General features: G+C 51.8%; 95 protein-coding genes and 1 riboswitch (2 of these 96 only partly in view). Of the genes, 51 read left to right on the top strand and 44 right to left on the bottom strand.

Going from position 1 to position 115,343, the window contains the following annotated elements; all coding sequences use genetic code 11:
- From VHA_RS10875 to VHA_RS10840, 9 genes are all read left to right on the top strand, one after another.
- Positions 1-516 carry the 3' portion of a PQQ-dependent methanol/ethanol family dehydrogenase gene (locus tag VHA_RS10875; protein ID WP_005504182.1) on the top strand. The gene continues 1,242 nt to the left of window position 1, outside the view, so only the last 516 of its 1,758 coding nucleotides appear in the window; the start codon falls outside the window, past its left edge; the stop codon is at positions 514-516.
- A gap of 247 nt (positions 517-763) precedes the next feature.
- A complete protein-coding gene (gene exaC, locus VHA_RS10870; protein WP_005504181.1) occupies positions 764-2,272 on the top strand; it encodes an acetaldehyde dehydrogenase ExaC in 1,509 nt (502 codons plus the stop codon).
- A gap of 120 nt (positions 2,273-2,392) precedes the next feature.
- Positions 2,393-4,534, top strand: coding sequence for a NosR/NirI family protein (locus VHA_RS10865; RefSeq protein ID WP_005504179.1), 2,142 nt, complete (start codon positions 2,393-2,395; stop codon positions 4,532-4,534).
- A 119-nt stretch (positions 4,535-4,653) separates the two neighbouring features.
- Positions 4,654-4,725 carry a pyrroloquinoline quinone precursor peptide PqqA gene (gene pqqA / locus VHA_RS19250; RefSeq protein WP_081796241.1) on the top strand — a complete coding sequence of 24 codons (72 nt, stop codon included), beginning with the start codon at positions 4,654-4,656 and terminating at the stop codon, positions 4,723-4,725.
- A gap of 104 nt (positions 4,726-4,829) precedes the next feature.
- The gene (gene pqqB / locus VHA_RS10860) at positions 4,830-5,747 is read left to right on the top strand and encodes a pyrroloquinoline quinone biosynthesis protein PqqB (RefSeq protein ID WP_040528650.1); all 918 of its coding nucleotides are present in this window, start codon (positions 4,830-4,832) and stop codon (positions 5,745-5,747) included.
- 14 nt (positions 5,748-5,761) lie between these two features.
- Positions 5,762-6,520, top strand: coding sequence for a pyrroloquinoline-quinone synthase PqqC (gene pqqC / locus VHA_RS10855; protein WP_005504174.1), 759 nt, complete (start codon positions 5,762-5,764; stop codon positions 6,518-6,520).
- Positions 6,521-6,544: 24 nt separating this feature from the next.
- Positions 6,545-6,811 (top strand): pyrroloquinoline quinone biosynthesis peptide chaperone PqqD, encoded by a 267-nt coding sequence (gene pqqD / locus VHA_RS10850; RefSeq protein ID WP_005504173.1) that lies wholly within the window; start codon positions 6,545-6,547, stop codon positions 6,809-6,811.
- On the top strand, positions 6,783-7,913 hold the full coding sequence (gene pqqE / locus VHA_RS10845) for a pyrroloquinoline quinone biosynthesis protein PqqE (protein WP_005504172.1): 1,131 nt from the start codon (positions 6,783-6,785) through the stop codon (positions 7,911-7,913). Before pqqD ends, pqqE begins: the two co-directional genes overlap by 29 nt.
- Positions 7,914-7,954: 41 nt before the next feature.
- Positions 7,955-9,979, top strand: a complete 2,025-nt coding sequence (locus tag VHA_RS10840; protein WP_005504171.1) for an insulinase family protein — start codon at positions 7,955-7,957, stop codon at positions 9,977-9,979.
- 11 nt (positions 9,980-9,990) lie between these two features.
- Here VHA_RS10840 and VHA_RS10835 read toward each other — a convergent pair whose 3' ends face one another.
- A complete protein-coding gene (locus VHA_RS10835) occupies positions 9,991-10,659 on the bottom strand; it encodes a LuxR C-terminal-related transcriptional regulator (RefSeq protein WP_005504170.1) in 669 nt (222 codons plus the stop codon).
- A gap of 307 nt (positions 10,660-10,966) precedes the next feature.
- On the opposite strand from VHA_RS10835, the gene nosP reads away from it, so the two are divergent.
- From nosP to VHA_RS10805, 6 genes are all read left to right on the top strand, one after another.
- Positions 10,967-12,169: a nitric oxide-sensing protein NosP gene (gene nosP, locus VHA_RS10830; protein WP_005504169.1), complete on the top strand. Its 1,203-nt coding sequence runs from the start codon at positions 10,967-10,969 to the stop codon at positions 12,167-12,169.
- A gap of 3 nt (positions 12,170-12,172) precedes the next feature.
- Positions 12,173-14,797, top strand: coding sequence for a NahK/ErcS family hybrid sensor histidine kinase/response regulator (locus VHA_RS10825; protein ID WP_005504168.1), 2,625 nt, complete (start codon positions 12,173-12,175; stop codon positions 14,795-14,797).
- Positions 14,798-14,899: 102 nt separating this feature from the next.
- The gene (locus VHA_RS10820; RefSeq protein WP_040528649.1) at positions 14,900-15,130 is read left to right on the top strand and encodes a hypothetical protein; all 231 of its coding nucleotides are present in this window, start codon (positions 14,900-14,902) and stop codon (positions 15,128-15,130) included.
- A 183-nt stretch (positions 15,131-15,313) separates the two neighbouring features.
- Positions 15,314-17,158 (top strand): assimilatory sulfite reductase (NADPH) flavoprotein subunit, encoded by a 1,845-nt coding sequence (locus VHA_RS10815; protein WP_005504166.1) that lies wholly within the window; start codon positions 15,314-15,316, stop codon positions 17,156-17,158.
- Positions 17,158-18,876, top strand: a complete 1,719-nt coding sequence (gene cysI, locus VHA_RS10810; RefSeq protein WP_005504165.1) for an assimilatory sulfite reductase (NADPH) hemoprotein subunit — start codon at positions 17,158-17,160, stop codon at positions 18,874-18,876. The genes VHA_RS10815 and cysI overlap by 1 nt, the downstream gene beginning before the upstream one ends.
- Positions 18,869-19,627: a phosphoadenylyl-sulfate reductase gene (locus VHA_RS10805; RefSeq protein WP_005504164.1), complete on the top strand. Its 759-nt coding sequence runs from the start codon at positions 18,869-18,871 to the stop codon at positions 19,625-19,627. The genes cysI and VHA_RS10805 overlap by 8 nt, the downstream gene beginning before the upstream one ends.
- Positions 19,628-19,742: 115 nt before the next feature.
- Here the strand turns inward: VHA_RS10805 and VHA_RS10800 are convergent, their stop codons facing one another.
- From VHA_RS10800 to VHA_RS10765, 8 genes are all read right to left on the bottom strand, one after another.
- On the bottom strand, positions 19,743-20,282 hold the full coding sequence (locus VHA_RS10800) for a DUF2380 domain-containing protein (RefSeq protein ID WP_005504162.1): 540 nt from the start codon (positions 20,280-20,282) through the stop codon (positions 19,743-19,745).
- Entirely contained in the window at positions 20,275-21,123 is an 849-nt protein-coding gene (locus VHA_RS10795) for a quinoprotein dehydrogenase-associated putative ABC transporter substrate-binding protein (protein WP_374189256.1), read from the bottom strand. The genes VHA_RS10800 and VHA_RS10795 overlap by 8 nt, the downstream gene beginning before the upstream one ends.
- A 32-nt stretch (positions 21,124-21,155) precedes the next feature.
- Positions 21,156-21,539: a hypothetical protein gene (locus tag VHA_RS10790; RefSeq protein ID WP_005504158.1), complete on the bottom strand. Its 384-nt coding sequence runs from the start codon at positions 21,537-21,539 to the stop codon at positions 21,156-21,158.
- A 12-nt stretch (positions 21,540-21,551) separates the two neighbouring features.
- Positions 21,552-22,001 carry a plastocyanin/azurin family copper-binding protein gene (locus VHA_RS10785; protein WP_005504156.1) on the bottom strand — a complete coding sequence of 150 codons (450 nt, stop codon included), beginning with the start codon at positions 21,999-22,001 and terminating at the stop codon, positions 21,552-21,554.
- Between the two features lie 118 nt (positions 22,002-22,119).
- Positions 22,120-23,928, bottom strand: coding sequence for a methanol/ethanol family PQQ-dependent dehydrogenase (locus tag VHA_RS10780; RefSeq protein ID WP_005504154.1), 1,809 nt, complete (start codon positions 23,926-23,928; stop codon positions 22,120-22,122).
- Between the two features lie 526 nt (positions 23,929-24,454).
- The gene (locus tag VHA_RS10775) at positions 24,455-25,240 is read right to left on the bottom strand and encodes a quinoprotein dehydrogenase-associated SoxYZ-like carrier (RefSeq protein WP_005504152.1); all 786 of its coding nucleotides are present in this window, start codon (positions 25,238-25,240) and stop codon (positions 24,455-24,457) included.
- Between the two features lie 15 nt (positions 25,241-25,255).
- Complete coding sequence (locus tag VHA_RS10770; protein WP_081456020.1) at positions 25,256-26,152, bottom strand: quinoprotein relay system zinc metallohydrolase 2; 897 nt, start codon at positions 26,150-26,152, stop codon at positions 25,256-25,258.
- Positions 26,149-26,640: a rhodanese-like domain-containing protein gene (locus VHA_RS10765; protein ID WP_040528766.1), complete on the bottom strand. Its 492-nt coding sequence runs from the start codon at positions 26,638-26,640 to the stop codon at positions 26,149-26,151. The genes VHA_RS10770 and VHA_RS10765 overlap by 4 nt, the downstream gene beginning before the upstream one ends.
- 205 nt (positions 26,641-26,845) lie before the next feature.
- On the opposite strand from VHA_RS10765, the gene VHA_RS10760 reads away from it, so the two are divergent.
- On the top strand, positions 26,846-27,784 hold the full coding sequence (locus tag VHA_RS10760) for a LysR family transcriptional regulator (protein WP_005504145.1): 939 nt from the start codon (positions 26,846-26,848) through the stop codon (positions 27,782-27,784).
- A gap of 70 nt (positions 27,785-27,854) precedes the next feature.
- On the opposite strand, the gene bamJ is transcribed toward VHA_RS10760, so the two are convergent.
- Positions 27,855-28,475, bottom strand: a complete 621-nt coding sequence (gene bamJ / locus VHA_RS10755; protein ID WP_005504143.1) for a BamJ family beta-barrel-assembly machinery protein — start codon at positions 28,473-28,475, stop codon at positions 27,855-27,857.
- 216 nt (positions 28,476-28,691) lie between these two features.
- Here bamJ and VHA_RS10750 point away from each other — a divergent pair, with 216 nt between their 5' ends.
- Complete coding sequence (locus VHA_RS10750; RefSeq protein ID WP_005504141.1) at positions 28,692-29,300, top strand: LysM-like peptidoglycan-binding domain-containing protein; 609 nt, start codon at positions 28,692-28,694, stop codon at positions 29,298-29,300.
- Between the two features lie 51 nt (positions 29,301-29,351).
- On the opposite strand, the gene VHA_RS10745 is transcribed toward VHA_RS10750, so the two are convergent.
- Positions 29,352-29,801, bottom strand: a complete 450-nt coding sequence (locus VHA_RS10745; RefSeq protein ID WP_005504139.1) for a GNAT family N-acetyltransferase — start codon at positions 29,799-29,801, stop codon at positions 29,352-29,354.
- Between the two features lie 137 nt (positions 29,802-29,938).
- On the bottom strand, positions 29,939-31,918 hold the full coding sequence (locus VHA_RS10740) for a bifunctional 2',3'-cyclic-nucleotide 2'-phosphodiesterase/3'-nucleotidase (protein WP_005504137.1): 1,980 nt from the start codon (positions 31,916-31,918) through the stop codon (positions 29,939-29,941).
- Positions 31,919-32,217: 299 nt separating this feature from the next.
- On the opposite strand from VHA_RS10740, the gene cysG reads away from it, so the two are divergent.
- Genes cysG through cysC form a run of 5 tightly spaced genes read left to right on the top strand, consistent with a single transcriptional unit; the run spans position 32,218 to position 38,414 of the window.
- Positions 32,218-33,639, top strand: a complete 1,422-nt coding sequence (gene cysG / locus VHA_RS10735; RefSeq protein WP_005504135.1) for a siroheme synthase CysG — start codon at positions 32,218-32,220, stop codon at positions 33,637-33,639.
- Between the two features lie 14 nt (positions 33,640-33,653).
- Complete coding sequence (gene cysD / locus VHA_RS10730; protein WP_005504133.1) at positions 33,654-34,562, top strand: sulfate adenylyltransferase subunit CysD; 909 nt, start codon at positions 33,654-33,656, stop codon at positions 34,560-34,562.
- Positions 34,563-34,572: 10 nt separating this feature from the next.
- Positions 34,573-36,006 carry a sulfate adenylyltransferase subunit CysN gene (gene cysN / locus VHA_RS10725; RefSeq protein ID WP_005504127.1) on the top strand — a complete coding sequence of 478 codons (1,434 nt, stop codon included), beginning with the start codon at positions 34,573-34,575 and terminating at the stop codon, positions 36,004-36,006.
- 5 nt (positions 36,007-36,011) lie between these two features.
- Positions 36,012-37,739 (top strand): SLC13 family permease, encoded by a 1,728-nt coding sequence (locus tag VHA_RS10720; RefSeq protein ID WP_005504126.1) that lies wholly within the window; start codon positions 36,012-36,014, stop codon positions 37,737-37,739.
- A 54-nt stretch (positions 37,740-37,793) separates the two neighbouring features.
- The gene (cysC, locus tag VHA_RS10715) at positions 37,794-38,414 is read left to right on the top strand and encodes an adenylyl-sulfate kinase (protein WP_005504121.1); all 621 of its coding nucleotides are present in this window, start codon (positions 37,794-37,796) and stop codon (positions 38,412-38,414) included.
- Positions 38,415-38,492: 78 nt separating this feature from the next.
- On the opposite strand, the gene VHA_RS10710 is transcribed toward cysC, so the two are convergent.
- Together VHA_RS10710 and VHA_RS10705 are read right to left on the bottom strand one after the other, a co-directional pair.
- Positions 38,493-39,410 (bottom strand): TIGR03899 family protein, encoded by a 918-nt coding sequence (locus tag VHA_RS10710; protein WP_005504119.1) that lies wholly within the window; start codon positions 39,408-39,410, stop codon positions 38,493-38,495.
- Positions 39,411-39,704: 294 nt separating this feature from the next.
- On the bottom strand, positions 39,705-40,259 hold the full coding sequence (locus tag VHA_RS10705; protein WP_005504115.1) for a YtfJ family protein: 555 nt from the start codon (positions 40,257-40,259) through the stop codon (positions 39,705-39,707).
- 387 nt (positions 40,260-40,646) lie between these two features.
- On the opposite strand from VHA_RS10705, the gene VHA_RS10700 reads away from it, so the two are divergent.
- Positions 40,647-40,853, top strand: coding sequence for a DUF1107 domain-containing protein (locus VHA_RS10700; RefSeq protein WP_005504113.1), 207 nt, complete (start codon positions 40,647-40,649; stop codon positions 40,851-40,853).
- 75 nt (positions 40,854-40,928) lie between these two features.
- On the opposite strand, the gene msrA is transcribed toward VHA_RS10700, so the two are convergent.
- Positions 40,929-41,573 (bottom strand): peptide-methionine (S)-S-oxide reductase MsrA, encoded by a 645-nt coding sequence (gene msrA, locus VHA_RS10695; RefSeq protein ID WP_005504111.1) that lies wholly within the window; start codon positions 41,571-41,573, stop codon positions 40,929-40,931.
- Between the two features lie 299 nt (positions 41,574-41,872).
- Between msrA and tamA the strand changes: the two genes are divergently transcribed.
- On the top strand, positions 41,873-43,597 hold the full coding sequence (gene tamA, locus VHA_RS10690; RefSeq protein ID WP_005504109.1) for an autotransporter assembly complex protein TamA: 1,725 nt from the start codon (positions 41,873-41,875) through the stop codon (positions 43,595-43,597).
- Entirely contained in the window at positions 43,594-47,316 is a 3,723-nt protein-coding gene (tamB, locus tag VHA_RS10685) for an autotransporter assembly complex protein TamB (protein ID WP_005504107.1), read from the top strand. Before tamA ends, tamB begins: the two co-directional genes overlap by 4 nt.
- Positions 47,317-47,374: 58 nt before the next feature.
- Here tamB and fbp read toward each other — a convergent pair whose 3' ends face one another.
- Positions 47,375-48,391, bottom strand: a complete 1,017-nt coding sequence (gene fbp / locus VHA_RS10680) for a class 1 fructose-bisphosphatase (RefSeq protein WP_040528647.1) — start codon at positions 48,389-48,391, stop codon at positions 47,375-47,377.
- 335 nt (positions 48,392-48,726) lie between these two features.
- Between fbp and mpl the strand changes: the two genes are divergently transcribed.
- Positions 48,727-50,082, top strand: a complete 1,356-nt coding sequence (gene mpl / locus VHA_RS10675) for a UDP-N-acetylmuramate:L-alanyl-gamma-D-glutamyl-meso-diaminopimelate ligase (protein ID WP_005504104.1) — start codon at positions 48,727-48,729, stop codon at positions 50,080-50,082.
- Between the two features lie 19 nt (positions 50,083-50,101).
- Positions 50,102-50,722, top strand: coding sequence for a flavin prenyltransferase UbiX (locus VHA_RS10670; RefSeq protein WP_040528646.1), 621 nt, complete (start codon positions 50,102-50,104; stop codon positions 50,720-50,722).
- Between the two features lie 62 nt (positions 50,723-50,784).
- On the opposite strand, the gene VHA_RS10665 is transcribed toward VHA_RS10670, so the two are convergent.
- The 3 genes from VHA_RS10665 to argR all read right to left on the bottom strand — a co-directional run bounded on the left by VHA_RS10665 (position 50,785) and on the right by argR (position 54,715).
- Positions 50,785-51,222 (bottom strand): universal stress protein, encoded by a 438-nt coding sequence (locus VHA_RS10665; protein WP_005504099.1) that lies wholly within the window; start codon positions 51,220-51,222, stop codon positions 50,785-50,787.
- 53 nt (positions 51,223-51,275) lie between these two features.
- Positions 51,276-53,846: a TRAP transporter permease gene (locus VHA_RS10660; protein WP_005504097.1), complete on the bottom strand. Its 2,571-nt coding sequence runs from the start codon at positions 53,844-53,846 to the stop codon at positions 51,276-51,278.
- A gap of 398 nt (positions 53,847-54,244) precedes the next feature.
- Positions 54,245-54,715: a transcriptional regulator ArgR gene (argR, locus tag VHA_RS10655; protein WP_005504095.1), complete on the bottom strand. Its 471-nt coding sequence runs from the start codon at positions 54,713-54,715 to the stop codon at positions 54,245-54,247.
- 333 nt (positions 54,716-55,048) lie between these two features.
- On the opposite strand from argR, the gene mdh reads away from it, so the two are divergent.
- Positions 55,049-55,984 (top strand): malate dehydrogenase, encoded by a 936-nt coding sequence (mdh, locus tag VHA_RS10650; RefSeq protein WP_005504093.1) that lies wholly within the window; start codon positions 55,049-55,051, stop codon positions 55,982-55,984.
- Between the two features lie 65 nt (positions 55,985-56,049).
- On the opposite strand, the gene ispB is transcribed toward mdh, so the two are convergent.
- Positions 56,050-57,021 (bottom strand): octaprenyl diphosphate synthase, encoded by a 972-nt coding sequence (gene ispB / locus VHA_RS10645; protein ID WP_005504091.1) that lies wholly within the window; start codon positions 57,019-57,021, stop codon positions 56,050-56,052.
- Between the two features lie 268 nt (positions 57,022-57,289).
- On the opposite strand from ispB, the gene rplU reads away from it, so the two are divergent.
- The 6 genes from rplU (at position 57,290) to folA (ending at position 61,321) form a co-directional block, all read left to right on the top strand.
- Positions 57,290-57,601 (top strand): 50S ribosomal protein L21, encoded by a 312-nt coding sequence (gene rplU, locus VHA_RS10640; RefSeq protein WP_005504089.1) that lies wholly within the window; start codon positions 57,290-57,292, stop codon positions 57,599-57,601.
- Positions 57,602-57,618: 17 nt separating this feature from the next.
- Positions 57,619-57,876: a 50S ribosomal protein L27 gene (gene rpmA, locus VHA_RS10635; protein WP_002536479.1), complete on the top strand. Its 258-nt coding sequence runs from the start codon at positions 57,619-57,621 to the stop codon at positions 57,874-57,876.
- A 387-nt stretch (positions 57,877-58,263) separates the two neighbouring features.
- A complete protein-coding gene (cgtA, locus tag VHA_RS10630; RefSeq protein WP_005504087.1) occupies positions 58,264-59,439 on the top strand; it encodes an Obg family GTPase CgtA in 1,176 nt (391 codons plus the stop codon).
- Positions 59,440-59,571: 132 nt separating this feature from the next.
- Positions 59,572-60,339 (top strand): threonine/serine exporter family protein, encoded by a 768-nt coding sequence (locus VHA_RS10625; RefSeq protein WP_040528645.1) that lies wholly within the window; start codon positions 59,572-59,574, stop codon positions 60,337-60,339.
- Positions 60,324-60,800 carry a threonine/serine exporter family protein gene (locus VHA_RS10620; protein ID WP_172465022.1) on the top strand — a complete coding sequence of 159 codons (477 nt, stop codon included), beginning with the start codon at positions 60,324-60,326 and terminating at the stop codon, positions 60,798-60,800. The genes VHA_RS10625 and VHA_RS10620 overlap by 16 nt, the downstream gene beginning before the upstream one ends.
- Positions 60,801-60,838: 38 nt before the next feature.
- The gene (folA, locus tag VHA_RS10615) at positions 60,839-61,321 is read left to right on the top strand and encodes a type 3 dihydrofolate reductase (protein ID WP_005504083.1); all 483 of its coding nucleotides are present in this window, start codon (positions 60,839-60,841) and stop codon (positions 61,319-61,321) included.
- A gap of 13 nt (positions 61,322-61,334) precedes the next feature.
- Here the strand turns inward: folA and apaH are convergent, their stop codons facing one another.
- From apaH to lptD, 6 genes are read right to left on the bottom strand one after another with little or no spacing between them, the layout of a single operon-like run.
- The gene (gene apaH / locus VHA_RS10610; RefSeq protein ID WP_005504081.1) at positions 61,335-62,171 is read right to left on the bottom strand and encodes a bis(5'-nucleosyl)-tetraphosphatase (symmetrical) ApaH; all 837 of its coding nucleotides are present in this window, start codon (positions 62,169-62,171) and stop codon (positions 61,335-61,337) included.
- Between the two features lie 8 nt (positions 62,172-62,179).
- Positions 62,180-62,554 (bottom strand): Co2+/Mg2+ efflux facilitator ApaG/CorD, encoded by a 375-nt coding sequence (gene apaG, locus VHA_RS10605; RefSeq protein WP_005504079.1) that lies wholly within the window; start codon positions 62,552-62,554, stop codon positions 62,180-62,182.
- 23 nt (positions 62,555-62,577) lie between these two features.
- Entirely contained in the window at positions 62,578-63,384 is an 807-nt protein-coding gene (gene rsmA / locus VHA_RS10600; RefSeq protein ID WP_005504077.1) for a 16S rRNA (adenine(1518)-N(6)/adenine(1519)-N(6))-dimethyltransferase RsmA, read from the bottom strand.
- A complete protein-coding gene (pdxA, locus tag VHA_RS10595; protein WP_005504075.1) occupies positions 63,381-64,376 on the bottom strand; it encodes a 4-hydroxythreonine-4-phosphate dehydrogenase PdxA in 996 nt (331 codons plus the stop codon). The genes rsmA and pdxA overlap by 4 nt, the downstream gene beginning before the upstream one ends.
- A complete protein-coding gene (surA, locus tag VHA_RS10590; protein ID WP_081456018.1) occupies positions 64,363-65,673 on the bottom strand; it encodes a peptidylprolyl isomerase SurA in 1,311 nt (436 codons plus the stop codon). Before surA ends, pdxA begins: the two co-directional genes overlap by 14 nt.
- A 26-nt stretch (positions 65,674-65,699) precedes the next feature.
- Positions 65,700-68,051 carry an LPS assembly protein LptD gene (gene lptD / locus VHA_RS10585; RefSeq protein ID WP_005504072.1) on the bottom strand — a complete coding sequence of 784 codons (2,352 nt, stop codon included), beginning with the start codon at positions 68,049-68,051 and terminating at the stop codon, positions 65,700-65,702.
- A gap of 161 nt (positions 68,052-68,212) precedes the next feature.
- Here lptD and djlA point away from each other — a divergent pair, with 161 nt between their 5' ends.
- A complete protein-coding gene (djlA, locus tag VHA_RS10580; RefSeq protein WP_005504070.1) occupies positions 68,213-69,040 on the top strand; it encodes a co-chaperone DjlA in 828 nt (275 codons plus the stop codon).
- Positions 69,041-69,051: 11 nt separating this feature from the next.
- Here djlA and VHA_RS10575 read toward each other — a convergent pair whose 3' ends face one another.
- From VHA_RS10575 to rapA, 3 genes are all read right to left on the bottom strand, one after another.
- Positions 69,052-70,005, bottom strand: coding sequence for a D-2-hydroxyacid dehydrogenase (locus VHA_RS10575; RefSeq protein WP_005504069.1), 954 nt, complete (start codon positions 70,003-70,005; stop codon positions 69,052-69,054).
- Between the two features lie 42 nt (positions 70,006-70,047).
- Positions 70,048-70,770, bottom strand: a complete 723-nt coding sequence (rluA, locus tag VHA_RS10570) for a bifunctional tRNA pseudouridine(32) synthase/23S rRNA pseudouridine(746) synthase RluA (RefSeq protein ID WP_005504067.1) — start codon at positions 70,768-70,770, stop codon at positions 70,048-70,050.
- A 116-nt stretch (positions 70,771-70,886) separates the two neighbouring features.
- Positions 70,887-73,805 (bottom strand): RNA polymerase-associated protein RapA, encoded by a 2,919-nt coding sequence (gene rapA / locus VHA_RS10565; RefSeq protein WP_005504065.1) that lies wholly within the window; start codon positions 73,803-73,805, stop codon positions 70,887-70,889.
- Between the two features lie 355 nt (positions 73,806-74,160).
- Here rapA and VHA_RS10560 point away from each other — a divergent pair, with 355 nt between their 5' ends.
- Entirely contained in the window at positions 74,161-75,534 is a 1,374-nt protein-coding gene (locus VHA_RS10560; RefSeq protein ID WP_005504064.1) for a PhoH family protein, read from the top strand.
- Between the two features lie 54 nt (positions 75,535-75,588).
- On the opposite strand, the gene VHA_RS10555 is transcribed toward VHA_RS10560, so the two are convergent.
- From VHA_RS10555 to leuA, 10 genes are all read right to left on the bottom strand, one after another.
- On the bottom strand, positions 75,589-77,028 hold the full coding sequence (locus VHA_RS10555) for a transporter substrate-binding domain-containing diguanylate cyclase (RefSeq protein WP_005504063.1): 1,440 nt from the start codon (positions 77,026-77,028) through the stop codon (positions 75,589-75,591).
- A gap of 176 nt (positions 77,029-77,204) precedes the next feature.
- Positions 77,205-78,206 (bottom strand): GGDEF domain-containing protein, encoded by a 1,002-nt coding sequence (locus VHA_RS10550; protein ID WP_005504062.1) that lies wholly within the window; start codon positions 78,204-78,206, stop codon positions 77,205-77,207.
- Between the two features lie 93 nt (positions 78,207-78,299).
- Positions 78,300-78,989: a thiamine ABC transporter ATP-binding protein gene (thiQ, locus tag VHA_RS10545; protein WP_005504061.1), complete on the bottom strand. Its 690-nt coding sequence runs from the start codon at positions 78,987-78,989 to the stop codon at positions 78,300-78,302.
- A complete protein-coding gene (gene thiP / locus VHA_RS10540) occupies positions 78,973-80,574 on the bottom strand; it encodes a thiamine/thiamine pyrophosphate ABC transporter permease (RefSeq protein ID WP_040528643.1) in 1,602 nt (533 codons plus the stop codon). Before thiP ends, thiQ begins: the two co-directional genes overlap by 17 nt.
- 24 nt (positions 80,575-80,598) lie before the next feature.
- Entirely contained in the window at positions 80,599-81,594 is a 996-nt protein-coding gene (gene thiB / locus VHA_RS10535; protein ID WP_005504054.1) for a thiamine ABC transporter substrate binding subunit, read from the bottom strand.
- Positions 81,595-81,641: 47 nt separating this feature from the next.
- Positions 81,642-81,744, bottom strand: a riboswitch (TPP riboswitch).
- A 38-nt stretch (positions 81,745-81,782) separates the two neighbouring features.
- Positions 81,783-82,583, bottom strand: coding sequence for a DUF547 domain-containing protein (locus VHA_RS10530; RefSeq protein WP_005504053.1), 801 nt, complete (start codon positions 82,581-82,583; stop codon positions 81,783-81,785).
- A 113-nt stretch (positions 82,584-82,696) separates the two neighbouring features.
- Positions 82,697-83,299: a 3-isopropylmalate dehydratase small subunit gene (gene leuD, locus VHA_RS10525; RefSeq protein ID WP_005504052.1), complete on the bottom strand. Its 603-nt coding sequence runs from the start codon at positions 83,297-83,299 to the stop codon at positions 82,697-82,699.
- A 10-nt stretch (positions 83,300-83,309) separates the two neighbouring features.
- Entirely contained in the window at positions 83,310-84,710 is a 1,401-nt protein-coding gene (gene leuC / locus VHA_RS10520; RefSeq protein WP_005504051.1) for a 3-isopropylmalate dehydratase large subunit, read from the bottom strand.
- A gap of 42 nt (positions 84,711-84,752) precedes the next feature.
- Positions 84,753-85,841, bottom strand: a complete 1,089-nt coding sequence (leuB, locus tag VHA_RS10515; protein ID WP_005504049.1) for a 3-isopropylmalate dehydrogenase — start codon at positions 85,839-85,841, stop codon at positions 84,753-84,755.
- Positions 85,842-85,843: 2 nt separating this feature from the next.
- Complete coding sequence (gene leuA, locus VHA_RS10510) at positions 85,844-87,400, bottom strand: 2-isopropylmalate synthase (RefSeq protein ID WP_005504048.1); 1,557 nt, start codon at positions 87,398-87,400, stop codon at positions 85,844-85,846.
- Positions 87,401-87,993: 593 nt separating this feature from the next.
- On the opposite strand from leuA, the gene VHA_RS10505 reads away from it, so the two are divergent.
- The 7 genes from VHA_RS10505 (at position 87,994) to VHA_RS19030 (ending at position 98,908) form a co-directional block, all read left to right on the top strand.
- Positions 87,994-89,319, top strand: coding sequence for an efflux RND transporter periplasmic adaptor subunit (locus VHA_RS10505; RefSeq protein WP_005504047.1), 1,326 nt, complete (start codon positions 87,994-87,996; stop codon positions 89,317-89,319).
- The gene (locus VHA_RS10500; protein ID WP_005504045.1) at positions 89,316-92,435 is read left to right on the top strand and encodes an efflux RND transporter permease subunit; all 3,120 of its coding nucleotides are present in this window, start codon (positions 89,316-89,318) and stop codon (positions 92,433-92,435) included. Before VHA_RS10505 ends, VHA_RS10500 begins: the two co-directional genes overlap by 4 nt.
- A gap of 368 nt (positions 92,436-92,803) precedes the next feature.
- The gene (gene leuO / locus VHA_RS10495; RefSeq protein WP_005504043.1) at positions 92,804-93,751 is read left to right on the top strand and encodes a transcriptional regulator LeuO; all 948 of its coding nucleotides are present in this window, start codon (positions 92,804-92,806) and stop codon (positions 93,749-93,751) included.
- Positions 93,752-94,058: 307 nt separating this feature from the next.
- Positions 94,059-95,852 (top strand): AMP-dependent synthetase/ligase, encoded by a 1,794-nt coding sequence (locus VHA_RS10490; RefSeq protein ID WP_005504042.1) that lies wholly within the window; start codon positions 94,059-94,061, stop codon positions 95,850-95,852.
- Positions 95,853-96,395: 543 nt separating this feature from the next.
- Positions 96,396-98,114 carry an acetolactate synthase 3 large subunit gene (locus VHA_RS10480; protein WP_040528637.1) on the top strand — a complete coding sequence of 573 codons (1,719 nt, stop codon included), beginning with the start codon at positions 96,396-96,398 and terminating at the stop codon, positions 98,112-98,114.
- Positions 98,114-98,611 (top strand): acetolactate synthase small subunit, encoded by a 498-nt coding sequence (ilvN, locus tag VHA_RS10475; protein ID WP_005504039.1) that lies wholly within the window; start codon positions 98,114-98,116, stop codon positions 98,609-98,611. The genes VHA_RS10480 and ilvN overlap by 1 nt, the downstream gene beginning before the upstream one ends.
- A 144-nt stretch (positions 98,612-98,755) precedes the next feature.
- The gene (locus VHA_RS19030) at positions 98,756-98,908 is read left to right on the top strand and encodes a hypothetical protein (RefSeq protein ID WP_005504038.1); all 153 of its coding nucleotides are present in this window, start codon (positions 98,756-98,758) and stop codon (positions 98,906-98,908) included.
- A gap of 65 nt (positions 98,909-98,973) precedes the next feature.
- On the opposite strand, the gene pykF is transcribed toward VHA_RS19030, so the two are convergent.
- Positions 98,974-100,386, bottom strand: a complete 1,413-nt coding sequence (gene pykF, locus VHA_RS10470; protein ID WP_005504037.1) for a pyruvate kinase PykF — start codon at positions 100,384-100,386, stop codon at positions 98,974-98,976.
- A 686-nt stretch (positions 100,387-101,072) separates the two neighbouring features.
- On the opposite strand from pykF, the gene VHA_RS10465 reads away from it, so the two are divergent.
- Positions 101,073-102,464, top strand: coding sequence for a transporter substrate-binding domain-containing diguanylate cyclase (locus tag VHA_RS10465; protein WP_005504036.1), 1,392 nt, complete (start codon positions 101,073-101,075; stop codon positions 102,462-102,464).
- On the opposite strand, the gene VHA_RS10460 is transcribed toward VHA_RS10465, so the two are convergent.
- Positions 102,461-103,369 (bottom strand): GGDEF domain-containing protein, encoded by a 909-nt coding sequence (locus VHA_RS10460; protein ID WP_050778549.1) that lies wholly within the window; start codon positions 103,367-103,369, stop codon positions 102,461-102,463. The two genes, VHA_RS10465 and VHA_RS10460, sit on opposite strands and share 4 nt — an antisense overlap.
- Positions 103,370-103,677: 308 nt before the next feature.
- Here VHA_RS10460 and VHA_RS10455 point away from each other — a divergent pair, with 308 nt between their 5' ends.
- The 5 genes from VHA_RS10455 to VHA_RS10435 all read left to right on the top strand — a co-directional run bounded on the left by VHA_RS10455 (position 103,678) and on the right by VHA_RS10435 (position 107,329).
- Entirely contained in the window at positions 103,678-104,160 is a 483-nt protein-coding gene (locus VHA_RS10455) for an SEL1-like repeat protein (RefSeq protein WP_040528635.1), read from the top strand.
- A gap of 157 nt (positions 104,161-104,317) precedes the next feature.
- Entirely contained in the window at positions 104,318-104,641 is a 324-nt protein-coding gene (locus VHA_RS10450; protein ID WP_040528633.1) for a ribbon-helix-helix domain-containing protein, read from the top strand.
- 121 nt (positions 104,642-104,762) lie between these two features.
- Complete coding sequence (locus VHA_RS10445; protein WP_005504031.1) at positions 104,763-105,158, top strand: VOC family protein; 396 nt, start codon at positions 104,763-104,765, stop codon at positions 105,156-105,158.
- A gap of 51 nt (positions 105,159-105,209) precedes the next feature.
- Positions 105,210-105,752 (top strand): hypothetical protein, encoded by a 543-nt coding sequence (locus tag VHA_RS10440; RefSeq protein ID WP_005504030.1) that lies wholly within the window; start codon positions 105,210-105,212, stop codon positions 105,750-105,752.
- Between the two features lie 2 nt (positions 105,753-105,754).
- Positions 105,755-107,329, top strand: a complete 1,575-nt coding sequence (locus tag VHA_RS10435) for a GMC family oxidoreductase (protein ID WP_005504029.1) — start codon at positions 105,755-105,757, stop codon at positions 107,327-107,329.
- A 70-nt stretch (positions 107,330-107,399) separates the two neighbouring features.
- Here VHA_RS10435 and VHA_RS10430 read toward each other — a convergent pair whose 3' ends face one another.
- From VHA_RS10430 to VHA_RS10420, 3 genes are all read right to left on the bottom strand, one after another.
- Complete coding sequence (locus tag VHA_RS10430; RefSeq protein WP_005504028.1) at positions 107,400-109,025, bottom strand: methyl-accepting chemotaxis protein; 1,626 nt, start codon at positions 109,023-109,025, stop codon at positions 107,400-107,402.
- Positions 109,026-109,234: 209 nt separating this feature from the next.
- Positions 109,235-109,582 carry a hypothetical protein gene (locus VHA_RS10425; RefSeq protein ID WP_040528758.1) on the bottom strand — a complete coding sequence of 116 codons (348 nt, stop codon included), beginning with the start codon at positions 109,580-109,582 and terminating at the stop codon, positions 109,235-109,237.
- 246 nt (positions 109,583-109,828) lie between these two features.
- Positions 109,829-113,575: a M66 family metalloprotease gene (locus VHA_RS10420; RefSeq protein WP_040528631.1), complete on the bottom strand. Its 3,747-nt coding sequence runs from the start codon at positions 113,573-113,575 to the stop codon at positions 109,829-109,831.
- A 535-nt stretch (positions 113,576-114,110) separates the two neighbouring features.
- Here VHA_RS10420 and VHA_RS10415 point away from each other — a divergent pair.
- Together VHA_RS10415 and VHA_RS10410 are read left to right on the top strand one after the other, a co-directional pair.
- On the top strand, positions 114,111-114,392 hold the full coding sequence (locus VHA_RS10415) for a hypothetical protein (protein WP_040528629.1): 282 nt from the start codon (positions 114,111-114,113) through the stop codon (positions 114,390-114,392).
- 134 nt (positions 114,393-114,526) lie between these two features.
- Positions 114,527-115,343, top strand: partial view of an IS4 family transposase gene (locus tag VHA_RS10410; RefSeq protein ID WP_040528107.1) — the 5' portion only. It continues 521 nt past the right edge of the window; 817 of the gene's 1,338 nt are visible here — the first part of the coding sequence; it begins with the start codon at positions 114,527-114,529; the stop codon falls past the right edge of the window.

Here is a 115,343-nt window from a genome sequence, read left to right as displayed (position 1 = left end):
AAAAACTGGATGCCAATGGCATACAGCCCAGATACCGGCCTGTTCTATGTGCCGGCGAATGAATGGAAAATGGATATCTGGAATGAGCCTGTGGCCTACAAAAAAGGCGCGGCTTACCTCGGTGCTGGCTTTACCATCCGAACCATCAATGACGATTACATCGGTACCCTGCGTGCTTACGATCCGAAAACCGGTAAACGTGTCTGGGAATACAAAAATTACGCGCCATTGTGGGGCGGTGTCATGACCACGGCTGGTGGGCTGGTTTTCACCGGTAATCCGGAAGGTTACCTGATGGCCTTTGATGACAAAACCGGCGAGCTGCTTTACAGATTCAATACCGGTTCTGGCATCGTGGGCAGCCCGGTAACCTGGGAAATGGATGGCGAACAGTATGTTTCCGTGCTTTCCGGCTGGGGGGGCGCAGTGCCGCTTTGGGGCGGCGATGTAGCAAAACGGGTGAAGGACTTCAATCAGGGGGGAACGGTCTGGACCTTCAAGCTACCGAAAGGTTGAGACGACAGTTTTTTCTGGTAGTAAATGTAGCAAGGCTGGGCTATCCCCAGCCTTGTTTGCGTTTGGATGTCTCGCAACAGGGCTCTCCTCCCCATTGTCTCCCTCCAAAGTATGAGATATTGCCAACCAAGGGGCGATGGAGAGATTTACTGGTCATTCCATACTGGTACTACAACAACGCCTGACGCCGTTTCGCCGGCCTGTCAGGGATGACACAGGGAATCTCACCAACATACAGGGGTGGACAATGATTTACGCAAAACCAAATACCGATGGCGCCGTTGTTAATTTTAAATCGCGTTATGCAAACTACATCGGCGGTGATTGGGTCCCGCCAATCAAGGGACAGTACTTCACGGATACCTCGCCTTGCACCGGTGATCCAATCGCGGAAATTCCACGTTCGACTGCAGAAGATATCGAGCTTGCGCTGGACGCTGCCCACGCAGCCAAAGCCAGCTGGGGGGCAACCTCTGCAACTGAACGTGCCAACATCCTGCTCAAAATCGCCGATCGTATTGAAGCCAATCTCGAATATCTGGCGGTTGCAGAAACCTGGGAAAACGGTAAGGCAGTGCGCGAAACGCTTGCGGCTGACATCCCGCTCAGTGTGGATCATTTCCGCTATTTTGCTGGCGCGATCCGTGCGCAAGAGGGCTCTGCGGCAGAAATTGATGCCAAAACCGTGGCCTATCACATCCATGAACCTCTGGGCGTTGTCGGTCAAATTATTCCGTGGAATTTCCCTCTGTTGATGGCAGCATGGAAACTGGCACCGGCACTGGCGGCAGGCAACTGTATTGTCCTGAAACCGGCGGAGCAGACGCCAACCACCATCCTGTTGCTGATGGAAATCATCGGTGACCTGCTGCCACCGGGTGTGCTGAATGTCGTCAACGGCATGGGGCCGGAAGCAGGACAGGCGCTGGCAACCTCAGAACGCATTGCAAAAATAGCGTTTACAGGCTCTACCGCGATTGGTAACCATGTCCTTCGCTGTGCGGCTGACAACCTGATCCCATCGACCGTTGAGCTGGGCGGTAAATCGCCAAACATCTATTTCGAAGACGTGATGCAGCAGGAAGACGAGTTCATCAGCAAAGCCGTTGAAGGCTGCGTGCTGGCATTCTTCAACCAGGGTGAGGTGTGTACCTGTCCGTCACGCCTGCTGGTTCAGGAAAGCATCTATGATGACTTCATCGCCAGGGTGATTGAGCGTGCGAAATCCATCAAGCACGGCAACCCGCTGGATACTGAAACCCAGGTCGGCGCGCAGGCCTCCAACGAGCAGTTTGACAAGATCAAAGGCTACTTCGATATCGGCCGTGCAGAAGGTGCAGAAGTGCTGCTAGGCGGTGAAGCCGCAGACTTTGGTGGCGGTTACTACATCCAGCCAACCATCCTGAAAGGTGACAACCACATGCGTGTGTTCCAGGAGGAGATCTTTGGACCGGTGGTGAGCGTGGTGACCTTTAAAGATGAAGCGGAAGCGCTGGCGATTGCCAACGACACCGAATACGGTCTGGGGGCGGGCCTTTGGACCCGTGATATCAACCGTGCGTACCGTGTTGGCCGTGCGATTGAAGCGGGTCGTGTCTGGACCAACTGTTACCACCTCTACCCGGCACATGCCGCATTCGGGGGGTACAAGAAATCCGGTATCGGCCGTGAAAACCATAAGATGATGCTCAACCACTACCAGCAGACCAAAAACCTGTTGGTGAGCTACGACATCAATCCGTTAGGTTTCTTCTAACCAGACGCGACGTCCGCTTGTCTGATGGCAGCTGCCCTCCGGTGCTGCCAGAGGCAGGAACATTGCGGGGCAGCAGCCCCGCTTTTTTCACCTGCATAACATAAAAAATGAAGGTGTATCATGCGTTGGCGTAGTGCCCTGACACTGTGGTTGCTTCTCATGTTATTGCCCTTTCTTGTTGCCGCATCTCCCTGGCTGGAAGTGAGTGAGGAAGCCGCTGCACTCTTTCCCAGTGCGACCCGGATGAAAGCGTCGCAAGACGCCTTGCCTGTCACTGACATCTACCAACTCGACCAGCCGATCGGTTATCTGTTTGAAACTGACAACCTCACTAATTTCCCCGGTTTTTCCGGCGACACCATTAACCTGCGGGTTGGTCTCGACACCGAAGGACGGATTGTGGGTCTGGTGCTGCTGGGACACCATGAACCGATTTTCCTGCATGGCCTTGGTGAGAAGCCTCTGGTTGATTTTATCCGTCAGTATCAGGGGTTGTCGCTGAAACAGCAGGTACTGGTGGGAAGCAGTCAACAGCGGATCGCCAGCGACGACATCGTCTATTTTGATGGTGTCACCAAGGCCACGGTGTCGGTGATGGTGGTGCATGACACCATTATTGCGGCTGCGCGTAAGGTGGCGCAGTCACGGCTTTCCGGGTTTGGCTCAGCCACGCAAGCCATCCTGAATACCGAAGATTTCAGTCCGAGAACGCTCGATGCACTTCGCAGCGAAGGGTTGCTGTTTCACTGGCAACTCAGCGATGAAGAAGCAGAAAGCGCACTGAACACCACGCCTGAGCGGATTACCCACGCCCGTGAAGCGTCAGCCAGCGATGATGTGCCATTCCTGGATCTAACCCTCGCGGTACTGAACCCACCACTGGTGGGAAAAAACCTGCTCGGCGAAGGGGAATATACCCGCATCATGAATACACTGGAGCCGGGCGAAATTGCGGTGCTGGTAGGTTCACGGGGTGGCTATCACCATGTGGCGGAAGACTTTGTGGCCGGCACGATTCCCCAGCGGCTGACACTCAAACAGGAAGCCAGCCCGCTGGCACTCCGTGACGCTGATCTTTACCATGCCCAGCCGCCGGTGCTGGCTGTTGATCTGGCACCTTTTGACCGTACCCATGTTTTCACTTTTTCTGATCAGAGTGGCTTTGACCCGTCACTGCCAATCACGGTCGGGATGAATGTTCAGGTGAAAAAGAATTTTCTGGAATCAGAAACCATCGCTGTTTCTACCCGTTACACACTGCCCGAAGCTGTGTTAACCGCGGTTGAGCCGTTATCGAAGCCTTTACCTCTCTGGCAGCGGATTTGGCTGGACAGAAGCTTGGAAATCAGCGTGTTAGCCCTTTATCTCGTTCTGCTGACCGGCGTGTTTGTGTTCCAGCACCGGCTGGCGGTGTTTGGCCAGTTCCTGACGCCGGTAAGGTTGTTGTCTCTTTGTTTTATCATTCTTTTTATCGGCTTTTACGCCCAGGGGCAGCTCTCTGTCGTCAATATCTACACCTTGTTGCTGTCTCTGTGGCAAGGATTTGATATTCAGGTTTTTTTGCTCGATCCCGTCCTGTTCATCCTCTGGAGCTACGTGTTTGTCAGCCTCTTTTTGTGGGGTAGGGGGCTTTTCTGCGGCTGGCTGTGCCCATTTGGTGCGATGCAGGAGTTGGTGGCTGCTGCCGCCGGGAAGCTTCGTATCCGGCAATGGAAGGTCAGTGACCTGCTGCACAGGCGCCTGATTTATATGAAATATGCCGTGCTTCTTGTGTTGGTGATAACGGCGTTTTACAGCCTGTCCCTTGCCGAAACCCTGGCGGAAATCGAACCGTTCAAAACTGCGGTGACCCTGGTATTTGTGCGAAGTGCACCGTTCGTCATTTACGCCGTTTTACTGCTCTTTATCAGTGCCAAAATCCACAAAGCCTATTGCCGGTATTTGTGCCCGTTGGGCGCCGGACTGGCGGTGCTTGGCAGGTTTCGGCTTTTTAGTTGGCTGACGCGTAGGAAGGAGTGTGGCAGTCCCTGCCAACTTTGTGAAAAACACTGTGGGATCAATGCTATCCACAAAGATGGCACCATTGATTACAACGAGTGCGTGCAGTGCTTTGCCTGCCTGGCCATCATCCATGACAACACCCGCTGTGTGGCGGAAAAATACGGGAAACGGCGGCGTAAAAACGGTGCTGTTGGTAAGGCGATTCCGGTAACCATCGCTGAGTCTTCTGTGGAGACAACGCTGCGCCGATCAGGGAGATAAAATCCGTGTCTTAGATGAGAGAAATCATCACAAAGTAGGATTGGTCATTTTTGTTCATGTGCATAGGCTAAATCAGGAGGCAAGTTGTGTCTCGATATATTGGTACAAGGAGCGACAATATGTGGAAGAAGCCTAGCTACACAGAACTCAGACTCGGTTTTGAGGTCACGCTTTACATCAGTAACCGCTAAGTAGCTGATAAACGGGATGCACCTTTCTATAGGGTTAACAGACCCTGGGAGCATCCCGTTTCTATTTTTCCTTTCCACACGGTGACAGGCAGCGAGGTGAATGGATGCAGATCTTGGTGTTAGGCTCAGCCGCGGGTGGCGGGTTCCCACAGTGGAATTGTCACTGCCGGATGTGCCGGTCGGTAAGAAAGGGCGCCAGCCGTGCGGTGCCACGTACGCAATCTTCCATCGCGGTAAGCGATGACGGTGACAACTGGGTCGTGATTAACGCCTCCCCGGATATTCGCCAGCAAATCAATGCATCCCCCCGGCTTACCAGGGTGGAGGGTGCGCGCGGTTCGGCTATCGGCGCGGTGGTGGTGACTGATGCACAGATTGACCACACGACCGGGCTTTTGATCTTGCGTGAAGGGCTGCCGCTTGCGCTTTATTGCACACCGGAAGTGGCGGAAGAGCTCACAACCAGTTATCCCATCCTGTCGATGATGAAACACTGGGACGGCGGCTATGAGACCCACACCGTTGATATCCATTCCCCCGAAGGCTGGCGCATTCCAGCCGTGCCACACCTTGCTTTTCATCCTGTCTCCCTTTCTTCTAATGCGCCGCCGTTTTCGCCTTACCGCAACCGTGCGCGCCCGGGTGATAACATTGGCCTCAAGATTGTTGATACCCGCAGCGGGGCGACCCTGTTTTATGCGCCAGGACTCGGCGCACCCGAAGCGTCTGTGCTTGCGGCGATGGACGAGGCGGATTGTGTGATGATGGATGGCACACTCTGGACCGATGATGAAATGATCCGCGAAGGCGTCGGCACCTCGCTGGGTTCAGAAATGGGCCACCTGTCAGTGTCGGGGGATGACGGTATGCTGGCGCTGATGGAAGGTTTCACCAAGCCGCGCAAGGTGCTCATCCATATCAATAACACCAACCCCATTTTGGATCCAGACTCACCACAGCATCAGGCGGTACTTGATGCCGGGGTAGAGATTGCCTTCGACGGCATGACGATTGAAATTTGACGCAGGGAGGCGCCATGGCAACGGCAATGACGCGAGAGGAATTCCAGCAGGCGCTGCTGGCAAAAGGACAGTACTACCACATTCACCATCCCTTTCATCAAGCCATGTATGCTGGGAAATGCAGTAAAGCGCAAATTCGTGCCTGGGTGGCAAACCGTTTCTATTACCAGACATCAATTCCGGTCAAGGATGCCGCCATCATGGCGAACTGCCGTGACCCGGAAATCCGCCGGGAGTGGGTACAGCGCATTCTTGACCATGACGGCCACAAGAGCCTTGATTGCAAATGGGGCGGGATTGAAGCCTGGTTGCGGCTGGCCGAGGCGGTGGGGCTTAACCGTCAGGATGTGATTGACGAAAAATGGGTGTTGCCGGGGGTACGTTTCGCGGTGGATGCCTACGTCAATTTCGCCCGCCGTGCCACCTGGCAGCAAGCAGCGTGCTCGTCGCTGACGGAACTGTTCGCACCGGAAATCCACCAGTCACGTCTCGATTCCTGGCCCAGCCATTACGCCTGGATTGACCCGGAAGGGCTGACCTATTTCCGCCAGCGTCTCAGTCAGGCGCGCCGTGATGTTGAGCATGGCCTGTCAATCACGCTTGACCATTTCCGGACGGCTGAACAGCAGGCACAGGCGCTCAACATCCTGCAATTTAAGCTCGATATCCTTTGGTCGCTGCTCGATGCCATCAGCATGGCATACGAATTTGACCGACCGCCTTATGTTGGGATCACTGACAAACCGGTCTGGCACCACGCACTTGACCGGTAACCAGAAAACGTACAGGGAGGCGATATGAACAGTGACACGGTTTATCAGCGCAACAGCATGTTCCGGATGCAGTTTGAAAAAGCGCAGGACTGCCATGTCCTGCTTTATCCGGAAGGCATGGTCAAACTGAGCGAAAGCGCCGCTGAAATCCTGATGCAGTTCGATATGCCAAGCTCCGTCACTGCGGCGATCGCACGTCTGGAAGAAAAATTCCCCGGTGTGGATTTGGCCGGGGATGTGAACGAGTTCGTGGAGGTCGCCTGTGACAAAAAATGGCTTGAAACCTGTTAACCCGCCGCTCTGGCTGCTGGCAGAGCTGACCTACCGCTGTCCGCTGCATTGTGCCTATTGCGCCAACCCATTAAACCTTGGCGACCCGGACGACGAGCTTTCTACCGAAGAGTGGTGCCGGGTGCTGGAAGAAGGGCGGGAGCTTGGGGCAGTGCAACTCGGTTTTTCTGGTGGTGAGCCCTTGATGCGCCGCGATCTGGAGCAACTGGTTGCCCACGCCAACGCGCTTGGCTACTACACCAACCTGATTACCTCGGCGGTCGGGCTGAATGAAAAACGCATTCTGGCGCTGAAATCGGCCGGGCTTGACCATATCCAAATCAGTTTCCAGTCCGCCGACCCGGATTTAAGCGATGCCATTGCCGGAAAGCGTCACGCCTTTGAACACAAAAAAGTCATGTTCAAGGCGGTGAAAGATGCAGGGTTTCCTATGGTGATGAATGTCGTGATCACCCGCCAGAACATTGAATCGATTGACGCGATCATGGCGCTTGCGGTTGAACTTGACGCGGATTTTGTGGAGCTTGCCACCTCACAATACTACGGCTGGGCGCTGCACAACCGTGACGCGCTCTTGCCGTCGCAACGCCAGATTGAAGACGCTGAAGGCAAGGTAAACGCACTTCGTGACAGCCAAAACGGTGCCGGGCCCAAATTTATCTTCGTTACTCCTGATTATCATGAAACCCGCCCCAAGCCTTGTATGAGCGGCTGGGGGAACCTGTTCATCAATATCGCCCCGGATGGCAAAGCCCTGCCTTGTCACAGCGCCGCGATGCTGGATTTATCCCATCCAAACGTGAAGGAGCACTCACTTTCCTACATCTGGCAGGACTCAGAAAGTTTTAATCACTTCCGCGGATTTGACTGGATGCGGGAACCTTGCCGAAGCTGTAATGAGCGGGAAAACGATTTTGGTGGTTGTCGCTGTCAGGCGATGCTGTTGACTGGTGATCCGGCGAATGCCGATCCGGTGTGCAGCAAATCCCCGCATCATCATGTGATTGACGAGGCGGTGGCGAAAGCCAATCAGGGCTGTCACAGTGCCGCCTTGGCAAGAACGGTAAAAAACAGCCAAATGATCCTCAGTGTGAAGCCTTAAGGCCAACAGACCCAGGGCGTCGTCAAGTGTAAGGAGCCGCAATGGCGAAACTGCATCCTGCTGCACCGGACTGGTTGCTGTTGCCACCGGACGAACAGCAAATGGACACCGGCTGGGTGGGGTATCGCCATGTCAGTGGTGCCATGCACTGGCACTACGCGGCGTCTGAAGAAGACAGACTGAGCGCTGCCATCGTGATCCCCACCCCGGTGGAGGACGACAGCGGCATTACCCACGCCCTCGAACATATGGTGCTGCGCGGCTCCGCCCGTTACCCAGAGCCGGACACTTTTCTTTCCCTGCGCGCAGAACTGGCGTTGCTGGAATTTAATGCCACCACCCAAAAGGAAAGTACCCGTTTTCATCTGACCGGGTATGACCCGGCTTCTGCACTCCGTGGTATCGGGTTTATGGCCGATTGCGTGATTTCCCCTCAACTGACCGGGGAAGACTTTGAGCAGGAAATAGTGCGGAAAAACGGGGCCGGATGTGACGGCGCACTCTACCGGGAACTGGACGAGTACATGCGTCATACCGGTTTCCGGGACGCCACTGAACAGGCATTGTTAAGCCTGCCCCGTGCGCCGCTTTATGGTGGCATGCCGCAAACCTTGCCTTTGCTGAATATCACTGCACTTCGCCGTTATCACAGTCACTACTACCGGCCTGAGTCCATGATACTGCTGACGTCCGGCAGCTGGCCGATGGTGGCGTTGTGGCGTCAGTTGTCCAAATCGCTCAATAACGTGGGAAGCGCCTTACCTGTCGAGGTGCCTAAGCAAGGTAAATATGCAGACAAACCAGAGCCAGCAGGACGGATTGAAACCCTGACATTGTCGCCACACTGGGCAGCTGCGCTTCATCCCACATTGTGCTCGCCGGAAGGCCAGCAAGCACTTAAGGCATTGGACGTACACCTTCTGCCGCTGACAACTGACTTCCAGCCTGTGCCGGCGCTCCGTTTTCGGTTGGGCGATAATACGGATGCTGAAGCGTTGCAGCGTCATGTTGACGATGTCGCCAGATGCATGCCATCACGCCGTGTCAGTTGGCAATCGGGCTATTTTTCTTTGCAGCAGGGACGGGACATGGCCCGGCGCTGGGGGGACGGTTTGCAACGGCTCTACCATGATTTTTCCATCACGCCGTTTGCGCCGTCTTTCCTGAAAGGGCATACCGGCGATCCGCTGCTGGATGTACCTTATCGGGCGGCTGAAACAGAATGGACTTCTCCTTGTCAGCCGTTGACCCGTCTGGCGATCCTCGGTCGCTGCAATGTACGGGATGAAGAAACCCGGTCGATGCTCAACCAGTGGCTGCTCCTTTGCCAGCAACGTACCCTGCGCTGGGCGTGGATGCGGGGAAAGCCAGTCCTTGGCAGCATGGGGGAGTGGCACTGTGCCAATGCCCAGGTGCTCGGCTACACGGTCGACCTGCCATGTGAGCAGGCCAAGGCATTGCGCCATTTCTGGCACAATCACTTAGGTGCTGATGAAATCAGTGCACTGGCGGGCGAGTGGCACCATACATCCAATGGTATTGAATTTTATGTTGCCGCCAGCGCTCCGGTATTCCGGGCTGGAAGTGTCATGGCAAGCCACCGGGATGACGATGGTGCGATGCATGTGATGCTGTCGTTTCCTCATACCGTCGATGCCGGGGATATTGCCACACTGGGACAAGCGGTGATGGCCAATGACAGGGTGAAAAAACGCCGTCTTTCTGGACGCTGTTACAGCGTTGCGGTGTCGATAGATTTGATGACCTATGAACTGGCGTTTGATTCGGTGGCAGACAGTGATCCGAGTGCCAGCTTTGTGGCCTTGCTCAATGCGATTGAAACGCTGACGAGGCCTATGGAGCGCGCGGTATTGGAGAAATGCTGTCTGGGTGGGCTGGGGCTGGTTTCTGCCCGTTACCGGAAATCCCATGCCTGTTTTAACCGCGCATTGCTTGGCACCGTAGGCCAATCTGTCGCTGTGGATTTTTCGTCTGTCACCCCGTCAAGCCTGGCAACGCTGGCCGCTAAAGTGCTCGTTGCACTCAAACATCCCACCGTCCATTAATGGCTGCAAGCCTAACGCTTCAGGTAGCGGTCAAAGTCGATATTGGTCACCCCCACAACCGCTTGAATGCGGTTATGTACTCCCAGTTTTTTCAAAATGGCGGAAACGTGTGATTTCACGGTGGTTTCTGAGATGTTGAGATCATAAGCAATTTGCTTGTTGGCGGCGCCTTGTGCCATGGATTTCAGCACCAGTAACTGACGGCGGGTCAGGGTGTGCAGCATTTCCGGGGAAAACTGAGGATCTTCTTTACGGCGCTGTGATGTTTCACCTTCCCCCTCAGCACGGATAATATCTGCGGGCAGGTAAACGTGGCCATCAAGGATTTTTTCAAAGGCGTCGCGCATCCTCTCTCTCGGGGCACTTTTGGCGATAAAGCCGACCGCACCGTAAGCAATGGTCTGAAGGATGATCTGTTTGTTGGTTTCGGCGGAAATGATAGCGACGGGAATGGTCGGGTATTGGTTGCGCAGTTCGAGAAGTCCTTTCAATCCTGCCATGCCAGGCATATTCAGGTCGAGGAGAATAAGGTCAAGGTCCGGGTTATCTCCGGCAACGTCCAGCGTGCGCTCAATATTTTCGGATTGCAGAATATCGCATTCCTCGAAGCGTCCATGGATGACTGCGATCAGGGCATCGCGAAACAGAGGGTGATCATCTGCAACGAGAAATTTGTACATAATTCAATCCTTTTTGATACTGCAAACACCGTTTTCCCAACGGAGATTGACATAAAAATCCCCCAACAAAAGGCCTAAAACCCATACTTACCGGATGTTTGAATGTGTTATTCAGTGTAGTGACCCTTATTCCATTTGTAGTGGATGTCGCGTCACAATCTTGACATTTTTGATCTGTAAATTTTTCATTTTTGTAAAATTCATTCCTAAGTATGACGTTGTTGTCCCCTGCTAGCGATTAGACTTACGTTATATGCCCATTGATTCGATGGCATGCTACGTTGTCTAAAAGTGAGCAGGAGAGCCCATGGCAACACGTCAACCTTTTACGCAGTCACGCGCGGTATTCAGCGCCGTGACCTACCAGTTGGATGCCGCGAAAGCCGCACGGGAACTGGCAATGCAGCTCGATGACGAAGATGTCGGCTTTGTGCTTTTTTTCTGTTCGGCGGCGTATGATCTGGATGCACTGGGGCGCGAGATGGGGCAGGCATTCTCCCATTGTGAAGTGATGGGATGTACCACGGCGGGGGAGTTGATGCCGTCTGGCTATGCCAAAAGCAGTATCAGTGCGCTGGGTTTCTCCCGCCGGGATTTCAAGATCTGCGGGCAACGGGTCTCGCTCGATGACTTTGATCTCCAATCTGCCCAACTGTGCGTCAGCCATTTGATGGATGCCTGCCGACAGGACCTTAAGGCACCCATCAACAGTAATACGTTTGTCCTGACTCTGATTGACGGGCTGTCACCCAACGAAGAACGTTTTCTGGTGACGCTGGATACAGCCCTTGGCCGCTTGCCTCATTTTGGTGGCTCCGCCGGGGACGATGTGAACCTTGCCAACACCCACGTTTACAGTGAAGGCGCGTTTCACAGCGAGTCGGCGATTGTGGTGATGTTCAACACTCGCTGCCCGTTTGAGGTGTTCACGACCCACCATATTGAAAGCCTCGGCAGCAAGCTGGTGGTCACCGATGCAGACTGCACCCTCAGGCGGGTGTACGAGTTCAATGCTGAGCCGGCGGCAGAGGTCTATGCGCGTGAAGCTGGCATTGCATTGGAAGACCTACGCCCGGAGATTTATGCCTTGCATCCGCTTGCGGTTCTGATTGGTGATCAGTATTTCGTCCGCTCTATCCAGAAAGTGAATGACGATTTGAGCCTCGATTTTTATTGTGCGGTGGATGACGGCATTGTGGTGACCGCCATGCGCCCCGGCAATTTGTTTGCCGATATGGAGGCCAAGCTCAGTGCCATCCAGTCGCGCATTGGTGAACCTGAATTGACCCTGTCCTGCGACTGTTTTCTCCGCCGGCTTGAAATTGAGCAAACCATGGTGCGTGACAAAGCTAAACAGATGTTCAGCCGGTTCAACATGGTCGGTTTCAATACCTATGGTGAACAGCTTAACGGCATTCATATGAACCAGACTCTCACCGGGGTGATGATCGGCAAACCTTCTCAATCGCCCCCTGGCTACCTTATTGACTTGGCACGCAAGGCGGGCTGACCGTTGAGTGATAGGGAAGCCGAACTGGCTCAACACATTGAAGCACTAAAGGAAGAAAACGCACGTCAGAAGAAGATGATTGACGCCTTGGTAAAACGCGTTGAGCAGGGTGCCAGTGGGCAGGTTGATGCCTGGGGGGCGTTCCAGCACTCCGTGGTGCTGGCCGATCAGGTGCGTGAGAAAACTGAAGAGCTTAACCATGCACTGCACTCTATTGAATCGGCTAACCGTCAGTTAACCCAGGCCAAATTGCAGGCTGAAAAAGCCCACCAGCACTTTATTGATGCCATCGAATCGATTTCGGATGGCTTTGCCCTCTACGATCCTAACCGAGAATTGGTGTATTCCAACAGCCGCTTCCAGCGTTACTGGCAGGACAACGCCATTTCCCTCAATACCCCGTCACTGACGCCAGAGAAAATCCGCCAACTCGCCAAAGAGCGTGGCCTTATCGTGCGGGAGATGCCTGGCAACCGCAATGGTCAGACCCTGAAGCTGCAAAACGGACGATGGCTGCAAATCAAGGAGCGGGAAACCAGTGATGGAGGGATGGTGATGCTCTACTCTGATATCACCCAGCTTAAACAGGCTGAAACGGCCCGTTTTGAGGCGGCAATGGCAGAAAAAAGCCGCATTTTGCAGAACATGGTCGATAACCTGTCCCAGGGCGTGCTGATGGTCAGTAAAATCGGAGATGTGCTGGTATTTAACCAACGCTTCCTTGATATGAGTGGCTTTGACCAATCCCACCTGATGGGAGCTCAGATAGCGCTTCTGGCGGAAGTTTCTCCGCTTACCCTCTGGCGAGTTGGGGGATGTGGACGCCGTCCGCCGGAAGGAGTACGGGTGCAGACCCTGGATGATGGTCGGGTGATTGAGGTGCGAAGCCATGCCATGGACGATCAGGGTTACGTGAACACCTACACCGACATTACCCAGCGGTATCTGGATGCCAAGGAACTTCGTGAAACGGAGCAGTGGCTGCGTTTGATCACCGATAATGTGCCAGCCCTTATCGCGTATGTCGGTGATGATCTCCATTACCAGTTTACCAACCGTGTTTATGATGAATGGTATGGTTTTCCGCGTGGCGAGCTGATTGGCAAACACATTTCGGTCTCCCGCCGCTCGTCGACATTTGAAGCAATGAGACCCTATGTAGAGCGAGCGCTGGATGGGGAGTCCGTGGTGTTTGAAATTGAAGAGTTCAATGCGCAGGGCGAGGCGCGCTACGTAGTGAAAAGCTATGTACCCAACCAGGCCGTCAACGGCAAAATCACGGGTTTTTTTGTGCTCAACTGGGACATTACTGAACGCAGGCAGAATGCCGAGGAGCTTGAGCAGGCATATCAGACCATGGAACTTCGGGTACAGGAACGGACGGCGCAGCTGCAGACACTCAATAACCAGCTTCAGGATGAAGTGGAAGAGCGCCGGATGATCCAGGAGCGTTTGCTGGAAACTAAAAAGGACGCCGAGCGGGCCAATCTATCCAAAACCAAATTCCTCGCCGCCATCAGCCACGATCTGTTGCAGCCTCTCAATGCCGCCCAACTCTATCTGGGCTCCCTGTTGAGCCACCGTATGTCGCCGGCAGCGAGAAAGCTGGTCAGTTCACTGGCGCATTCGCTTGAAGATGTGGAATCTTTGATCACGACACTGGTGGATATCTCCAAACTGGATGCCGGGGTGGTGCGGGCCGATAAACAATCTTTTCCGATCAGTGACCTGCTCGATAACATCGCCGATGATTTCAGCCATGCCGCCGAAGGGACCCGCGTGGAAGTGCGCTATGTGCACAGTTCCTCTTATGTGTATACCGACTCCCAACTGCTGGCACGGATTGTCCGTAACCTGATGACCAACGCCCTTCGCTACACCCCGGGTGGGAAAATCCTGCTCGGCAGTCGCCGGTGCCGTGAAGGGCTGCGAATCGAGGTATTGGATACCGGGGTAGGGATCCCGGAAGACAAGAAAAACGAGATCTTCCAAGAATTTAAACGCCTGACCGCCGAGCAGGATAAAAGCCACACCCAGCTTGGGTTGGGATTGGCGATTGTCGATAAGATTGCCAGCGTGTTAGGGCATGCCATTACCGTCGACTCTGTGCCCGGTGTGGGGTCGCGCTTTTCGGTGCTGGTGCCCTACGGCACGCCGGAAAGGCAAACGCTTCGCAACGTGGAATCACTGGTCACGGATAACAGTGTGGTGCTTCAGGGCGCGCGGGTGTGGGTGATAGACAATGATCCGAACATCTGCCGTGCTATGGAAGAGCTGTTGGTGCGCTGGGGGTGTGAAGTGACCTGTGCTGGTTCTCTGGAAGCGTTACAAATCAGTTGTGATACCGTGCAGGCACCGGTTGAGTTGTTGATTGCAGACTACCATCTCGACAATGACATCAATGGTCTGGCACTGGCCAAAAGTATCAACCAGCAGCGGTTACAGCCTGTCCCGACGGTGATCGTGACGGCCAACCGCAGTGAGGCATTGCAGCATCAGGCCCGGGACTGCGGATTTTTGGTGATGCATAAACCGGTCTCCCCTATGCGGCTGAAAATGACCATGGTGCACTTGCTCCGTGGGGATAAAGAGCCGGTCACAGCCCGTGTTGTATCGTCTCACAATTGATAAGACATGCTGTGGCACATACCCGGTGTCCAGTCTATGCTTTTCCTAACCAAACATGTGGGTATAACCCCCTTTGTTTTGGTTTAGCAGCAGGAAAATGCAATGACAAAATCCGAACTCAGGACCCTCTACAGGCAACGTTTGTTGGTGGAAGCGGTGGTTGAACCATCACTGTCCAGTGACGGGTGGATTGTCGAGTTTCGCCATACCCGTGGTGGATTGGTACCACTGACCGATGGTAATGGCATTGAACAGTGTTTTGGTGATGTCGATATGGCGACGGAAAATGCCCTCGATATCGGTTTTCATCAGGTCAGAATCGTCGAAGCCTGACCCTTTAAGATTCTCCATTCACCCAATGTGCTCCCTTTTTCCTTAGAAGCCCTCTCTCTTTTTGAACGATGCATGAACCTTTGTGATCTAACGCAGGGTTATAAAACATGCGTTTCTATTCTTTCTAGTTATTACACCGAGTGGCTACTCTATGCTCACGCAATAATAAAGGAATGTCGTGTCATGTTACTCAAGGAACTTTCTGCGCTGGCAAGTCCACTCAATGACCAGCAGATCGGCCAGCTGCAACAGGCGGTGGCGGAGTTGTCGCCACAACAGTTGGCCTGGATCAGCGGTTACTTCTGGGGGTTAAGCCAAACGTCCTCGGTAGCAGGTGCTGCCCCTCACCCTCTTGCCCAAGCGGTTGCCACTGCGGCAAAACCTGCCGGTAAACTGACCATTATCTATGCTTCCCAGACGGGTAATGCCAAGGGCGTGGCAGAAGCATTGGTTGCGAAAGCCAAGGCTGATGGCGTAGAGGTTTCTCTGTATTCGGCCGACGATTACAAACCACGGGATCTGGCAAAAGAAACCCACCTTGTTATCGTCGCTTCCACCAACGGTGAAGGCGAGCCGCCGGATAACGCCATTTCACTGCACGAATTCCTGCAATCGAAAAAAGCACCGAAACTCGACAAGCTTCAATATGCAGTGCTGGGTCTGGGCGATTCCAGTTATGAGTTTTTTTGCCAGACCGGCAAAGATTTCGATGCCTTCCTGTCCAAGCTTGGTGCTAAAGCCATTGCGCCGCGTGTTGACTGTGATGTGGATTATGACGCCGACGCAGAAAGCTGGAGCAGTAACGTGCTGGCGAAAGTCAAAGAGACCCTTGTCGGTTTGGCGGGGGGCGGCGGTGAAGATGAAGTGGTGGTGCCACTGCATTCTGCCGGCACGGTGGGCGCAGCATCAGCCTACAACAAACAAAATCCGTACACCGCAGAGGTGGTGACAAACCAGAAAATCACCGGCCGTGATTCGGGCAAGGATGTACGCCATATCGAAATCGATCTGGGCGATTCAGGCCTGACGTATCAGCCGGGTGACGCACTGGGCGTGTACTACACCAACAGCCCTGAGCTGGCAGATGAGATTCTGGCGAAAGTCGGCCTGACGGGCGATGAAACCGTTGACGTTGCCGGTGAATCCCTGCCATTGCGCCAGGCACTGATTGAGAAGTTTGAAATCACGGCGTCTAACCCACAACAGGTGGCCGCGATTGCCGAGCTTTCCGGCAGTAAGAAACTGCAAAAACTCGCGGAAGATGAAGATAAAGACAAGCTGCGCCAGTATGCCAACAACACCCAGGTGGTGGATGTGCTGGGCGAGAAGAAAATCACCCTGTCGGCAGAGCAATTGGTTGGCCTGCTTCGTAAGCTGACCCCGCGTTTGTACTCGATTGCTTCGAGTCAGGAAGAAGTGGGTGAAGAAGTGCACCTGACCGTTGGTGTGGTGGCATTTGAAAACGGTGACAACACCCGCTTTGGTGGTGCGTCCAGTTTCCTTGCCCAGCGCGCTGAAGAGGCAGGCGCTGTGAAGGTGTTTATTGAACACAACAACAACTTCAAGCTGCCAGCAGACGATAACGCACCTGTCATCATGGTAGGCCCCGGCACCGGTATTGCCCCCTTCCGCGCCTTTATGCAAGAGCGTGATGCCCGCGGTGCAGAAGGTAAAAACTGGCTGTTTTTTGGTGACCGCACCTTTACACAGGACTTCCTGTATCAGGTAGAGTGGCAGAAATTCCTCAAAGATGGCCTTTTAACCAAAATCGACCTTGCCTTTAGCCGCGATCAGGCGGAGAAAGTGTATGTTCAGCATAAGATTGTCGAGCAAGGCAAAGAAGTGTGGCAATGGTTGCAAGACGGTGCGTACCTCTATATCTGTGGTGATGCGACCCATATGGCCAAAGACGTTCATGAAGCATTGATTAAGGTCGCCGAAGAGCACGGCGGCAAGAGCCGGGAAGACGCAGAAAACTATTTGAACGAACTGCGTAAGGCGAAGCGCTATCAAAAGGATGTGTACTAATGAGTGACAAGCAAGTTGTATTGGGCGAAGAGCTGGGCCCATTGTCAGACAACGAACGTCTGAAGCGTGAAAGTAATTTCCTCCGCGGTACTATTGAGCAGGATCTGCGTGATCCGGTGACCGGTGGCTTTACGGCGGATAATTTCCAGTTGATCCGCTTCCACGGCATGTACCAGCAGGATGATCGTGATATCCGCGCCGAGCGCCAGAAACAAAAGCTGGAGCCGCTGCACAATGTGATGCTGCGTGCCCGTTTGCCGGGTGGGATCATCACGCCAAAACAGTGGCTGGCGATTGATGCGTTTGCTACCGAACATACCCTGTATGGCAGTATCCGCCTGACGACGCGCCAGACATTCCAGTTCCACGGTGTGTTAAAGCCAAACATCAAAATGATGCACCAGACACTGAACAAAATTGGCATTGATTCGATTGCCACTGCCGGTGACGTGAACCGTAACGTGCTGTGTACCGCCAACCCGGTGGAGTCTGAGCTGCATCAGCAAGCCTATGAGTGGGCAGCCAGGATCAGTGAGCACCTGCTGCCGAAAACCCGTGCGTATGCGGAAGTCTGGCTGGACGGTGAAAAGGTTGAAGGTCATCAGGATGAAGAGCCGATTCTGGGCTCCAACTACCTGCCACGTAAATTTAAAACCACGGTCGTTATTCCACCGCAAAACGATGTCGATGTGCACGCCAATGACCTGAACTTTGTGGCGATTGCTGACAACGGCAAACTGGTTGGCTTCAACGTGCTGGTGGGCGGTGGCCTTGCGATGACGCACGGTGATACCAGCACCTACCCACGTAAAGCGGACGATCTGGGCTTCATCCCGCTGGATAAAACACTGGATGTGGCCGCCGCCGTGGTGACCACCCAGCGCGACTGGGGTAACCGTTCTAACCGTAAAAATGCCAAGACCAAATACACTCTGGATCGTGTCGGTACAGACGTGTTTAAAGCGGAAGTGGAAAAACGCGCTGGCGTGACCTTTGAGGCGAGCCGTCCGTATGCATTTACCAGCCGTGGCGATCGCATCGGTTGGGTGGAAGGCATTGATGGCAAACATCACCTGACGCTGTTTATCGAAAACGGCCGTCTGCTGGACTACCCCGGTAAACCGCTGAAAACCGGCGTGGCAGAAATTGCGAAAATCCACAAAGGGGACTTTCGTATGACCGCCAACCAGAATCTGGTGGTGGCCGGTGTGTCCAAGTCCAGCAAGGCTAAGATTGAAAAGATCGCCCGCGAGCACGGCCTGATTGATGATGGTGTGAGTGAACAACGCAAGAATTCCATGGCGTGTGTGGCGTTTCCAACCTGTCCGCTGGCGATGGCGGAAGCCGAACGTTTCCTGCCGGGCTTTGTGACCGAGTTGGAAGGGGTGATGGAAAAACACGGCGTGGGTGATGACCATATCATCTTCCGTGTGACAGGCTGCCCGAATGGCTGTGGTCGCGCTATGCTGGCGGAAATTGGCTTGGTAGGTAAAGCGCCGGGCCGATATAACCTGCATTTGGGTGGAAACCGTGAAGGCACCCGTGTGCCGAAAATGTACAAAGAGAACATTACCGATGCACAAATCCTCGAAGAAATTGACGCACTGGTCGGCCGCTGGGCAACGGAGCGTAACGACGGCGAAGGCTTCGGTGATTTTGTTATCCGCGCAGGCGTTGTTGCGGAGGTAAAAGTCTCTAAGAGGGATTTCTATGCCTAAATTTCAACTGTCCGATTTGCTTGGCCGTACCAGAGCCGGGCAAATCCTAGAACTGGCACCCATCAATGCTGAGCTTGAAGGCTTATCAGCGCAGGAGCGGGTTCGCTGGGCGTTGGAAAACCTTCAGGGCGAATTCGCCCTGTCATCAAGCTTTGGCATTCAGGCGGCGGTGATGCTGCATCTGGTCACCCAGGAAAAGCCGGACACCCCGGTGATCCTGACTGACACGGGCTACCTGTTTCCGGAAACTTACCAGTTTATTGATCAACTGACAGAACGTTTGAACCTCGACTTGCGTGTTTACCGCGCTGAGCAAAGCGCAGCCTGGCAGGAAGCACAGTATGGCAAGTTATGGGAGCAGGGTGTGGAAGGCATTGCGCGTTATAACCGCCTGAATAAAGTCGAACCCATGCGCCGTGCGTTGGATGAACTGAATGTTGGCACCTGGTTTTCTGGCCTTCGCCGCGACCAGTCCAGCTCCCGTGAGACCCTGCCGATTCTGGGTATTCAAAACGGGGTGTTTAAGTTCCTGCCGGTGATCGACTGGACCAATAAAGATGTGCACTACTACCTGATAGAACATGATCTGCCTTACCACCCATTGTGGGATCAGGGGTATGTGTCAGTCGGGGATGTCCACACCACACGCAAACTCGAAGAGGGGATGACAGAAGAAGAGACCCGCTTCTTCGGCCTCAAACGCGAATGCGGCCTGCATGAAGATGATGTGAGCGACGGCGCAGGCATTTAATGATGAGAGGGTAAAAAAGCGATGTTTTGGGCGTCGCTTTTTTCTTTCCGGTCGTCTTTAAACCCCGTTTCTTTGGCATGATGGATCTTTTTTGCTATTTCCCCCGGCTGTCTCATCAGGGGCGGGAAATAGCAACAATTTGTTGGGTGATTTTCTCTGCTATTTTTTTGATACCCTGCTCGCTCATCACCTGTTGGGGGCCTTTTATTTCTACAATTAATTCTGGATAAGCTAGATGGGTTTTCACATTGACCACCTGGGCAATCAGGTAAGAAAACAGAAAGCTGGGTTTATTGAGCCGGGTGATGACAACCCAGTCTGCTCCCACTTTTTTGCCCAGTTGTGCTGCATCAGTTGTGTGACTGAAAAGATACCCAACCCCTTTGTTGGCATTGTCATACATTTCATCGGGTACAGTCGCCAACGGATATTCATGGTCGATAACCAGTGCACGGCGAAGCATGGGAGCAAGGCTGGCAGTGCGCTTTACTTCCTCGCTGTTGTCTGAGACACGGGTCAGGTCATTGAGCTCAAAGTCGAGTACGGCAAGGGTGGGGACCGCGAACAGGTTGGTGCTAAACAGTAACGTGGTCATAACGAGTGTTGTTGGCAATAACAAACGGGCAGCCAGATTGCCCGTTGTGAAGTTAATCATCGTCATCATCCTGCTTTGGTGTGGAAGAGGCTTCTACAATGGGAATGCCATAATCCTGAAGGATCATAGCAATTTGCGGTGCGTTGGCATCCATCGCCATTTCAACGGTTTCTTTCCATGGTTGTTCGCCATACCGTACCCCCATCGAGATGGCGAAATCGAAGACGTTGCTGCCTTCAGAGGTCATAGGGATAACGGCAATATCTGGCTGGTCTTTCGCAAAATAGCCGGCAATTGGCCCCCAAATCACTAACACATCAAACTCGTCGTCGGCTACCCGTTGCACCAATTTACCGGGGTAATCTTCAGGATCGCCGTTCATGATGCGGAAAAACGTTGTGTTGTCCCTGAAGCCATTTTCACGTAACCAGGCGACGGCAGGAGAAGGGCTGAATGCGGCAACCTTCAGTGATTGCTTAACACTGTCAGGTAAGTCTGCGAGCGCCTGTTGGCTGTCAACGTCTGCCAGTGGCCCTGCCTGTTTGAACAGCAATGAATAGGCAGAGCGGTAATACGGTTTGGTGGTGGCGGCAATGTCGAACTGTGCCGGCACGCCAATGACCAAATCGCAGGCAAATCGGCCATTATCATCAGACCAGTTTTTCAAGGTGTTGCGGATAAACCCCATACGCTGGGGAAACCAGACGTATTCCACCTCCAGCCCCAAATAGTTGCCAAGTTGCTCGGCAATCTTATTCTCAAACCCTTCTAGGGCCTTGTTGGAATAGGGCAGGTTGTTGGGATCGGCACAGACGCGGAGTGTATCCGGTAAAGGAGAAGGAAACGCTGTTTCTGCTGCCGGTAGCAGGGGTGACAAACACAGGGTGAGCATAATAACCATAAGACGTGAATACAATGCGTTCATGTTGCCTCCTACTTCGCAGCGACGGTGGCTTGCAGGTCGACAAAGCACGATTTCTCGGCTTGGTCACGCAGGGTGAGCAATGCGCTGCGGGCATTGCGGCTGTCTTTGGATGACCGGAAATAGCCACCGCGCTCACCACGCATATTACGCAGGCGGACAAAGGCATCGGCATGGACGTATTCATCGAAGGTTAGCGTACCGGCAATTTTATCAATCACGCAACTGCAGCCGTACATGTTCACATAGGTAGGCCCCCCTTTGAGTGACATGCATTCTTGCACGAATTTGACCCGCTCAAGGGTTGGGAAGTCATTTGCATTGGCCAGAGGGGCCAGTAAAAACAGGGGGAGAAGGACAAGTGCACTGATGATGTTTTTCGTTTTCATGTTCATGGGCGGCCTCCTTTACAACACACCTTCTGCCTTAAGGTGCTTTTTGAATTTCTTCAGCAACCCTTTGGCGGGCAATAAGGATTTATCTTTCTCAACTTCCCCAAGATAAGCATCAATCGTCCCTTCGATATCAGAAGGGTTGCCGACCAGCAAAATTCCCCCCATTCTTGCGCCCCAGTGCGGGGTGCACTTATAGACATAGATGCCGTCATTGTCGAAGACAAAGCTGACATCCATGCCGAGCTCTGTTTTAATTTTTTCTGTGCCTTCCGGCACCATGACGTCGATGGTTTCAATCATGTGTGCCGGCATGTTGGTCCAGCTGACCCGGTCACCCGGTTGCAAGATAACAAACATGGGATCGAATTTTACCCCCACGGCACGGACTTCATATTCTTCTGCAAACGCGCTACTCACCAGCCCCAAAAACACCAAGAGCAATCCTATAAAACGGTTAGTCATACGCAGTATCCTTTTGCTGTTTATTAAGTGTAGATGCCCTAAAGGCCGCTTAACCTGATGCATTGCATCAGGAGTGAGAAAGGGGAGCCAATACTCCCCTTTGTCGCAGTTTTTTGAGTTAATCAGGTAATGCAAAGACCGTCAGTACCCCCCCTAACTGCGTGTAGTCAGACAGTTTGCGATAGGCACCTACTGCACCCAGACCTTCGGTGTCGCCCTCAAGGCCGGCAGCCATACCAATGCCAGCCCAGCCTCCGAGCCCTGACAGCACGGCCACATACTGTTTGCCGTCGTACATGTAGGTATTGACGTTACCGATGATGCCGGAAGGCGTTTTAAAGCGGTAAAGCTCTTTCCCTGTTTTTTCGTCTATCGCTTTCAGGTAGCCTTCCAGTGTGCCGTAAAACACCACGCCACCATTCGTTGCCAGTGCGCCGCTCCATACAGAGAAGGGTTCGGGCAGCGACCAGACAATTTCTCCTTTTTCCGCGTCCCAAGCGATGAAGTTACCCAGTCCACCATGGCTGTCTGGTGCTGGAAACATGGAAAGGGTCGCCCCAACATAGGGTTGACCGGCGGCGTAAGAAACTTCAAACGGTTCATAGTTCATGCACACATGGTTGGTCGGTACATAGAACAGTCCTGTGCGCGGGCTGTATGTTGCGGGTTGCTGGTCTTTCGAGCCAAGCGCTGCCGGGCAGACCCCTTTGGTGTCAACATCCTCGCCGTTTTGGTCGGTGGAGTATTTCGCCACCACCTGTGGGCGACCGGTTTCCATGTCGACATGGGTGGCCCAGTTTACTGCCGGGTCAAATTTCTCGGCGACCAGCAGTTCACCGGTCACGCGATCCAGGGTATAGCCGAAACCGTTACGGTCGAAGTGCACCAACAGTTTGCGATCTTTCCCTTTGAATTTTTTGTCTACCAGAATCATTTCATTGACGCCGTCGTAATCCCATTCGTCGTGAGGCGTCATCTGGTAGAGCCATTTCGCCATGCCGGTGTCAGCGTCACGGGCCATGATGGTCATGGAATATTTGTTATCACCGGGGCGCTGTGATGGGTTCCAGGTACTGGGGTTTCCGGTGCCGTAGTAGATGAGATTTAGCTCCGGATCATAGGTATACCAGCCCCAGGTGGTACCACCGCCGATTTTCCATTGATCCCCTTCCCAGGTTTTCAGGCTGGCATCTTTGCCGATAGGTTTGAGCAATTCCGTGGTTTTTTCCGGATCGACCAGCATCTCTTCATCCGGTCCGGTGCTGTAAGCGCGCCAGGCCAGGCTGCCGTCTTTGATGTTATACGCGGTCAGGTAACCGCGTACCCCAAACTCACCGCCACTCACCCCGGTGATGATCTTGTCTTTAACGATCAGTGGGGCATTGGTGTTGCTTGCGCCGACCTTGGGATCGCCGTTGACTACTTTCCAGACCACCTTGCCGGTTTTCTGATCGAGGGCAACGAGCGTGGTATCAGCCTGCTGCAAGAAAATCTTACCATCAGCATACGCCAGACCACGGTTTACGGTGTCACAGCACATCACGGCGATAACGGAAGAATCCTGCTTGGGTTCATACTCCCATTTCAACGCTTTCCGGTTTAGGTCAATTGCGAAGACTTTGTTTGGGAAGGGAGTGTGGATGTACATGGTGTCACCCAGTACCAGCGGGCCCCCTTCATGGCCACGCAGTACGCCGGTGGAGAATGTCCAGGCAACCTGAAGATCCTTGACGTTTTTGGCATTAATTTGTTTCAGCGGACTGTATCGTGTTCCTGAATAATCTCCGCCCCACATCACCCATTGGTTGGGGTCTTCCTGCAGTTTGATGAGTTCATCGTTGGCTTGCGACGTTGCGGGAAACAGCAGTGCAAGGGAAAGGATTGCGGCTGTTGTGATGCAGAGTGTTAACCTTACAGCACCTATCATGTTGATCTCCTCCGTGACAGCGTGTGTTGTCGATATCAGTGATACCTGAACAACACCCGGCTTTTTACTCAATAATATAGGGGCGTAATCCGCAGGGTTGTGAGACGCATATTGACCAATTTTCGCTCTGTCAGCTTCCTTCGTCGGCGGCTTGGCGACATCAGCGATCGACAACGTCAGCGGTTTCGCGTTTCTTAAATGTTTTCAAAGACTATTTCGCCTCAACAGAAACAGCGCCAAAGAAAAGGGGGCCATACGTTGAATACAAAACGTCGTGAATTGAGTGTATGGCAGCTTTGGTGGTTGCGTGAGGAGGAAACGGACATAACACTTTTGTCCGCGGGCAATAATGTCCAAATTGCGGGATGTTATAGGTAAATATATGAAAATATTGAATTTTAAGCTGTCTTGTTTTAGCAAAAGAGAGGAGAAAGCGGCATAAGCCACTGATGCCATATCCTTTAACATCATCAGGATACAGCATCAGGCGCTGGCTGCTTTTGGATGAGATTTTACGCAATAGGTGTCAGATGTCCCATTCTTTGGAAAATGCACGACCTGTGGAATCTTTCACATCGGCTTTCAACTTGCCGCTTTTTCCTTTATCGAGATGAAAGGTGAAGGTGGGATTTTCACTTATCGAGATCCCCCCGTTAAAACGCATGACAGGTTCTCCCTCCAGTGTGATATTCACGTCACTGACATAATCGGAGGGGATCCAGTGGCGGGTGAGCTGGTCGATTTGCAGGCCGCTGTAATTGGGATGACTGATCAAAAGCTGTAACATGCGCGAGTCATCGCCCGGTAGATCGTTGAGTTTCATTCTGCCCATCCGTTGGCGTGCCAGTGTGTCATCCGCGCCAGCTGGCGCAGAACAACCACCAGAGGCTTTAACGAATTGGCTGTGCATATGAAGTTTCCCATCGGCGGTCTGGGCGATCACCCTTACCGGGCTGTAGGCATTGACCCTGACCCGGGTGGCAATATTGGCAATGCCATTATTCGGGCTCATGTCAAAACGGCCAACAATGGGAGACGGGTTGTTGTCGACGATAAGATAGAGCCGTGCAATGGGATTGGGAGCGTTCTGTCGGACATGTACGGTAACGCCGAGCGGCACTAGCGCAGCATCAACGGCCCGCCTGGGCGCTGAAAGCGTCACAACATGCTCTCCTTCTGTGATCTCGGGGGCGCCGGGAAACAGGCTGTCACGAATGACGGGCCAGGCTGCACTTTCCGTTTCAGGTTGCGCATGGCTTGGCAGGGACAACGCGGTAAGCAGTGCCGACAACAGCAGGGTGGTGATTTTCATAGCAGGTACCTCTTATCATTCCCATTCCAGCTCCTTGTAAGCCTGGATCACATTGCGGGGGTGAAACGTTGCGTAAAGTTTCCAGTCTCCCGGAGATGGCATGACCGTGGTGCTGGCCGTGTTGATATCGATGTGGTTGTTGATGGCGGCACGAACAGCCTGAGCCAGTGAAAAGAGATAGCGCGTTTGCCTGTCAAAGGCGTGGTGTGATTGTTGTATGGGGCCGTGTCCGGGAATAACTTGTTTGAAAGGCATAGCTTCAAGCCGTTTGGTTTCTGCCAGCCAGCCTTTCAGGCTGCCATCGAGCGTTGGCAGATGATCGACAAACAACAGATCGCCAGCGATCAGCGTGCTGGAGGTTTGATCAAATACCGACAGATCGTGGCGGGTGTGTGCCCGTTCATGTGGAGTCAGGGTCAGCATCCGGTTGCCAAGATCAAGTTCGGTTACCTCACTGACAACACGGGTTGCGCCGATAGGTTCGGTACCGTCAAACCAGGGCTTGGTCAGCCTTTGCAGGTAATAGCCTGATTTGGCATTAAAATCACCGGGATAACGGGCGTGGGCGATAAATTCAGGTTTTTCGCCGACGAAAGCGACATTGCCGAAGTGGTGATCTGGATGGACGTGTGTGTTGATCACATACCGGACAGGCAGGTCCGTGCGTTGTCGAATTGCCCGGAGAATTCCCTCTCCGGCCCGTTTACTGCCACCGGTATCCACGACGGCTACCGCCTCATTTCCTACGATGAATGTGATGTTGGCAACCGGATCGCTGTCGACGGTAAACAGATCGGCGATTTTCCCCTGATGCATGAATATCCCCGGGGCCACTTCATCAAAAGAAAGTACGAGCGCAGCATGCACAGAAAATGGCAGCATCAGAAACCACAGTGCCAACCCGTGTTTCATGGCCTGACCGGGTGCTGCGTTTCAAGAGCCAACCCTGCTGCCTTCCAGCCAGTAACGCCTGCGCGATACCAATATACCTCTTTTGCGCCTAACTCGATGGCCCGTTTCCCTGCATTCCAGGAGTGCCAGCAATTAGGCTCGCAAAACACCACTATCGGCGAGTTATCCGGTAGTCGGCTTTTCAGCAATTGGATGAGTGGCGCGGGTGCGATGCCGTGGCCGACATTGGCCAGCCAAAGTGCACCGGGTAATGTTTCACGGGTGGGCTCAATCCAGAGTATGTCTGGTGTGAGGTTGTCGGGCTTATGCGGTGCAGGATAAACATCTATCAAAACAGGATGGCTGCGGTTTATCAGCGTCACCAGTTGTTGGGGCGTATCGAGCACCCGACCCCCCTGTAGGGTAGCGGGCACGTCTGCACGGTAATTTTCCGTGCGGTAGTCAACAGGTTCAGGCACTGTTTCAGCACTGAGGGTAGTGACTTGAATACTACACAATATCGCACATATAAAACTGATTTTGTTGGATAAATTAAGAATACGCATACTACTTTATTCTGATAATGCTCCTACCTTAGTAGGAGTTGGGAAGAGTGCCAGACAATATGGGTTAACATTAGGATAACAATTTGACCGTCAAGGGGCGGGTTTTATTGTTGCAGCCATCAATAAACTTCTTTTCAGTGGGGCAAAGATGAACCGTTGGAGTGGTGTTGAAGAATTTGTTGAAGTTGTCAACAGTGGCAGTTTTACCGCCGCCGCACGCAAGCTGGGTGTGTCGACTTCCCATGTCAGCCGTCGTATTGATGCGCTGGAATGTCGGCTCAGTACCCGCTTGCTCTACCGTACAACGCGACAAATTACGCTGACGGAAGTCGGCAAAATGTACTTTGAGCAGTGTAACGATCTTATCGAGAAGTTCGCCGAAGTGGAGGCGCTGGTTACCCAGATGCAGACCGAGCCGGTCGGTACCCTGAAAATCACTGCGCCTTCGGTATTTGGGGAGAAGTTTATTGCGCCGCTGGTGAACGATTTTATCGACGTGCACCCCAGACTTAGTGTGGAGTTTCACTTTACCAATGACGTGGTAGATCTGGTGCATGACGGCTACGATCTGGCGATTCGTACCGGGGATCTGAAAGACAGCACCCTGATGGCGAAAAAGCTGGCTCCCCGGAAGTTATATGTTTGTGCGTCACCAGCCTATCTCAGAGAATTTGGGGCACCGGTAAACATCGATGACTTGCAAAATCACAATTGCCTGATTGGTCTGGTGGACTCATGGTCGTTTCAGGACGGTGGAGCGACAGTCACCATCAAGCCTCGGGGACGCTGGCACGGTAACAGTGGCAGTGCGGTGCTGGATGCGGCGTTGCACGGCTTGGGGATTGCCCAGTTGCCGGATTATTACGTCAGCCAGAAAATTTTGAGCGGTGAGCTGGTGGAAGTGCTGGCAGACTACCAGGCGCCGGATTCTGCCGTATGGGCGGTCTATCCGTTTAACCGGAATCTGTCTGCCAAGGTGCGGCAGTTTGTGGACTTCCTGTCAGATCACTTCCAGCACCACCTGCCTTGGCGAATAGAAGCGCAACGCGACGATGACAGCCACAGTCACCGGGAAGTAGCAGGTTAGGGCGAGAGAGAATAACAGGCGTAAAAAAGCCAGCATCTATCGTGCTGGCTTTGCTTTTCTGAATCAGAACTTACAGGATATCCAGCAGCTCGACTTCAAATACCAGTGCTGCGAAAGGCGGAATAGCTGCACCCGCACCGCGCTCACCGTATGCCAGATCTTGTGGGATGTACAGTTTCCACTTCGAGCCGACAGGCATCATTTGCAGCGCTTCTACCCAGCCTTTGATCACGCCGGTCACCGGGAATTCAGCTGGCTGGCCGCGTTCAACAGAGCTGTCAAACTTGGTGCCGTCAATCAGGGTGCCGTGGTAGTGAACGCGCACTTTCTTGTCAGATGTTGGGATTTCGCCGTTACCTTCAACCAGCACTTCGTACTGCAGGCCAGATTCGGTCACGGTCACTTCTTCACGCTTGGCGTTTTCCGCCAGGAACGCTTCGCCTTCAGCGGCAGCTTCTTTTGCTGCTGCCTTGCGCACTTCTTCTGCTTTCATGTGCAGTTCACGCAGTGCGTTGTTGATCTCGTCGATGTCGATCTCAGGCATGTTACCCGCCAGTGCGGTTGCGATACCTTTCGCGATGGCATCTACATTCAGACCTTCCAGACCAGAACCTGCCAGTTGCTGACCCATTTGCAGACCGATGCCGTAGCTTGCTTTTTGTTCTACGGTTTCCAGTTTTACATCAGACATGTCGTCTCTCTTTATTTACGGGTTTAAAGTGGACAAGGATAACAGTTCCCCGCCGTACGGGACAAATCGACTTTCAGGTTGTAATTCCGCGGGAATTCTTTGACAGTACAAATGTCAGACGATCGGAAGAAGCCTGACATTTTGCTGATATTGCCGATCTAATATTTAGCGCTAAGGCATTCACTGAGATACTGGAAGAGGAAATTGGGAGAGGTAATGACCTTGAAAGGAAAGCGCGAAAAAGGAACAGCACCCACCACGCCCCCTTTGGGCGAGGCCATTAAAAGCGCGTTGGAAAAAGCGAAAGCCGCGCTGTCTCCCTGGGTTAAACGCATTCAACCCTACTGGCAATCCCTGCCGAAACTGCATCGTACCGGCATTTCCGTGCTGGCTGCCCTGCTGGTGGTGTTGTTACTCTGGCCATCCCGTGATGGCGATACGCCTGCGGTGACATCAACCGGAGAAAGGGTCTCTGTCCCGCTGGCGGTGGGGCAATCACAAGTAAATGGCAATCAGGAGGCTGGACAGGGCGCACCACGGCCTGCGCCAACCCAGACTGTGAGTACGGATTGGGTGAATTATGAGGTGCAGCGTGGTGATACGCTGTCAAATATCTTCCGGACTCAGGCGTTGCCATTGCCTGATCTTTATGCAATTTCCGCCATTGAAGGGGATGATAAGCCCCTGAGCCGAATTCAGCCCGGCCAGTTGCTCCGCTTTAAGCGCAATGCCGAAGGTTCACTCGATATGCTGCAAATTGAAACCGCTGGCGCATCAGTGATCTTCTTCAGGCTGTCAGACGGCAGTTTTGCCCGCCGTAAGTAACGGCAAACAGGATTCAGGCTGCCAGCGGGCAGCCTTTTTTATCCCCGCTATTCAGGCAGCACGGCGCATGTCGATATGGGGGATGCCATCTTCCAGGTACTGTTCTGAAATCTCCTCAAAACCGTGGCGACGGTAAAACTCCCGCAAATGGTACTGGGCGCCGATAGTGATTGGGGCATTTGGCCACACATCGTGCGCCTGGATGATGGCTTGCCTGACCAGCTCATTCCCGCACCCATTTCCCCGCTCGGTGCGGGCGGTAACAACACGGCCAATACTGATGTCCGGGTAGGTGAGGCCTGCGGGTAAAATCCGGGCATACGCAGTCATCTTGTCATCCCGGTAACCCAGCAGGTGGCGGGTGTCGGGATGGGTATCGTGACCGTCCAGTTCCGGATAAGGACAGTGTTGCTCCACGACGAAGACGTCGGTGCGCAGTTTTAACAGATCATAGAGTTGCCGGGTCGACAACTGACCAAAGGTGAGAGTGATCCATTGCATTATTGTTATTCCTGATTTTTTAAATTTCTCGGGCTAACTTTGTAATAGCCTATTTGTCCCAAATCAGTTTGATAACCTACAAAAAAACCGCGATTAGAACCGCGGTTTCTTTGTATTAAGCGTTATTTTTTCATTAATTAAACATGATGGTAACCAATTGTTAATTGTTTCTTCAGGTCAATGCGGTACTTGGCAAAGCCCACATCGTCTGTGCCTACTTTCTCCATCGGGTACTGGCCTTTGGCCTGAATAAAGCTCGCTGCTTTCTCGCTCGGCGATGTTTCAAATACCACATTCAGATTGGCATCGGTCTTGATAGGCGCGAAAGACCAGTTGTTGTCCGCCGTTGGCGTGACTTCGCCTTTTTCTTTGGTAACTGCGCTGATGTAGTTAGCAACCACGGTGCGGTTTTCATCCGGCGAGGCGAAGGCAATGAAGTGGTTACCTGTACCCGGGAATTTGTTTGAGTACGCACGGTAGTTGTTGGTTGCAATCAGGAAGGGCTGGGCCATCTCAATCGGTTTGCCGTTGAATGTCAGGTTCTGGATCCGCTCTGCATCGGCATTGACCAGTTTGCAGTCGCCGTCGTAACGGGCTGGCTGGGTGATATCAATCTGATAGTTAACGCCATCAATCACATCAAAGTTGTAGGTACGGAAACCGTCCCAGTTAATCAGGGATTGTTCGGCACTGGAGTTGGGATCGATTTGGTTGAACTGTCCCGCGCTGCACTCCAGCCATTCTTTCACTTCCTTGCCAGTCACTTTCAGGGTGACCAGGGTATTCGGGTAGAGGTAAAGATCGGCGGCATTGCGGAAAGTCAGCTCGCCGGATTCCACTTCCGTGAAGTTGGCAGGATCGTTTTTACGTCCGCCGGCTTTAAACGGTGCGGCGGCTGACAGCACAGGAATGCCGTCCAGATCCGGGTCGCCCTGGATAAAGCGCTCGACATAATCTTTCTGCGCCAGGTTGACGATTTGTACCGTTGGGTCATCCTGCACCAGTGACAGGAAGCTATACATCACGTCATTGGCTTTGCCGATAGGCTGGTTAACAAACTCCCGGGTCGCGTGGTGGTCATCTTCCAGGGCTTTACGTATCTCGGTATTTGGCGCTGCCAGTGACTTGCCATCAAAGATTGGACGAGCCTCGCTTTGTACCGGTGTGACGACCCACTTATCGTCTTGCTTGTCCAGTTGCAGATCCATGATACCGACATGACTGCCCCAGCGGCCCGGCATCACTGCAGCTACCCCTTTGATGGTGCCTTTCTGGTTGTCGACCCCTTTGATGTTGTCAAAGCCTTTGCCCGGGAACACCGCATGGGCGTGACCGAAGGCAATAGCATCAATGCCGTCCACATCAGCAAGGTAGTAGACCGAGTTTTCTGCCATGGCTTGATATTCATCCTGCGACAGGCCGGAGTGCGGCACGGCGACAATCACGTCTGCGCCTTTAGCTTTCATCTCAGGCACTAGCTTTTCTGCACTGGCCTTGATGTCTTCGGCAATCACCTTGCCTTCAAGGTTCTTTTTGTCCCATACCATGATTTGTGGCGGCACAAAACCGATATAACCCACTTTCACCTGATGGGCATTGCCATCGGTGTCTTTGAAAGTGTGCTCTTTGATGATGTAAGGGGTGAAGTAGTGCTTGCCGGTAGTGGCATCCATCACGTTGGCGGAAATATAGGGGAATGTGGCGCCTTCCAGTGAACGGTCAAGGAAATCGAGGCCGTAGTTAAACTCGTGGTTGCCGATGTTACCGACATCGTAGTCCAGCAGGTTCATTGCCTTGTAAACGGGGTGAATTTCCCCTTTTTTGATGCCTTTAGCGGCCATGTAATCGCCCATGGGGCTGCCCTGAATAAGGTCACCGTTATCAACCAGAACACTGTTTTCCACTTCATCCTGCGCCGCTTTCACCAAGGTGGCGGTGCGTACCAGACCGATTTTTTCACTCGGCGTGTCTTTGTAGTAGTCGTAATCCATCACATTGGTGTGAATGTCGGTGGTTTCGATGATGCGCAGCTTGATGGTATCTGCCATTGCCGGGCCTGCCATGGTAAGCATGCCTGTCAACACGGCGATGGATAGCGGTTTGGCTGAAAGTGTCATGACTCTCTCCGAATGTTCATGGACTGAAAAGTATGACTATTTTGCATTGTGGTGGCCTGAAATGGTTACATTTCATTTGTAAGTGTGATCAATGGATTGAATTAACTGGAATGTAACCAAAAGCATTCAAGACAGGATGTTAGGAAGGTTTGGGCGATCAATCAATGCGACGGAGAAACGATGTAATACTCATAACGTTATAAAAAATGAATTTTTAGAATTTCAAGTAATAACACCAACTCTCTATAGTGACCTCAATGGATAAAAAGTGACCCCAATGGATAAAAAGGGCTCTCAAGATGGATTACTTGCCAATTTTCGCAAAGCTGGAAGGACGTGCCTGTCTGGTTGTCGGGGGCGGTGAAGTCGCATGGCGCAAATCGCGCATGCTGATGAAAGCCGGTGCGTCTGTCACTGTTGTGGCGCCTGACGCCAGTGAGGAAGTGCAACATGCCGCCGGAAATGGCGATGTGGTTTGGATGCAGGAAGGCTTTAAGCCTGAACACCTGGACAAGGTATTTCTGGTGATTGCTGCCACCGATAATCCTCTGGTCAATGAGCTGGTGTCCAAAGCGGCTGACAAGCGCCGCGTGCTGGCAAATGTGGTGGATGACACCCCGAAGTGCAGCTTTATTGTCCCCTCGATTGTTGATCGCAGCCCGATTGTGATTGCGATTTCTTCAGCCGGTAAATCCCCGGTGCTGGCAAGGCTTATCCGCGAGAAGCTCGAAACCCTGATCCCGTCGCACGTTGGCCGGATGGCGAAACTTGCCGGGGAGTTTCGCGACACCCTGAAACAAAAAATTTCGACCCTGAATGGTCGCCGCAAATTCTGGGAAATGGCCTTTGATGGTCGATTCTCCTCTCTAGTGGCATCGGGCGATGAAGACGGCGCCAAAGCCGAGCTGGAACGCCTGACTGACGGTGTTTCCCTCCAGGGTGAAGTGGCACTGATTGGCGCAGGGCCGGGGGATCCGGGCCTTTTGACCCTGCGCGCGCTGCAACTGATGCAGCAAGCGGATGTGGTGCTGTATGACTATCTGGTGTCTGACGAGATCATGGAGCTTTGCCGCCGCGATGCTGAGCTGATTTGTGTCGGCAAGCGTGCCAGCTACCACAGCGTGTCACAGGAAGACACCAACGCCATGTTGGTGAAATATGCCCAGAAAGGTCATCGCGTGGTGCGCCTGAAAGGGGGCGATCCTTTCATGTTTGGCCGTGGCGGCGAAGAGCTTCAGGTGCTGCAGGAGGCAGGCGTGCCGTTTCAGGTGGTGCCGGGTATTACCGCCGCAGCGGGGGCCACCGCCTATGCCGGTATTCCGCTGACCCACCGTGATTATGCTCAAACGGCGATGTTTATTACCGGTCATCTTAAAAAAGAAGACGACAGTTTCCGCTGGGCGACGCTTGCGCGTGGCCGCCAGACACTGGTGATTTATATGGGCCTGATGAAAAGCGCCCATATCCAGCAGCAATTAATTCAGCACGGACGCGATCCACAAACCCCGGTTGCCATCATAGAAAACGGCACCCGCAGCGATCAGAAAATCTATAAAGGCACGCTCAGCGAGCTGGAATCACTGGCAGAAGGCGTGGGTTCACCGGCGCTGATTGTGGTCGGTGAAGTCGTACAACTGGCCGATCAGCTCAGTTGGTACGGAAAGCAATCATTCCATACGGCAGGTGATGCCCATGCGCCTTCCGTGGTTAATTTAGGCTAAGGAAACAACAGAGAATGGAAGCCAAGACCCTGACCCACCTCAAACAGCTTGAGGCAGAAAGTATCCACATTATCCGTGAAGTGGCGGCGGAGTTTGATAACCCGGTGATGATGTATTCCATCGGCAAAGACAGCTCCGTAATGCTTCACCTGGCACGTAAAGCCTTCTATCCGGGCAAAATTCCTTTTCCGCTTCTGCATGTCGATACCGACTGGAAGTTCAGGGAAATGATTACATTCCGTGATGAAACGGCGAAAAAATACGGCTTCGAGCTTCTGGTGCACAAAAACCCGGAAGGGCTGGCGGCTGGCATCAATCCGTTTGATCACGGCTCCTCCAAGCACACTGACATCATGAAAACCCAGGGTCTGAAGCAGGCACTGAACAAATATGGTTTTGATGCTGCCTTCGGTGGTGCCCGCCGTGACGAAGAGAAAAGCCGCGCCAAAGAGCGTGTTTACAGCTTCCGCGACAAGAACCATGTGTGGGATCCGAAAAACCAGCGCCCTGAGCTTTGGCACACTTATAACGGTCAGGTGAACAAAGGTGAAAGCATTCGCGTGTTCCCGCTGTCGAACTGGACTGAGCTGGATATCTGGCAATACATCTACCTTGAAGGCATCGACATCGTGCCGTTGTACCTGTCTGACGTGCGCCCGGTTGTGGAGCGCGACGGCATGCTGATCATGGTGGATGATGACCGTATGAAGCTGCAGGACGGTGAGGAAATCCAGCACAAGAGCGTCCGTTTCCGCACCCTGGGTTGCTACCCGCTGACCGGTGCCATTGAATCGGAAGCCAACACCCTGCCGGGGATCATTGAAGAGATGCTGGTGGCAACATCGAGCGAACGTCAGGGACGGGCCATTGACCATGATCAGTCCGGCTCTATGGAATTGAAAAAACGTCAGGGATACTTCTAAGGGATTAAGCATGAACAGTGTGATTGAACAACAAGTGGCCGAGCTGGGTATTGAGGCCTATCTGGACCAACATCAGAACAAATCCCTGCTGCGTTTTCTGACCTGTGGCTCAGTTGATGACGGCAAAAGCACCTTGATAGGCCGCCTGCTGCATGACTCCCAGCAAATTTATGAAGATCAGCTGGCTGCGATTCACGCCGACAGCCAGAAAGTGGGCACCACGGGTGATAAACCGGATCTGGCGCTGTTGGTGGACGGTCTGGCCGCTGAACGAGAGCAGGGGATCACCATCGATGTGGCCTATCGTTATTTCTCGACCAAAAAGCGCAAATTCATCATTGCCGACACCCCGGGACACGAGCAGTACACCCGCAACATGGCAACCGGCGCGTCGACCTGTGATCTGGCGGTGATCCTGATTGATGCCCGTAAAGGCGTGCTGGATCAAACCCGCCGTCACTCCTTTATTGCCAGCTCTCTGGGTATCCGTCACTTTGTTGTGGCGGTGAACAAGATGGATCTGGTTGATTTCGATCAGGCGCGTTTTGAACAGATCCGCGATGATTACCTCGTGTTTGCGGAAAAGCTCAATGCCGATATCGACATCAAACTGGTACCGCTGTCTGCGCTGGAAGGCGACAACGTGGTCGACCGCAGTGAAAGCACGCCATGGTATGACGGTGAAACCCTGTTAACCCTGCTGGAAGATGTCAACGTTTCCGCAGAAAAAGACATCCGCACTTTCCGTTTTCCTGTGCAATACGTGAATCGTCCGAACCTCGATTTCCGTGGTTTTTCTGGCACTATTGCCGGCGGTGAAGTGCGTCCGGGCGATGACATCAAAGTGCTGCCATCGGGGAAAACCTCGAAAGTCGCACGGATTGTCACCTTTGATGGCGATTTGGATTATGCCCATGCCGGACAGGCGGTGACACTGACCCTGGCTGATGAAATCGACATCAGCCGTGGCGACCTTATCGTACCGGCCGGTGATTCACAGCAGGCGACCAACAAACTGGTGGCACGTATTGTCTGGATGGCAGAAGCGCCGCTGGAAGTGGGCCGCCAGTACGACATCAAAGTCGCTGGCAAGAAAACGGTGGGTGCAGTGAGCAACATCCGCCATCAGGTCGATATCAACTCGCTGGAGACCTTTGGCACAGACAGCCTGCCATTGAATGGTATCGCAGAATGTGAGGTTGAACTGACCGAATCCGTGCCGCTGGATCTGTATAGCGATTGTCCGGACACGGGAGGATTTATCCTGATTGATCGCCTGACCAACGTGACCGTTGGAGCTGGCATGATCAGCGAGCTGCTCGAAGACAGCGTAGTTCAAACATCCGGAACTGATATTTCTGCGTTTGAGGTTGAGCTCAACGCCTTGATCCGCAAGCACTTCCCGCACTGGAATGCCCGCGACATCAGTAAGTTGCTTGGGTAACGCCAATGAGCTGGGATCAGTCTCTGGTCTTGGGATTGTTGCTGGCGATAGTGGCAGGCTTGGTGTTGACCAAAATCAAACCTGCCTTTCTTTTCGCCGGCGCCGCCTTTATTGCCTTTCAGTCGGGGCTGGTATCGGTCGAGGCGATGGCAGGGAATTTTACCAACAGCTCCCTGCTGACGCTGATACTGCTTATTCTGGCCTCCACTGCACTGGAAAAAACGCGTTTGGTGGGCTGGGTCAGTGGTCAGCTTGCCAGCGGCAGGCTAGGAACCGTGGTCGCAAAACTGGGCCTTTCGACCGCGTTTCTCAGCTCGTTCACCAATAACACCGCCGTGGTTGTTTCGCTTATCGGGGCAGTGAAACGCAACCGTCGCCATGCGCCTTCGCGCCTGCTTATCCCGCTTTCCTATGCCGCTATTCTCGGTGGCACCCTGACCCTGATTGGCACCTCCACCAACCTTATCATCAACAGTTTTGTCGAAAACGCGGGGTTGCCTTCGCTGGGTTTCTTTGCGCCATCGACGATTGGCCTTGCGGTGCTGGCTGGTGGCCTTTTAGTGTTGATCCCGTTTTGTTACCTGTTGCCAAACTATGACGACGACAGTGATGACGATCTGCCGTACGTGTTGGAGGCGGAAGTCAAAAGTGGATCTCCGCTGGCAGGGAAAACTGTGTCGGAAAATGGGTTGCGTGCGCTGCGTCGTCTGTACCTTGCAGAAATCGTCCGTGACGGTGAACTCATCGCGCCAGTGTGCCCGGATACCGTGATGCGCGAAGGGGATAAGCTGCAGTTTTGTGGCGATGTGGAAAGCGTCGCGACTTTGCAGGAAATGGAAGGGCTGGCACTCTTTGGTCAGCACCATATCAATGGCCAGAACCTGCTGGAAGTGGTGGTGAGCCACAGTGCTTCTATTCTCGGCAAGACGCTGAAAGAAGCCAAATTCCGTGAAAACTTTGATGCGGTAGTGGTAGCGATTCGTCGTGGCCATGAAAAGCTTGAAGGCGGCCTTGGCAATATTACCCTGCTTGCCGGTGACACCTTGGTAATTGTTCCCGGTAAAGGGTTTGCGAAAGCGCAGCAGCGCATACAGCGCGAATTTGTGCTCGTAAACGGTCTGGATTCCAGTGCGCGTCTTGACAGTAAAATGAGCACCTGGGTACTGGCAGGCTTTGCCGCCGTGATTGGCGCAGCGTTGATGGCGTGGATGCCACTGCTCAACGGTCTGGCGGCGTATCTGACGGTGTTGCTGCTGACCGGAGTGATCAATCTGGTGGAACTGAAACGCCGTTTTCCGGCAGAGATTGTGGTGATTGTGGGCAGTGCATTAAGCCTTGCACAGCTGATGATCGAATCTGGCCTTTCCGGGCAGTTAGGTGAGCTGTTTATCCACTGGTTTAATGGCTGGGGGGTGTATGGCGCGTTGATTGCGACCTACCTGCTGACTCTGGTGTTAACAGAGCTTGTCACCAACAATGCGGCTGCGGCGTTGTCATTTCCTATTGGATATAGCCTTGCTCTCGGATATGGCGTCGATCCCATGCCGTTTATTATGGCGGTCTTATTTGGCGCCAGTGCGAGTTTTATTTCGCCTTATGGTTACCAGACCAATCTTTTGGTCTACAGTGTGGGAAATTATCAATTAACGGACTACCTGCGGGTTGGATTACCGTTATCATTGGTATACTCGACGCTGGTGTTGAGTCTTATCCCCTTGTTTTTTCCATTTTAATTTCCCTGTGTTAAAGGGCACCTGCCTGGCGACGGGGTAACAAAGGATTGAATTATGAGTGCAGCGGATACGCCGCATCCTGATGAAAATGTGGTTTGGCACAAACACGTTATCGACAAACTATACCGCGCAGGACAGAAGCAACAACGCCCGGCGTTGCTGTGGTTTACCGGTCTTTCCGGTTCCGGTAAATCGACAGTTGCCGGTGCGCTGGAAAGCAAACTGGCACAGATGGGTTATCACACGTATTTGCTTGATGGTGACAATGTGCGCCATGGGCTGTGTCGCGATCTTGGCTTTTCTGATCACGACCGCCGTGAGAATATCCGCCGTGTAGGTGAAGTCGCAAAATTGATGACAGATGCGGGCCTGATTGTCTTGTCAGCCTTTATCTCGCCGTTTCGTGAAGAGCGCCAGCTGGTGCGTGAACTTTTGCCGGAAGGGGAGTTTTTCGAGGTGTTTGTTGATACGCCACTGGCGGTGTGTGAATCGCGCGATCCGAAAGGGCTGTACAAAAAAGCGCGTGCCGGTGAAATCAAAGCATTTACCGGTATCAGTTCGGCCTATGAGGCGCCGGCGTCACCGGAAGTGCACCTGCACACTGATGAGCATTCGGTAGAAGCACTGGTAGATCAATGTATTGCATCATTGCGCGAGGCAGGAATCATCGGTTAAGAGCCATCGTCGTCTGAAATGAAAAATGGCTGGGATTTCCCGGCCATTTTCATCTCTCACTGCCCATATCCAATACTGCTACGCTTTCTCATTGACTGTAGCGCCCACATCACTCTCGACATGAAAAACCTTGGAAAGCAATAACATCAAGGCATCGAGGTATGCCGGATGGGCTTTTTGTCCCACCAGTTTTGCCAGTTCATTGCCGGTCGGGCTAAAGCGGTAGTAGTAAATCCGGATGCCTTTTTGAAGCGGTGTCAGCATAAAGGTTTTACCCTGTCCGGTCAGTGGTAATGATGCTGGCGGTTCGATCAAGCCGGATTCCAGCTCGGTTCTCAATATGAGCCCCAAATCCATCAATACCATCAGATCCGTGAAGGGGAGTTTGAAGTTCCCGAGCGCCAGACGTTCGGCAATATCCGGTTTAAAGTAACGTTTCACCCCCTCTTCCGGTTTGCGAAAACCGGTGATCAGCTTTTTGCTGCTGTCACTGCCAAATGTGCAGGCGAGGGCACAGGCACGTTGCAGGGCCTGCGCTTCACGCTGGGTCATGGTTTCCAGTAGCGACAGGGCTTTGAGGGAGGTGCTGCCCGGCCTGATGATCTCCTGCTTTAAGATCCTAGCCCACAGGTTTTGCATGCCGTCACCGTAGATGGTTTTCGCCATCTCAAAGAAGCGGTACAGCCAGTCAGGATCCGGCGTACCGGCGGTTTCATCGCGGCAAAGATCGTGGGCGATCTTGATGATGTGTTCGAGATTCGCCTGTTGCTGTTGTTTGATTTTCAGTTGGCGGTAGGCCGCGCGCGATGTCAGGCTATCGCGCTCAATATCGTGCAACTTTGCATCAATATGGTGAGCGGCAGCAATCGCTGCCAGCCGATGCTGGCTGGATTTGAGATGACTTTCCTGTTGTGTTTGTGATTTTTCTCTTTTATGGGCGTGTTCCGGTTCGGCGTTTTCTACGTCGATCACGACAGGTTTATTTTGATTGGTCATGCTGTTCCCGCTTTATACACCTTAAGGCAATGTTTTCACGATGGTTTAGTTAACAGGGGATGTAATTAACCATGTTAAATTTAAATTAAATTTGTTAACATTTGACGCATATGATGAATACGCAAGGAGGAGGTGTCGCAGTGAAAAAGTTCAAGATGAATTCTGTGAATGTCCTGCTTGTCGTTTTTTATATCGCCACGCTGTTATACCTTTCCCAGTTTATCGGCTAATGTTGTCTAAACATTAAAAAAACCCGCTGCCAGCGGGTTTTTTCATTTCAGGTGGTGAGCAAGATCACTTCATCAGCATATTGACCAAATCAATCACTTGGGTGATCTCTGCGTCGTTAAGTGCCCCTTCTTTGACAAAGTGCACCGTGCCTTCGGCATCCAGGACCACAATGGCCGAGCTCTTGTCCTGCAACTGCCAGGCCTTAGCCACGGCGCCGTTTTCATCCAGCACAATAGAGGACCAGCTGAAGGCTTTCTTGCTGTCTTCCGCTGACGATTTGACGAAGCCGCCGGTTCCCCAAATGGCATCGTCCTGATTGATAATGGTGGTGGTCTGGTATTGATCTTTTGAAAAACCTGCGGCTTTCACGGCTTCAATCAAGGGGGCGTTCATTTCTTTTGCGTGGCTGCGACCGGCAATCGCCTGGATGATGCGCACTTTCCCGGGCAAGTCCTCACTGCTCCAGCTTTGATAGCTGATGTTGTCCCCTTCCAGCATTAATTCGCCGTGGGATGCCACGGTCACGGGTGGCAACGTCTGGCCGTTTGAGAGGTTGTGCGCTGAGGCAAACGTAGAGATGAGAGCCGTCGCCAAGGCTAATGTTTTCATACGACGCATAAGTAATGCTTCCTGTTTTTTTGTCGATATTTTATACGTCACCCCGCTGAATTTGTTTAATTTTTGGGATGTGTTACTGACTATAGCTGATACGGGAAGCTAGCTTGTATCAATAACTGGCCCAACCACTCAGATTTCGGCATTCGCCCGGACATTTTCTTTGAATCTTTTTTAAGACGACGCGTCGTAATTATGCCATATGTAATTTTTTGTCTACGCTTAGTTCGGTGGAGGTAATGTGAGTCCATTGTGTTGTCAATGCCGTTATGGTGATAGCCCGAACCGAACACTTGGCATTTAGATTGCATCGTACATATGTCAGCCAATCCTGAGCGGAAAGGTATGCGATACAGGTTTTTTCCCCATTGGCATGGAAGGAGTTCATCAATGTTGCGTATATTTCACCAATACCGTCCCCGTCAGGTCGCCCGTTATGTTAAAGGGTTTTTCCGTGGTCGTGTCTATATCGACGGCATTGGCGCGTTTGAGTTTGATGGTGGCAGGTTGCTACCTCCCCATAAAAAAGACAAGCGTGCACTGGCCGTAATGGCCGAAGTGAACAATGAAATCAAGGCCATGGCTGCTGTCGCCTGATCCACCATCAAACACCATAAAACGCCCGTCATTGTTTGCGGGCGTTTTGCTTTCTGCAAACGGCTTTTCTTCAGGTTATCTTTCCCAGGGAGGCAGGCACACGCCAGTACCACCAATGCCACAGTAACCGTTCGGATTCTTCTCCAGATACTGCTGGTGATAGGTTTCGGCAAAATAGTACGGCCCTGCCGGCGCAATTTCTGTGGTGATCCCGGCAGGATTTCCGGCATCTTTCAATGCTACCTGATAGGCATCACGGCTGGCGAGAGCTGCCTGTTTCTGGGTCTCATCAAAGAAATAGATCGCCGAGCGGTATTGGGTGCCTACATCATTTCCCTGACGCATCCCTTGCGTGGGATCGTGACTCTGCCAAAAATGTGTCAAAATCGCTTTCAGGGAAATACGTGCTGGGTCGTAAACAACCTGAACCACTTCAGTGTGACCGGTTTGTGCTGTGCAGACGTCTTTGTACGTGGGATTAACGGTAAAACCACCGCTGTAGCCAACGGACGTGGATATGACGCCGTCAAGCGCCCAAAACAGGCGTTCAGCTCCCCAAAAGCAGCCCATACCCAACAGGATCTGGGTCTGGTTTGCCGGAACGGTTTTGCTCAGAAGAGATCCATTGACGGCATGAGGTTCTGCCGGAATAATTTCTTCGGACCGATCCGGTAGAGCTTGCTCTGCAGTGATGGAGAGTTGCTTTTTGTTGCTCAGCATAAATCGACTCCTTGTCGCTCTGGGTGATGCCTGACGCTATTGAGATGCCCATCATGGCACCTTACAGGCAGGAAAACTATAGAACGCTGCATGCAGTGAATGCTTTCACCATTACATGACTCTGCCCAAGGCGCTGGCGTAAAATGATGCTTGCTGGCCTTTACCTTTAGATGATCCGCAGGGGCAATTTTTCCTTGGTTTGATGCATATTTGCAACACAACAACCGAACACACGGACGGTCATACTGTCACTAAACTCTACAAACAGGCTCTCAGGGTGAGAGAAAAGCTTACGGTCGATGATTAAGAAACGATTAATACCTTGGGTTGTCGTTGCGGCAACATGGGTGCCCGGGGTGGCAATCGCTGATGTGGATTTTGAAATCAACGGGCTGGATGACATGCTCGAAGAGAATGTCTCGGTGTACCTTGACGCCATTCCCGCCAGTGAACGGCGACTGACGTTTCGTTTCCATTCGCGTGTTCAGGAAGAAATCGAAAAAGCGCTCCAGGCGCTGGGGTATTTTGACCCTGAGTTCACCTATGACATCGAAGACCGGGAGTCTATCGATGATGCGACGGTGGTTCTGAACATCAATGCCGGTGAACCTGTTCGTATTGCGGAGGTTGATGTCCAATTGACCGGTGATGCGCTACATGACGAAGCATTCAGAGAACTTCTCAATACCGCCCCCAAGGTAGGGGATGTGCTCAACCAAGGTCAGTATGATGCCCTGAAAGTGGCAATCCAGAGCTTGGCGGTACGCCGGGGTTACTTTGATGCAGAATATACCCTGTCCCGGTTAGAGGTGGCGCCTGGCCTTCACCAGGCCTTTATCCGCTTGCATTTCAACAGTGGCACCCGCTATCACTTTGGCCCTGTGATTTATCATAACAGCCAAATCGATGAAGAGCGGCTTAACAGCATGCTGACCTTCCAGGAAGGTGATCCGTATCTGGTGTCGGAACTGGGGGCATTTAACCAGTCGTTGTCCAATACGGGGTGGTATTCGTCAGTATTGGTCGAAGCGGGGCTGGATGATCTTCGTGACGATCGTGTGCCCATTAGCGTAAACCTGGAGCCTGCACCACGTAACCGGTTTGAAACCGGTGTGGGGTATTCCACGGATGTTGGGCCACGGGTAAAAGTTGGCTGGAGAAAACCCTGGTTTAACAGCCGCGGTCACAGCCTGAATACCGACTTGTATGTGTCCAGCCCCAAACAAACCCTGGAATCAACCTATAAAATCCCGCTGGAAGATGCTCAACGTGAGTTCTATCAGGTACAAGTCGGTCTGGAGAATATTGACAACAATGACACGGAGAGCCTTGAACTCATCTCGTCGATTTCCCGCCACTGGCAGTACGACACCGGGTGGCAGCGGGCGCTTTTCCTGCGCTGGCTTTATTCTGACTATACGCAGGCGAATATTTCGAACATTTCCAACCTGATATTGCCCGGCGTGAATTTTTCCCGGGTTCGCAGCCGTGGGGGAGCTATGCCTCACTGGGGGGACAAGCAGTCTATCACCTTTGAAGCGGGCGATCCGGCGTTGCTGTCAGACATCAGCCTGTTCCGTGTGGTTGGTCAGACCGCCTGGATCCGGAGCCTGAATGATGACAACCGTTTCCTTGCCCGTATCAATGGCGGTGGGATTTTTACCAGCGAGTTTGAACGTGTGCCGCCATCACTGCGCTTTTTTGCCGGTGGTGACAACAGTATCCGCGGTTACAACTATGAATCTGTCTCTCCCCGCGACAGTGAAGGACAGCTTGAAGGAGGCGCTTACATGGCGACAGGCTCGTTGGAATATAACTATCGGGTTAGCGGGAACTGGTGGGCTGCGCTGTTTGTCGATGGCGGTGACGCGTGGAGCAGCAGCGATCCACATTGGAAAACCTCTGCCGGGGTCGGTGTGCGTTGGGAATCGCCCGTTGGGCCGGTTCGTCTGGACATTGCTCACGGCTTTGAAAATAAAGACGATGATTTCATGATCCATTTCAGTCTTGGACCAGAACTATGATGCGTTGGATTAAGCGGATTGTTATCGCCAAAGTATTGTTGTTGGTTCTGATAGTCGCAGGCGTGTTTACCCTTCTTCTGACCCCCGCAGGTGTCAAACTGGCTGTGTGGGGCGCACAGAAAGCCTTGCCGGAACTGACCATTGAAAAAAGCCGTGGTGCCTTGCTGAACGGTTTTGCGTTGGAAGGCGTAACGTTCACGATGGACGGTTTTTCGTTTTCAGGCCGGTCTCTTTCCCTTGATATCAACAGTAAATGCCTCAGTGGGCCTGCGCTTTGTGTTGAATCACTCACCGGTGACGGGATTGAGGTGGTGATTGGCGAAACGGAGCCGTCGCCGGAATCCTCCCCCTCAGAACCTTTGACTGACATCAAAACGCCCATCCCGCTGTTTTTGAATGGCGTGGCACTGTCTGATATCTCGCTTGATATCCTTGGCACCAAGGTGCATTGGAACAGCCTGGTGACTGCTGCACAAATGCAAGGCAATACTGTCACTTTAAAACCCACAGAATGGAAAGGCATCAGGGTGGCGCTGGCACCCAGTGAAGACGCGTCAGCGGAGCCAGAAGTCCAGTCATCCAGTGATGTCCCTGTCGAACTGCCTGCGGTGACAATTCCGCTCAATGTGGTGGTTGAAGGCTTTGCGCTGAAAGATGCCGAGCTGTTGTTGCCGCAAAAACAGGTGATCCATGAGTTTTACGTCAAAGGTCGTGCCGGTGGCCATGACATCACACTCGATGCGCTCCGCCTTGATGCAGAGCAGGGCAAGGTGTCACTCGATGGCAGAATTGCGCTCAAAGACAACTACCCTCTGAATATTGATGCCTCGGCAAATATACGTATGGCACCGCTTCAGGGACATATGTTCACGCTGGATGCAAACGGCGACCTCCGTGCGCTGGCACTGAAGGCAAATCTCAAGGGGGGCTTGCAGGCAGCGCTTTCCGGCAAGCTGGATGTGCTCGACCCTAACCTGCCGTTTAACCTGTTGCTGACCAGTAAAAAACTGCAATGGCCGATTGACAGTAAGGCTGAGTATACCCTCACATCGACGGTCATTAACGCCAGTGGCAGCCTGAAAAAATACAGTGCGTCGCTGAAAACAAAAGCGTCTGGTGAGGCAATACCTGACATGGCGCTTGTCACAAAGCTGACTGGCGATCTCGGCAAGGTGATGTTGGGTGACATCACACTGAACACCCTTGGCGGGCGCATTGAGGGCTGGGCGAGTGTTGACTGGTCAAAGCAGATCAAGTGGCAAACCGGGCTTGAGTTTAACGATATCCAACCCGGGCTGGAGTGGCCGGAAGCAGAAGGTAACCTCTCGGGTGCGCTGAAAAACAGCGGCGAGCTGACAGCCGGGGGCGGCTGGTTGGTGAGGTTGCCCCAGCTTGATATCAAAGGGGTTATCCGTGATCAGGCACTGGATCTGAGCGGCCAGCTTGATGCGTCAGATGTCAAAGGTGAAGGCGATTTGTTGCTGGAAACCAAGGGATTGTCCCTGCGCCACGGGCCCAATGCCGTCAAGGTATCCGGCCGGGTAGACAACACATTGGCGCTCACGCTCGACCTGAACTTACCTAAGCTTTCGGCCTCTGTGCCGCAGGCGGGGGGCAGTGTTCAGGGACAGGTCAATCTCTCCGGCACCCTCGATAAACCCAGTGCGACTCTGAAACTGACCGGCAATACCTTGCGCTGGGAAGAGTTGGTTAGCATCAGGGATGTCAGTATCCGAGGGTCAGTGATGCCGCTGCCGACCATCAGCGGGGGGCTGATCATTGATGTGAATGGCGTGAAGGCTGACGGGGTGGATATCAGCAACCTGGCTATCCATGCCTCCGGCGATGAAGCTGACCAGACCATTTCCCTGAAACTGGATGGTAAACCTGTTGGGACCGCACTCTTTGTTCGCGGGCGGCTGGAGCGAGAAAAAGGTTGGACGGGAACGCTGTACAATTCATCGCTCAAAACCCCGGTCGGTCCTTGGAAACTGGCCAATGACATTCCGGTTAAGGTGGACTTTAACACCGGCGTTGTCGATATCGGCGCTTTCTGCTGGACACAAAACCAGAGTCGGATCTGTCTGGATAACCCGGTGACAGTCGCAGACAGTGGCGAGGCCCAGTTATCCGTCAACCATTTCAGTCTGGATCTGCTGCAGGCGTTCCTGCCGGTAACCACTTCCGTGTCTGGCGCGCTTGATGCCAGTGCCAAGGTAGCGTGGACGCCGAATGCACTGCCAGAGGTGAAGGCGTCAGTATCTCTGGGTAAAGGTGAGGTGGCAGAGCAACTGGATGAGCTGTTTGTCATTGGTTGGGACGGGCTCAATCTGGATGCCACTCTTGGCAATAATGCGTTAAGTGCTGAGCTCAAACTGGCACTGACTGACAATGGCACGGTGTCACTGAATACGGTGATGGGAAACCTCTCCAGCAAAAAGCGTACGCTTAAGAGCACCGTTGGCATCGACAGGGTCGATCTGGGTCTTCTCGCCCCGTTATTTGGTGAAGGCTCCCTGCTGGCAGGTGTACTCGACGGCGAGGTGATGCTGGATGGTGATCTGGATAAACCCACTGCCAATGGCACCATTGCATTGAGTGGCCTGAGATTGCAAAGCCTGTCTGCGCCGATAGAGGTACAGACAGGTAACGTGACGGCGAGGCTCAAAGGCACTCATGGGCGCATTGATGGCGACATTAAAACGCCGGATGGTGATCTGGTGCTGACCGGCGAAGCAGATTGGCAGGATCTGAATGCCTGGCTGGCATCACTGAATGTAAAAGGCCAGCGCTTGAAAGTGGTGGTGCCTCCGATGGTGGCACTGGCAGTCAGCCCGGATATGACCCTGAATGCCTCTCCTGACTCAGTGAATGTAAAAGGGCATGTGGATGTGCCCTGGGGGCGTATTGTGGTAGAAAAACTGCCCCCTTCGGCAGTGCAGGTATCCAGCGATGTGGTGCTCCTCAATGACGAGTTGCAGCCGCTTTCTGAAGACGAAGCCAGCCCCATTACGGTGAATGCCAATATTGCGGTCAACATTGGTGACGATGTCCGTCTGGAAGCCTTCGGCCTGAAAACCTATTTGACAGGCAGGCTGGATGTGGCCAGTAACCGTAAAGGCCCCACGGTGAACGGTGAAATCAAGCTGGAAAAAGGAACGTACCGATCTTTTGGTCAGGATTTGACCATCAAAAAAGGGCAGATCCTGTTTAATGGCCCGCCTGAGCAGCCCTATCTGCAGGTGGAGGCAATCCGCAATCCGGATGCCATTGAAGGTGGCGTTGAAGCCGGTATCCGTGTCACAGGACCGGCAGATACGCCGGAAGTGCAGGTGTTCTCTGATCCCGCAATGCCTCAGGCGAATGCCTTGTCTTACCTGACCCGCGGCCGGGATATCGACAGCGAGTCTGATGGCAATGCCATGACCTCCATGCTGATTGGTCTTGGCCTGTCACAGAGCGGTAAGTTGGTGGGAGAGATTGGTGAAGCGTTTGGCGTGCAGGACCTGAGCGTTGATACATCCGGTGCCGGTAATAATGAAAAAGTGGAAGTGTCTGGCTATATCCTGCCGGGGCTTCAGGTGAAATATGGCGTGGGGATCTTTACCAGCTTACCGGAGTTTACCGTCCGTTATCGCCTGCTTTCTGATCTCTACGTTGAAGCCGTTTCTGGTGCAGACAATGCGGTGGATTTGCTGTACCAGTTCAGCATTAAGTAACCTGCCTGAAAGTAAACAGCCCGGTTTTGATACCGGGCTGTCTTTTTATGCGTGGGGATTATTCCTGATCTGGGAAGTTTTTGAGGAACTCTTCCACTTTATTCACCATCTGGGTCGAGCCGACGAAAAACGGTACCCGCTGGTGAAGCTCAGTCGGTTTGATGTCCATGATGCGCCGCACGCCATCCGATGCCTTGCCACCTGCTTGCTCAATGATAAAGGCCATCGGGTTGCACTCGTACAGCAAGCGAAGCTTACCACTGGGGTAAGCGGCAGTGCTCGGGTAGAGGTATAGCCCACCTTTGAGCATGTTGCGGTGAAAGTCTGAAACCAGTGATCCAATATAACGCGATGTATAAGGGCGGCCATCTTCCGGCGCATTTTCCTGGCAGTATTTGATGTACTTCTTCACGCCGAGAGGGAAGCGGATGTAGTTTCCTTCGTTGATGGAGTAGATCTTGCCGTTATCAGGGATGGTCATGTTTTCATGGGACAGGCAGAATGCGCCAATAGAGGGGTCATAGGTAAAACCATGAACGCCGTTACCTGTGGTGTAAACCAGCATGGTGGACGACCCATAGATGATGTAGCCCGCTGCAACCTGCTGGTTACCCGGTTGGAGAAAATCCTCCATGGTGGCGGGCTGGCCAATCGGGGAAACCCGGCGGTAGATGGAGAAGATGGTGCCCACGGAGACGTTAACATCGATGTTGGACGAGCCATCGAGTGGGTCCATCAGAATAACATATTTGGCGTTGCGGCCAAGTTCGGTGTCAAAGATAACTGCGTCATCTTCTTCCTCACTGGCTACGCCACACACCTGGTCACGGGCAGCCATTGCGGCTTTGAATTTTTCGTTGGCATAGACGTCTAACTTTTGTTGTTCTTCGCCCTGGATGTTCTCACCACCAAACGCGCCTGTGATATCAGCAAGGCCGGCTTTGTTGATTTCACGGTTGACGATTTTGGCAGCCAATCGGATAGATGAGAGCAGTGAGCTGAGTTCTCCACTGGCGTTCGGGTACTCATGTTGCTTTTCAACAATGAACTCGCCAAGTGTACGCATATCTGACATTCCAGATCCTTTTGATGTCTGTGAGTAGATTCTTGGGTAAGATGCCGGAAAGCAAAGCGCTATCAGACCTTGTTTTTTCGGGGTGATTTTGGCGTGTTCGGTGTGTCGGTTGGCAGGAAAAAGGTGTGCCAAATACGTGACGTCACATCCGGACTTAAAATCAACCTCAACAGCTGAACGACACACTGATGTCGCTCAGCGACAGTATTTTAAAGTGTAGAACTTTTTATTCGTATCGAAGTAATTTGGACATGTCAGGAACTGTGATCTAGAGGCAAACAGCCCTTGGAGTAACAGTCCGGACAAAAATCACTGTTTTAGGCTGACGGAACCTTATGCATATACACATTTTGGGCATTTGCGGCACTTTTATGGGCGGCGCTGCCCTTTTGGCGAGACAACTGGGTCATAAAGTGACAGGGTGTGACGCCAACGTTTACCCGCCAATGAGTACGTTGCTGGCATCGCAGGGCATTGAAATCATCCAGGGCTACGATCCGTCTCAGCTAGACCCAGCGCCGGATCTGGTCGTGGTGGGCAATGCGATGAGCCGCGGCAATCCGTGTGTAGAATATGTGCTGGATAACAACCTCAATTACACATCCGGTCCCCAGTGGCTGCTGGATTTTCTGCTCAAAGACCGCTGGGTGCTGGCGGTGGCGGGGACGCACGGCAAAACCACTACCGCGAGCATGCTGGCGTGGGTGCTGGAAGACTGCGGTTATCAACCGGGCTTTTTGATTGGTGGCGTACCGGGTAACTTTGGTGTGTCGGCACGTCTGGGCGAAAGCATGTTCTTTGTGGTGGAAGCTGATGAATATGACAGTGCTTTTTTCGACAAGCGCTCGAAGTTCGTCCATTACCACCCACGCACGCTGATCATGAACAACCTTGAGTTCGATCATGCCGATATCTTTGACGATCTGAACGCGATCAAGCGCCAGTTCCATCATCTGGTGCGTACCGTGCCGGGGATTGGCCGTATTATCGCACCGTCCAATGATGACAACATCACATCGACACTGGCGATGGGCTGCTGGAGTGAACTGGAATTTGCCGGAGAAGACGGTATCTGGAAAGCCGAAAAGCGTGTGGCAGATGGCAGCGAGTTTGATGTCTGGTTTGACGGCAAACCGGTGGGTACCGTGAAGTGGGACCTGATTGGTGACCATAACGTCAGCAACGCATTGATGACGGTTGCTGCTGCCCGTCACGTCGGTGTCACACCGGATCTGGCGTGTGACGCGCTGGGCCGTTTTATCAATACCAAACGCCGTCTGGAGCATAAAGGCGATTTCAACGGTGTCACGGTTTATGACGATTTTGCCCACCACCCAACGGCGATTAAGACCACGCTGGCGGGGCTTCGGGCGAAAGTTGGCGACCGGCGCATTCTGGCAGTGCTTGAGCCAAGATCCAACACCATGAAGCTTGGCGTACATAAAGATGAGATTGCACCGTCACTGGATGATGCTGACGTGGTGTTGTTGTTCCAGCCTGAACATATCACCTGGTCAGTCAACGACGTGGCAGAAGCCTGTAAAGCCCCGGCGAAGACCTTTGATGATATCGATGCGCTGGTAGCGGGCATTGTCAGCGAGGCCAATTCCGGTGATGTGGTGCTGGTAATGAGTAACGGCGGCTTCGGTGGTATTCACGACAAACTGAAAGCGGCTCTGGAACAACGATAAGGAACACATGGTAACGTCAATGAGCGACAAACGGATCACTCTGGCCTGGACGGGGGCGTCAGGGGCACCTTATGGCTTCCGCTTGCTGGAATGTCTGCTGGCCGCAGACTACGAGGTTTATCTGCTGATCTCCTCGGCGGCGCGGGTGGTGCTGGCGACGGAACATGGCCTGAAGTTGCCATCAGGACCTGATGCGGCCAAAAAAGTGCTGGAGAAGCACCTTAATGCCCCTGCTGACAAGCTGGTGGTGTGTGGCAAGGAAGATTGGTTTTCACCCGTTGCTTCTGGTTCAGCGGCCCCGAAAAAGATGGTGGTGTGTCCGTGCTCGGCAGGTTCACTCGCGGCCATTGCCCATGGTATGTCCGATAACCTTGCTGAACGTGCGGCGGATGTGGTGCTCAAAGAGCGTGGTCAGCTTGTGTTGGTGGTCCGTGAAACCCCGTTTTCCACCTTACATTTGGAGAATATGCTGAAGCTCTCCCAAATGGGCGTAACCATCATGCCGGCGGCGCCGGGTTTTTATCATCAGCCTGAATCTGTCGACGATTTGGTGGATTTCATGGTGGCGAGGATCCTTGACCATCTGGGGATTGAACAGGTGCTGGTGCCACGCTGGGGGTACGATCAGCGGGAAAGCTGATTGCAAAAATACCAAAAAGGGGCGGTGTAGAAACCGCCCCTTTTAGGTTCTGTAAACAGAGTTCAGCCTTGTGGCTTCATGATCAGAACGTTGACTTTTGATTGCTCCAGTACTTTTGATGCAACTGAACCAATGATGAGTTTATTGGCTTTTGAGCGTTTGTGGCTTGGCATCACAATCAGATCGCAACCCAGTTTATCGGCCGTTTTTACAATCGCCTTGTACGGTTTTCCTTCTGCTACTGACAAATCATACGCCACGCCTTGCGGCACGGAGCGCTCGGCGAAAGCTTTCAGGTTATTTCGTACATCTTGTTTCATTTTTTGGGCCGCATCTTCCGGGAAATAAGACTGCACCATGGAGTTATGAATGCCCGGCAGGGCGGTAAGAAGGTGCAGTGTGGCACCGGTCTGTCCTGCCAGCCAAACAGCGTGTTCAACCGCTTTGTCAGCAAAACTTTCATCATTCAAATCAACAGGGACCAGAATGTGTTTATACATGTTCTCTACTCTCTTGTGTGGTCGTTGGCCGGGGCGGTTTGCCCCGGGGGTGATTACGCTGTTTGTTGGCTTGCCTGTTGTATCCGGCGGCGCTGATTCCAGGCCAGCGCCGCAAGCAAAAGCAGGGTCGGTAGGAATACCCATTCTTTTGCCGGGCGGTCCGCAGGCGTGCTTACCTGAACCACCTCCCAGTCAAAGTCGATACCTGCTTCGGCGGCCGGACTTCCCCACTTGACCATATCGACCCACTGCACGCCGTCTTCGTTGCGCAGTTCCAGACCGGTAGACATAACACGCGCCAGCCCTTCTGTTTCCTGACTATCGACAGGGAGGCGAACGTGTTTTGTCACTGTATCACCATCAATGGTTTCGCCGCGTACCTGAATATTAAGTGTCTGGCCAACCGGCAACTTTTCCGCCACTTCCATAATAGCCGAACCTGGGTAATCGTTGGTGGGCGGGTACATTTCATCCCACCAGAAACCCGGACGGAACAGGGAAAATGTGATAACAAGCATCAGCAGGGTTTCCCACCATTTGTTGCGGGTAAGCCACCATCCCTGAGTGGCTGCTGAAAACACCAGCATGGCGATCACTGCTGAACCTATAGTCAGTAGTAAGTGAATAGGACCGTCAATATCCATCAGCAGTAACTGAGTGTTGAAGATGAACATAAACGGCAGGATGGCAGTCCGGATATCGTAGGTGAATCCCTGGATACCGGTTTTGATTGGGTCTGATTTCGCAATCGCCGCAGCGGCAAAAGCCGCGAGGCCGACCGGTGGCGTATCATCTGCCAGAATACCGAAATAGAACACAAACAGGTGAACCGCGATCAATGGAATGATCAGGCCTTCCTGCGCACCCAGTGTGACGATCACCGGCGCCATCAGTGTGGATACCACGATATAGTTTGCTGTCGTTGGCAGGCCCATCCCTAGGATCAGGCTGATAATGGCCGTAAACAGCAGCATCAGGATGATGTTGCCACCAGAGATAAACTCGACGAAGTCAGTCATCACCAGGCCAATACCGGTCAGTGTCACCACGCCCACGACGATACCTGCCGCTGCCGTTGCAACACCGATACCAATCATGTTGCGGGCTCCGGCAACGAAACCTTCCATCAGATCGACAAAGCCTTTCTTCACTTCGCTGCCAATGGTTGATTTTCCTTTAAAAAAGGCAATCAACGGACGTTGTGTCACCACGATGAACATCATGAACAAGGTCGCCCAGAAGGCCGAGAGGCCGGGCGAAAAACGCTCTACCATCAGGCACCATACCAACACCGCGATGGGCAGCAGGTAGTACAGGCCTGAACGTACTGTCGGGCCCGGCTCCGGGACTTCAGATAAATCTGCCGCCGCCGGATCCTCGACGGCTTCTTTTTTGTATTGTGCTGAATAGCGAATCAACGCGATGTAGGCGAAGAAAATCAACGCAGCAATGATGGGGCTGGCGGCGGCACCGAACACATTTTTGGTCCAGCCAATGCCGTAGTAAACCGCGAAGCTCAGCACACAAATGCCAATCACGATCACCACAAAATTTTGTAGCGATTGCAGGAAGGTTGAGGTGTGGCGGCGGGGAAGACCTGTCATGCCCGCTTTGCAGGCTTCCAGGTGAACAATATAAATCAGTGCGATATAGGAAATGATCGCGGGCAGGATAGCGGCCTTAATCACGTCGATATAGGGAATACCTACGTATTCCACCATCAGGAAAGCGGCAGCCCCCATAATGGGTGGGGTCAACTGACCATTGGTGGACGCGGCGACTTCTACTGCGCCGGCTTTTGAGCCGGGAAAACCCACACGCTTCATCAGCGGGATAGTAAATGTCCCGGTGGTGACCACGTTGGCAATGGAGGAGCCGGAAATCAGGCCAGACAAGCCGGACGCTACAACGGCAGCTTTCGCAGGGCCGCCACGCATATGGCCCAACAGGGAGAAAGCAACCTTGATGAAATAGCCTCCCGCGCCAGCGCGGTCGAGCAGGGCGCCAAACAGGACAAACAGGAACACGAAAGAGGTGGAGACACCCAGTGCGACACCGAATACCCCTTCGGTGGTCAGCCACATATGGGACATGGCTTTATTCAGGCTGGCACCTTTGTGGGCGATGACGTCCGGCATATATGGACCGGCGAAGGTATAAAGCAAGAACACCAGTGCGACCACCATCAAGGGGGGCCCCAGTGCCCGGCGTGTGGCTTCCAGCAGCAATATCATCCCAGTGACAGCAACCGCAATATCCACAGAAGTGGGCGCACCAGCGCGGGAAGCAAGGTCGGTATAAAACAAGAAGAGGTAGCCTGCAGAGAAACTGCCAGCAAGGGCAAACAGCCAGTCTTGTACCGGGATCCGGTTCCGTGGCGAACGTTTCAGTGCAGGGTATGCAGTGAAGGCGAGAAAGATGGCAAAGGCCAGATGAATAGAGCGTGCCTCAGTATCATTGAGTGCGACAGTAAAGGGGGAGGCATACCACAACTGGAAAAGTGACCAGCACAAAGGAACAAACCACAGGATTCTTCCCGGTATACCTGACGGAGCGCGGGCTCCGGTGTCCGCCTGGGCGACAATGTCCTGTGCGCCTTGCGGTGTCTCGGTCGTCTTCGTCATGCCATTATCCTTTAAATCGGCAAGTAAAGTGTAAAAAACCTGACAGCAGATGTGAATAACCCGCAACAAGGCGGGCTATCTCAATGGCGTGTGTTATACGCCTTTCTTGTCTTCATCTAATGACAGGTACTGCGTTATCTGGTCTTGCTAAGACTCAGCTTATTTTATTAGAGTTTGAATATATGGTGATAAATGATAACAAATCTGTTTCTAAAATTTAAAACCTGAGAAATATTTTGTCATTGTCTTTCGCATCGAATTGAGGCCTACAAAGAAGATAAAAGCAGAAAATCTTCTTCTTGATATCGTGTGTTTTGTTGCGGGATGTGAAGGTATGGATAGAAACATAGGCGAGATGTGAGGAAAATCATCCCGCCTATTTGTGTGTTCTGGTTGATTTAGCGAGAATAATCGAAAAGCCCACAAACGGCGTCAAAAAGTCGTGCTGTGGTAGTAGAGCGCGTTGGGGTAATGAAAATGGTGTCATCACCGGCAACCACACCCAGAATACCTTCTGCTTTACCCAGAGAGTCGAGCAGGCGTGCGATCAGTTGAGCAGCGCCTGGGCCTGTGTGAATCACCACTAGGGCATCGTTATAATCGATATCCATGACCAGCTCTTTGAGTGGGCTGCTGGTCGTTGGAACACCAAGCTCAACCGGCAGACAGTAGACCATTTCCATTTTTGCATTGCGGGTACGCACGGCACCAAACTTAGTCAGCATGCGGGAGACTTTCGACTGGTTGATGTTCTCAAAGCCCTGTGCTTTCAGCGCATCCACGATTTCACCCTGAGAGCTGAATTTTTCTTCTTTTAGGATGGCTTTAAATGCCTTCACTAATTGATCTTGTTTGTCTGAATTGCGCATATTTCTTTTATCTTCCCCGTATCAGGAAGGCGCATTCTTGCATAGTGATTCAGTCACGGGCAATAAAATCAGCAGTAAAGTGACGCACCTATCACCTTTCAACAGGGCGTAAGTGCTTTGAAGGGAAAAATGAGAAGCGCGGCTTATCCTCAGTCTGACAAGCTTGTGATTGCTGCTGCTCCGCACGTATTATGCACTCAGGGCCGTGTTGTATTCAGGGTTGCAGTTCGCTGTTGAGTAAACCACGTTAATGTTAATACTGACAGGTTCTGTATCCAGGGTCAGCAGACCCAAAGGTCTGAAAGAAAAATAATCGTAAATAAGGAGAACGAAATGAAAGTTGCTGTGATTGGCGCCGCTGGTGGCATTGGTCAAGCTTTAGCCCTGCTTTTGAAAAACCGTCTGCCTGCGGGTTCAGATCTGGCACTGTACGACATTGCACCTGTCACGCCGGGTGTTGCTGTTGATCTTAGTCATATCCCAACGCCTGTTTCGATCAAAGGTTACTGTGGTGAAGATCCTACGCCAGCGCTGGAAGGTGCTGATGTGGTACTGATCTCTGCCGGTGTAGCACGTAAGCCTGGTATGGATCGTTCGGATCTGTTCAACGTGAACGCGGGTATTGTTCGTTCTCTGAGTGAAAAAATCGCTGATGTTTGCCCGAAAGCACTGATTGGTATTATCACTAACCCAGTAAATACCACGGTGGCGATTGCCGCAGAGGTATTGAAAGCAAAAGGTGTGTATGACAAAAAACGCCTGTTTGGTGTGACCACGCTGGACATCATCCGTTCAGAAACCTTTGTTGCTGAGCTGAAAGGTAAAAATCCAGGTGATGTGCGTGTGCCGGTGATTGGTGGCCACTCGGGTGTGACCATCCTGCCTCTGTTGTCTCAGGTTGAAGGGGTTGAATTCACCGAAGAGGAAGTGGCTGCATTGACACCACGCATCCAGAATGCCGGTACTGAAGTGGTTGAGGCGAAAGCGGGTGGCGGCTCTGCAACCTTGTCTATGGGTCAGGCGGCATGCCGCTTTGGTCTGGCGCTGGTTCGTGCAGCCCAAGGTGAACAAGGCATTGTTGAATGTGCATACGTAGAAGGTGATGGCAAATATGCACGCTTCTTTGCGCAGCCAGTTCGTTTGGGCAAAAACGGTGTGGAAGAGATCTTGGATCACGGCCCACTGAGTGCATTCGAGCAAAACGCACTGGACAGCATGCTGGATACTTTGCGCAAAGATATCGCGCTGGGTGAAGAGTTCGTCAAGTAATCTTTACCAGAACGGAAAAAAGCGGCTTCAAAAGCCGCTTTTTTTGTCCTTGAAGCCGTCCAATACTACTTTTTACGGCGCACTGCGATATGAGCCAGTGCCTTAAGCGCTTCTTTGTATTCAGACTCAGGGATTGGGGCGAGGGCGTTAATGGCTTTATCCGCCTCATCTTCGGCCCGCTGGCGGGTGTATTCAAGAGACCCACACGCCTCCATACAGGCAAGTATCTGCGCTAGCTTATCCAGACCATTGCCTTGCTCGATCGCTTCACGGATCATCGCTGCCTGCTCTGGGGTGCCGTTTGCCATGGCATGAAGTAATGGCAGGGTAGGCTTGCCTTCGGCCAGATCGTCACCGGTGTTTTTCCCCATCTCATCACCTTGTGACGTGTAGTCCATCACATCGTCGATAAGCTGGAAGGCCGTACCAAGATAACGGCCATAATCCTGCATCGCTGTTTCTATTTCTTCACTTGCATCGGCGAGGATCGCGCCGATCTGCGTGGCGGCTTCAAACAGGCGGGCTGTTTTGGAGTAGATCACCTGCATGTAACTTTCTTCGGTGGTGTTGGGGTCGTTACAGTTCATCAGCTGCAACACTTCACCTTCGGCGATCACATTGGTGGCTTTGCTCATCAGATCGAGGATCCTCAATGATCGAAGCTCGGTCATCATCTGGAAAGAACGGGTGTAGATGTAATCTCCCACCAACACACTGGCGGCGTTGCCAAACATAGCGTTGGCGGTCGCTTTACCACGGCGGAGATCGGATTCATCAACCACGTCGTCATGAAGCAGGGTCGCGGTATGAATAAATTCGATGAAAGCCGCAGCGGTGATGTGTCCTTCACCCTGATAGCCCAATGCGCGCCCTGAAAGCACAGCAAGCATTGGGCGAAGGCGTTTTCCGCCACCACTGACGATGTAAAAACCCAATTGGTTAATCAACGCGACATCAGAGTTCAGTTGTGCGAGTATTTTTTGGTCCACTTTTGCCATGTCATCGGCAGTCAGTGCTTGGATGGTGTTAAAATCCATTGATACGTCCGGTCCAAGGAAGATTGCAGGTTGCTGCTCTCGTTTTTGCGATGATAGTACACTAAAATTCCTTGCTCGACACAGTATCAATGTTGGCAAAATAAGCGGTTAAATACGGTGAACAGGTTTTCGCCAATTTTCTTTCACACCCCCCTTGCCAGCAAGCGAATCTTACCGTAGAATTCGCGCCCTATTGATGAATTAAATGCGCACCCCTCACTGCACACTTTTTACACGCAGTAGGCTGTGCGGAAATGCGGAGAAAACCATGTACGCAGTTTTCCAAAGTGGTGGTAAACAACACCGTGTAAGCGAAGGCCAAACTATTCGCTTGGAAAAGCTAGACGTTGAAACTGGCTCAACTGTTGAGTTTGATTCTGTTCTGCTGGTTGCTAACGGCGAAGAAATCACTGTTGGTGCGCCGTTCGTAGCAGGCGGAAAAGTAACTGCTGAAGTAGTTACTCACGGTCGTGGCGACAAAGTGAAAATCGTTAAGTTCCGTCGTCGTAAGCATTCTCGTAAGCAAATGGGCCACCGTCAGTGGTTCACTGAAGTCAAAATCACTGGCATCAGCGCTTAATTTAGGAGAAGAGATAAATGGCACACAAAAAAGCTGGCGGTTCGACTCGTAACGGCCGTGACTCAGAAAGTAAACGTCTTGGTGTTAAGCGCTTTGGCGGTGAATCTGTTCTGGCAGGTAACATCATCGTTCGTCAACGTGGTACCAAGTTCCACGCTGGCACTAACGTAGGTTGCGGTAAAGACCACACTCTGTTCGCTCTGTCTGACGGCAAAGTGAAGTTCGAAGTTAAAGGTCCTAAGAACCGTAAATTCGTTAGCATCGAAGCTGAATAATAGCACTCGATACTGATTTTGAAGCCCTGCCTTACGGCGGGGCTTTTTGTTGCATAGTTAAGTGGCTTTTGGATGAAGCGATTTAACTATACAACAGCAATCTAAAGCTCAGGCGGCTCAGCAGCGAATTTCGCGTGTGGCACAAGCATGTGCGGCTTGAAAGGACTCTCGTCACGCAGATGCCACAGGTATCACGGCGGTATCTGCAGGCATACGATAAGTGGCAAGACTGAACGCAACACGGTTTTTGATCCTAAGATCTTTTATTGGGGAGAGAGGATCATCGGCCAGATGTGCGCCATCAGGGTGCTGCTCAATCGCCAATGTTAACCCAAAATCACGTAATACCTCCTGTCAGGTGGGTTGTGCAGGGTATGGAGAAGAAAAATGAAATTTGTAGATGAAGCGGTGATCCGCGTAGAAGCCGGTGATGGTGGTAACGGTACCGTTAGCTTCCGTCGTGAAAAATACGTGCCGAAAGGGGGGCCTGACGGTGGTGACGGTGGCGACGGCGGTGACGTCTATCTGCTGGCTGATGAAAACCTGAATACCCTGATTGATTATCGCTTTGAGCGCTTCCATGCGGCAGGGCGCGGCGAAAATGGCCGCGGTGGCAATTGTACCGGTAAACGCGGTGACGATCTGGTTCTGAATGTCCCTGTCGGTACCCGTGCGATTGACGAAGATACTGGCGAAACCATTGCTGACCTGACTCATCACGGCATGAAAGTGATGGTAGCGAAAGGCGGCTGGCACGGTCTGGGTAATACCCGTTTCAAATCATCAGTAAACCGCGCTCCGCGCCAGAAGTCGATGGGTACCAAGGGCGAGCTTCGTCACTTGCGTCTTGAGCTGCTTTTGTTGGCGGATGTTGGCATGCTTGGTTTGCCAAACGCCGGTAAATCGACCTTTATCCGTGCGGTATCGGCCGCGAAACCGAAAGTTGCGGATTATCCCTTTACCACCTTAGTGCCGAGCCTTGGCGTGGTGCGTGTCGCCGATAACAAGAGCTTTGTCGTGGCTGACATCCCTGGCTTGATTGAAGGGGCGGCAGAAGGGGCTGGTCTTGGCATTCGCTTCCTGAAACATCTTGAGCGTTGCCGTGTCCTGCTGCACATGATTGATCTGATGCCGGTAGATGGCTCTGATCCGGTCGACAATGCGTTCACGATCATTGAAGAATTGCAGCGCTACAGCGAAAAGCTGGCTGAAAAGCCGCGCTGGATCCTGTTTAACAAGATTGACCTGATGTCAGAAGAAGAAGCGCAGGCACAAATTGATCGTGTCCTTGATGCGCTGGGCTGGGATGAGCCGTACTACGCGATTTCTGCCATCAATAAAGGCAATACCCAGCAACTGACTTATGATTTGATGGAATTCATCGAATCCTTGCCCCCTGAGCTTGAACCTGAAGTGGCAGCAGAAGAAGCCAAAGTGGAATTTAAGTGGGACGATTACCACGAGCAGGAAATCAAGAAGCAGTCGAAATTTGATGACGATGATGACGACTGGGATGATTGGAACGAAGACGATTACGACGTGGAAATCATCTATCGTCCATAATCGGCATAAACAGAAACCGCCTTTTGGAAAGGCGGTTTTTTTTCGCCCAAATCAATGTAAAACCGGGGCTGGTCGCGTAAAACAGGGGAACCGTCCGTTTTGGGAGACAAAGAGGTGCAGGGGGCAATCTGGATGGATGAATCAACACAGCGTGAGGTGTCCAGACTGGTCAGTCATACCGGTCAAATGTTATTGCAGCATGGTGCAGAGAGTAAATTGGTCAGTGATATCTGTTGCCGGCTCGGGGAAGCGTTGGGGCTCGACAGTGTGGAACTTTCGCTGTCAGCCAGTTCGATGGTGATCACCACGATCACCCATCAACACTGTATTACCACGGCCAGACGTTGTCCGGATAGAGGCATTAACATGTGGGTGATCACTGAGATCCAGCGTATTCTTATTATGGCTGAAAAAGGGCTGCTGGATCGTGAAGGTGTCAAAGCGCGACTGTCACGCTTGTCACCAGACCGCTATAACCGCTGGCTGGTGGCTGTGATGGTAGGACTGGCCTGCGCCAGCTTCAGCCGGCTTTCCGGTGGGGACTGGGCAGTATTTGGGATTACCTTGCTGGCCTCTTTTGTCGGCATGTTGGTCAGGCAGGAAATTGCCCATCGCCATTTCAACCCGCTGCTGAATTTTGGTATTACCGCCTTTGTGACGACGTTGGTTTCTGGTGTGGGAGCCATGCATCATGTAGGGAATCAACCGTATCTTGCTATGGCCTCTTCGGTGTTGATGTTGGTGCCCGGTTTTCCTTTGATCAATGCGGTTTCGGATATGGTGAAAGGCTATGTGAACATGGGCATAGCGCGATGGGTATTTGCCAGCCTGCTGACTCTTGCAACGTGTCTTGGCATTGTTGGGGCCATGAATCTTACCGGCGTATGGGGGTGGTTATGAGTCTGCTGTTTGACCTGTTGCACAACATGCTGTTTGCCGCGATTCCTGCTATCGGGTTTGGCCTGGTTTTCAATGTCCCGGTCAAGGCCTTAAAGTACTGCGCTGTACTTGGAGCACTTGGCCATGGCAGCCGCTTTTTACTGATGCATTATGGAGTAGGTATTGAATGGGCAACGCTGGCTGGTGCAACCCTGGTCGGTATGATTGGCGTTTATTGGTCACAGCGGTTGCTGGCACATCCAAAGGTGTTTACGGTAGCTGCTATTATCCCCATGGTGCCGGGCGTATTCGCATTCAAAGCCATGATCGCTCTGGTGGAGATAAACAGCCTCGGATACAGCGATGCGCTCTGGGCGACCTTGATGAACAACGCCATTAAATCCCTGTTTATCATTGCGGCATTGGCGATAGGGCTCGCGATGCCCGGGCTTTTGTTTTACCGCCGTAAGCCGGTGGTGTAGCATGTCGTGCTGTTGGAAAATGAAGGATACCTGAGCCGATGAAGATCAGCATGATTGCCGCGATGGCAAAAGGGCGGGTGATAGGCAAAGACAACGCCATGCCTTGGCATCTGCCTGCCGATTTTGCCTGGTTCAAGCAAAATACCCTGGGCAAACCCGTGATCATGGGGCGTAAAACCTATGAGTCTATTGGTCGCCCTCTTCCCGGACGCCGTAACATCGTCATTAGCCGAGATGAAAGCTGGGCTGCGGAAGGCGTGGAAAGTGCCACCAGCATTGATGCTGCTATCGCGCTGGCCGGTGCGGTTGAAGAAGCCGTGATTATCGGTGGCGGTGCGATTTATACCGCCTGTCTGCCCCGGGCCGATAAACTGTACCTCACCTTTATCGATGCCGACATCGAGGGCGATACCTGTTTTCCTGATTGGGGGGAAGGCTGGTTAGAGGTTCAAAAAACCGCTTTTGTTGCGGATGAAAAGAACCGTTACAACATGGAATTTGTGGTGTTAGAGCGGGAGTAATCCCGCTCTGTATTCAGGCTGAATAAACCGGACAAGGGCGCGAAAACCGTTGCCCATCTTCCCATCTCACCATGGTCAGAGAGCCACCCCAGACACACCCGGTGTCGAGGCCAAGCAGGTTATTGGTCAACACGCCTCCCAGTGCTGCCCAGTGACCAAATACCAAGGTTTCTTTGATAGGACAGCGGTTTTTCATCGCAAACCAGGGGACTAAGGCATTATCTTCCACTTTTTCCGGTGGCAGCTTGCACGTCATATCCAGGCGACCGTCAGGGTCACAGAAACGCATCCGTGTCAACGCATTGATGATGTAGCGATACCTGTCTATCCCTTCCAGATCGTTTGACCACAACGATGGTTCGTTGGCATACATATTTTCCAGCAGCCAGACATAGCGATCACTTTGTAAAATTGCTTCTACCTCGTGTGCACACTGTATTGCGGTGTCCCTGTTCCAGCTGGGGGGGATCCCTGCGTGAGTCATGATAAAGCCAGGTGCACGGCTGTTGCTGTGTTCAACATGAATAAGCAATGGCTGATGGCGTAACCAATTCAGAAGTTCGTCCCGATCATCGGCCTCCAGAATGGGCAGGGTCTTGTCCTTGCTTTTGGGCTTCATGATCCCCTCTGACACGGCCAGCAAGTGCAGATCGTGGTTACCCAGAACGGTGTGGCCATGGTTGCCCAGAGACTTTACAAAACGTAATACGGACAGGGAGTCTGGTCCCCTTGCGACGAGATCACCGGCGATATAGAGATGATCCTGCACCGGATCGAAGTTGGCTTCCTCCAACAGGATTTTCAGATCGTCAAAGCAGCCTTGAATATCTCCGACAAGGTAAGTCGCCACGGGTGCTCCTAATGAAGAATGTTGGGAAGTGCCAGACGAAACGGTGAGATCTCAATATCAAACTCCTGTTCTTCAACGTCAATCATGGTGTAATGACCCTGCATCACGCCCACTGGTGTTTCCAGTATGGTACCACTGGTGTAGGTGTATGCGTCGCCTGACTCAATTAACGGTTGTTCGCCCACAACCCCTTCACCTTCAATCACCAGTTTTTTGCCATTGGCATCGGTGACTAACCATTTCCGGCGAAGGAGTTGAGCATGTCGCTCTCCATTGTTTTCAATGGTGATCGTATAGGAAAACACATAACGTTTTTTATCCGGCTCAGACTGCTCTTGTACATAATGCGTCTTCACTCGAACCATAAAATTGTTGTTTCTCATCCCTGAAGTGTTCCCCGAAATAATTATGGGTGGTTAGCATCCATCCAGTTTGCCAATGCGACAAATTGGGCCAGCGTCAGACTTTCCGGTCGCGCCGAAGGGTCGATGCCCAAGGACTCCATGGTGTCTGCGTCAATCAGTGATTTATAGCAGTTACGTACCGTTTTACGACGTTGGTTAAACCCTTCCCGGCAAACACGCTCCAGCCATTTCAGGCTGGTGGTTGGGTGTGGCAATTCCTTGTGTGGAACAAGGCGCACTACCGCAGAGTCTACTTTGGGGGCAGGTTTGAACGCAGAGGGTGGCACTTCCAGCACCGGTACCACTTTACAGTAGTATTGCGCCATCACAGTCAGGCGACCGTACGCTTTGCTGTTAGGGCCAGCAGCCAGACGGTTAACCACTTCTTTTTGCAGCATAAAGTGCATATCTTTTACTTTTCCTGCAAAGCTGAACAGGTGGAACATCAGTGGTGTCGACACGTTATAGGGCAGGTTGCCAAAAATGCGCAGCGGTTTGTCATCGGACGACAGTTGCGTAAAGTCGAACTTCATCGCATCGCCTTCATAGATGGTCAGTTTGTCTGCCAGTTCAGGGTGGTTACGCAGACGCTCGGCCAGATCGCGGTCAAGCTCTACCACACTCAGCTTATCGACTTCACGGGCAACTGGCTCCGTCAATGCGCCCAGGCCCGGGCCGATTTCCACCAGGTTTTCACCTGGCTGCGGATTAATGGCAGAAACAATGCCATCAATGATGTACGGATCGTTCAGGAAGTTTTGGCCAAAGCGCTTACGGGCGCGGTGACCAAGATGGACTTTATCGCTCATGCTTTCTTTTCTACTAATTCGAGGGCGTGGGATAGCGCTGTCCGCAGGCTTCCAGTATCCGCCGTTCCGGTACCTGCTAAATCCAATGCGGTACCATGATCTACTGAAGTTCGGATGAAAGGCAGACCAAGTGTGATGTTGACTGACTTTCCAAATCCTTTGAATTTTAACACAGGCAACCCCTGATCGTGATACATCGCAAGCACGGCATCAGCGTCTTTCAGGTATTTGTCCTGAAACAGGGTATCTGCCGGCAGAGGGCCAATAAGGTTGATGCCCTGCTCACGCAGTTTTTCAAGTGCAGGCGCAATGATGTCAATCTCTTCACGTCCCAGACAGCCATCTTCACCGGCATGGGGATTGAGGCCGCAGACATAGATGTTGGGTTCTGCGATACCAAACTTGGACTTCAGGTCATCGTTAAGAATACTAATTACCTGAAACAGCCTTTCTTCCGTGATCGCTTTGGACACATAGGCCAGGGGAATGTGTGTTGTTACCAGAGCGACACGTAACCCTTCGGTTGCCAGCATCATCACCACTTGTGGAACATTGGCATGGTGCTGGAAAAACTCGGTGTGACCACTGAAAGAAACGCCTGCACGGTTGATCACCCCTTTATGGACAGGGCCGGTGACAACGGCGGCAAACTCCCCCTGCATATTACCTTCTGCCGCTCTTGCCAACGTGTTCAGTACATAATGTCCATTGGCTTCGTTGAGCTGGCCTGCAACGACTTCAGCTTCCAGCGGTTCATCACAGACAACCAGTACACCGGGTTGATGGGGGTGAGGGGCAGCCTGCGGATCGTAATCCTGAAAACGGACATCAATACCCAGTTGTTTTGCCCTTGCTGCCAACATCTCTTTGTTGGCACAAATAACCAGCTCATGGGGCCAGTGATCGTGGGCCAGTGCGAGTACCAAGTCCGGGCCGATACCCGCGGGCTCGCCCGGTGTGATCGCAATGCGTTGTACATTAACTCTCTTCATTTAGGCTTCCTACCTGCTCCACATACGCACCTGCACGAAGTTCTTGAAGCCATGCCTGGACTTCTTCATTGAACTTACGATTTAACAGCATGCCGTACGCGCGGTTTTGCATCGCCGTATCAGTGCGGTCTGCCTGGCGGCGATCTAACACTTGTACAATGTGCCAGCCATGAACGGTTTTGAAGGGCTCACTGATCTCGCCTTCCGGTAAGGTATCGACTTTATCTTTGAACTCAGGCACATAAAGTTCAGAGGTTTGCCAGCCAAGATCGCCGCCTTTCACCGCAGAGCCTGGGTCAGCGCTGTATTGCTTCGCTAAATCCTCGAATGATTTCTCGCCTTTTTTAATCTGGGCGATCATTTGGTTGAGCTGGCGTTTCGCACCATCATCACTGAGCACAATGGAAGGTTTGATCAAAATGTGACGTGCCTTTACCTCTGTCACTGCCACGGATTTCAAGCCTTTTACATCGGTAATTTTCAGAATGTGATAACCCACGCCACTGCGGAAGGGGCCAATGATAGCGCCCTTACCATTATTTTTGATTTGATCGGCAAAGATCGTTGGCATTTCCTCCAGGCGCATCCAGCCCCAGTCGCCGCCCTGCAACGCTTTGGGGCCTTTTGAATTAGCCAGTGCCAGTGCAGCAAAATCGCGGCCGTCTTTCAGCTCTTTGACCAGCCTGTTGGCAGTTTCTGCGACGATTTCACGCTCTTCTTTTTCTGCCCCTTCATTCAGGCGCAACTGGATGTGGCTGAGGCGGTATTCTACGTTCTCAAGGTTTTTAGCATTCAGTTGTGATGCCAGCGATTCCACTTCCTGGGGAAGAATACTGATGCGTCGGCGTACCTGTGCATTACGCGCTTCGCTGATGGTCATTTCTCGGCGGATTTGATCGCGGTAGGAAGACCAGGAAATGCCATTGCGCTTTAACCGTTCTTGTAACTGGCTGACGGAGAGATTTCGTTCTTTGGCAATCGAATTAATCGCTTGCTCAAGACGTGTGTCATCGATCCGGATCCCGAGTCGTTTGGCTTCCTGGAGTTGCAGTTCTTCCAGGATGAGTTGATCAAGAATTTGTTGCTCTAACACGTCTTTTGGCGGCAGGTTGGCCTGATCAGCATTGAGTGCAACGGTTTTCTCCAGTGCATCGATATCACTTGACAGGATCACGCCATCATTAACCACAGCGACCACACGATCCAGCTCTGCCGGTGAAGCAGAAACAGATAGCGAGCTGGCAGAGATTGCTGCGGCCAGTAAAACTTTCGTCCATTTTTTCATGTGCTGTTCCAAAATCTCAATAGTAGGGTCAACAGCCCCTAGTTTTTCAGGCCAAACGGATTGCGGTAACCCAATGCGTTGCCACTTGCTGAGCTATAACCAAATCCTGCGTTTGCGCCAAGTCCAAGCAGGCTGAATGACAGACTGATGTTGTTGTCGTAACGTGCCTCATCATTGATATTACCGCGTGACAACAGGTATTCGTTGTAACTTAAACCTATCACCCAACAATCGGAGTGGTAGGTGATACCGAACTGGTTTTCCAGCATCAGGTCCTGGGTTAAATCATGAAAGTACTGCCCGCGGACAGTGACGCCGTCAGCAATGGGGAAACCCGTGACCAGACCCACCTGTGAAATGCCGTCTTCGGTGATCTGATCCAGATTGTTGAATCCCACGGTGCTGGCAATGTAGTCCTTGGCCACATAGCGGTAACTGGTCTGGGCAAAGATGCTGCCATCACGATATTCCAGCGTGGCATTGGCAAACTGGAGATCGTTGAGGTTGCTGTCGTATTCCATCGACCCACGGACAAACAGGTGGTCATTCAGGTTTAGCTCACTTTCAATCGCCCAGGCGGAATAGTTCAGCGAGGTATCTTGCTGATCAGCAAACCTGTCCAGATAATAAATCTGTCCAAATGCCAGATTAAACCGTTCTTTGTATCCGTTATCAAAAAAGCGGGTGGCGGCACCGACGGTCACCTGGTTTGCTGGATTGATATAATCCACACTGCTGTATTGGTTGGCACGAAACAGGCCATAGTAGTCGGTTTGCAAGCGTGCTGTGTCATAACCACCACCGGAGTAGTTCACCGGATTATAAATACCCGACTGGTCGACATCTTTGATATACAAATATTGTACCTGTGGCTCCAGTGTCTGGGTGTAAGGGGTATCGAAAAATGCGCCGTTACGCTCAAGTGTGACCATGGCATGCAACCTTGCCATTGGCACTGCACGGGAAACGGTTTCATCGAGCTTTTCACCGTTTACCCCGGTTACGCCTTTAATGTTCGACTGGTCATAATAGGTATAGAACACCTTGCCTTCTGCCGTGGCACTGAGCCAGGGCAGGTTATACGGTAAGACAACAGTGGGTTCGATATTGATTCGCAGGGCATCGGGCTTGCGGTTATCGTCTGTGGCGAATTTGCTGATTTGAGCGGGTATGTAAAAGTCCAACCCGTACCTGGTATCCGGGCGGTAGTAATTCATCGCCAGTTGTGGCAATAGACGATACACTGGCGTGTTTGGGCTCAATGGCTGAAAGTCACGGACGGTCAGTGTGGAATCCCAGTTCAGATCGCGGTACGAGACCTGGCCTGTTTGCAGTAATGTATTGTCTTCGCGGCTCCCCACACGTGAATCGGTATGGCGGTTAAAATACGTGAAGTCACTGACTTTGCTGTAGTCAATATCATAAAGCCAGTGATCCTGAATACCGGCATGACGCCAGTTAACGCCCCAGCTTTTATCAAACTCCGGGTAAAGTCTGTCACTCCCCATATACTCCAGTACCAAACTGCCTCTGCCATATTCGGTTAGGTAGCGGGGTTCCAGAGTCATAAACAGACCGCGGTTGGACATGTATCTTGGTGTGATAAGCATGTCTGCCTGAGGGTGAATATTCCAGTAAAACGGCGTTTCTAGCTCGAAACCGTCAGTATCATTCAAGCTCACAGATGGATACAGGAAACCAGTTAGCCGACCGTCTTCCACCGGAACCCTCAGGTAGGGAAGATAAAACACCGGGGTGTCCAACACCTCAAAACGGGCGTGGTACAGATTGGCGAAAATGTCCCCTTGTTCTTTTTCCAGCTTGCCAGCACTGAATCGCCAACTTTTATCATCATCAGGACACGTGGTGTAAGTACCGTCTTCCATTTCATAGAAAGTGGTGCCGTTTTTAAATACACGCTTTGCCTGACCACGGCCTGGCGTACACATCATTTTGTAGTAGGCTTCGGTCAGGGTTGTGTCTTCGTTGTCAAGATTGGTCTGCAGGGACTTTCCGGAAACCGCAATTTCCCCGTCATGGAAGTAAACGTTGCCATCCGCAGTGACAATATTTTCCGGTTGACGCAGTGTCGCTGTGTCTGCCTTGACGGTACGGTTGCCTTGCGTGACGACAACATCGCCACGGTAAATTGCCCGTTCGTTGGCTTTGGCTTCAGCGCTGTCAGCTTCAATTTTGATGGGTAAATTGTTGATATCTTCTGCTGAACCTTTGGCAGGGTTACAGCGATATTCTGGTGCAAGGCATTTCCCGTTAGGGAGCGTCAGCGGTTCTGTGCTGCCGTGAGTGACTTGGCTTTCTGTCGCCATGGCCTGGCCATGGAGGGCAAGGCAAATCATCAGAGATACTAAACTTCTGGCAGTCAGTGACATTAAAACTCAATCCTGTTGTTGTCTTACAGCACTGGTATACTCTTGCGCTGCGTCCTGGCAAATTTTTGCTGAAAAATGGGTGTTATGATAATGCAAATCATGCTTCTCGGCACCTGCTTGCTGGCTTAAACGAGATAAATTAATCAAATAGAGAATCAATCATGGCGGTTTGGGGAAAAGTATTGGGGGCATTCTTCGGCTTTCTGCTGGGTGGTCCATTCGGTTTATTGTTAGGCCTGTTTTTGGGCCATAAGTTCGACAAAGCGCGACAAAACGTGTCATTTGGCGCTGGCTTCCAGGGCCAAAGCCAGCAAGCCCGCCAACAGGCTTATTTTCATGCGACCTTTGCAGTGATGGGGCATGTTGCAAAAGCCAAAGGGCAGGTGACACAGAGCGAAATCCGCCTTGCGACAACCCTAATGGATCGCATGGGGCTGCATGGTGAGGCCAGACGCCAGGCACAGGATGCTTTCCGGGAAGGAAAAGATGCTACTTTCCCGTTGGAAGATACCCTAGAGGGAGTCAGGCGCAATTGTGGTGGCCGCTTTGACCTGCTCCAGTTTTTCCTGGAGGTGCAAATTCAGGCGGCCTACGCCGATGGCTCTATCCACCCGAGTGAGCGACAGGTGTTGTATACCGTCGCCAGCAGTCTGGGTTTTTCCCGCCAGCAACTGGAGCAACGTCTGGCCATGCAGGAAGCCGCGTATCAGTTCTACCAGCAACAAGGCGGTTACCATCAGGGGCAGCAACAATGGCAGTCAGGGTTTGGTGGCCCGAACGTTTCCGATGCCTACAAAATCCTGGGGGTGGATGAAACCGCCAATGCCCAGGCGGTTAAGCGTGCCTACCGTAAATTGATGAACGAACACCACCCGGACAAACTGGCCGCCAAGGGCCTCCCACCGGAAATGATGGAGATGGCAAAACAGAAAGCCCAGGAAATCCAGGCAGCCTACGATCTGATCAAGAAAGAAAAGGGCTTCAAATAAGCCCTTTCCCCTTAGACCAAATTCTGGGGGTGTCCTGCCACAAAGGCATTGAGGTTGTCGGTGAGCTGGTTGGCAAGCGCCTGGATGCTAGAATCACTGCCCCAGGCAACATGGGGGGTGAGGATAAGGTTTGGCATTCCCGCATGGGCTAATAGAGGATTACGCATGGTGGCGGGCTCCTCGGTAAACACATCTACCCCGGCACCTCCTATCACACCTTGTTTTAGTGCTTCAACCAGCGCCTGTTCATCCACCAAACCGCCGCGGCCAGTGTTAATCAAAATGGCCGTGGATTTCATTTTTGCCAGTTCTTGCTCGCCAATCAGGTGTCGGGTCGCGTCACTTAACGGAGAGTGCAGAGTCAGGATATCTGCACTCTCCAGTGCGCTATCGAATGATACATAGCCTTCACGGATAGATGCTGCACCTTTGCGCTCTGCACGGATCACTTTCATACCGACGGCGTTGGCCAGCGCTTCGACCGACTGCCCAAGACTGCCTGAACCAACAATGGCGAGTGTTGCACCCTGGATATCGCCGATGGGATGGGTGAAAAAGCAAAACTGGTTTTTCTCCTTCCAGACGCCAAGCTCGATATCACGGTGGTAGGCATTGAGATTGCGCCTTAATGCAAAGGCGAGGGCCATAACGTGTTCGGGTACTGAGCGGGTGGCGTAGCCACGAATGTTACATACCGGCAGGTTATGGGCTTTACACCATTCAAGGTCAACATTGTTGTAGCCGGTTGCTGCGACGGCAATCAGCTTCAGCGCAGGCAATTGTTTGAGGATCTCGCCACGGAGCACCACTTTGTTGGTGATGGCGATGGTCGCCGTTTTGAGCCTGTCGACAACCTGATCAGGTGAGGTTTCCTCAAAACTTTCCCATTGGTGGGGAAATGCGGGGGAGGGAATACGGATGTGGGCAGGGATAGTGGCGCTATCCAGAAAGACAATCTTTTCCATGGCGGACTTCCTTTTTCCGCCAGTGTAAAGCGGAATACCTGATTACTTCAATTGCAGCGGATCTGCTTTAATTCCCCGTTGCACCAGTGTGTCTCCCGGTGCCTGACGGTAAAAATCGCAAGGCGCTGCCAAATGCATGGGGTCTCCGCTACCTGGGTGCAGGAAACAAAGCTCACCAGCGTGAAGCTGGAGCCGCGGAGAGTATTTCTGTGCTTGTGGGGGGGCATAAAATTCATCCCCCACAATCGGGTGGTCAAGCGCCAGCATGTGCACACGAAGCTGATGGGAGCGGCCGGTGATAGGCAAAAGCCGCACCAGGGTAGTTTTCTTTTCGCGCTTAATGACCTCGTAATCGGTCACTGACGGTTTACCGTTTTCAAAGCACACCTTTTGTTTCGGGCGGTTGGGCCAATCACAAATCAGTGGCAGATCAACCCGGCCTTTCTCCTGCTCAACGTGTCCCCAGACGCGGGCATAGTAGAGCTTGTGGGTGACACGCTCACGAAATTGCGCCTTGAGGTGGCGTTCGGCCTCTTTATGCTTGGCAAACACAATCAGGCCGGATGTCGACATATCGAGCCGGTGCACCAGTTCAGCATCTGGATATTCTGCCTTGATGCGCGACCATGCGCTGTCATAGTGGGCAGGATCACGCCCCGGGTTGGTCAAAAGACCACTCGGTTTGTTGATAGCAATGATGTCGTCATCCTGATAGATAACATCCAGCCAGGGGGCTGTTGGCGGGTTATAGATAAAATCGCTCATGGTGCTGCTCGACGTTTAGACGGGCGGCAGTTTAGCATGCTGCTACGGAAAGAGAAGTCCGGTAAATAAACAAAGGCACTGCCGGAGCAGTGCCTTGTGTATGCCGTGTTGTGCGATTACTGGTGGCTGACCACAATCACGCGAAGCGCATCCAGATTGACCTGTGCCTGGTTGATGTAGCCGCGAAGTTCATCCATCTGGGTTTCAATCGCTTCCAGTTCATCGTCGCGGATGTTCGGGTTTACGGCCTTAAGGGCCTGCAGGCGATCCAGTTCGGCGCGCAGCTTCGACGTCATTTCCGCTTCCGCCGCTTCTTTGATAACGGCCAGTTGTTTTTCCGCCAGCGGGTCACCCATCTCAATCAGGCCATGGATCTGTTTTTGTACCGAAGACACCAGCTTGCTCGCCAGATGGCGGTTAACCGGGCTCAACTGACGGTGGAAATTTTCGAATTCCACCTGCGCCGCCAGATCGTTCCCTTTGGCATCCAGCAATACACGGATTGGGGTTGCTGGCAGGAACTGATGAATGCCTGAGCTTTTCGGTGCCTGCGCATCTGCCACATACAACAGCTCCAGGAATAGAGTGCCCACAGGCAGGGCTTTGTTTTTCAGCAGGGAGACGGCTGTGGTACCGACATCTTCTGATAGCAGCAGATCGATACCCCCCTGGATCATCGGGTGCTCCCAGCTGATAAAGTGCAGATCTTCACGAGACAGTGCCGTTTCGCGGTCGAACGTGATGGTGCAGCCTTCGCTTGACAGCCCCGGATAACTGGAGACCAGCATGTGCTCAGACGGTGTCACGACGATAGCATTTTCGCCCTTGTCATCCTGATTTAGACCTATGGTATCAAACAGGCCCAGTGCAAACGTCACCAGGTTAGTGTCACCATCGTGTGTACGGATCGTGTCTGCCAGTGCCTTGGCCTGCTCGCCGCCGTTGGAGTGCATCTCCAGCAGGCGGTCACGGCCTTTTTCCAGCTCTGCTTTCAGCCTGTGGTGCATCTCTGCACTGGTTTCAATCAGGGAATCCAGCGAATCGTCCAGACTGCCTTTGGCCAGCAGTTGCAACAATTCTTCCTGAACATGTTCAAACACGGCGCGGCCAGTCGGGCAGGTCTCTTCAAACGCGTTCAGGCCTTCGTTGTACCAGCGCGCCAGAAGTGCCTGCGAGGTGCCTTCCATGTAAGGGACATGGATTTCAATATCGCGACGCTGGCCGATACGGTCAAGGCGGCCGATACGTTGTTCCAGCAGGTCCGGGTTCATTGGCAGGTCGAACATCACCAACTGGTTGGCGAACTGGAAGTTACGGCCTTCGGAACCGATTTCCGAGCAGATCAGTACCTGAGCACCGGCTTCTTCCTGGGCAAAGTATGCCGCAGCCTTGTCGCGCTCCAGAATCGACATCCCCTCGTGGAACACCGTGCCGCGGATGCCCTCACGCTCGCGCAGTGCCTGTTCCAGTGACAGGGCAGTTTGTGCGCGGGAGCAGATCACCAGTACTTTTTCCTGGCGGTTTGACTTAAGCAGGCTCAGCAGCCAGTCGATGCGTGGGTCAAAGCCCCACCAGCTGGCGCTTTCGCCTTCAAATTGCTGGTAAATATCTTCGGGGTACAGCCACTGGATGGCTTTTTGTTCCAGCGATTGCTTGCTGCCGCCCATCATGGCCGCAACACGCATGGCGGTCTGGTATTGGTTTGGCAATGCCAGTGGATGCAGATTCAGGTGGCGCTGTGGGAAGCCCTGAATGGCTGCGCGGGTGTTGCGAAACAACACGCGACCTGTACCATGACGGTCCATCAGGTTATCAATCAGTTCATTACGGGCATCACGGCGCTGCTCTTCATCGATGTCGCTGGCTTCAATAATGCGTAGCAGTGGTTCCACGTCCTGCTCAGACAACAACTCCGTGATACTGTTTTTGGCCTCGTTACTGAGTTTTTCATCTGACAATAGCTGGCTGACAGCATCTGCCACCGGGGCATACTGTTTTTCTTCCTCGACAAACGCCTGGTAGTCGTAGAAACGGTCCGGATCCAGCAGACGCAGGCGGGCAAAGTGGCTTTCATGGCCCAGTTGTTCAGGCGTCGCTGTTAGTAGCAGTACGCCCGGGGTGTTTTCGGCAATGCTTTCAATTACCTGATATTCGCGGCTGGTTTTTTCTTCACTCCACTCCAGATGGTGCGCTTCATCTACCACCAATAAATCCCAGTCACCTTCCGCCGCTTGTTCGGCACGCTTGCGGCTTTTACGCAGGAAATCCAGTGAACACAGCACCAGTTGCGCAGTATCAAACGGGTTGTCGGCATCGGCAAACGCTTCAATACAACGCTCTTCGTCAAAAATGGAAAAATGCAGATTGAAACGGCGAAGCATTTCAACCAGCCACTGGTGTTGCAGGGTTTCTGGCACCACCACCAGGATACGGGACGCACGGCCAGACAATACCTGTTGGTGGATGATCATGCCAGCCTCAATGGTCTTACCCAGGCCCACTTCGTCGGCCAATAACACGCGCGGTGCATGACGGCGGCCCACTTCATGGGCGATAAATAGCTGGTGAGGGATAAGGCCAGCACGCATGCCGCAAAGGCCACGCAGTGGACTTTTGTGTTGCTCGTACTGGTTTTTCAGTGCGCGATAGCGAAGGGCGAAGCGGTCCATACGGTCGATTTGGCCGGCAAACAGCTTATCCTGTGGGCGGTTAAAGCGGATTTGGTGACTAAGGAAAATCTCGCGCAACGACACATTTCCTTCGCCGGTGTCAGTACGGGTACCGACATAGGTCAATACGCCCTTATCTTCGTCGACACGTTCAACGGTGAGAAACCAGCCTTCATGACTTTCGACAGTATCGCCAACGTTAAACATGACACGGGTAATAGGCGCATCGTTACAGGCGTAGAGCCGGTTTTCTTCACTGGCCGGGAACATCAGGGTCACGGTGCGCGCATCAATCGCAACAACGGTACCCAGACCCAGGTCACTTTCAGTATCGCTGATCCAACGTTGTCCGAGGGCGTAAGACATAGGAGAGAAACCTCTGGTTAAAGCTGACATAAATTGGCGTTGACGTACTTTGGGCGAACTAAAGTGTAGGCCATGATAAGTACGGAGAAAAAGGTTGCCAATGGTACTCGAACTTGTGAGCGGGGTCACGGTGAATGTGTGAAATTTGATGGGCATAACAAACAGGTAACAAATTCATGAAAATGTGGGGTGGTCGACGGGTAAACCCGCTAGTTTGTCTTACGATTAAGATGATGCAGGCGCCCGGTTTTCGGGCTGAGTGACTGTATTTCTCTGATTGCCGTGGCGTGTGGTTGGCTTACGGAACAGGGAAACACGTGGGATTCCCACTGCCTACGCAACCAAGGAGGTGCCTATGGGCGATGCCGATCGGAAATTCTTTGTGCTGGATACTAACATCCTGCTTCACGAACCTTTCGCCATCTATTCCTTTCAAGAGCATGACGTGGTCATACCGATGACCGTCCTCGAAGAACTCGACCGGATCAAAGACAGTAAACGTGATGTCTCTCGCGATGCACGTGTTGCGATCCGGGCCCTCGAAGATATTTTCAAAGATGCCACCCCAGACCAAATTGCCGAAGGGATCGTTGTCGGCAAAGAAGGCAGCACGGGCACCGTTTCGATTCTCGCTGACTATCAGATTAAAGAGACGGTACAAGCGTTCGCTGACAAGGCCGGGGATAACCGAATCCTGAATGCGGTGCTTCACCTTCAGGCCAAACGCTCTCCCCGAAAAGTAGTGTTGGTGACTAAGGACATCAACATGCGTTTACGGGCGAAAGGCGCGGGTGTACGAGATGTTGAAGATTACCGTACAGACCAGTTGATTGATGATGTCAGCCTGCTGACCAAAGGCTTTCAGATCTTTGACGGTGGATTCTGGGACAAAGTCGGTCAGGTTGAAACCGAAAACAGTGGTCGTACTACGCTGCATACCCTTCCGCGAGAGTTGGCGGATACGACGTTTATCAACCAGTATTTGCTGGATGAGAGCGATGATTTTGCCGGACGTGTGGTTGGCCTGACTGACACGGAAATGACCATCAAGGACATCAGCCGTGAACGCTTGATGCACCGTGAAGCCTGGGGGGTTCGACCGAAAAATATTTATCAGGGCATGGCGATGGATGCCTTGCTCGATCCGAATGTGGATTTGGTCATCCTGACGGGGCCAGCGGGCTGTGGTAAAACCATTCTCGCTATGGCGGCAGCCCTCGAGCAGGTGGTCGAAAAGGGAATGTATGACAAGATCATTGTCACACGTAATACGCCGGAAATTGCGGAGTCTATTGGCTTTCTGCCCGGCACTGAAGAAGAGAAAATGCTGCCCTGGCTGGGGGCGGTGACAGACACGTTAGAAGCACTGCACAAAAATGATGAGTGTGCGGATGGCTCAATGCGTTACATCATGGATAAGGCTAATCTGCAGTTCAAATCCATCAACTTTATGCGCGGTCGCTCAATCCAGAACGCGTTTGTGCTCTTGGATGAGTGCCAGAACTTAACCGCTTCTCAACTGAAGACCATTATTACGCGCTGTGGCGAGGGGACTAAGATTGTATGTTCCGGTAATCTGGCGCAAATCGACAGCCCTTACCTGACGCCCGTAACCTCCGGGTTAACCTATATCGTCGAAAGATTTAAGAACTTTGAGGGCAGTGCCTGTGTTTACCTCAATGGTGTGGTGCGCAGTCGCCTGGCAGAGTTTGCTGAAGAAAACCTCTAACCTGAACTAAGCAAATACAGGCTGCTGACGGCAGCCTGTGTTTTCGTTGGTGCATCATGCCCAGTGATGTTCGGTAAGCGTCTTGCCTTCTCCGCTGTTCGTATTCAGATTGCTGGCTGTGGGCTTATTGGCGCGCATGCGTGTCGTCGCAATTTGCACTAACCCTTCTCCGTTTTCCCCGTCATAAGGGTAGCTGGCAGTGCCTGCACTGAAAGTGAGCGGTACCTTTTGTTGGTCGATATACAATAGGCTAAGTTGCAACATTTTTTGCAGTTGTTGCAGTTTACGCTGTGCCTGACTGCTGTCGCTAAGTTCAAACAGGATAGCAAACTTACCGCCACTCAACCTGGCATAAAGTGTGTCACGAGGGAGTTGTAGCCTTAGTTGGGTTGCCAAATGTTTCAGTGCCATGTCTCCGACATCCTGGCCATAGTTTTCATTGATCTGTTTGAGACGATCAATGTCCAGCACGGCAACCACATAAGGTGACAGTGAAAAGCGTTTTTCACTCAGGGCGGCAAAAAACTGGTGACGGGTTTTGGCACCGGTCAGGGGGTCGTTTTGGGTCGCACATTCTAATTGTCGTTTAGAGTCCTTGAGGGCTTTGATTGCGTTTTTTAGCGCTACCGTCCGGTTTTTCAGCAAGCAGTGGTAAAAGAGCAACCCTACGGTAGCAATGATCAATAAGGCAGTAAAAATCAGATATTGTAACGTTTTGTCCAGCCAGGACTGAGTCGAATGTTGCTTATTCTGGGGTAGCCATTTGTTGTAGATAGCCTCAACGTCTTCCTGAGTGATGTTATCCAGGCCACGCTCAATCTCTGCAACCATCGCCAGTGCATCTTTGCTGACTGCAAAGTGCAAAGGGAACGAATACAGTGTCTGGCGTGGAGTGAACAGCCCCCGGTGACCGGAATGACGCATCTCGTATAATGCGGTGTTCAAATCATCAATGAACACGTCGATTTCTCCACGGTAAGCGGCATCATTCAATGAACTGAAAGTAGGGAACAGGCGAATGTTCTGCTCAGGGATGCGGGACTGCAAAAAAGCGTGCTTTGTGCTGTCTTTAACAGTACCAATAACGGTCGAGTCCAATGCATGCAAAGCATCGAATGGCAGATCTTTTTGAACGAACAGGTTGACCTTGTAGTCTTTTAGCGGAAGTTCCCGGGAAAAGGTGAGTGTTTTCGCCCGATCACTGGTATATCCCAGCGCACCATGTACGACGCCAGGTGTCGTCCTTACGTAATCGAGTGAGTCGCTCCACGGCTTTAATTCGAAGGTAATAGCAACATTGTTGACATTGCCATAAAGGCGCCAAAAGTCGACCATGATGCCATCAGGTTCTCCCAACCCATTGATAAATGAGAAAGGCTGCCACGTTGAAGAGCCAGTAACGATCAGCCTTTGGGTTTCAGCACATGTGAATGGGGAGAGCAAAAAAAGGACTGACGTCAGCGCAAGGGAAACAAGCTGGCGGAGTGTGTACATAAATGAACTCGGATGAATCAACTTGTCTGGATTATCTGTCTGAGATTATACGCAATCCTTTGTGCGCAGGGAAACGATTAGTCGAACCGTTGTCAATCGTTAACTGTCTGTGAAAATGATGAATATTTCGCAAATATAACGCCGCCTTTGCGGCGGCGGGTAAATGGTCATGACAGTTAAAACAGTTCGACATCGTCTTTGGGTTTCAGCGATTTAAGATCACCGGAGGCGATCAGATCTTCATAAAATGCGACCTGATTACGGCCGTTCTGTTTGGCTTTGTACAATGCCTGATCAGCAAAGCCCAGGACAGTTATTGCATTCAGTTCTTGATCGCTGATGGCCGCAGCGCCCATCGAGATAGACACTTCTTTCGCCTGGCCGTAATCACGTTTGTTCACGGCGTCAATAAACTCACAGACCGTCGCTTCCATCTCTTCCCGTGACTGAGGATGCATGATGACCACAAACTCATCGCCACCGTAGCGGAACAGGATATCCTCATCGTGAAATATCTTTTTCATCATAGCGGTGACCAGCAGGATAACCTCATCCCCGAACACATGGCCCAGAGCGTCATTTATCTGTTTAAAATGGTCAATGTCGAAGATACATACCCAGTGGTGATGGGTCGGATCGTCGATGATGCTGGTGCCCTGGATCAGGAATCGGTCGAGCAGCAGGTCAATTTTGGTCGTTAGCACCTTGCGGTTGTACAGGCCGGTTAAACCGTCCCGTTCGCTGGCGGAAATGATCTTCTGGTAGTTTTCGTAAATTTTTGCCAGCCCTTCAATCAACTGAACTTCATCACCTTTCAGCTGAGCGGCCTTGCAAAATATGATGGCATGGATTTCATCTTTCTCGCCGTAGCGGATTGGTGAGGCTAACAAGGACTGGTTTTCATCTGTGCAATACTCAACCACGTTTTCACCTGAAAGCACACAGTTGCGCAGCACCCGCTCTATGGCATCCTTTTCTTCCTCAAAGAGAAAGATGTCCGAGCATGCGACGACCATAAACTGCGGGTTTGCTTCAGCATTGTAATCCAGCACTAAAACCTGGTTCGCCGATGTTAGCTGCAAGACAGTGGTAATGAGGCTCTCGGAAATCGTATCGGACTCTGTCTGGGCTGTAATATCGACCACCGAGTCCAGTACATCAATACTGGTAACAGTCACAATCGCATCTCTCTTATGGGTTGAGTGTCTTAAAAATAAGTATAGATGCGGTTAGTTGATGCGCAATATTTGTCCAGTCCGGCCCGTTTAACGTTATGAAAGGTAGGGCTTTATTGTGTCATTTGGGGTGGTAAGTTCTTCAATATCAGCGTGATAAATCACTTTTCCCCCGTCGATAAACAGCACCTTGTCGGCAATCGCCAAAGCATCTTCCGGATGATGGGTCACCATCAGGATTGTCGTGCCCTGACTGGCTGCCAGATTTTTTACTTCCTTTAGCATGTCGCGGCGAAGGGAAGGGTCGAGCGCAGAAAATGGTTCATCCAACAACAGGAGAGGACGGTTACGAACCAGACTGCGTGCCAGCGCGACACGTTGTTTCTGGCCACCGGAGAGTTCGCCGGGCAGGCGCTGCAGGTAATCACCAAGCCCTACTTTATTGGCGGCCTCTACAATGCGTGACTTATCCACCTCAGTGATAGCCAGTTTAGGGCTGATACCCAGGGCAATATTGTCAAAGGCACTCAGGTGACTGAACAGGTTGTGTTCCTGAAACAGGATGGACAGTGGCCGTTCGTGGGAGGCGTTGTGGGTGAAATCATCACCGTCGAATGAGACAGAACCGCCATGGGGCGGGAGTAATCCGCAAAGCAAAGAGAGCAGGGTGCTTTTCCCTGCTCCGCTGGGACCAAGGATGGCTGTGATGCTGCCCGGCTTTGCGGTAAACGTGAATGTCAGCATCTCCGTCTGGTACAGATAGGAAAGATCACGAACGTTCAGCATAGGTTTTTCCTGCAATAAGTTTCTCTATCAGGGCATAGCTGCCAAGGCTGAGGGCAAAAAGGATCAGGGAAGCTGCGGCTGCCGCGTCCATTTGATAACTTCCCATCAAGTGGAACAAATACAGTGGCAGCGTCTGGAAGGCCTGACTGCCCACCAGAGCAATGGCGCCCAAATCGCCGGTAGAAAGCACAAAACTGATCCCAAGAGCACGGCCAATCGGGCTTTTGAGGGCACGCCATTCCACAAGTTTCAGTCGTGCCAGCCCTTTCACACCGAGACTGCTACACAGATTCTGATATTGCTGGGATAACTGGAAAGCTGGCGCACTCAGGGTTTTGACTACATACGGCAGTGCCATCAGGGTGTTTACCGCAAGCACCAGACCAAACGGCGAGCTGAACACATCGATATGTTCGCGCAACATGAGAAACAGGCCGGTGCTGAGTACCACACTGGGCACCACCAGAATCAATGACGCAGTCATCTCAATGCCATCGGCGCGCTTCCTTTTTCCATTCAGACGCCAGAAACGGCTGGTCAGCACGATAGCACTGCCCAGCACAAACGCGGATAGCGCAGCACCTGCGGCGAGCGTGACAGAATTGGCGGTTGCCTGCCACAGAGCCGGCTGGGTGAGGATACGCAGGGCGCTGGGGTTAATACCGCCGAGTACCACCATCGCGAGTGGAGGCACGACAAAAAGCACGGCCAGACCAATCCAGAAGGTGTCCCAGACTTTTTCTGCCGGAGTGTCGAGCAGGGAAGGCAGTAACACCGTACTGTCCTTGCCCTGTTGTGAGACCGGACGTGCCAGTTTCTGGATACCAACATGGAACAGGCCACAAAGCAGTAATTGCCACAGCGCCAGCAGCGCACCGGTATGTAAATCAAAATCAAAGCGGATGGCCTGATAGATAGCCAGTTCAATGGTGGTGGCACCGGGGCCGCCACCGAGCGCCATCACGGTGGCGAAACTGGTAAAGCACAGCATAAACACCAGACCGACAGTGTGCGGCAATTGCTGGCGAAGGTAAGGCCATTCCAGTAGACGGAAGCGGTGCCAGCCCCGCATTCCCAATTGTTGGGCGAGGCGTTGTTGATCGCCTGGGATCTGCTCCAGTGCCTGAACCAAAAGCTGGGTAGAAAAAGGCAGGTTGAAGAACACATGCGCCAGCAAAATACCGGATAGGCCGTAGATGTTGACGTTCCAGTTTAGTCCCAGCGCCGGAAGCCATTCCGACAGCACGCCGCTTTTGCCATAAATCGCCAGGATGCCGAAAACGCCAACCAACACTGGCAGAACCAGTGTCATGGAAAACAGCTTTAACAACAGGCGTTTTCCCGGAAACTGGCGGCGTGCGAGTGCATGGGCAACCGGAATAGCCAGCCCTACAGACAGCAGTGTGGAAAGTACGGCCTGTTTGAGGCTGAACAGGGTTACGTGCTGAAGATAAGGATCGTGCCAAAGCGAGGCAACATCAAGAGATGGTGCCTGAACAAGCAAAGAAAACAAAGCGGTGCCAATCAGCACCGCTACCATTAACGCCGACAGGATGCCGGGCCAGGTTCGGGACGGGTTTAACACGATTTCTCTACTACTTAATACGGGTTATTTCACCAGTGCTGATTGCCACTCACGAATCCAGGTTCGGCGGTTATCGGCCACGTTTTCAGGGGTGAACTGCAGGCTTTTTGCCGGAACCGAAAGGGTATCGAAACCCGCTGGCAATGCGATGTCTGTAACGGGGTACATCCACTGGCCAGTCGGTACGGCATTTTGGAAGCCGTCACTTAAGATAAACTGCATAAACTGATCGGCCAGCGCCTGTTTTTCCGAGCTTTTCACTTTGGCCGCCACTTCTACCTGCATATAGTGGCCTTCAGCAAAGTTGGCGCTGCTGAAGTTCGGGTTTTCTTCCGCAATCAGGTGGTAAGCCGGAGAGGTGGTGTAAGAGAGCACCAGATCAGACTCGCCCTCAAGAAACATATTGTAGGCTTCTGACCAGCCTTTGGTGACAGTGACCGTTTTCTTCGCCAGTTGTTGCCATGCCCCTGACACATCATCGCCATAGACAGATTTCATCCACAGCATCAGACCCTGTCCGGGGGTTGAAGTACGGGGATCCTGATAGATAACCGAAATATCATCCCGCTTTTCAACCAGCTCTTTCAGGCTTTTTGGCGGATTTGTCAGTTTGGTTTTATCGTACACAAACGCGAAGTAGCCGTAGTCATAGGGAACGAATGTTTGACTGCTCCAGCCCTCAGGCAAGGTTACCGACTTGGTGTCTACATTGTGGGTTGCCAGCAAGCCGGTTTTTTCCGCTTCGGCCATCAGGTTGGTATCCAGCCCCAGAATCACGTCTGCCTTGCTGTTTTTACCTTCAAGGCGAAGGCGGTTGAGAATGGTGACGCCATCTTCCAGTGCGACCAGATTCAGGGTGCAGTGGCACTCAGCCTCAAAGGCTTTTTTGACCGCAGGGCCCGGGCCCCAGTCCGCCGCAAAGGAGTCGTAGGTGTATACCGTTAAGGTATCGGTTGTCTCTGCCAGCGCGGGACCTGCCATGGTCATCGCCAACATCAGCGCAGAAATCGAAGTTTTCATGTTTGCCTCACATCAATGTGCGGCGAGGTGTGAGGGTCAGTCAGCGGGTGCCTGGGACATCTCATTCCTACGCCAGCATTATCTGGTTCAGGTACATGGGTTTAGCAGGTGCAATCTCAGCCGACGGTGTCAGCTCCCCATGAGATGTCTTCCATTGTAATCATCACTCTGATGATTACCAATCCTTCTTATGGCTGGTTCAACGACCAGTCGTAATCGTAGTTGATTTTTCCACGCCAACCGTGAAGTCTGTCACCTTCACGATACTGGTCGATAGCCTTCAGGATAGCCTGCTCGTTGTTACCGAAATCCACACCGTACCACTCATAAATCGATGAGAGGGTCAGCGTATCGCCATCAATCCGGGCGCCTTTGTCGCTGTTGGTAAACTGTTTGGCGGCTTCTTCCAGCAGTGCTTCGCTGTTGTCTGCCGAAAAGGCAGTCTTCGACAGGTTTGGACAACCTAGGCTGGCACAGTTTACGGCATAGTGAATGCGTGCATCGTTCCAGATCGGACGCAGGATCCGGTGTTCTATATCATTCAGGGTCAGGGATTGACCAGCGATCTGGGTGATTTTGTCATCCCAAGGGCCAAAGCTCAGAAAGCCCCCCAGCTTGGTAATGGACTGGATAGGGTACTCATCAAGGATCAGCTTTACAGTCAGCGCGTTGTAGAGGTTAACCCAGTACGCAAACTGCTCATTTTTGTTGTAACTGCGGGGATCCAGAGAAGCCATGTCAGTCAGATACTGGCTGAGTAACGCTTTATCCGCGTTGTTGACGCCGCTGTAGTCAAACAGGTTATGCTGGCCTTTCTCAACCAGGTACTTATCCAGGATCTGTTGCCAACGGGCGTGATCAATGCTGGCAGCGTTGGACTCATTGCTGCTGTTCCAGATGGGCCATAAGTCGCTTTTGGGCGCTGCAAATGCGTGGCTGGTCAACAACAAAAGCGCGGCTGTACAAGCGGTTAAAATATTTCGCATCATCCTTTCCCTAAAAAAAATATTCCTGAGTTTAAGACCCATCAACCCCGTATTTTCTTTCTGATACGACGAAAAAGCCGACTCGATGAGCCGGCTTATTCATACTTTGTCTGCTATCACGCCAAAAATGCTGGGATCTTACTTTCGTACTCTGCGATCTTTTCTTCGTGTTGCAGCGTCAGACCGATACTGTCGAGGCCATTGAGCAGGCAATGACGTCGGAACGCATCGATTTCAAACGTGTATGTTTTGCCACCGGCAGATACAGTTTGTGCTTCCAGATCCAGCGCGATCTCGGCGCCTTCGTTAGCTTCCACAAACGTAAACAGCTCGTCGACTTCCGCTTCGGTCAGCTTCACCGGCACCATCTGGTTGTTGATGGAATTACCGTAGAAGATGTCGGCAAAGCTTGGCGCGATCATCACTTTAAAACCGAAGTCTGCCAGTGCCCATGGCGCGTGTTCACGAGACGAACCACAGCCAAAGTTTTCACGTGCCAGCAGCACGCTTGCGCCTTGATAGCGCGGCTGGTTCAGCACGAATTCCGGGTTATCCTGCTCGCCGGCTTCGTCCAGAAAGCGCCAGTCGTGGAACAGGTGTTGACCAAAGCCGGTGCGGGTGACTTTCTGCAAAAACTGCTTGGGAATGATGGCATCGGTATCCACGTTGGCTGCATCCAATGGTGCCACCAGGCCGGTGTGTTGTTTAATTCCTGACATGGTGGGCTCCTTATAAGCTGTTTACGTCAACAAAGCGACCGGCAACCGCCGCAGCGGCTGCCATGGTTGGACTCACCAGGTGGGTACGCCCTTCACGGCCCTGACGGCCTTCGAAGTTACGGTTACTGGTGGACGCGCAGCGCTCTTTTGGCCCTAAACGGTCGTTGTTCATCGCCAGACACATAGAACAGCCCGGCAGACGCCACTCAAAACCTGCTTCGATAAAGATCTTATCCAGACCTTCTGCCTCTGCTTGCGTTTTAACCTGCTCAGAGCCCGGTACCACCAGCGCCTGAACGCCAGCTGCCACTTTACGCCCTTTCGCGACGGCTGCCGCTGCGCGCATGTCTTCGATACGCGAGTTGGTGCATGAGCCGATAAACACTTTATCGATAGTGATGTCAGTGATCTTCTGGCCCGCTTCAATGCCCATATAACGAAGAGCACGTTCCGCAGAGTGACGCTCGATAGGATCGCTGAAGCTTTCCGGTGCGGGCACTACATCGTTGATGCCCACTACCTGCCCAGGGTTGGTGCCCCAGGTGACTTGGTTGGAAATCTCTGCGGCTTCCAGTGTGACAACGGTATCGAACTGTGCGTCAGCATCTGTTTTCAGGGATGACCAGTATTCCACTGCGGCATCCCAGTCTGCGCCGGTGGGCGAGAACTTGCGGCCTTGCAGGTATTCAAAAGTAGTTTGATCCGGTGCGACCAAGCCTGCTTTCGCACCCAGCTCAATCGCCATGTTACAGACCGTCATACGGCCTTCCATCGACAAATCTTCAATCGCCTGACCACAGAACTCGACCACATGACCGGTTCCGCCCGCGTGGCCGACTTTTCCGATGATGGCGAGCACGATGTCTTTTGCTGTCACGCCGTCAGCGACTTTGCCGTTGACCTCGATTTTCATGGTCTTGGCGCGGCCTTGTTTTAAGGTCTGGGTCGCCAGAACGTGCTCGACTTCGGAGGTACCGATACCAAACGCCAGTGCGCCGAATGCGCCGTGGGTAGCAGTGTGGGAGTCACCACAGACAATGGTGGTGCCTGGCAGGGTGATACCCAGCTCAGGCCCCATGACGTGAACGATGCCCTGATAAGGGTGGTTCAGATCATAAAGGGTGACGCCGAACTCTTCACAGTTCTTGGCCAAGGTTTCCATCTGGATCTTTGCCATCTCACCCGAGGCGTTGATGTCTTTAGTCTGGGTGGACACGTTGTGGTCCATGGTGGCGAAGGTTTTAGACACCTGACGCACTTTGCGGCCGTGTTGACGCAGGCCATCAAATGCCTGTGGAGAGGTGACTTCGTGGACCAGATGACGGTCGATATACAGCAACGGGGTTTCGCCCGGTGCCTCTACGACGATATGGGCGTCGTAGATTTTTTGATAAAGGGTTTTCGCTGACATTGCCATGTCTTCCTTGTAATGAGTTATTGGCTTCCAGTGCGGTTAGGCTTCGCTCACATATGCCGCAATCTTGTCACCCATTTCGGATGTGGTCAGTGGGGTGGCATTGCCTGCCAAATCCGCGGTCAGTTCACCGGCTTCCAGTGCCCGGCTCACCGCAGCTTCAATAGCGCGTGCGGCGTCTTCTTCGCCGAGACTGTAGCGCAGCATCAGGGCGGCTGACAGGATTTGCGCCACGGGGTTCGCAATGTTTTTCCCTGCGATATCCGGCGCTGAACCACCTGCTGGTTCATACAGGCCAAATTTGCTGTCGTTCAGGCTAGCGGAGGGCAGCATGCCCATGGAGCCGGTGATCATCGCGCACTCATCAGAGATGATGTCACCGAAGATGTTCGAACACAGCATCACATCAAACTGCGATGGGTCTTTAATCAGCTGCATGGTCGCGTTGTCGATGTAGATGTGTGACAGCTCAACATCCGGGTAGTCTTTGGCAATCTCTTCGACGACTTCACGCCACAGAATCGAGCTTTGCAGCACGTTCGCTTTGTCTACTGACATCACTTTTTTGCGGCGAAGACGGGCAGATTCAAACGCGATACGGGCAATGCGCTCGATTTCATAGCGGTAGTAGACTTCGGTGTCATACGCTTTCTCTTCTGCGCCCGAGCCTTCGCGGCCTTTTGGCTGACCAAAGTAAATACCGCCGGTCAGCTCGCGTACCACCACGATGTCAAAACCGCGCGCAGAGATGTCTGCGCGAAGGGGTGAGAACGCCTCCAGACCTGCGTGAATTTGTGCCGGACGCAGGTTACAGAACAGCTGGAAGTGCTTACGCAGTGGCAACAGTGCGCCGCGCTCGGGTTGTTCGTTTGGCGGTAAGTGTTCCCACTTAGGGCCACCGACAGAGCCGAACAGCACGGCATCTGCTGCTTCACACCCTTTCAGGGTGGCGTCTGGCAGCGGGGTGCCGTGATTGTCGATAGCAATGCCACCGACGTCGTATTCTGTTTTATCAAAAGTAATGCCAAATCTGGCGCTTACGGCATCAAGAACTTTGTGGGCTTGCTGCATCACTTCCGGGCCAATACCGTCTCCCGGTAGAACGGCAATCTTATAGGTGCCTGCCATGGTTACACTGTCTCCGTTTTTAATGTTGCTTGTTCTTTTATTTGCGCGATGCGGTCAGCGCGGTAGATGCTGTTAATCACGTGCAGCAATGCCTGACCCGAGGCTTCAATAATGTCTGTTGAGACGCCCGTACCGTGGTACTTGCGACCTTTGTAATTGGCGATGATGTCAGCCTGACCCAGGCCATCTTCCCCTTCGCCTTTGGCAGTGAGGTCAAACTTGTCCAGCACAATCTCATAGCCGGTAATGCGGTAAATCACCTGATACAGGGCATCAACTGGCCCGTTACCGATAGCGGCGTCACTGATTTCCTCGTCGCCACATTGCAGGCTGACAGTGGTCGTCGCCATCACGCTGCCACTTTGCACGCTCAGGTACTTCAGCTTGTAATAGTCGTCTTCTTCCTGCAGGTTGTTGAAGAACATCAACGCTTCCAGGTCGTAATCGAACACCTGACCTTTGCGGTCTGCCAGTTTCAGGAAAGATTCGTACAAGGTATCCAGGTTGTAATCGCTGTCGCTGTAGCCCATGGTCTCCATGTGGCTCTTCACTGCCGCGCGGCCTGAACGGCTGGTCAGGTTCAGGGCTTTCTGACCCAGTCCAATCGACTCCGGCGTCATGATTTCATACGTGTTCTTGTTCTTCAGCATGCCATCCTGGTGAATACCGGAACTGTGGCTGAACGCGTTGGCACCGACAATCGCTTTGTTAGACTGAATCGGCATGTTACACAACTGGCTGACCATCTTGCTGGTTCGGCTGATCTCTTTGTGATTGATACCGGTTTCCACGCCCAATAACTCGCCGCGGGTTTTGATGATCATCGCAATCTCTTCCAGCGCACAGTTTCCTGCACGCTCCCCGATGCCGTTGATGGTGCCCTCAATCTGGCGCGCGCCAGCCTGAACGGCGGCAATCGAGTTGGCGACGGACATGCCCAGATCGTCATGACAATGCACCGAAATCACCGCTTTATCGATGTTTGGTACGCGGTTGAACAGGGTTTTGATAATGCCACCGAACTCGCCCGGCACCGTGTAGCCCACGGTATCTGGGATGTTGACGGTGGTTGCGCCGGCCTTGATGGCTTCTTCCACCATGCGGCACAGGTAATCAATTGGGGTGCGGCCTGCGTCTTCACAGGAGAATTCCACATCGTCGGTGTAGCGACGTGCACGTTTCACCGCATTCACTCCCATTTCTACGACCTGATCGTAGCTGCGGCGCAGTTTGTCCTGAACGTGAATGGTGGAGGTGGAAAGGAAAGTGTGGATACGGAAGGCTTCGGCAACGTTGAGGGATTCAGCGGCGACGTCGATATCTTTATCGACCGCGCGGGACAAGGCACAGATCCGGCTGTTTTTGACCGTTTTGGCGATGGTCCGGACCGATTCAAAATCCCCCGGGCTTGAGATCGGGAAGCCTGCTTCAATCACATCCACACCCAGACGCTCAAGCGCCAGTGCAATCTGCAACTTCTCTTTTACAGTCAAACTGGCTGACAGCGCCTGTTCGCCGTCGCGTAATGTGGTGTCAAAGATGATGACTTGGTCTTTCATGGTCGTTCCCTCGTTTGCCTTCTTTTCGCGATTTGTGCGCACCGCAGGCAGGTAATACAAAAAACCCGCGCCTTGGCGCGGGTTTCGTGTGTCTGGTGAAAACTGTTTTTCAATCCATGACCTACCCGCGCGAAGATTTCGCGAGAAGAAGGAGGTCTAGAAGGAAAATGCGTATCATCATTTGTAACAGTTCTCTAAAAATGGTCTGTACAAATGAATACCAAAACGATTACTAAAGCGTCAATATCAAATTAGAAAATAACAAGAAACCGTCATTTATAATGTTAACTGTGGTGTAAAACACTGCTTTTTATGTTCTTGATTGGAGTTATTCACTGATGTGATTGAGTGCAGATCGGTCGGGTAGGTGGGATGCGTCTTAATCACCCAGACAGCCAGAGGGTTCGGTGCTCGCTCAGTAGATTGCCACTATTGCGGGTCGCAAATTGAACTCATGAAAAGGTAATGTTTTGTAAATAGAGAGAAAAGCGCGGAGTTCCTACGTAGTATACTGTTCAGACTATCCACAATGTTTAAGTGGGTATATGCCTTGACCCCAGCAGGCTTGATGCCACGAAAGGAGATCGTCATCCATGACACTGCGACGTAAACTACTTTTCTTTCCCGCATTGGCAGTAGGCATTGCTGTTCTTGTTATTGCCATTAATTCTCGTCCTGATGTGCCGGTAAAACCTGCGCTGTCAAAATCCCGTTCTGTGGATGTGATTATCTTACAACAATCAGGCATTGCGCCTGTGGTGACAGGGTTTGGCCGGGTGAAGCCAAAGCTGACCTGGCAGGCCATTGCGGAAGTGAATGGCAAGGTGATTTACCGCAACCCTGCGCTGGAAAAAGGCAGTGTGCTTCCTGCTGGCACTGAGTTGTTGCGGATTGACCCGACAGATTATCAGCTCGCTGTCGCACAGGCTCAGGCCGAGGTGAGTGTCAGGGAGGCGCGTCTGGCTAAACTGGTGCTGGATGAGACGAGCCTTAATACCACGCTTCGGATAGAAAAGCGCCGGCTCTCTTTGAGCCAGGATGAACTGGCGCGCAAAAAGAACCTGCGCCAGAAGGGGCTGACATCCCAATCTGATCTGGATACTGAGCAACAGGCATTTTTATCCCAGCAAGCCCGGGTACAGGATCTGGAAGCGCAGCTGAAAGTGCTGCCGGATGAAAAGCGCATCACCGAAGCCGAACTGAATGCCAGCCAGCTGGCGCTGGAGCAGGCAAAACGTAATCTTGAGAAAACCCGGATCGTGTTGCCTGTCGACAGCCGCATCGCAGAAGTGAATATTGAACGTGATCAGGTGGTCACGCCGCAGCAAGTGATGGTAGTCGCTCACGGCCTTGGTGCCGTCGAGGTGGATGCGCAGGTCTCTATTCATGATATGCAAACCGTGTTTGATACCCTGAATGGCGACCTTGCCCAAGGCTTTGCGGAGAAGCTGCATGAGCTTGATGCCAGCGTGAGTTTGTCGAGTGGCAGTTTTAAAGGTGAATGGAAAGCCGGTGTGGCACGGCTGAGTGATACTGTCAGCCTCAATCAGGCGACCGTTGGCGTGATCTTGGAGATCGCGCTGGATGAAGAGAAAAAACAAGGGGGTGCTGCGCAGCCAAGTCTGGTCAATGGGATGTTTGTCAAAGCCACCATTGAAGGTAAACCTGTGTCCCACTGGGTGATCCCAGAGCGTGCACTGCGCGGTGACAGCATTTACTTGATTGATGATGGAAAGCTGAAGATTGTTCCGGTCGAGGTTCTGTTCCGGCGCGGAGAGCTGGTGGCCATCAACGGCGATCTAAAGGCAGGGCAACAGTTGGTGCTGAACGATCTCTTGCCTGCTGTGCCGGGCATGGCATTGAAAGCTGTCACGCTTGACGGTAAGGCGGTTGAAGCAGCGGGCGGGGAGGCATCATGATCCGTTTCTTTGCCCGCCACCCGACAGCGGCCAACCTTCTGATGCTGACCCTGATCCTGCTTGGGTTAACGTCGCTCGGTAAACTCAAACGTGAAACCTTCCCTGAATTTGCACCACCTTACATTCTCGCCACTGTGGTATATCCCGGTGCCAGCCCTGAGCAGGTAGAGCAAAATATCTGTCTGTTGATGGAAGATGCGGTAGACGGCCTTTCCAACATCGTTGAAACCCGCTGTGAAGCCGTGGAAGGCTCGGCGGGTTTGGTGGTCAAACTGGATGCAGAGGCCGATATTTCCCGCATGCTGGTGGATATCCAAACCCAGATTAACGCCATCAACAATTTTCCCAGCGACATTGAACCGCCGGTTGTTCGGGAGCTTGACTGGAATGAACCGGTAGTCGATGTGGCGATTGCCGCAGATACTGACTGGGTGGGGCTGAAAGCCTATGCCGAAAGCCTCAAGCAAACATTGAAGCGTGATTATGACGTCCCTTTGGTGAGTGTCGCGGGCTTTTCTGACAAGCAAATTCGTATTGAAGTGCGCGAGAGTGCGCTTCGCCAGCTTGGTCTCAGCATTTCGGATATTGCGTCGCAGATCAGTGCGCAGAATATCAATTTGCCTAGCGGAAATGTCGAGCTGAATGATAAGAGCCTGTTGATCCGGTTTGATGAAAGGCGCATTGCTGCCGACACTCTGGGGCAAATCGTGGTGGCGGCGGAGTCCAATGGCGGGGTGATTCGCCTGCAGGACATTGCCACCCTGACTGAGCGGTTTGAGCTGGATGAACAACAGGTCTGGTTTGATGGTAAACCCTCTGCGCTGCTGAAAATCAGCAAAAACAAAGCCGACGATGCATTAAGGATCAAAGACAAAGTGGTGCAGTTTGTCGACGATGAACAGGCTAGAGCGCCAAATGGCGTCACGCTGAATCTCACCAACGATTTCTCTTCCCTGCTCTGGGACCGCCTGACCATGATGACTCGCAATGCCTGGCAAGGCGTGATTCTGGTGTTTGCGGTGATGTGGCTGTTTTTCTCCTTTCGCTATTCGTTTTGGGTTGCTGCAGGCTTGCCGGTGGCATTTCTTGGCAGTTTCTTTTTGATGGCGCAGCTTGGGTTGTCCATCAACATCATGTCGCTGGTCGCACTGCTGATGGCGATCGGTATTATGATGGATGATGCGATTGTGATTTCTGAATCCATTGCGGCGCATATCGACAGAGGGCAAAAACTTGAAGAAGCGGTGGTCAACGGGGTTAACAAAGTGCTGCCCGGCGTGGTGTCGTCCTATCTCACTACCGTGTGTATTTTTGGCAGTCTGATATTCCTGCAAGGGGAAATGGGGGCGGTACTCAAGGTTGTGCCCATGGTGCTTATCCTGGTGCTGACACTGAGTCTGGTGGAAGCATTCATTATCCTGCCTCACCATTTGCAGCATTCGCTGGCAAAGGCCAAAACAGAAAAACCGGCACTGGCCTTCAAGCAAAAATTCCTTGAGAAATTTGAAGCCTTTCGTGCCGGGAAACTGGCGGAGTGGGTCACCTGTGCGGTGAAATGGCGTTATCCCTTCGTTGGCGGGGTAATGGCTATGCTGCTGATTTCCATTTCCTTGCTGGTATCCGGTTCATTGCGCTTTGTTGGTTTTCCCGAGCTGGATGGCGATATTGCGGAGGCACGGGTGATTTTGCCGCCGGGCTCGTCGTTGGCACAAACCGAAGCCGTGGTCGCAACATTGGTTGCGTCTGCCCATCGCGTCGGAAAGCGGCTTAGTATGGAATATGAAGGTGGACGTCCGCTGGTGGAACACATTACCGAGCAGTTTAATTTTAACGCCGATGCCGATGAGAGTGGTCAACATATTGCGACTGTGCGTCTGGATCTTCTAAGCGCTGAAGCGCGCAACACCCTGATTGAAGACTTTATTGCTGCATGGGAACAGGAGACCGGCGTACTCACTGACCCGGTTTCTATGGTGTTCAAACAACCGGCGATGGGGCCGGGCGGGCGTGATTTTGATATCCGCCTGCAGCACGATAACCTCGATGAATTGAAACAGGCCTCTGTTGCTATCCAGCAGTTTATCAGCCAGTTTGAGGGCGTTTCCGGTGTGCTGGATGACATGCGCCCCGGCAAGGAGGAAGTCAAAGTTACCCTGCGGCCCGGCGCAGAAGCCTTTGGCATCAATGGTCAGATGATTGCGCGCCAGCTTCGCGCTGCGTATTTTGGTCAAACGGCAGATGAAATTCAGGTCGGCCCGGAAAGCATTGAGATTGATGTCAGGCTCGACAGCGACGATGCTGCCAGCCTGCAACGCTTCGCCAATTTCCCGATTGTGTTGCCTGACGGCAGTCAGATCCCTTTGTCTACTGCTGCAGAGCTGAACTACCAGCGCAACTATGTCCGCATCCAGCGTATTGACGGCCTGCGAACCCTGAGTGTGTTTGGGGATGTGGTGCAAAGCCAGGTCAGCATCGGCGATGTGCTGGCACAACTCAAACGCGATGTGATCCCCAGCCTTGAAAGCCAGTATCCGGGGCTGCGCGTGTTGTTTGAGGGGCAAAGCCGCGATTCGGCAGAAACTGGCCGCTCAATGGGCGTCGGTTTTGCGCTTGGGCTTTTCGGTATCTTCGTTATCCTGAGTTATCAGTTTCGCAGCTATCTGGAGCCCTTTGTGGTGCTGATTGCGATTCCGCTGGCACTGATTGGGGTGCTCTGGGGGCACTGGCTGCTCGGGCATCCGCTCAGTATGCCAAGCCTGATGGGGTTTGTGTCCCTCGCCGGGGTAGTCGTGAACGATTCGATTCTTCTGGTGCAATATATCCGCCACCACTTCGATGAAGGGGAAGGGATTTATGATGCGGTGATCAGCGCCAGTCAGGAGCGCTTTCGCGCAGTATTCCTGACATCATTGACCACAGCAGCGGGCTTATTGCCACTGCTGCTTGAGACCAGTTTGCAGGCGCAAGTGGTGAAACCTCTGGTGATTTCCATCGTCTTCGGCATTTTCACCTCAACGTTGTTGGTGTTGTTTATGATCCCGGCGGCCTACGCCATATTGGCAGACTTTGGCAAAGTAAAACGGCACCAACCCCTTCATGGTGATATGCCAGTGTAATCTTTTCCGGCAAATATAAATCGATGTCCCCATTGTTCGAGTCAATGTCTGATTGACAGGTTTTTTAGTCTAATTTTATATTTAACTGTATGATTATAAGGTTATTTTTATTGAATTGTTGGTTTCCTTGTTGCTTCTTCTAGGCATCAATTTACAACAATTTACTGGGGGGATTTATTCAATCGTGTTACTAAGTTGACGCTTTGATAGTCGCACGCGGAATTTCATATTATCGCAAGACATAAGCAAGCTTTGTCTCATGGCTGGAAAGGGTCAACCCGCATCGTATTAATGATGAACTCTCCAGGGTTGATCAGTGACTGTTGCCACAGACGCTTTACATTTACTGTTTCCTTCAGGGTTTAGGTATGACGCAGAAAGAGTCGGTTAACCATTTCGAGAGCCGCACTGATACGACGCTGAGAAGTGTCGATCTCAACCTCATCACGGTCTTTGATGCGGTGATGCAAGAACAGAACATTACTCGTGCCGCACAGAGTCTGGGGATGTCACAACCGGCAGTCAGTAATGCGGTATCACGCCTGAAAGTGATGTTTAATGATGAGTTGTTTGTCCGCAGTGGTCGTGGCATTAAACCGACACAGCGTGCCCGTCAGCTATTTGGCCCAATTCGTCAGGCCATCCAGTTGATCAAAAATGAGCTGCCGACGTCTGTGTTTGTGCCTGAAACCAGTAATCGTACTTTCCGTCTGGCGATTTGCAGCCCCTCAGACATGCGGTTTGTTCCTCAGATCCTCAATACCATTTCCTCCGTTGCGCCTGGTGTCAAAGTTCAGGTAGAAACGGAGTTTGATCGTGATATCGCCCGTAAATTGCGCTACCAGGAAGTGGACTTTGTGATTGATTACCTGCACTTCTGTGAAGCTGGTTTCTGCAGCACAGAGATGTTCAGCGATGAGCTGGTGGTGGTGGCAAGTAAAAACCATCCGCGTCTGGGGGATAACATTACTGCGAAAGCGCTTTCCAGCGAGGCGCATGCCGTCTTGAAACATAATGGTGAGATGCTGGGATATGCTGAAGCTTTATACCGTGATGGCCGTTACCATGAAGCCTATCAGGGGGTTAGCCTGAGCAATATCTTGTATGTGGTCAGCCAGTCACAACTGGTGGCCGTGGCGCCACGTTGGATGGTTGAAAGTGGCAGCAACCATGAAAACCTTAAGATGTTACCCCTGCCACTGGAGAACAACCGGATCAGCGGCTACCTGAGCTGGCATGCATCGGCGGAGAAAGACAAAGGTCACTTATGGATGCGCGACCAACTGCTGACGATTTGTGGTAACTCCTTGGTGTAAATCTGGCGTAAAAATGCTGCGAAAAAGCACTAAAAACCGGCGAAAGCCGGTTTTTGCGTCCAATACTTGCTTTGATACATCTTGTTACAACTTTTTTCTGCTTTGAGAGAACAGCTGTACTCTGAAATGAACACTGTTCGTCAAATGTATTGCTCAGGTTTTGAGCGTCCTGCATGTGCTTTTTCTTGTAATTGATGGGGGAGTCATTACACTGCTGACTGAGTTTTAGCTTACAGCTGTAAGCCAATTGTTTTCCCTGCGACCCGCATTGTATTTACCGGGTCATGCTGTGCTGAGAGAGTGTGAAATGGCGCTGGAACTTCATATCGTTAACCGTATCCGTGAGCAGGTTAATGCTCAGGGCGACAAGATTGCGCTGCGATTCCAACAAGGAGCCGGTTGGGGCGAGCTATCTTGGCGTGAATTCGGTAAATGCATTGATGCGGCTTCACGAGCGATGCTGGTTTCCGGCCTCGCTGTGCAGGATAAAATCGGTATTTTTGCCAATAACTGTGCAGAGTGGAGCATTGCCGATATTGCTGCGCTTCAGGTGCGTTGTGTACCCGTGCCCATTTACCCTACCAACACCGCTGAACAAGCCGCCTATATTCTGCGTGATGCCGGGGTGCGCATCCTGTTTGTGGGCGACCAGTCTCAGGTAGATGCGGCGATGTCTATTGCAGATAGCTGCCCTTCACTGGAAAAGATTGTCAGCTTTGACGACAACGTCGATTTCGCTGGCCATGCCATGGGTATGGGATGGCGTTGCTTCCTGCAAACCGCCAATGACAATGTGGATCCGGAGTTCAATAAACGCCTTGCCGATGCGGCGATGGACGATTTGATGACGCTGATTTACACCTCAGGCACCACGGGCGAGCCGAAAGGTGTGATGCTGGATTACGCCAACATTGCTGCGCAGATTGAAAGCCACGATCAAGTACTTGGGATCAGTGAGAATGAAGTCTCACTCGCCTTCCTGCCGCTGTCACATGTGTTTGAACGCTGCTGGACTTTCTATGTGCTACATCACGGCGCAACCAACTGCTACCTGTCCAATACTTATGCCATCCGCGAAGCATTGCAGGACGTGAAGCCAACTGTGATGTGTGCGGTGCCGCGCTTCTATGAAAAAATCTACAGTGCGGTTCACGAAAAAGTGGCGACAGCTAACCCGGTGAAAAAAGGCATGTTCCGTGCGGCAGTGTCTATCGGCAACCTGATGGCAGAAATTACCCGCAAAGGCAAAAAACCAGCACCTTGGCTCAAGAGTGCGCACCGCATGGCGGATAAGCTGGTGCTGAGCAAATTGCGTGAACTGCTGGGTGGCAATATCACCATGATGCCCTGTGGTGGCGCAAAACTGGAGCCCGCCATCGGCCGTTTTTTCCATGCCATTGGCGTGAATGTGAAGTTGGGTTACGGCATGACTGAGACCACGGCAACCGTTTCATGTTGGGACAGCGGCAGTTTTGATCCAGACTCGATTGGCATGCCAATGCCCAATGCTGAGGTAAAAATCGGCGAAAATAATGAAATTCTGGTGCGTGGCCCGATGGTGATGCGCGGTTACTACAACAAGCCAAAAGAGACCGCAGACACCTTTACCAAAGATGGCTTCCTTAAAACCGGCGATGCAGGCCATATTGATGCCAAGGGTAACCTATTTATTACCGACCGCATCAAAGAGCTGATGAAAACCTCTGGCGGCAAGTATATCGCGCCACAAATGATTGAAGGCAAGCTGGGCAAAGATCACTTCATTGAACAAATTGCGGTAGTGGCAGATGCGCGTCATTTTGTGTCAGCGCTTATTGTACCGTGTTTTGAAACGCTGGAGAGCTGGGCGAAAGAGCTCAACATTAAATATCATGATCGTATGGAGCTGATTAAACACAGTGAAGTGGTCGAATTGTTTGAAAAACGCCTCGCAGAGCTGCAAAAAGAGTTGGCGAAGTTTGAGCAGGTGAAAAAATTCACGCTATTGCCTTCTGAGTTTTCCATGTCGAAAGGCGAGTTAACCCCCACGCTGAAGCTTCGTCGCAAAGTGATTCTGGAGCGATATAAAAAGCAAATTGAAGCCATGTACAAAAAGCACTGAGCTTGCCAATTCTCCTCAAAGCCCGGTTCTAATGCCGGGCTGTTTTTTTGCTTCTTTTCGCCTCTTTTTCTTTTCCTCGCACGTTATTGCCCGACAGGCAAAAGTGTCTTTAACGTGCAACTCCCCGAAAAATATTTCCCTAATGGCCAAAACAGACTTTTTTTCGTGTGCATATACAACGGATGTCCAAACAGTAAATGTTGTTAACGCATGACTTTTCAGCAGTGAATGCTGATGGAGTGGGTTTGTGTAGAGTCTTTAATGATGAATGATTGTTCAATCAGAGTATTAATGGGAATAAAGGTTATGTAATAGACAGATTTGCTAACAAAGCGTTAAAGTTGTTGGTGTTCATACAGCAGACAGGTGACTGGGATCAGGCACTGTTAAACGCAGCATGGACAAACGCTTTTTTATTCCCTGTTACGACCGGGGATAAAAGCATAGCTGGCATGGATTGGCGGCAAGCAGGCAGTAAGTAATGTCGGCATCCATCTCTAGGCTACAAATAAGTCCTAAACTATGCAGACATGGAGGCATATAGTGGAAATGTTGTCAGGAGCCGACATGGTCGTTCGTTCAATGATCGATCAGGGCGTTAAACATATATTTGGGTATCCGGGCGGATCGGTGCTGGATATCTATGATGCATTGCATGAGAAAAGTGATATCGAGCATGTGCTCGTCCGTCACGAGCAGGCAGCGGTTCATATGGCGGATGGTTATGCCCGTGCCACCGGCGAGGTGGGGGTTGTGTTGGTCACTTCAGGCCCAGGTGCAACCAATGCGATTACCGGTATCGCGACCGCGTATTACGACTCAGTTCCCTTGGTGGTGCTTTCCGGCCAGGTAATGAGTAACCTGATTGGTAACGATGCTTTCCAGGAATGTGACATGGTGGGTGTCTCCCGCCCGATCGTAAAACACAGTTTTTTGGTGAAAAACACCGAAGACATTCCCAAAGTCATCAAAAAAGCCTTTTATCTGGCATCAACCGGCCGCCCTGGCCCTGTAGTTGTTGATCTGCCGAAAGATATGCTGAACCCTGCAAACACATACCCTTACGAGTACCCGGAAAGCATATCCATGCGTTCTTATAACCCGACAACGTCGGGGCATAAAGGACAAATCAAGCGTGGCCTGAAAGCGCTGCTGGAAGCGAAAAAGCCAGTTCTGTACGTCGGGGGCGGTGCGATTATCTCGGAATGTGGTGAGCAGATTAAAACGCTGGCAGACACTCTAAATATTCCGGTTATCAGTACCTTGATGGGCCTTGGTGCGTATCCGGGCACAGGTGACAAGTCTCTCGGTATGCTGGGCATGCACGGTACGTATGAAGCCAACATGGCAATGCACAATGCCGATCTTATCTTTGGTATCGGTGTGCGTTTTGATGACCGTACCACCAACAACCTCGAAAAATACTGCCCAAATGCCAAGGTCATGCACATTGACATTGACCCATCAAGCATTTCAAAAACTGTCGCGGCAGATATCCCGATTGTAGGGTCGGCAGATGTGGTGTTAAACACTATGCTGAAGCTTCTGACCGAGCAGGGTGGCTCGAATGATGCGGCAGCGCTTGATGCCTGGTGGAGCAACATCAATGTCTGGCGTGAGCGCAAGTGCCTGGCGTATGAAACCAATAATGAGCGCATTAAACCGCAACAAGCGATTGAAGCCGTCTACAAGCTCACCAATGGTGATGCCTATGTGGCGTCAGATGTTGGCCAGCACCAGATGTTTGCGGCGCTTTACTACCCGTTTGACAAGCCACGTCGCTGGATCAACTCTGGCGGTCTCGGCACCATGGGATTCGGCCTGCCGGCTGCCATGGGGGTAAAGTTTGCGCTCCCTGACGCTGAGGTGATTTGTGTCACCGGTGACGGCAGTATCCAGATGAATATCCAGGAACTGTCAACCGCGCTGCAATATGACATTCCCGTCAAAATTATCAACCTCAACAACCGCTTCCTCGGTATGGTGAAACAGTGGCAGGACATGATTTATCAAGGTCGCCACTCTCACTCTTACATGGACTCGGTGCCTGATTTCGCGGCAATTGCTGAAGCGTATGGCCATGTTGGTATCCGCATCAGCAATCCGGCAGATCTGGAAAGCGAGCTAGCGCGAGGTCTGGCGATGAAAGATAAGCTGGTCTTCATCGATATCAGCGTCGATGAAACCGAGCACGTATACCCGATGCAGGTGCGTGGCGGAGCGATGAATGAAATGTGGTTGAGCAAGACGGAGAGAACATAATGCGCAGTATTGTATCGATTTTGATGGAAAACGAACCTGGCGCATTGTCCCGTGTTGTCGGCCTGTTTTCCCAGCGTGGTTATAACATTGAATCCCTGACGGTATCACCGACAGACGATCCGACTCTGTCCCGCCTTAATATCACCACGACAGTAGTAAAAGAGTCAGAGCGTGAGCAAATCGAAAAGCAGTTGCATAAGCTTATCGACGTGCTGAAAGTCAGCAATGTGACCGAATCTGATTATATCGAGCGTGAACTGGCGATGGTGAAGGTGAAAGCGAGTGGTTTTGCTCGTGCTGAAGTCAAACGCACTGCAGACATTTTCCGGGGCCAGATTGTGGATGTCACCAACGCGCTGTATACGGTGCAACTGGCCGGAACCAGCGAAAAGATTGATGCCTTTATCTCAGCAATGAAAGATGTCACTGACATCATTGAAGTCGCACGCAGTGGTATCGTGGGCATCGCACGTGGTGAGCGCGCGCTGCGTCAGTAATCGATAACCCGTCACGGAAAAGCCGATGGTAGGAGCCATCGGTTTTTTTTGGTATTACAAATGCTCTCAACTTGCGACTTTTTGCTCAAAATGTATACTGCTATCTTCATCAAAAGTAAAAATAACTAAAAAGAGAAACGTCACGTGTTCCAAACCATCAATAAGTATTTGGTGAGGGTGACTACCTTGTCACTGGCTGTCCTGACAATCAAGGTTGGCTGGATTTATCTGGTGCCAATGGCCATTTTGGTCAATACTCACCGCAATGAACTGTTGCCATCCTGGTTCAGAAAGTAATCCCCAAGAAACAAAAAAAGGAGCCAATTCCCATTGGCTCCTTTTTCATGTTCAGTATGGTTAGATTACAGAACGTGTACAGAGGCAGTATTGGTGGTGCCGGAAGCAACCAGTGCACCTGATACCATCACCACAATGTCACCTTTCGCAGCCAGACCTGACTCCAGTGCAATTTCTTTACCGCGACGGTAGAACTCATCAGTGTTTTCAAATTGATCAACAACCACAGATGTTACACCTTTGCTCAGGCAAAGTTGTGCGGCAGTTTTCTCGTTGATGGTCATCGCGAGGATGTTTGCTGTTGGGAAGTACTTACGCACAGAACGTGCAGACTTACCGGCTTCCGTCGCAACCACGATCAGTGGTGCGCCCAGTTTCTCAGCCGTGTCAACGGCACCTTTACACACCGCTTCAGTGATGCGCAGGCGAGGGCTGTCCAGACGTGAACCCAGTTCTGCTTTCAGTACAGCGTCAGTGCGCTTCGCAATTTGTGCCATGATGGTAACCGCTTCAACAGGGTATTTACCTTTCGCGGTTTCACCAGACAGCATAACAGCATCAGTACCGTCCATGATTGCGTTTGCCACGTCACCGGCTTCTGCGCGGGTTGGACGTGGGTTTTTGATCATTGAGTCCAGCATTTGGGTCGCGGTGATAACCACTTTACGTGCGCGGTTACATTTTTCGATCATCATCTTCTGTGCGAAGATCACTTCTTCTGCCGGGATTTCGACACCCAGGTCGCCACGTGCAACCATGATGCCGTCAGACAGCTCCAGGATTTCGTCAAAGTTATCAACGCCTTCCTGGTTTTCGATTTTTGAGATGATTTGGATTCGCTCACCGCCGTTTGCGTCCAGCAGTTCACGGATTTCTTTCACATCAGACGCTTTACGGATGAAAGACGCCGCGATGAAGTCAACGCCTTGTTCACAACCGAAGATCAGGTCGCCTTTGTCTTTCTCAGACAGTGCAGGCAGATTAACTGAAACGCCTGGCAGGTTAACACCTTTGTTTTCGCCCAGATCACCGTTGTTCAGTACTTTACAGATAACTTCTGTTTCTGTAGTTTCCAGCACTTCCATTTCGATCAGACCGTCGTCGACCAGAATGGTGTTACCCACAGACAGGTCATTGGCGAAGCCTGGGTAAGTGACTGCAACGCGCTCTGCGTTACCGATGACTGATGCATCAGTCGTGAAGGTGAAAGTCTGACCTGCAACCAGAGAAACATCGTTGCCGCCTTCCAGTTTGGTGGTGCGGATCTCAGGACCTTTGGTGTCCAGCAGGATAGCCAGTTGCTTTCCTGTGTTTTCCATTACCTTACGCAGGTTAGCAATGCGTGTGCCGTGCTCAGCGAAGTCGCCGTGTGAGAAGTTCAAGCGCATGACGTTCATGCCTGCTTCTGCCAGCTTGGTCAGCATCTCTACCGATTCGGTTTTTGGTCCAATCGTACAAACGATTTTGGTCTTTTTCATGTAAGGTTTTCTCCGGTCGAACGTTTACCCAAGGGATAAATGTCGCTGTAACCACAGGCACAGGTTATTGAAGTTCGTAATAAAACAACAACCCTGACAGTGATGAGCGGCAACATTGCCTTATTGCTCTTACAGCGTTAATACAGGTTCATGCCACATAATTGTGTTGTCCAAACGGTGAGGCGCTTGGACAACACAACTCATCGATGAAAGCGGGCACAAGTATACATGCTTTATATGGCGGAAATTTGATCGCAGGCAATGGAAAAAGGGTTATTCCCACCTTCATTCTACATTCCACTTAAGTGATAAAACGCATACCCGCTTCAAAACTGTAAATTTACCACAATAATCTAGGTAGATCACTAATCGGTAACGATTAGGTAAAGAGCGATGAACATTCGTAAACGAAGAGAAAGAAGCATTGTGGGTGCCCACCTACATAGGCATCGTGTCTGGATGCGTGTGAAATAAAGTGACAGTATTTTTTCGTTTTTCAATGAAATTGCGAATTTTTTTCACAGTTTCAGAGATCAAGCTCTCGCTCTGGTGAATCAACTGTTAAACACAGTGTGGTCTGTTGATTGAATTTTGCGACAATGTTTGCACTAATTGATGTGTAAAGAGGCTTGCTTTTGATATATACGCTTCGGTTATGCCGATTCGTTTGTAGCGTTGTGGTATTCATGCTGGGAATGTCCCAGTCGTTAGCGTTATCTGAAACAGATAAAGAAACCATTATCGTGACGAATTCCCATAGCTGGAAGCCGTTTGCTTTTTCTGAAAATGGTATCGCTACGGGATTGCTGGTTGATTACTGGAGGTTGTTTTCAGAGATCAACAATACGCCGGTCGAGTTTGCGCTGAGCGATTGGAATGACTCAATCGAAGCTATGAAAACAGGGGGGCGTAAGGTTCATGGTGGCTTGCTTTATTCTGAATCCCTGGTAGACACCTTAGATTACGTTTTACCACTGTTCGAGATTTCTACCACCCTGTATGTACGGAACCGCGACGAAGAATTGCGAACTCAGGGTTTTTTGCCGGGAATGGTGATTGGCGTGGTGAAAGGCAGTTACGAAGAGGAATACGTCCAAACGCGTTATCCGTTGGTGGCAACCCTGGGGTTTGATAACAATGCGGCGCTGATCCAGGCGGCACACAATGGCAAAGTAAACCGCATGCTGCTCAATACTCAAGTTGCGACGTACTATTTGCATCAGCAGGAAAACCCAAACCGTTTTGTACCGATTGAACGCATTTATCAAAAGATGCTGTACACTGCGATCCCCAAAGGCAATGAACTGCTGTTTAAGGAAGTCGAAAGCGGTATTAAGAATATTCCACCACAGGAAATTGCCCGTATTAAACAAAAGTGGCTTAACACCAGCAAAACTACCCAGATCCCACACTGGTTTTGGCCGATCACTGCTTCACTCGTGTTTCTGGTGGCTGTCAGCTATATCATCTTGCTAAAAAAAGCCGTGACCAGAAAGACCCGTGCCCTGAAAGCCTTGAATGTCAAACTTGAGGATTATGCCTATACTGATTCCCTGACTGGGCTGATGAACCGGCGTGGACTCGACAGAATGTACAGCAGCAAGCGGGTCAGCAATATGCGAAAGCGTGGGAAACTTGGCGTATTGATGCTCGATGTTGACCACTTCAAACAAATTAATGACAAATACGGTCACCTGAAAGGGGATGAAGTGCTGAATAACCTGGGGGGAGTGTTAACCGATTACGTGCGTGAGGCTGTGGCGGTTGCAAGACTGGGGGGAGAAGAATTTTGCCTGCTGCTACCCGCTGAAGATGTACGGGATTTGGAAGTGAATGCGGATTATGTCTGCAGTTGTTTGGTCCCCCAGGCGTCACAAACACAATTGGATCTTCATGTCACGGCCTCTATCGGTGCCTTGCTGGTAGATAGGGAAAGCCCGGAGACATCATTAGAAGCTTTACTGCATCATGCTGACCGCTTGATGTATCAAGCGAAAGAAGCTGGCAGAAACCGGGTTGTGGTCAGCCAGCTTTCTCACCAACGTTTTCACCGTTATGCAGGAAATATCACCGCTTAACTGGCGTTGATTTTCTGTGTTTTCTCTATTGATGCTTCATAATTGATCAGATTGTTACGGCCACTCCTCTTGGCAATATACAGCGCTTCGTCTGCACGTAAGCTGGCGGAAAGAAAGTCGTCCGTGGCTGCAATGACCGTCATCCCGATGGAAATGGTACAGCTAAGAGTCAGAGGCTGAGAGTTGGGATGGCTGACCCGGAATTCACAGTGTTCTAAGGATTTGCGCAGTTGCTCTAAACGGGCATAGGCTTCGCCATGATTGTCTGCCCAGATTAATAGCGCAAATTCTTCTCCTCCAAGCCGAAATGCGTACTCATCCGGTGTGGTGAAACCTTCAATTTCCCTTGCAACGCGGCGTAACACAATGTCCCCTACCGGGTGACCAAATGTGTCGTTGATGTGCTTGAAGTGATCGATATCTGCAATCGCCAGGTATTGGCACCGTTGGTGGGCGGCATGACGTTCACTGAACAGGTCAAGCAGGTAGCGGCGGTTGTAGAGATTAGTCAGGTCGTCGCGATGTGCCATATCCCGCAATGTACGTTCACGACGGACTTGGTCTGTTACCACACTGACAAAGGTACACATCGCTTTCTCGCCGTACCAATCGATGACTTTGTCGGTAATTTCCGCAATCATAGGATTCCCTTTCAAATCCATGTGATTGATCACTTCAGGCGGTGTCGGGATCCCGGTTTCTATCGCGTGGTTGTAACGACGCTGTGCTTCTGGCCAGTGCTCTTTCTCAAACAACACACGAATAGAGGGCAAGCTGAGCACGTCTTCGGCACTCTCCATACCGCTGAACTTAGCGAATGCGTTGTTGGCATACTTCGGCACAAAATTGATATGAATGACACAAGGGTTAGGATGTATGTCGAGTATGTCTTTAAAATTTGGCATTGACATGGAAGAAGGCTAGTCAAATAATTGTGAAAGTTATCACTTGTTCGCATGAAAACTGCGATGTATTTCAAGGTTCAGGGACTGTATTTTCAAATCACTCATTTATGAGTCATGCGTATTAATATTACGTCAATATTCGGGTGGAAACAGGTATTAAAACTCAAAAATAAGACAGAATCTTTATCCGGTTATTATCCTAACACCGGCCTTATTTTCTCCCTTGTCACATCAATTCAACACCCCGGTTTTGCCACGGTTTGCTAGATTTAATCTAATATCATAGCCATAAGAGGAGGAACATTTGCATGTCAGCATGGAAATCACTCGCAGGGAGCAGTGTGATGTTCTTTTCCCTGTCGGCGCCCGCCGCCCCTACCAGCGAATTTGCTTACACTGAACAACTGGACAGCGATAAACGCATGAAATGCCTTTATGGGTATTTTGCTGAGAAGACCGGTGATCATGAGTTTGCTGTGGCCATTTTAGAAGACTGTATCGCACGCTGGAACGATGTGTATTCGATGCTGCTCTTGGCACAAATCCACGAGAACGGTGTGTACGCCCCGCCGGATCCTGCTCGTTCTACTGCCTTGATGAAACGTGGCGCAACAATGGATGATGAGGCTGGGTATTCACGGCTGGCCCGGTATCATTATGGTAAAGCGCTTTATGAAGGGTTTGGTACACAGATGGATAGGATGCGGGGACGTGAATATCTGCGTATGGCCGCCAGTGAGGGGGTGACGGATGCTTGTGAGTATTTGCAGGCAAAAGGAGAATCCTGTTAAACAAGGGAATATACCCAAGAAACCTGAACTCAGCATACTCAGGTTTCTTGGGTATACGCGTAAAGTTTCCTATCCTTAGAGTGTCTCATTGATGAGGCGGTGTGCAAGGGGAGCATGGAATATGCTCATAGGAGTTGTAGCACAAAGGTAAGAAGTCATGTGTACTATATTTGCCGGGCAGGATCCCGCTAATTACGAAATGCACTCACGTTCAGTCCGCCTTGCAGGTCATTCAACCAGTGTAAGGCTGGAGAAAAAATTCTGGCAGATCATTGATCATCTTGCCCAGGAACAAGGCATGAACACCGGCAAGTTCCTTACTACGATGTATGATGAAGCCCTCGACATTAACGGTGATGTCAGCAACTTTGCCTCTCTGCTGCGTTGCAGCTGTATTCTCTATCTCAGCGAACCCCACGGTGTCCTGAACTTGGCTAATGCTGAATTGCGACAGCGTGAAACGCTGGATAAAGCGGGATGAAAAAGCGCGATAGCAGCCAACAACCTATATTAACAATTTTTTCACATGCGGTAGCATGATACCACCCAAGCCGAATACCCCGTCGTTATAGTGGAATGACTTAATAAACACGGAGGTATTTATGGCGAAAATGATCCATTCCATGATTCGGGTACTCGACCCGGATCGTTCTCTCTCATTTTATAAAACTGCACTGGATCTGGATGTTGCACAGCGGTTTGACTTTGATGGCTTCTCTCTCATCTATTTGCGTAATGACAGCAGTGACTTCGAACTTGAACTGACGCACAACCACAGCCAGACCGAAGCGTATACCCACGGCTCCGGTTATGGTCACTTGGCTGTGTGTGTGGACGATCTTGCTGCTATACACGCCAAACTTTGCGATGCCAACCTGAATCCTACAGAGATGAAAGCCATGAGTTACAACGGAAAACCCATGGCGCGTTTTTTTTTCCTGACCGATCCCGATGGATACAAAATCGAATTCCTTGAGCAGTCTGGACGTTTCCAATAGAAGAAGCGCTATCTTGCTTGCGAAAGGAAGCTGAAAGCGAGGAGAGCAATCATGAATAACGTGAACCCTGCCTTTTCAAGGCGAACCATTTTAAAAATGGGTGCATTGACGGCCACCGCGGCGTATGCCTATGCGGTAGCCGGATTGTCCCTGTCTGGCAAAAGCTGGGCACTCACCGTGAAGGCACTGGATAACAAAACGGCGAATGCCCTGATCAGCATCAGCCGAAGTATTTATCCGCACCCTGAATTGGACGACCTTTTTTATGCTGCCAGTGTTGAAAGTATTGATGCACAAGCGGCGAAAGACCCCTCACAATTGAAAGCCATTATTGAAGGCGTGGCCTCCCTGACCAAGGCCGCTGATGGAGACTGGAACAGCCTGCCAGAAGCCAAACAGGCAGCCTTGTTGCAACAGGTGGCCAGCGAGCCCTTTTTCCAAGCCATCCGCAGTAATATGGTGGTTTCCCTTTACGACAACCCTGGCCTTTGGCCTGCTTTTGGTTACGAAGGCCCTTCTTTTGAGAAAGGGGGGTACATCAACCGCGGCTTTAACGATATTCAGTGGTTGCCAACACCGGACAAGGAGGTCTAGTCATGGCGAAGCAATTTGATCTTTCAGACAACAGTGTTGTGGTGGTGATTGGCTCCGGTGCCGGTGGTGGCACACTGAGTAATGAATTGGCACAAAAAGGGGTGGATGTGGTGTGTCTGGAAGCTGGTTCACACCTCGATTACCGCAAGGATTTTGAAAACAACGAATGGAAAATGTTCGGCAAGGAGGCTTGGCTCGAACCCAGAACCACGTCCGGCAGTTGGGAAGTAGCAAGGGATTTTCCCGGTTTGCCAGCGTGGATTTGCAAAACTGTGGGCGGTTCGACCCTGCACTGGGCTGGGGCCAGCCTTCGTATTCAGGAGCATGAATTTCGCACCCGGGATGTGTATGGCGATATCAAAGATGCCAATTTGCTTAACTGGCCGATCACCCTGGCGGAGCTTGCACCTTATTACGACAGAGCGGAAGACAAAATGGGGGTGACCCGCACCCATGATATTCCGGGATTACCCGGCAACAACAACTTCAAAGTGTTGCAGGCCGGTGCGACCAAGATCGGTTACAAAAACGTGCACACCGGACGAATGGCGATTAACTCCCAACCCCGCGATGGACGGGCTTCGTGCCAACAACTGGGGTTTTGCTTTCAGGGATGTCGGATGGGGGCTAAATGGTCGACGTTGTATACCGAAATCCCGAAAGCAGAGGCGACAGGGCACTTTGAATTGCGCCCCAACAGCCACGTACTGAAAATCACCCACGATGTGACAGGCAAGGTTGATGGCGTGCTCTACGTGGATGCCGATGGGAATGAGCAACACCAGAAAGCGCGCATTGTCTGCCTGGCAGGGAACTCGATTGAAAGTCCGCGCGTGTTGCTTAATTCCGCAACTGCCATGTATCCGGACGGGTTAGCGAACAGCTCTGGGGAAGTGGGGCGTAATTACATGCGTCATGTGACAGGTTCTGTGTACGGGGAGTTTGAGAATCCGGTAAACATGTACCGTGGTACCACAATGGCAGGCATTGTTCAGGATGAGGCCCGGCATGATCCTTCACGCGGCTTTGTTGGTGGGTATGAATTAGAAACCCTCTCGCTTGGTCTGCCGTTTATGGCTGCATTTTTACGGCCAGGGGCCTGGGGTGAAGAATTTGCCAAAGACATGGAAGGGTATGAACGCATGGCGGGTATGTGGATTGTTGGCGAAGACATGCCACGGTCAACCAACCGCGTCACACTCAACACGGATGTAAAAGACCAGTTTGGCCTGCCCGTACCGAACGTGCACTATGACGATCACCCCAATGATATTGCTATGCGAAACCATGCTTACCAGCAGGGCAGTGCGATTTATGAGGCGGTAGGTGCGGTGAAAATCCATCGCGTGGTCCCTTATCCTTCGACCCATAACCTCGGCACAAACCGGATGAGTGCCAGGGCGCAGGATGGTGTGGTCAACAAGTGGGGACAGTCACATGATATCGACAACCTGTTTGTGTCGGATGGCAGCGTCTTCACCACGGGGGCGGCGGAAAACCCAACCCTGACCATTGTTGCGTTGGCCATCCGTCAGGCGGAATATATCGCCGATGCCATGAACCAAAAACATCTTTGACTGTAAACATGCCCTCCGGCGAGGTTGGAGGGCATGTTACTTGGTTGAGGTTACTGGGCTGAGAATAATATCAGGCAGTCTTATACGCAATAATCTGGTCACGCAGTTGCTTGGCAAGCTTATCCAGTATTGAACTTGATTGTGCACTGTCTGCCGCCTGCTCTTGTAGGATTTGTGCTGCGGCATGCAACTCTGAAATGAGTAAAGAAATCTCTTGTGAGACCGAGGTCTGCTCATTTGCCGTTGCGGCGACTGTGGTGTTCAATTCGGCGATGTCATTGATGGCATTGGCAAGATCACGCCAGCGTTCTGATACCTCGCTGATATTGGTGACTACTTCATCCGTTTTGTTTTGTCCGTTTTGCATCGCTTTAACGGTAGATTCGGATCCTTGGCGCAAACCTGCAAGGACTTCTGCAATTTCAGAAGTAGACTCCTGGGTCTTCTGTGCCAGTGCCCTGACTTCATCTGCAACGACCGCAAAACCACGACCTTGTTCACCGGCACGGGCAGCTTCGATAGCTGCGTTTAGGGCAAGTAAGTTAGTTTGTTCTGCAATTCCGCTAATGACAGTCATCACTTCATCTACGCGGACAACACGTTTGGACAAATCTCCAACAGCCGATCCCGCCGATTCAATATCCTGGCGAAGCTGGGTCATCAATGCGTTGACGGATTCCATTTGAGTGGCACCTACTCCAGCAGATTCCGTTGTTTGTTGCGTGCTGTCAGAGGTTTCATTGGCACTGCGTGCAATCTCTGCCGCTGAACGTGAGAGCTCTTCTACCGCAGTGGAGGCCTGTTCTGTTTGCTGTTGTTGGGCATTGGCTGACTCTGACTGTTTCTGAGAATTGCTATTGAGTTGGTTCGATGCCGTTGACAGCTCATTGGCTGAGCGCTGTAGTCCGCTGATTAAGTTTGCCAACTGATTATGCAGTTTGGCCGCAGACGCATTAATCATACCAATTTCGCCCAAACCGATTGCTGAAGGAGTACTTGTTAGGTCTCCACTGGCAATGATATCCAGCTCTTTGGCTGTCGCTTCCAGTGGACGAGTGATGAACTTCATGATGAGCATATAAGCAAGAGCAAGCAGCACGATACTGATACCAGTCACTGAAATGATAGAAATTTGCACCAGTTCACGTGCTGTCGATTGCAGGATTTGTCCATGCTTTTCAGCGGACTTGCTTAAGACATTTGACAGTTCATCAAGACGTGCAGAGGGTTCACGGTCAATGCCGCTCACCGCTTTATCACCTGCAGTATGGTTATAATTCGCATTCACGAAATCATTAAAACCACGACGGTAATCCGCTCCCATCTTTTTGTGCGACCTCAGGAAATCATTGGCCTGGGATGTCTGCTCCGGTGAATCGTTCAACAAGGGGACTAATTCCCTGCCCAACGCCTGGATTTTTGACTCTTGCTCTTGGAAGCGGCCCCAGTATTTCTCACGCTTCCCATCATCACTACCGCGGATCAATACGTTTTTCCACTCTTGTACCTGCCGCTTGAACTCAATATTCATTTGGTCCGCGAGCTGTGCGGAGCGAATCTCTGTGTTAACGACAAAATCGTATTCTTTCAGATCATCGCGCAAAGAAAGGATCGTTGTGAGGGAAATTGCTGTCAGAATAGCGATTGCTGTGGTCAGAATACCAATCACTACCCCTTTGATACTGAGATTTTTCATGAAAAACCCGCTGCTTCACATTCATCAATAAGTCTCTTTCAGTGTAGATTCGAATTTGAGACATGCATAATTTGTTGATTTAAAGACATCTTGGAGAGGTGTGTGGTATACAGCGTGAAAATGAAAGCGCTGACGTAGACAGTTTTACCATGCAATGCGGCATTCCGTAGAGTGAGGCCTCATGGTGTGGGGCGTTGCAGAGCGGGCGGTTAAGTTGTTGGCGCTGGAGAGGTTAACCATTCAACCGCGAGTGTTTCCAGCGATGCCCAATCGGTAATTTTGCAGGTGCCAATATGAAAGCTAGAGGATGTTAGTTGCCCATAACGTTTAAAGATCACACCTTCTCTGGGGTATTGGATCTCACAGTGGATGGAGGTAGCGAGGGTATCAATGTCGAAGGCAATGAGCATCACAGGAAGTGAAGGGTCGATACCACGCACATTTACCCTAAGTACCACGGGCAGGCCGCGTTCATTGGCAAACATATACATGGGTACAACATTGTGTTTGTTGCTGTTAGGTAGCAGCGTTTGAAGACAATCCAACCGGTCTAACATTTTGTTCCCCTTCAAAAAGTAAGGACTGATACCAAGCAATCTGGATTCGGGCAGCTTGAGGCTGTTTGGGTACATGCACCTTACACCCTTTATTCAGAGTGTAGTGTTAAATCCTGGCATGAAGCATGAATTGTGTATATCCAGCCATCTTCAGGTTCTAAATCTTCTTTTCAGAGCACACTGACTTATTCCTACATTAAAAAATGCCCCGACAAGTGCAGACCTGTCGAGGCGTAAGGGCATTATTTATTGATAATAACGACCGAGATATTCCCATTCATGGTTACTGGCATTGGGATCAGTTGGCCATGGGAAATAGCCGTATCGGTGGGTTTTCAGACGATAATAGTGTTCCCCTCCCCGGAAATGATAAACATAGATATCGTTCACGTTTCCGTAGGTGCCGTTATCGCCCCATTCATGCATGGTGTCTTGCTTGTACCATGTCAGCAGCTCATCCTCAAACGTGGTGACAGAGCTTTTCAGTTTTGTCACTAAACGCTCAATCGTGGTATCTGAGCCTACGAAGTACCAGTCATCATTTGAACCATACCAAGGGAACTCGCCGCCTTGTCCCGGACGTTTTTGGATAAAGTAACGGCGTTCACCGCTTTCTTCTGTTCCCGTTGCGAAGACAGCATTCTCGCTTTCTCCCCATTTCGTCGTTGTGCGCTCATCCCAGCTCAGCACGCGATCCTGACCGAAGTATTGCGCCACACGCGTTGCGGTATCTACGCCACTATTGCGGTTCAGTTTCACTGGGTTCAACGCCAGGTTGACATGGTCATCGGCCGATCCCAGGAAATGCCAGTCGTCGTTACTCTGACGGTTATTGGGCATTGGACCTGCGTTCTCATCAGCCATGATAAAGTAATCGCGGGTGCCAGTATTTGGGTTCGCATAGACATACAATGCACCAGTTCGGCGGGCGTTAGAGGTGACACCGTTATTGATTTCACCGCCACCCCAATGTGCCGCAACATAGGCATCAAATTCGCTAAAGGATGCAAAATCCATGGTCTTTAGCCCTTGGTGCTCACTGAAAGTAGGCATCGCTTCCACCACCTGGCGATAACCCTGCTCCTGACCAATAACAACCGGCCCATTGAGCGCATCAATAGGTGGATGTTGATCCGGCGTCAGGGTATCGAGCATGGTTTGACCCTGTGCATCTTCACAGCTTAAGGCAATCTGTGCCGGTACTGTCATCGCCAGATTGACATGGAACTTGTTGCTTTCGTTGCCGTTATGACGGCCACCGGCAAGCTGAATGCTTTCTTGAGTGCCATCCTGACGCGTCACGGTCAGGCTACACATACGCTGGGAATCAAAGCGTGGATACCAGATGCCGGGCTGGTGTGAGGAGTAGTACCAGTCAGCACCGTTCTTGTGTTTGATGCCGGGGATTTGCTGGCAAGCATTGTCTTTAACAAACCCTGCGCCTTCGTGGTTCACATCCCCTTTATCCAGAACACACAGTTCCTGTTCGCCCAGCGTCGCGGTAGGTTGGTAGGTCACCCGGCCATCACCGAATGTTGACAATAACGAATAGTCGCCCTGTGCTGAAACCGGCGTGACCCGTGAGCCATTGATATCCCAGTACATATCTTCACCGGCTTCACAGCGGGAAAGTGAAGGGTTTTCAGCGCCGACGAAGTTAGCAGTCTGGCCGTTACTTGCAGTAAAAGTAAACTGACAAATTCGCTTCAGCTCGCCGTTTTCCCGCATTTTGCGCCAAATATCGGCGTTGAGTTGTGTATCGGTCAGGGACGTTACTGGTTGCCAACCTTCCACTTGGAAGTCAATGTCGGCGGATTGTGGCAGATCGAACACATTGCCGTAGTTTGAATACAGCGGCGGATAAATCTGGCTCGGTAGCTGATTCATCGGATCGTATACGCCCAGTAATGTGACGACAGGCACACCTGTTTGAGACGGTTTGGGCGCGTCTGTCTGAACGACATCATAAGCTTGGGTGTGTCCATTCCAGCGTACATAGCCGCTTGGGCTGCTGCTATCCAGGTTGGCCGCTTGGTTTAACCAGTTCTGAGTTTTCCGGCTTTGAGCAGGGTGTTCAAGAGTGAATCGGCTGATAGTACCGACTCGCTCAGCTTCACCGCCGTTTTGTGCATCCCGGGTAAAGCGGAACTCCCCTTTAAATGGTGGAACAATCTCACCGCCTTGCTCTTGGGTGTATGCCTCGCCTGTCCAGTGAAGGTTACCGATAAAGCGTTGATAGAATGCATCCCAGCCCCAGCCTGATTCCTGATCGTGAACGGATGCCATATAAGGATAATGGCCCAGACCATAGTTATGGCCGAGTTCATGTGACCATTCATTACCAGTTGTGCCTTCTAGTGTGACGATACCACCGCCACCACTGCCACCATGAACAACAGTCTGTGAGCCGCCATTGCTTGGGTGTGTATAGACACCGACGTTAGTGTGCGCCGTAATGTGGTTAAAACCACGATGACGGTTGTATTGTTGTGAGGCACCTGCAGAATCTGAAATACCGAAGTTTGCATTGTTAATACCGGTAGATACCAGCGCCTTACCGATGGCTTCACGCATGTCGCCACTGTGCCAGCCACCGGTGCTGTCACTTTTTGTGGTGTAGACTTTCCCGTTTGGCATCGTCACTTTTTCAAAATGCGTAGGCGTGTAATCCGCCATCACCAGTTTTGAAACCGGGATTTTCTGGTAATAGTCCGCTGCCAGTGTTGCCATCTGCTTGATCATGGTGTTCTGACCACGTGGTGGGGTGAGCATGCCCATGTCGATATTCTGGATCACTAACTCAGGTGCACCACCAAAGTAAATGCCGGTTTCAGGTAGCTCACCGGTACGGCCAGTATTGTCAGTAATGCGCAGTGACAGGCCAGGCTGCATCCAATCCCATTGCATGTTTGCTGACCACGCATAATGGGAATACACCACCTTGGTACGGCCATTATCTGGTTGATCGTTTTCAGGCAGAGCGCTCGGAGGTGTCATCGGCATGCGGTGGATGAGTTCACCGGATTGATACACTTCCAGCCACAGCTGATTGATGGTGTTATCTGTCGGGGTAAACAGCAGCAGCGCAGCCCGCTTCATTACCGGATCCGGGAACAGGCCATGTTCATTGCCATAAGGCGCGCTGTTGGTGTTGGTCTGGGCAAACGTCAGCAAACCTTCCAAATCGCCCGCCAGACTATTGGTCACCGGTTGTTCATCCGCAAACCCAAGGCGTGCAGGCGCGGTGGTAAATGTCAGTGTTTTCGTTTCACTGCAGCTTGTGCCTTTGCAGAAAGAGAGCTCTGCCTGATAGGTGGTATCAGGCGTTAACTCACCGATAAAAAAGCCGGGGCTGACATTTGCAAACTGACGCTTAGCCGCAGGGTCTGATTCAGGGAAAAGGGAGAGGGTCGCAGAGGCACTTTCATCTTCTGACCACACAAGGAAAACGCCCTGATCGGAAACACTGTGGGCAACCAGTTTTTCGGGGGCTGGCGGAGCCAAATCACGGCAATCTGAGGCTTCAATGCGCTGAACCATTGGGGCTTCCCAGGCATAGCCGCCCCCGGAGACAGGGGTTCCCCGTGCTGCGGGAGAATACTGGATGTAACACCCTGACAGTGTTTCATCGTAGTTGATGCCACCAAGATCCTGATTCATCAAATAAAAACCGCCGTCATTCATCATGAATGTCCAGCGGTCATCCAGCCCGTCCATCACAGCGCGGTAGGCACTGTCATTGCCACCCAACATAAACGGGAAGCTTGGGTAGTGGTCAAAATTGACCAGATATTCATGCCCCTGATAGCGAAGATACGTGCGGCCGCCTTTTTCAAACGTGCCTTCACCGCGCTCAGCCAGTGCCTTTAAATGTTCGATTTGCTTAAATGCATATTCACTGACACGCGTCAATTCTTCCGGAGAGGCCTGCACGGCTCCACTGAGGCTGCTTAGGGCAGCTGCGATTAGTATTGATAGTTTACGTTTGTTCATAAAATACCTGCAACATAAAGACGATTATTGTCTATAAATGCATCCAAATATGTTCTTTTATTATGACAAGTGTATCAATAGTCGGATGCCTCATGATTATCTTTCATGGCAAAAAAGATCACCAAAGAGGCGTAACAGGATTGGGACTTTCGTTCCATTCAGTGCGAGGTTGAATGTCGATAATGTATAACGGGTTCAGATTGTGTAACCATAACATATTGATTAATAAGCGACATATGCCAAAGGTGGAATTCTGACAGGGAGGCCTGAGAAATGATGAGAAACGAGGTCAACAGACCCTAGAGAGTGGTGACATCCATGTCTTACTTACCGGTGAAGAAGAGGCTGAGAGAAGAAGAGTTGGGTGTAAATTTATGAATAATTACGTTTTTCACTGCCATGAAAGTGTTTGTCACAGTCACATAAACAACATTGGGATGGAAGCGATTGTCTAGAAAAAACAATTTTTGTAATAAGAATTAGACAATCCGGTTTGGTATGGTTAAGCGGTTCATTTCTAATGAGGTAACTAACCATGAGATTGTATAACGCACCTGAGATTCACCATCCTGCAAATGTTTCTAATCAAACTCATGTCTTCCATAATGGAAAGCAGGGAGGGCTCGAGCTAGAAATAAAAGCTCTCAGACAAGAGCGGGAAAGAAATAATGAAAAAATCGCAGAGTTTTGTATTGATATGAGCATGATGATGAGCGCTGCCCAAAAAGCAGGGAATGTATGCTGCGTGTCCATCCCATGCCTTCTACCGACACAAACGACACAACAGTTCGTTGTAGATTTCAGCTTTGGGCAATAATGCTTGTCAATTAGAACAGGCATTCTATCACTAAAAAACCTCCCAAAATGGGCAATGCTGATCAGTTAAGGATCGGTTGACCGATCCTTCTGATGAGTCAGAATCTGAAATCATTCATTGATTTCAGATTTTTTATGCCTATTACCTCATATCTAAGTGATTTTCTCGAAGAATCACCCGTTGATGTTTCCCAACTCACGACGTTTGCTGAGCATGTCCCTTCAGAATGGGTTGCTGCAGCCGCATCCCTCTCTACTCAAGCCACCATCAGGCGTAGAAGATTACCCAGCGATATGGTCCTGTGGTTAATCGTGGGGATGGCATTCTTCAGAAATGAACCGATTGCTGAGGTAGCCCGTCGGATGAACATCTGTGCTGAAGGGCTTGCTGACGAAGCGCTTCTCGCCAAAAGTGCGCTGACTCAGGCTCGTCAACGACTCGGCTCTGAAGCACCTAAATGGTTGTTTAAAAAGTGTAGTGAGGGATGGGGCAAAGAAAGATACCCAGAGGATGATTGGCATGGCCTCCAGGTTTTTGCTGTTGATGGTGCATTATTCAGAACGGCAGACACTCCAGAGCTTCGCGAACACTTCGGCTCTGGGAACACCTCGGGTAAACGTCAAACACCCTACCCAGTTCTCCGACTTGTTACCATGATGAATGTGCGTTCTCATATCATCATTGATGCGGATATCAGTCCCTACCGTCGAGGTGAAATCCCCCTCGCTCAGCCCTTCATTAGTTCGCTTCCTGATAACTCGGTAACGCTGTTGGATAAAGGGTTCTATGGCGCAGATTTGTTGCTGAGCCTATCGGCTAGCGGTGTAAACCGTCACTGGCTCATTCCGGCTCGAAAGGGATTGGTGTACACGATTCTCGATGAGGAAGAAACCAATGACAATCTTATCGAAATGAAAGTCTCCCCTCAGGCCAGAAAAAAGAATCCGAGTC

Source organism: Grimontia hollisae CIP 101886 (assembly GCF_000176515.1).
GTDB classification, from domain to species: Bacteria; Pseudomonadota; Gammaproteobacteria; order Enterobacterales; family Vibrionaceae; genus Enterovibrio; species Enterovibrio hollisae.
The sequence above is the reverse complement of the archived record's forward strand: the minus strand, read 5'-3'. Positions and strand labels throughout refer to the sequence as shown.

Bases quoted from the DNA above. Each gene is read 5' to 3' on its own strand.
- thiB (WP_005504054.1), bottom strand. From the start codon at position 81,594: ATGAAAACTTCGATTTCTGCGCTGATGTTGGCGATGACCATGGCAGGT.
- VHA_RS10805 (WP_005504164.1), top strand. From the start codon at position 18,869: ATGCCTAAATTTCAACTGTCCGATTTGCTTGGCCGTACCAGAGCCGGG.
- VHA_RS10795 (WP_374189256.1), bottom strand. From the start codon at position 21,123: ATGGTTATTATGCTCACCCTGTGTTTGTCACCCCTGCTACCGGCAGCA.
- pdxA (WP_005504075.1), bottom strand. From the start codon at position 64,376: ATGAAGAGAGTTAATGTACAACGCATTGCGATCACACCGGGCGAGCCC.
- ispB (WP_005504091.1), bottom strand. From the start codon at position 57,021: ATGGATTTTAACACCATCCAAGCACTGACTGCCGATGACATGGCAAAA.
- VHA_RS10665 (WP_005504099.1), bottom strand. From the start codon at position 51,222: ATGTATAAACACATTCTGGTCCCTGTTGATTTGAATGATGAAAGTTTT.
- bamJ (WP_005504143.1), bottom strand. From the start codon at position 28,475: ATGTCTGATGTAAAACTGGAAACCGTAGAACAAAAAGCAAGCTACGGC.
- VHA_RS10455 (WP_040528635.1), top strand. From the start codon at position 103,678: ATGTCAGCATGGAAATCACTCGCAGGGAGCAGTGTGATGTTCTTTTCC.
- pykF (WP_005504037.1), bottom strand. From the start codon at position 100,386: ATGAAAAAGACCAAAATCGTTTGTACGATTGGACCAAAAACCGAATCG.
- VHA_RS10705 (WP_005504115.1), bottom strand. From the start codon at position 40,259: ATGCGTCGTATGAAAACATTAGCCTTGGCGACGGCTCTCATCTCTACG.
- VHA_RS10425 (WP_040528758.1), bottom strand. From the start codon at position 109,582: ATGTTAGACCGGTTGGATTGTCTTCAAACGCTGCTACCTAACAGCAAC.
- tamA (WP_005504109.1), top strand. From the start codon at position 41,873: ATGATTAAGAAACGATTAATACCTTGGGTTGTCGTTGCGGCAACATGG.
- leuO (WP_005504043.1), top strand. From the start codon at position 92,804: ATGACGCAGAAAGAGTCGGTTAACCATTTCGAGAGCCGCACTGATACG.
- VHA_RS10775 (WP_005504152.1), bottom strand. From the start codon at position 25,240: ATGAAAATCACCACCCTGCTGTTGTCGGCACTGCTTACCGCGTTGTCC.
- VHA_RS10625 (WP_040528645.1), top strand. From the start codon at position 59,572: ATGGATGAATCAACACAGCGTGAGGTGTCCAGACTGGTCAGTCATACC.
- VHA_RS10815 (WP_005504166.1), top strand. From the start codon at position 15,314: ATGTTACTCAAGGAACTTTCTGCGCTGGCAAGTCCACTCAATGACCAG.
- VHA_RS10780 (WP_005504154.1), bottom strand. From the start codon at position 23,928: ATGATAGGTGCTGTAAGGTTAACACTCTGCATCACAACAGCCGCAATC.
- VHA_RS10710 (WP_005504119.1), bottom strand. From the start codon at position 39,410: ATGACCAATCAAAATAAACCTGTCGTGATCGACGTAGAAAACGCCGAA.
- ilvN (WP_005504039.1), top strand. From the start codon at position 98,114: ATGCGCAGTATTGTATCGATTTTGATGGAAAACGAACCTGGCGCATTG.
- VHA_RS10460 (WP_050778549.1), bottom strand. From the start codon at position 103,369: ATGCCAAATTTTAAAGACATACTCGACATACATCCTAACCCTTGTGTC.
- VHA_RS10505 (WP_005504047.1), top strand. From the start codon at position 87,994: ATGACACTGCGACGTAAACTACTTTTCTTTCCCGCATTGGCAGTAGGC.
- VHA_RS10440 (WP_005504030.1), top strand. From the start codon at position 105,210: ATGAATAACGTGAACCCTGCCTTTTCAAGGCGAACCATTTTAAAAATG.
- pqqB (WP_040528650.1), top strand. From the start codon at position 4,830: ATGCAGATCTTGGTGTTAGGCTCAGCCGCGGGTGGCGGGTTCCCACAG.
- fbp (WP_040528647.1), bottom strand. From the start codon at position 48,391: ATGTCAGATATGCGTACACTTGGCGAGTTCATTGTTGAAAAGCAACAT.
- exaC (WP_005504181.1), top strand. From the start codon at position 764: ATGATTTACGCAAAACCAAATACCGATGGCGCCGTTGTTAATTTTAAA.
- leuA (WP_005504048.1), bottom strand. From the start codon at position 87,400: ATGAAAGACCAAGTCATCATCTTTGACACCACATTACGCGACGGCGAA.
- VHA_RS10770 (WP_081456020.1), bottom strand. From the start codon at position 26,152: ATGAAACACGGGTTGGCACTGTGGTTTCTGATGCTGCCATTTTCTGTG.
- VHA_RS10760 (WP_005504145.1), top strand. From the start codon at position 26,846: ATGAACCGTTGGAGTGGTGTTGAAGAATTTGTTGAAGTTGTCAACAGT.
- leuD (WP_005504052.1), bottom strand. From the start codon at position 83,299: ATGTCAGGAATTAAACAACACACCGGCCTGGTGGCACCATTGGATGCA.
- VHA_RS10670 (WP_040528646.1), top strand. From the start codon at position 50,102: ATGAGCGACAAACGGATCACTCTGGCCTGGACGGGGGCGTCAGGGGCA.
- djlA (WP_005504070.1), top strand. From the start codon at position 68,213: ATGGCGGTTTGGGGAAAAGTATTGGGGGCATTCTTCGGCTTTCTGCTG.
- cysD (WP_005504133.1), top strand. From the start codon at position 33,654: ATGGAAGCCAAGACCCTGACCCACCTCAAACAGCTTGAGGCAGAAAGT.
- rluA (WP_005504067.1), bottom strand. From the start codon at position 70,770: ATGAGCGATTTTATCTATAACCCGCCAACAGCCCCCTGGCTGGATGTT.
- cysI (WP_005504165.1), top strand. From the start codon at position 17,158: ATGAGTGACAAGCAAGTTGTATTGGGCGAAGAGCTGGGCCCATTGTCA.
- VHA_RS10820 (WP_040528649.1), top strand. From the start codon at position 14,900: ATGACAAAATCCGAACTCAGGACCCTCTACAGGCAACGTTTGTTGGTG.
- VHA_RS10745 (WP_005504139.1), bottom strand. From the start codon at position 29,801: ATGCAATGGATCACTCTCACCTTTGGTCAGTTGTCGACCCGGCAACTC.
- cysC (WP_005504121.1), top strand. From the start codon at position 37,794: ATGAGTGCAGCGGATACGCCGCATCCTGATGAAAATGTGGTTTGGCAC.
- lptD (WP_005504072.1), bottom strand. From the start codon at position 68,051: ATGTCACTGACTGCCAGAAGTTTAGTATCTCTGATGATTTGCCTTGCC.
- VHA_RS10785 (WP_005504156.1), bottom strand. From the start codon at position 22,001: ATGACTAACCGTTTTATAGGATTGCTCTTGGTGTTTTTGGGGCTGGTG.
- VHA_RS10500 (WP_005504045.1), top strand. From the start codon at position 89,316: ATGATCCGTTTCTTTGCCCGCCACCCGACAGCGGCCAACCTTCTGATG.
- VHA_RS10555 (WP_005504063.1), bottom strand. From the start codon at position 77,028: ATGTACACACTCCGCCAGCTTGTTTCCCTTGCGCTGACGTCAGTCCTT.
- VHA_RS10865 (WP_005504179.1), top strand. From the start codon at position 2,393: ATGCGTTGGCGTAGTGCCCTGACACTGTGGTTGCTTCTCATGTTATTG.
- VHA_RS10575 (WP_005504069.1), bottom strand. From the start codon at position 70,005: ATGGAAAAGATTGTCTTTCTGGATAGCGCCACTATCCCTGCCCACATC.
- tamB (WP_005504107.1), top strand. From the start codon at position 43,594: ATGATGCGTTGGATTAAGCGGATTGTTATCGCCAAAGTATTGTTGTTG.
- VHA_RS10840 (WP_005504171.1), top strand. From the start codon at position 7,955: ATGGCGAAACTGCATCCTGCTGCACCGGACTGGTTGCTGTTGCCACCG.
- VHA_RS10465 (WP_005504036.1), top strand. From the start codon at position 101,073: ATGCTGGGAATGTCCCAGTCGTTAGCGTTATCTGAAACAGATAAAGAA.
- argR (WP_005504095.1), bottom strand. From the start codon at position 54,715: ATGCGCAATTCAGACAAACAAGATCAATTAGTGAAGGCATTTAAAGCC.
- rpmA (WP_002536479.1), top strand. From the start codon at position 57,619: ATGGCACACAAAAAAGCTGGCGGTTCGACTCGTAACGGCCGTGACTCA.
- VHA_RS10435 (WP_005504029.1), top strand. From the start codon at position 105,755: ATGGCGAAGCAATTTGATCTTTCAGACAACAGTGTTGTGGTGGTGATT.
- leuC (WP_005504051.1), bottom strand. From the start codon at position 84,710: ATGTCAGCGAAAACCCTTTATCAAAAAATCTACGACGCCCATATCGTC.
- VHA_RS10490 (WP_005504042.1), top strand. From the start codon at position 94,059: ATGGCGCTGGAACTTCATATCGTTAACCGTATCCGTGAGCAGGTTAAT.
- VHA_RS10720 (WP_005504126.1), top strand. From the start codon at position 36,012: ATGAGCTGGGATCAGTCTCTGGTCTTGGGATTGTTGCTGGCGATAGTG.
- cysN (WP_005504127.1), top strand. From the start codon at position 34,573: ATGAACAGTGTGATTGAACAACAAGTGGCCGAGCTGGGTATTGAGGCC.
- VHA_RS10450 (WP_040528633.1), top strand. From the start codon at position 104,318: ATGTGTACTATATTTGCCGGGCAGGATCCCGCTAATTACGAAATGCAC.
- mdh (WP_005504093.1), top strand. From the start codon at position 55,049: ATGAAAGTTGCTGTGATTGGCGCCGCTGGTGGCATTGGTCAAGCTTTA.
- rapA (WP_005504065.1), bottom strand. From the start codon at position 73,805: ATGTCTTACGCCCTCGGACAACGTTGGATCAGCGATACTGAAAGTGAC.
- VHA_RS10420 (WP_040528631.1), bottom strand. From the start codon at position 113,575: ATGAACAAACGTAAACTATCAATACTAATCGCAGCTGCCCTAAGCAGC.
- VHA_RS10445 (WP_005504031.1), top strand. From the start codon at position 104,763: ATGGCGAAAATGATCCATTCCATGATTCGGGTACTCGACCCGGATCGT.
- VHA_RS10740 (WP_005504137.1), bottom strand. From the start codon at position 31,918: ATGACACTTTCAGCCAAACCGCTATCCATCGCCGTGTTGACAGGCATG.
- pqqD (WP_005504173.1), top strand. From the start codon at position 6,545: ATGAACAGTGACACGGTTTATCAGCGCAACAGCATGTTCCGGATGCAG.
- VHA_RS10660 (WP_005504097.1), bottom strand. From the start codon at position 53,846: ATGACGAAGACGACCGAGACACCGCAAGGCGCACAGGACATTGTCGCC.
- VHA_RS10620 (WP_172465022.1), top strand. From the start codon at position 60,324: ATGGGGGTGGTTATGAGTCTGCTGTTTGACCTGTTGCACAACATGCTG.
- VHA_RS10415 (WP_040528629.1), top strand. From the start codon at position 114,111: ATGAGATTGTATAACGCACCTGAGATTCACCATCCTGCAAATGTTTCT.
- VHA_RS10700 (WP_005504113.1), top strand. From the start codon at position 40,647: ATGTTGCGTATATTTCACCAATACCGTCCCCGTCAGGTCGCCCGTTAT.
- VHA_RS10530 (WP_005504053.1), bottom strand. From the start codon at position 82,583: ATGATGCGAAATATTTTAACCGCTTGTACAGCCGCGCTTTTGTTGTTG.
- rplU (WP_005504089.1), top strand. From the start codon at position 57,290: ATGTACGCAGTTTTCCAAAGTGGTGGTAAACAACACCGTGTAAGCGAA.
- nosP (WP_005504169.1), top strand. From the start codon at position 10,967: ATGGCAACACGTCAACCTTTTACGCAGTCACGCGCGGTATTCAGCGCC.
- VHA_RS10430 (WP_005504028.1), bottom strand. From the start codon at position 109,025: ATGAAAAATCTCAGTATCAAAGGGGTAGTGATTGGTATTCTGACCACA.
- msrA (WP_005504111.1), bottom strand. From the start codon at position 41,573: ATGCTGAGCAACAAAAAGCAACTCTCCATCACTGCAGAGCAAGCTCTA.
- VHA_RS10835 (WP_005504170.1), bottom strand. From the start codon at position 10,659: ATGTACAAATTTCTCGTTGCAGATGATCACCCTCTGTTTCGCGATGCC.
- VHA_RS10800 (WP_005504162.1), bottom strand. From the start codon at position 20,282: ATGATTAACTTCACAACGGGCAATCTGGCTGCCCGTTTGTTATTGCCA.
- rsmA (WP_005504077.1), bottom strand. From the start codon at position 63,384: ATGAGCGATAAAGTCCATCTTGGTCACCGCGCCCGTAAGCGCTTTGGC.
- apaG (WP_005504079.1), bottom strand. From the start codon at position 62,554: ATGAGAAACAACAATTTTATGGTTCGAGTGAAGACGCATTATGTACAA.
- VHA_RS10790 (WP_005504158.1), bottom strand. From the start codon at position 21,539: ATGAACATGAAAACGAAAAACATCATCAGTGCACTTGTCCTTCTCCCC.
- pqqC (WP_005504174.1), top strand. From the start codon at position 5,762: ATGGCAACGGCAATGACGCGAGAGGAATTCCAGCAGGCGCTGCTGGCA.
- cgtA (WP_005504087.1), top strand. From the start codon at position 58,264: ATGAAATTTGTAGATGAAGCGGTGATCCGCGTAGAAGCCGGTGATGGT.
- mpl (WP_005504104.1), top strand. From the start codon at position 48,727: ATGCATATACACATTTTGGGCATTTGCGGCACTTTTATGGGCGGCGCT.
- VHA_RS10560 (WP_005504064.1), top strand. From the start codon at position 74,161: ATGGGCGATGCCGATCGGAAATTCTTTGTGCTGGATACTAACATCCTG.
- thiQ (WP_005504061.1), bottom strand. From the start codon at position 78,989: ATGCTGAACGTTCGTGATCTTTCCTATCTGTACCAGACGGAGATGCTG.
- cysG (WP_005504135.1), top strand. From the start codon at position 32,218: ATGGATTACTTGCCAATTTTCGCAAAGCTGGAAGGACGTGCCTGTCTG.
- leuB (WP_005504049.1), bottom strand. From the start codon at position 85,841: ATGGCAGGCACCTATAAGATTGCCGTTCTACCGGGAGACGGTATTGGC.
- VHA_RS10750 (WP_005504141.1), top strand. From the start codon at position 28,692: ATGACCTTGAAAGGAAAGCGCGAAAAAGGAACAGCACCCACCACGCCC.
- folA (WP_005504083.1), top strand. From the start codon at position 60,839: ATGAAGATCAGCATGATTGCCGCGATGGCAAAAGGGCGGGTGATAGGC.